Below are 115343 nucleotides of genomic sequence, written 5' to 3' on the forward strand. Positions count from 1 at the left end.
CCCGAACGGCGTGACCACGCCGCTCGGGACCTTTCTTGCGGATCACCGAGATTCAAGCTCTGCCCACCCACAGCATTCGAGGAGGGTCGCCCAACATGGCGAACTACACCGCCGCTGACGTCAAGCGGCTCCGCGAGCTCACCGGCTCCGGAATGATGGACTGCAAGAACGCACTCGCGGAGACCGACGGCGACTTCGACAAGGCCGTCGAGCAGCTTCGCATCAAGGGCGCGAAGGACGTCGGCAAGCGTGCCGAGCGTTCCACCGCCGAGGGCCTCGTCGTCGCCAAGGGCGGCGTTCTGGTCGAGATCAACTCGGAGACCGACTTCGTCGCGAAGAACGAAGAGTTCCAGGCGTTCGCCGACTCGGTCGCCGCTGTTGCCGAGGCCGGCAAGCCCGCCGACGTCGACGCTCTGAAGGCGCTCGATCTGAACGGCAAGACCGTCGACACCGCTCTGCAGGAGCTCTCGGCCAAGATCGGCGAGAAGCTCGAGATCCGTCGCGTCGTGTCCTTCGACGGACCGGTCGCCACGTACCTGCACAAGCGCAGCGCAGACCTGCCGCCCGCCGTCGGCGTGCTCGTCGAGTACACCGGAGAGGGCGAGGCGGCAGCCGAGGCCGCTCGCGGTGCTGCCATGCAGGTTGCCGCGCTCAAGGCCAAGTACGTCACGCGCGACGAGGTCCCCGAGGAGATCGTCGCGTCGGAGCGTCGCATCGCCGAGGAGACCGCTCGCGAAGAGGGCAAGCCCGAGCAGGCACTGCCGAAGATCATCGAAGGCCGCGTCAACGGCTTCTTCAAGGACGTCGTGCTGACCGAGCAGTCTTCGGTCCAGGACTCGAAGAAGACCGTGAAGGCGATCCTCGACGAGGCAGGCGTCACCCTGGTTCGTTTCGCTCGCTTCGAGGTCGGCTCCAACTGATCCCGGCTTCACACCAGTAACACGCGCGATGCCGCTCGCCCGGCCGAACAGCCGGGCGAGCGGCATCGCTGTGTGGGGACATTCCCCGCGGGCGCGTCACGTCACGCATGGCGGATGCGTCGGTCGTGTCCCGAATAAGGCAGGATAAGGGTGACGGCGTAGGTGAACGCGCCGTGTTCACCGTGCGCATTCGACAGGCGAGTACCGAGGAGAGCAATGACCGATCCCGCCACCGACCGCCCCGGATTCAAGCGTGTGATGCTCAAGCTGGGTGGTGAAATGTTCGGCGGAGGGCAAGTCGGCCTCGACCCGGACGTCGTCAACAACGTCGCAGAGCAGATCGCCGAGGTCGTCGGCACCGGCGTTCAGGTAGCCGTCGTCATCGGCGGTGGCAACTTCTTCCGCGGCGCCGAACTGCAGGTGCGAGGCATGGACCGGTCCAGGTCGGACTACATGGGCATGCTCGGAACGGTCATGAACTGCCTTGCGCTACAGGACTTCCTCGAAAAGCAGGGCGTCGCCACTCGCGTGCAGACCGCCATCACGATGGGCCAGGTCGCCGAACCGTACCTGCCGTTGCGTGCCCGCAGGCACCTCGAGAAGGGCCGAGTCGTCATCTTCGGTGCAGGCATGGGTATGCCGTACTTCTCGACCGACACCACCGCAGCGCAGCGCGCGCTCGAGATCGGCGCCGAGGTACTCCTGATGGCGAAGGCCGTCGACGGTGTGTACTCGGCCGATCCCCGTATCGATCCCGACGCGACGATGTACGACTCGATCACGCACCGTCAGGTCATCGAGAAAGGGCTGAAGGTCGCCGACGCGACTGCTTTCAGCCTCTGCATGGACAACCAGATGCCGATCATGGTGTTCAATCTGCTGACTCAGGGCAACATCGCTCGCGCGGTCGCGGGTGAGAAGATCGGAACACTGGTCCAGTCGTGACCGGGCTGACCACGGACACAGACTTGCCAGCAACACGAACGAAGACGATGGAGGACAGATCGTGATCGACGAAGCGCTCTTCGACGCCGAGGAACGAATGGAGAAGGCGGTCACCGTAGCCCGGGACGACCTGTCGACCATCCGTACCGGTCGTGCGAACCCCGGCATGTTCAACCGCATCGTCGTCGACTACTACGGCGCGCCGACACCCATCACGCAGCTCGCGAGCATCAACGTTCCCGAGGCTCGCCTCGTCGTCATCAAGCCGTACGAGCAGGCGCAGCTCGGACCGATCGAGACGGCCATCAGGAACTCCGATCTCGGCGTCAACCCGACCAACGACGGCAACCTGATCCGTATCGGTGTGCCGCAGCTGACGGAGGAGCGCCGCCGCGAGTTTGTGAAGCAGGCGAAGGGCAAGGGCGAGGACGCGAAGGTGTCCATCCGCAACGTTCGTCGCAAGACCATGGAAGAGCTCAAGCGCATCCAGAAGGACGGCGAAGCAGGCGAGGACGAGGTCGTGCGCGCCGAGAACGAGCTCGACAAGACCACGTCCAAGTACACCGCGTCGATCGACGAGCTGGTCAAGCGCAAGGAAGCCGAGTTGATGGAGGTCTGACGCCTCGTTCGACCAGGGACCGGAGAGTTTTTCGATGCAAGGAGATGGCGGCGTGGTGGGATCGGAACGACCGCGAGGGCCGGCCACGCCCGACCCGGACGGCGAACCCATGGCCGGCGAGAACGGGTCGGCCACCGGCGCGGTCGCGAGTCCAGCCGGGTCCGACCGGAAGTCGCCGGGACGCGCCGGACGTAACCTTCCCGCCGCGATCGCCGTCGGCGGCGGACTCGGTATCGGCCTCATCGCTGTCATGGTCTTCGCGCCGCTGGTGTGGATCGCAGTCGTCGCCGTCGCGCTCGCGGTCGCGACCTACGAGGTATCCAAGCGGCTTCGTGAAGCAGGAGTGCTGGTTCCGCGTGTTCCGCTGATTCTCGGTGGTCAAGCAATCATCTGGTTCGCCTGGCCGTGGGGCACGACCGGTGTACTGACCGCGACGGCAGGCACGGTGCTCGTGTGCATGGTCTGGTTGCTGTTGCAGCAGGGGTTGGGCTCTGCTCCCAAGAACTACCTTCGAGAACTCGCGGTCACCATCATGGTCGCGTGCTGGCTACCGCTGCTGGCCTCGTTCGCCGTTCTGATGGTGCTCGACGACGACGGTGCAGGCCGCGTACTCGTGTTCCTCATCGCGGTGGTGTGCTCGGACGTCGGTGGGTACATCGCGGGCGTCCTGTTCGGCAAGCACCCGATGGCTCCTGCGATCAGTCCGAAGAAGTCCTGGGAAGGGCTGATCGGCTCTCTGCTCTTCTGCGTCATCGGCTGTCTGCTCACCGTCACGCTCATTCTGGACGCCAACTCGATGATCGGCGTTCTGCTCGGCGTCGTGCTGGTGGTGACGGGCACGCTGGGTGACCTGATCGAATCACAGGTCAAGCGCGACCTTCGAATCAAGGACATGGGCACGTTGCTGCCCGGCCACGGCGGCATCATGGACCGTCTCGACTCGTTGCTCCCGTCGGCCTTCGTCGCGTGGTTGGTCTTCACGGTCCTTCTGTGAGTAGTCCACGCATCATTCCCAGCCCGAACATCTGGCACTGGCCCAGGGTGTACGAGGCCGAGAATCGGGCGCAGGACATCGACGGCCGCATTCCCGCAGCACTGAAACGCATCGCGCCATGGGAGGGCGCGACCGTCGTCGACGTCGGATGCGGCAGCGGGTTCCACCTTCCGGAGTTCGCGGCGACGGCTGCCCGGGTCGTCGGCGTCGAACCTCATGCTCCGCTGGTGAGGGCCGCTCGTGCACGTACCGCGTCGCTCGACAATGTCGAGATCGTCGACGGCAACGCGGAATCGCTTCCGCTCGACGACGCGTCGGCGGACGTCGTGCACGCGAGGACGGCCTACTTCTTCGGGGCCGGTTGCGGTCCCGGCATCACCGAGGCCATGCGTGTGCTGCGGCCCGGTGGGATCCTCGTCGTCGTCGATCTGGATGTGTCGGCGTCGCCGTACGGAGACTGGATGCGCGCGGATCTGCCGAAATACGACTGCGCTGCCGTGGAAGCGTTCTTCGACGCGGAAGGATTCTCCCTCGAACGCGTCGACACGCGGTGGCAGTTCGACAGCCGCCAGACGATGCGTGCGGTGCTGGGAATCGAGTTCACCGAACGCACCGCGGCCAGGGCTGCGCGGAGCATCCCTGGCCTCGGATTCGACGTTCGATATCGCATTCATTGGCGACGAAGGCCCGCGGGCCTCGTCACCTAGGGTCGATCAGTCCGCGGAGATTCCGAAGACCTCGGCGGCCTCGCGGATCTTCATCGCTTTCGCGAGTCGCGGCAGATCGCTGCCGTCGCGAACACCGGCACCGTCGACTCCGAGATCCTCGATGACCTCGTTGGACCAACTGACATCGCCGGGGGTCGGCGCGAGTTCGCGGTTGACGGTCGGCGCCTGCTCGGAGCGCATGCAGAGCTTGCCGCTCATGCCCATCGACAGTGTCAGCGCAGAATCCCGGCTGAGGATGGCCTCGTCGGCGGCGAGCGTCGGTCCGTCGATCGGGCCAGGCAGGCGTGCCGCACGTGACGCCACGACGAGGCGCGAGCGCGGGTACGCCATCGCCAGGGGCTCGTCGCTCATGCCGGTGTCACGCCGGAAGTCGCCGCTTCCGAATGCAAGTCGGAACGTGGCGTCGGCTCGTGCGATTTCGGGCGTCGCCTCGAGACCCATGGCAGACTCGATGAGCGCGAGCACACGGGTGCCCTCGGGGAGGCGAGCAGCAGTTGCCTCGACCTGGCTGCCGCTCTCGGTCTTGGCAAGCATGACGCCGGCGAGACCCTTCAGGCCGGATAGTGCGGCGAGATCATCGGCCCAGAACGACGTGGTCGCGTCGTTGATGCGAACCCAGGCAGAGTTGCCGGCTTCGAGCCACTCGACGACGGCTCGACGCGCTGCGGGCTTCGCGGCGGGTGCGACAGCGTCCTCGATGTCGAGGATGACGGCGTCGACCTCGGATTCGACTGCGGCAGAGAACGCCTCGGGCTTGGTAGCGGGAACCAAGAGCCACGAACGGGCGCGGTCGGGCGCGACGCCGGACGTCACGGGGGTCTCCATGAAAGTGGTCACGTAAGGCTCCTTGCGGTGAAATCGGGCACGACCAACCTTATCGATTCAGTCCGCAGGTGCCAGCTTGCGTGCATAGTGTTCAGCGAGCTGTGATCATTTTCGCTTCGCCGCCCGACGAATCTGCAGGATCCGGACGCCGCCGGCGAGAGCCATGACCAACGCGCCTGCGATCGCCGCGAGAAGCATGCTGACGCCGAGCGGAAGTTCGAACGTCCAGACGAAGATGTTCACCGGCACGGAGCCGAGATTCTGCAGGATGAAGATCAGCAGTATCACCAGAACGATCGCGCCGACCACCAGTCCGGTCCAGGTAGCCGCGGCCTTGGTGTGGGCGATACCTTCCGGCGACTTCCCGACGGGTCGGCGCGTGTCGCGAACCGCCTCGGGGTCCGGTGCGCTGTGGTCGTCGGAGTCCGGGTTCGTGATCGGGGCGGGCGTGCGGTCGTCGAACGTATCGGGGACCGGGGTGGTCTCGTGAATTCGGTCGTTGCGGTCACCTGATGCTGTGGACATGATCGGATCCTTTCGCACACCGGAACTGGATGCACTCTCTTCGCTGACGGTTCGCTTACCCGTCGGTCACCTCCCGAAACCGAGCAGAATATGCGGAAACGCGCACTAGTGGGACACTGGGAGCACTATGAGTGACTCCGCCACGACAACCGACGATTCCGCAACACCGAACCCCCGCACGCAGACGAGGCCGTCGCTGCCGTTGGTGTTCGCGGATCGACGTCGAGGGATGCCGCCGCGGCATCTCGCGGACCTCGACAAGGAGGGTCTGCAGGCTGCGGTCAAGGAGCTCGGGTTGCCCGCTTTCCGTGCCGACCAGCTCGCGCGGCACTACTACGGTCGCCTCGAAGCGGACACCTCGAAGATGACCGATCTTCCGGCTGCGGTCCGCGAGAAGGTCGGTGCCGATCTGTTTCCGCCGCTGCTCACGCCGCTGAAACACCTCGCATGTGACGACGGGGACACTCGGAAGACCCTGTGGAAGGCGAACGACGGCACACTGCTGGAAAGCGTGCTGATGCGGTACCCGGACCGAGCGACGCTGTGCATCTCGAGCCAGGCGGGCTGCGGTATGGCGTGCCCGTTCTGCGCGACGGGACAGGGTGGTCTCGATCGGAACCTCACGACGGCGGAGATCGTCGACCAGGTCCGAGCGGCAGCTGCCGACCTGCGGGACGGCGTCGTGCACGGGGGAGAGGGAAGACTCTCGAACGTCGTCTTCATGGGTATGGGCGAACCGCTGGCCAATTACAAGCGTGTCGTCGCTGCCGTGCGCAAGATCACCTCGCCTGCGCCGGAAGGGCTCGGTCTGTCGCAGCGATCGGTCACGGTCTCGACCGTCGGTCTCGCGCCCGCGATTCGGAAGCTGGCCGACGAAGGCCTGTCGGTCACGCTGGCCGTGTCGCTGCACACACCGGACGACGAACTGCGCGACACCCTGGTGCCGGTCAACAACCGGTGGTCGGTGGCCGAGGTGCTGGCGGCTGCGCGGTACTACGCGGACCAGACGGGCCGACGGGTGTCGATCGAGTACGCGATGATCAAGAACGTCAACGACCAGCCGTGGCGAGCGGACATGCTCGGCAAGAAGCTGCACAAGGCGCTCGGGTCACGCGTGCACGTCAACCTGATTCCGTTGAATCCGACGCCCGGCAGCGAATGGGATGCGAGTCCGAAGGACGTCGAGCGCGAATTCGTGCGTCGCGTCATCGCGCAGGGCGTGTCCTGCACCGTTCGTGACACGCGCGGTCAGGAGATCGCCGCGGCATGCGGGCAGCTCGCCGCCGAGAACTGAGCACACACGACGAAGCCCGGTACGAGATTCTCGTACCGGGCTTCGTGGCGTGACGGGTGTTACCGAGGCTTGCGCTTGACGATGACGTCGCGGACCACGAGACCGACCAGGGCGATCGCAAAGCCGATGAGCCACAGGTCCTCGACGAAGCCGTGGTGGTTGCCGTGCATCATGAACAGCAGCATCGCCGCGACGACCAGGGCTGCGACGCGCATCGCCTTGGGCGATTCACCGCTCCAACCCCACTTGGCCGACGGGACCTCGGCGATGTCCTCGTGCGTGTACTCGACCGGGTCGTACGAAGCGGGGTTCAGCTCGGTTTGTGCCACCGGTCGATCCTCTCGGGTCAAAGGCGCGCCGACATGCTCGGCGCGTGTGTGGTCACAATATTTGCATACGACCGTCCGTCGTAGCGAGGTGGGTGCGACGGTCGGCGTGCCCTTCGCCGGGCATGAGGTCGTCATTGCTGGGAGACTCCTGATTCGTGACCTCGGAACGACTCTCGCACCCACTCGTCCCGTACCCGCGAGACATGGTCGGTTACGGCGCACACCCGCCGGACCCGAAGTGGCCGGGTGGGGCGAACGTCGCCGTTCAGTTCGTTCTGAACTACGAGGAAGGCGCCGAAAGCAACGTTCTCGACGGCGACGCGACGTCCGAGACCTTTCTGTCCGAGATGATCGGCGCTCAGGCCTTTCCGAACCGCCACATGAGCATGGAGTCGTTGTACGAGTACGGATCTCGGGCCGGAGTGTGGCGGGTGCTACGCGTGTTCGAGCGCCGGGGTCTGCCGCTGACGATTTTCGCCGTCGCGCGCGCGATGCAACGCAATCCGGACGCGGCAGCGGCGTTCGTCGAACTCGGGCACGAGATCGCATGCCACGGTCTGCGGTGGCTGAGCTATCAGCAGGTCGACGAGCACGTCGAACGCGAGCACATGGCCGAGGCCGTCGAGATTCTGACCGAACTCACCGGCAGCGCACCTCTGGGGTGGTACACCGGACGCGACTCGCCCACCACGCGTTCGCTCGTCGTCGAGCACGGCGGCTTCGTCTACGACTCGGACTCGTACGCCGACGATCTGCCGTACTTCCTCCGCGTCGGTCGTGGTTCGAGGACCGTCGACCATCTCGTCGTGCCGTACACGCTCGATACCAACGACATGCGCTTCTCGTCGCCTGGCGGTTTCTCGACGGGGGAGGAGTTCTTCGCGCATCTACGCGACGCGTTCGACGTCCTGTATGCCGAGGGGGAAGCCGGAGCGCCGAAGATGCTGTCGATCGGGTTGCACTGCAGGTTGGTGGGCAGGCCCGCACGCACTGCCGCGCTCGAACGATTCCTGGACCACGTGCAGTCGCACGACAAGGTGTGGGTCACCCGTCGGATCGACATCGCCCGGCACTGGCTGGAGAACCATGCCCCTACGCCGCGGCCCGCATAGCTGCCACGTATCGGTCGGTGAACCAGCGCTGCACCGCACGGCCGATCGGCCCGCCGAGCTTCGTGTACCAGGTGCCCGGTCGCGAGAAGGCTCTGATGTGGGCGTACACCTCGCCGTCGTCGTCGATCTCGACGAGGAAGCATTCCTCACCCCGCTCGGGATGACCGGGAAGGGTTCCGTAGGCGAACCCGGCACGCTGCGGTTCGTCGACGACGTACACGACGCGGCACGGAATGCGCACGGGCCCGAGATGCAGCACGACGGTCGTCCCGTCGTCCGCTGTCGGCGACGACGCCTCGGCGCGTAACCCGGCTCGGCGGTGTACCTCCCAACTTCGGAGCGCAGCCGCGACGGAATCGAACGAGGCGCGGCCGTCGCCGATCCGTACGCGCCGTTCGACGTGGTGATAACCACTCGGCAGACGGCCCCGGGTTGCGCCGATCTCGGCGTAGGAGAGGTCCATGTCGGCCAGCGTGCCATGCGTAACCAAACCGCACAGCAGACTCTCAGGCGCGATCAGGAACAATGGACGGGTGCCAGAGCCCAGAGCGCCACGCGAACCGTCGTCGGACACCCCGAAACGGGTCCTTCTCCTCGGCAGCACCGGATCGATCGGTACCCAAGCGCTCGACGTCATCGCGGCGAATCCGTCTCTCTTCGAGGTGGTCGGTCTTGCCGCGGGCGGCGGCAACATCGACCTGCTCAACCGTCAGATCAGGGAGACCGGTGTCGAGTCGGTCGCCGTCGCGCGGTCGGCAGGGGAGCTGCACTGCCCGAACGTCCTGACCGGTGACCGCGCGGTCACCGAACTCGTCGAATCGACGTCGGCGGACATCGTGCTCAACGCACTTGTCGGGTCGCTCGGCCTCGAGCCGACACTCGCCGCGCTGAAGACCGGTGCGACACTCGCGCTCGCCAACAAGGAGTCGCTGGTCGCCGGCGGCGAGCTCGTCCAGGCCGCAGCAGCGCCCGGCCAGATCGTGCCGGTCGACTCGGAGCACTCGGCGCTGGCGCAGTGTCTGCGCGGCGGCCGTGCGGACGAAGTCGAGCGATTGGTCCTCACCGCGTCCGGCGGGCCGTTCCGCGGCTGGTCCGAGACCGAGTTGAAGTCGGTGACGCCCGAGCAGGCGGCCGCGCATCCCACCTGGTCGATGGGTCCGATGAACACGCTGAATTCGGCGACGTTGGTGAACAAGGGCCTCGAGCTCATCGAGACTCATCTGCTGTTCGGCGTCCCCTACGACCGGATCGACGTCACGGTGCATCGACAGTCGATCGTGCACTCGATGGTCACGTTCTTCGACGGCTCGACCATTGCGCAAGCGAGCCCGCCCGACATGCGTCTGCCCATCGCACTGGCCCTCGGATGGCCCGACCGCGTCCGTGACGCGGCCCGCCCCCTCGACTTCACGACGACGTTCACCTGGGACTTCGAGCCGCTCGACGACCGTGTGTTCCCCGCGGTCCAGCTCGCCCGCGAGGCCGGCATCCTCGGCGGATGCATGACGGCGGTCTACAACGCGTCGAACGAGGTTGCGGCCGAGGCGTTCCTGGCCGGGCGTATCGATTTTCCGCAGATCGTCCGGACCGTCGCCGAGGTCGTCCAGTCCGGTAGTTCGGAATGGACGTCGACTCCGACGAGTGTCGACGACGTACTGGCAGCCGATTCCTGGGCTCGTCGGCAGGCCCGCACACTCCTGGATCGGAAGGACTAGTCGCGATGGTGTTCGTGTTCGGCGTCATCCTCTTCGCGTTGGGGATCACGGTGTCGATCGCCCTGCACGAGGCGGGGCACATGTGGACGGCCCGGGCCACCGGCATGAAAGTGCGACGGTTCTTCGTCGGGTTCGGTCCCAAGGTCTTCTCGTTCCGACGGGGAGAGACCGAGTACGGGCTGAAAGCGATTCCGGCAGGCGGGTTCTGCGACATCGCGGGCATGACGGCCATCGACGAACTGGCGCCGGACGAAGTCGACCGCGCGATGTATCGGCAGAAGACCTGGAAGCGTCTCGTCGTCATGATGGGCGGAATCGGGATGAACTTCGTCCTGGGATTCCTGCTGATCTTCATCCTCGCCGTCGGATGGGGGCTGCCGAACCTGAACCCGCCGAGCGGTGCGATGGTCGGCAACATGCCGTGCGTCACCGCGACACAGAACGACGACCTGACCTACCCCGACTGCACCGGCACGAGCCCGGCGTACGACGCGGGCATCCGTCAGGGCGACGTCATTACGAAGGTCGGTGACACCGAGACGGCAACCTTCGCCGACGTCGTCGCCGCGACCCAACCGTTGTCCGGAACGGTCGACTTCGTCGTCGAGCGAGACGGCCGGGAACTGACCTTCCCGGTCCAGGTGCAGCAGGTTCAACGCTGGGTGTCCGACGGAACAGAGACCGGCAGGAAGTCCGCGACCGTCGGCGCCGTCGGCGTCCAGATGGAGACGTTCGGCCCCACGAAGTACAACCCGCTCGCGGCGATTCCGGCGTCGGTCGCGTTCACCGGGGACATGTTCGTCGAGACGGCGCATCGCCTGGTGCAAATGCCGAGCAAGGTCGCGGACCTGTGGACGTCCGTCACCGGCGGCGAACGCGATCCGGAGACACCGATCAGTGTCGTCGGGGCAAGCGTCATCGGTGGCCAGCTCGTCGAGCGTTCGCTGTGGCCGGTGTTCGTGCTGCTGCTCGCGAGCCTCAACTTCTTCCTGGGAATCTTCAACCTCCTGCCGTTGCTTCCGTTGGACGGCGGGCACATGGCAGTGACGATCTACGAGCGGATCCGCAACTTCTTCCGTCACCGTCGGGGTCTGCCCAACGGCGGACCCGTCGACTACATGAAGCTCATGCCCGTCACGTACGTCGTGATCGTCATCGGCGGGGCATACATGTTGCTCACGCTGACGGCGGACATAGTGAACCCCATCAAGCTGTTCTAGCTAAACTCACGGACAGAGCTAGGAAAGAAGGCATCGAAGTGACTGTTCCCGTCGGACTCGGCATGCCGGCACCGCCGGTACCCGTGCTCGCCCCTCGTCGCAAGACTCGTCAGCTGCAGGTCGGTTCGGTCGGGGTGGGCAGTGACCATCCCATCTCGGTTCAGTCGATGTGCACCACCAAGACTCACGACATCAACGCCACGTTGCAGCAGATCGCCGAGTTGACGGCGTCGGGCTGTGACATCGTTCGGGTGGCGTGCCCCACGCAGGACGACGCCGACGCGCTGGCGACCATCGCGAAGAAGAGCCAGATCCCGGTCATCGCAGATATTCACTTCCAGCCCAAGTACATCTTCGCCGCGATCGATGCCGGGTGCGCTGCGGTGCGCGTCAACCCGGGCAACATCAAGGAGTTCGACGGGCGGGTCAAGGAGGTCGCAAAGGCTGCGGGCGATGCGGGCATTCCGATCCGTATCGGTGTCAACGCCGGTTCGCTCGACAAGCGCATGATGCAGAAGTACGGCAAGGCGACGCCCGAGGCGCTCGTCGAGTCCGCGCTGTGGGAAGCGGGGCTGTTCGAGGAACACGGCTTCGGCGACATCAAGATCTCGGTCAAGCACAACGACCCCGTCGTCATGGTCGAGGCGTACGAACAGTTGGCGGCGCAGTGCGACTATCCGTTGCACCTCGGTGTCACCGAGGCCGGTCCCGCGTTCCAGGGCACCATCAAGTCGGCCGTCGCGTTCGGCGCGTTGCTGTCACGGGGCATCGGCGACACGATTCGTGTCTCTCTGTCGGCTCCGCCGGCCGAGGAGATCAAGGTCGGCAACCAGATTCTGCAGTCGCTCAACCTGCGTCCGCGCAAGCTGGAGATCGTGTCCTGCCCGTCGTGCGGCCGTGCGCAGGTCGACGTCTACACACTGGCCGACGAGGTGACCGCAGGTCTCGAAGGCATGGAAATTCCGCTGCGCGTCGCCGTCATGGGATGCGTCGTCAACGGTCCGGGTGAGGCGCGCGACGCCGACCTCGGTGTGGCGAGCGGTAACGGCAAGGGCCAGATCTTCGTCAAGGGCAAGGTCATCAAGACCGTCCCCGAAGCTCAGATCGTAGAGACCCTGATCGAGGAAGCTATGCGCATCGCCGACAAATTCGACGAAGACGGAAGCGCCGAGGCAGGCGCGCCGGTCGTGACAGTGAGCTGAATCGCCCACTTCTCGGCCTGCGTCTGGCACGCTGTCATCGACGGACGAGGCACGCGTTGATCTGGAGGTGACCATCGGTGCTCAAGCTCCTCGGCGCGAAGCCATTGGGCAGCAAGGACACTGCCCATGTGCTGCGTGTGCTGGACGCCGACCCGATCGCGTCCTGCATGATCGCCGCACGCGTCCAGGAGTCCGGTCTGGATCCTCGATCGTTCCACGGTGAGCTGTGGAGCCGGGGCGGCCCCGACGAGTCGTTGTGTTTCTACGGCGCGAATCTCGTGCCCCTTCTCGGGTCGACGGACGACCTTCGATCGTTCGCGGACCGCGCATGTCGCGGTCCGCGCATGTGTTCGTCGCTCGTCGGGCGGGCGGAGCTGACGCTGCCGCTATGGGAGATGCTCGAGGCGGATTGGGGTGCGGCTCGCGAACTTCGCAGCGATCAACCGCTGTTGGCGACGTCGCAGTACTCGTCGTATCCCGCGGATCCGCACGTGCGTCTCGTGCGCGCGGACGAACTCGACGTGTACCTCGCGGCCGCGGTTGCCATGTTCATCGAAGAGGTCGGCGTCGACCCTCGTGCCAACGACGGTGGCCGCGGTTACCGTCGTCGCATCGCCAGCTTGATCGCGGCAGGACGCGCCTGGGCGCGGTTCGAGGACGGTGCAGTCGTCTACAAGGCCGAGGTGGGGTCGCAGTCCGCGTCGGTCGGGCAGATTCAAGGCGTCTGGGTCGATCCGGTGCACCGAGGGAACGGCCTCGGATCCGCGGGCACCGCCGCAGTCGTCGACGCGGTCGTGCGGAGCGGACGCGTCGCGAGCCTGTACGTCAACAGTTACAACTACGCCGCACGACGCGCATACGAACGCATCGGTCTGACACAGGTGGCCACGTTCACGACAGTTCTCCTCGACTGACCGCGATTCGTTCGGCGACGGTGGGGCACCGGCGATCTACGATGAGCGCGATGAGATTCTCCGATGTTCGGCGCGTTCGCCGGTGTGCAACAACTGTGGTGGTGGGCGTCGTCCTCGTCGGTTCGATCTCCGCCTGCACACCGGGTCCCGACGGTCCGGAACCCGCGGCTCAGGCGTTTCTCGCGGCGTTCTCCGAACGCGACATCGACACCGCGTCGGCCGACACCGACCGTCCGGACGCGGCCGCTACGGCCCTGAACGACGCGTGGAACAACCTGCAGGCCCAATCACTGGACGCGCGAACCACTTCCGTGGAGGTGAACGGCGACACGGCGACCGTGGGATTCACCTACGACTGGCATCTGCCGAAGGACCGGGTCTGGACCTACGACGGCCAACTTCGGATGGGCCGCACCGACGGCCAGTGGGGTGTCCGGTGGTCGTCGACGAACATTCACCCCGGCCTCGGCGACACGCAGACGATGGCGCTGCGTTCGACGGCTCCTCCTCGGGCTCGTGTCAACGAACGATCCGGATCCGATGTTCTCGTTCCCGGAACTGTGCACCGCATCAAGATCGATGCGTCCGAGTCGAGCGACATCGTCTCGGCAGCCACGGGATTGGCGAGACTCCTGGCGCCGTTCGACAACACGATCTCGGCGCAGAGCATCGTCGAGTCGGCGACGTCGACCAAGGGTGACTATCCCGTCGCCTTGCTGCGTGACGAGGACTACAAGACCGTCGCCGCAGCGCTGACGGCGCTGCCGGGGGTCACCGCGTCGGACGAATCCGACCTGATCTCCACCGACCGGACGTTCGCGCCGGATCTGGTGTCGCAGGTGAAGAAGACGGTCATCGACGAGGTCGACGGCAAAGCCGGCTGGAGCGTGGTGACGGTGAATCGCAACGGCGTCGAGATCGACGTGCTCACCGATACGCCGCCCGAGCCTGCCCCGTCGTTCTCGATCAGTCTCGACCGCAACGTCCAGGTTGCCGCCCAGAACGCCGTGAATGCTCGCGTCGAGCAGGCGATGACGGTCGTCATCCAGCCGTCGACAGGCGCCGTGCTCGCCGTGGCTCAGAACAAGGAAGCCGATCGAGACGGGCCGGTGGCATCGGCAGGTCTGTATCCGCCCGGATCGACGTTCAAGATGGTCACCGCCGGTGCGGCGATCTCGAACGGTCTGGCCGGTCCTGACACCATCGTGCCGTGCCCGGGCCGAATCACGATCGGCGAGCGGAGCGTCCCCAACTACAACGAGTTCTCGCTCGGCAACGTGTCGATGGGCACGGCGTTCACTCGGTCGTGCAACACCTCGTTCGCGAAGCTCGCCAGCGAGATGCAGCCCGACGCGTTGACGGTGGCCGCGTCGCAGTTCGGCATCGGAACCGACTACGAGGTCGTGGGACTGCCGACCGACAGCGGATCCGTTCCTCCCGCAGAGGAATTGGTGCAGCGCACCGAGGACGGGTTCGGTCAGGGCAAGGTCGTCGTCTCCACGTTCGGTATGGCCCTCGCGGCGGCGACGGTCGCTCACGGTTCGACGCCGGTGCCGAACCTGATCGTGGGTCGAGAGACCAAGGTCGAGGGCGACCATCCGCCCATCACGCCCGAGATGGTCGACGGCCTTCGCGGCATGATGCGGTCGGTGGTCACGAGCGGCACGGCCGAACGCATCGCCGACCAGGGCGAGGTGTACGGCAAGACCGGTGAGGCCGAGGTCGAAGGCGGATCACATGCCTGGTTCGTCGGCTACCGAGGTGACCTGGCCTTCGCGACGCTCGTGGTGCGCGGCGGTAGTTCGGACAATGCCGTCGCGGTGACCCGAGAGATGTTCGAGCAGCTGCCCCCCGGCTATTACGCCTGAAGTCCTACGGCAGCAGGCCGTGACGTCGAGCCGCGACGACCGCTTCGTGACGCGACCGCGTGCCGAGCTTGCCCATCGCAGACCGCAGATAGGACTTCACCGTCTCGGGCCCGAGCGACAACCGTTCGGCCGCTTGCGCATTGGTGCACCCGAGCGCGATCTGCGCCAGCACGTCGATCTCCCGCGCGGACAGCGTCACCGTGCCGTCGGGTGCGTCCTGATGCAAGGCGCGAGCGATGCGCTCCGACAGCTGCGTCAGCGACGACCGCAGGGACGCGTCGTCGGCTTTCGGTGTCAGCGTACGAAGTTCGGCGTGTACATCTCGCAGGATCTCACCGGCAACCGTGGATTCGGTGTCGACGGTCCTCGCGGCGAGCATGCGTATCCGTCGATCCACCTCGTCGCGTACCTCGATCTCCCGGGAGAGCCGTCGCGACGCCTGCACCATCGACGTCGCGACGCGATCGCCGATCGGCCCACGTTCCCTCACGGCCGCGTACATGACAGCGCGCGAGGTGCCGGCGACGACGACGGGCACCGCCAGGATGGACCGAAGGCCCTCTCCGAGCACGGGCTGGTCGAAGTCGTGGGTGATGTATTCCGAGCTTCCGTAATCGCTGACCGCGGCCGGGCGAAGCTGATCCATGACCCGGCCACCGAGCCCGAACATGCTCGGAATAGTCAGCCCGTCCAGGCCGCGGGTGCGGGTGCCGTGGAACTCGGTCAGATGCAGCGTCGTCGCGGACACCTCACCGCCGAACACCACCGGCACGCCCGAGGCCTTCACGACGTGACGAAGTTCGGCGCGGAGCGCGTCCCCATCGCGGGGGCGGAGCAGATCGGTGGTCGGCACGGGTCCACTGTAAGCGTCTGCGGTACCCGTGCGTGCAGGTTTGCCTACGCTGTTACCACGCACGCACGGGTGCTGCAGGCGCACGGACTACCCTAATCCCCATGTCTGTGACCGCCGAGAGCAAGCCCCGTCAGCCACTCGTGCCGGGTGTCGTATCGCCCATCCGTTCCGTGCCGAAGGCGATCGAACGGCCGGAGTACGCATGGAAGCCGACGGCCGTCGAGGGCAACGAGCCGTGGGTGCAGACGCCCGAGGTCATCGAGAAGATGCGTGTTGCGTCGAAGATCGCGGCGCAGGCCCTGCAGGAGGCAGGTAGAGCCGTCGCACCGGGAGTGACGACGGACGAGCTCGATCGCATCGCGCACGAGTACATGATCGACCACGGTGCCTACCCTTCGACGTTGGGCTACAAGGATTTTCCGAAGTCCTGCTGCACGTCTCTGAACGAGGTCATCTGCCACGGCATTCCGGATTCGACGGTGATTCAGGACGGTGACATCGTCAACATCGACGTCACCGCGTACATCGACGGCGTGCATGGAGATACCAATGCGACGTTCCTCGCCGGCGATGTCTCCGAGGACGTGCGACTTCTCGTCGAGCGCACACACGAGGCCACGATGCGGGCTGTGAAGGCCGTCAAGCCAGGCCGTGCGCTCAACGTCGTCGGCCGTGTCATCGAGTCGTACGCCCACCGGTTCGGCTACGGCGTCGTCGAAGATTTCACGGGACACGGCATCGGCACGACGTTCCACAACGGTCTCGTCGTGCTGCACTACGACCAGCCGTCGGTCGAGACGATCATCGAGCCGGGCATGACCTTCACGATCGAGCCGATGATCAACCTCGGCGGCATCGAGGCCGAGATGTGGGACGACGGCTGGACCGTCGTGACTCGCGACCGGAAGTGGACGGCGCAATTCGAGCACACTCTCGTCGTCACCGAAACCGGTGCCGAAATCCTGACACTGCCGTGAGTGGAGCCTGCGGAATGAATCGAGAAGAACGGCCGTGAGTGGAGCCCTGCTGGTTGCGGGGACGACGTCGGATGCGGGAAAGAGTGTTCTCGTCGCCGGGATCTGCCGCCTGCTGACGCGTAAGGGTCTGTCGGTCGCCCCGTTCAAGGCGCAGAACATGTCGAACAATTCCGTGGTCACGCTCGACGGCGGTGAGATCGGTCGCGCGCAGGCGTTGCAGGCGCGCGCGTGCGGCCTCGAGCCCAGCGTCCGGTTCAATCCTGTTCTGCTGAAACCCGGAAGCGACCGTACGTCGCAATTGGTGGTTCGTGGCCGGGCGACGGCTCAGGTGTCGGCGTCGAACTACATCGAACATCGGCAGGCTCTGCGCGCGGTCGTCGCCGACGAACTCGCCTCGCTGCGTGAGGAATTCGACTATGTCATCTGCGAGGGTGCGGGCTCGCCCGCCGAGATCAATCTGCGTGCAACGGATCTCGCGAACATGGGATTGGCCACCGCGGCGTCGCTTCCGGTGATCATCGTCGGCGACATCGACCGCGGTGGAGTGCTGGCGCATCTGTACGGCACGGTCGCGGTGCTGTCGCCCGAGGATCAGGCGCACATCGAAGGCTTCGTCATCAACAAGTTCCGCGGCGATCAGGCGCTGCTGGCGCCGGGGCTCGACCAACTCGAACGCCTCACCGGCAAGCCGACTCTCGGCGTCATCCCGTACGCCGACGGTCTGTGGATGGACGCCGAGGATTCGTTGGGCACCGTCGCCGATGCGCCGGTGGGGAGGCCGCGACCTCCCGTCGGTGCCACGTGGTTACGCGTCGCTGCCGTCAGATTGCCCCGTATCTCGAACACCACGGACGTGGAGGCGCTGGCGTGCGAACCCGGTGTGTCGGTGCAGTGGGTGACCGAGCCGTCCCGCGTCGTCGACGCCGATCTCGTGGTCGTCCCCGGTAGCAAGTCGACGGTCTCCGACCTGGAATGGCTGCGCCGGACCGGAATGGCCGACGCCGTCCTCGCGCACGCCGGGGCAGGCAAACCCGTCCTGGGTGTGTGCGGCGGCTATCAGATGCTCGGGAAGACCATCGTCGACGGAGTCGAGTCGTCCACTGGCCGGGTCGACGGGCTCGGATTGCTCGACCTCGCAATCGAATTCCATGCCGACAAAGTGCTGGATCGCGTGTCGGGTCGATCTTCGTTCTTCGACGCCGACGGCGCATCCGGGTACGAGATCCATCATGGACGGGTCGTGCACTCCAACGATGCGAACCTGTTGGTCCACGACGACGGTCGCCCCGAGGGCAGTGTGCGCGGTTCGGTCCTCGGTACTCATTGGCATGGTGTGCTCGAGTCGGATGTCTTTCGACGGGCTTTCCTGCGCTGGGCCGCGCGTCGCGCTGGACGGACGGGCTTCGAGGTGGCGGACGACACCGTCGTCGCAGCGATGCGCGAGCAGCAGCTGGATCTGTTGGCCGATCTCGTCGCCGACGGACTCGACGTCGACGCCGTGCTCGAGGTCATCGAGCGCGGCGTCGTGCACCTCTGACGTCGTCCTGGTTCGGCGGTCAGTGTCGACGGCACCGAGCGCTGCGTTCGCGAACCGAATGCGAATCCACCCGCGTGCGGTGCAGTAGCGTCGTGACCCATGGATTACAAGCAAGTGACTGCCCTCGGCGGACGCTGTTCGGTGCGCGTGGCGGGCCCGGAGTCGAGGCACACCGTATTGCTGCTTCCCGCGGTGGGCGACGCCCCCGACGTGTACGACGAGGTGGCCGAGAAGCTGCACAACTCGGACCTGAAAACCGTTGCGGTGGAAGATGTAACGGGTCTCGACCACGAAACGGTTCTTGCCGTTCTCGACGAGCTGTCGCTCCCGTGGGTGCATCTCGTGGGCAGTGGGGAAGGGGCGGAACTGGCGTGGAGTCTCGCCGCGCGGACGTTCGGCCGTTTCGCGAGTCTCGTCGTGTGCGATCGGGGGCATCCCGCCGTCGCCGACGATCAGGGTGTCGTCCGCGCCGCGGACTGCCCGCCGGTCGAACTGCCGACGACGCTCGTCATCTCGAGTTCGCTGAGGCGCGGCAGTGCCGACGCCAGCGGCCGCGTCGTGTACTCGGATTTCCGTGTAGTGCAGCTGGATGGAGTCGATTCGATTCCGGCCGGCGCCACTGCGGAACTCGCGACGGAGATCACGCTACGCACCAGCCCCTGGTGACGCGCCGTGCGTGGATAGTCGGCCCATGGCCGACTATCCACGCACGAGCCGCGCAGCGGCACTACAGGCCCAGCAGAGCGTTCTCGACGACCTCCGGCAGACCCGGGTGAATCCAGTACTGACCTCGGGCCATCTCGGGCGCCGTGAGCCCGAAGCTCATCGCCTGGATCAGCGGCTGGATGACCGTCGGAGCTTGATCGCCGATGATGTGGGCACCGAGAATGCGTCCCGTCTTCTTCTCGGCGATGATCTTGACGAATCCCTCGCGGTCCTCCATCGCCCAGCCGTAGGCGACGTCGCCGTAATTCTGGATCTTCACCGTGATCTCGAGACCGGCTTTGTGGGCTTCGAGCTCGGTCATGCCGACCGCGGCGATCTGCGGGTGCGTGAACACCGCGGCGGGGACGAAGCGATGATCGAACGCCTGGAACTTCGCGGTGTCGTCCCACGTGCGCTGCAGTAGGTTGTGCTGCACGACGCGACCCTCGTGGTTGGCGACGTGCTTGAGCTGGAACGGCGACGAGACGTCGCCGATCGCGAAGACGCCCTCGGCGCTGGTGCGTCCGAACTCGTCGACGACGATGCGGCCGTCGTCGAGTTCGATGCCGCCTGCCTCGGCGCCGATGCGGTCGCCGTTGGACTCACGACCGATGGCGACGAGCAACGCGTCGCCGAGTACCTTGTCCCCGTCGCGAAGCTGGACGCCGACCTGGCCGTCTTCCGAGATCGCCGTGGACTCGCCGACATTGAGGTGGACGTCCCAGTACTTCTGTGCCAGCTCGGTGAACCGGTCGGAGATGTCCGGGTCGAGTCCGCGCAGCAGGTTGTCCTTGCGAGCGATGATCGACACCTCGGATCCCAGTGCACCGAAGACGTGCGCGAATTCTGCTGCGATGTAACCGGATCCGAGAATGACGAGATGTTTCGGCAGCGTCGGCAACCGCATGATGTCGTCGTTCGTGTGGTACGGCACGCCGCTGTCACGCACCTGCTGCGGGATGATCGGGCGCGAACCTGCTGCGACGACGATCTGGTCGGCGGTGATGATCTCGCCGGTTCCGGTGTCGATGGTGCGCGGTCCGACGAACGTCGCATGGCTGGAGTACAGCGTGACGTTCGGGCTGCCGTTCTCGCGATAGTGCTTGCCGCCCTCGGAGATCGGATCGATGCGACCGAAGACGCGATCGACGATGTCCTCCCATCGAACCTTGTCGATCGACGCGTCGATCCCGTAGCGCGCGGAGTCACGGATGGTCTGGGCGACCTCGGCGGCGTAGACGAACATCTTCGTCGGGATGCATCCGACGTTGAGGCACGTGCCGCCGAACGGCGAATGTTCTTCGAACAGGGCGATCTTCATGTCGGAGAAGCGTTCGTCGGCGATGGAATTGCCGGAACCGGATCCGATGACGACGAGGTCGAAGTGTTTCCGGTCGCTCACGAAATGGCTCCGATCTCGGTGTGGTTCTTGCCCGACGGGTGTTCGACGCGGCTGCGGTCGAGCCAGCCCAACCATTCGTCGACTTCGGCGAATGCTCGTGCGCGCGGCTCCTCCTGCGAGAGAAACACGTCGTGGCGCGCGCCTTCGATCGGAACGACGGTCGTTCGGTCGCCCAGGCAGCCTGCCCAGCGCGCGATCTGCTGCACGTCGAGGACGGCGTCGGCGACGTCGGTCCTCGAGCTGTACTTCCGTGAGAAATGCGTCACCTTCGAGCGCAGGATCAGCGACGGTACTCCGATGTCGAGTCCGTGGTGCAGTGCGGCGTGTCCGTGCCGGATCGCGCGGATCCACCCGAACCTGACGGGGAAGCCGGTCAGAGGCTTCCATTCGAGGTTGTAGGTCCACTCGCCCTCGTGTGAGCTGGCGAGTGAACGGCCGTAGGTGTCGAGCCCTTGGCCCGGCACCGGAGTCTTGGCCCTGAATCGTCCGATGACGTCGATGGCGGTCGTGCCGACGCTGCGGATCGCGGCAGGTCCCTGCAGGTCGAACCACGGGCTGTTGAGAACGACGCCCGCGATCCCCAGGCCCGCGCTTCCGCCTTCCCGACGGTTCAGCCGGTCGAGCCACAGCGGCAGGATCAATCCGCCGGTGGAATGCGCGACCAGCACGATGGACCGACCGCTCGGCTCCGCGGACACGATGCCGAGCGCGGCGTTCAGTTCGGCGTCGTAGAAGGACAGGTCGGTCACGAAGTGCGGGGTCTGCCCGTCGCGCAGCGAGCGGCCGCACTTACGCAGGTCCAGCGCGTAGAACGCGTAGCCCTGCGCGGCGAAGAACTCGGCCACGTGCTGCTGGAAGAAGTAGTCCGTGAATCCGTGAACGTAGACGACCGCCTTTTCGAACGGCGGGGAATCGGCCGGTTGATAGCGGACGAGGGTGGCCTCGACCTGGCCTTCGCCGTCCGGGTCGTCACCGAGGGGAATGGTCGTCTGCTCGTAGCCGTCGCCGAGGACATCGGGCATCCAGGTAGTCACAGATCACAACTGTAGTGGTCACGGCAGGGGCGTCACGAGGAGCACAATCGAGGTATTGCGCAAAGGGCGTCGGAACGGTGTCGTACGGACGGGTAACGTAACCGCCATTCGTACACCACTCGGTAGCCGAGAACTCACGGACAAAGGAAGTCGAAACTCCAGTGTCAAATGAACAGCGGTCGAATCAACAGCAGGTCACGAACGTGAAGACCGACGTGGTCCTGGTCGGCGCCGGAATCATGAGTGCCACTCTGGGTGCGCTGCTGCGGCAGCTGGAGCCGGAATGGTCGATCGACGTGTACGAGCGGCTCGACGCGGCGGCAGCCGAGAGCAGTGACGCATGGAACAACGCGGGCACCGGCCACTCGGCCCTGTGTGAGCTCAATTACACGCCGCAGAACAAGGACGGCTCGGTCGACATCGCCAAGGCGTTGAACGTCAACGAGCAGTTCCAGGTGTCGCGACAGTTCTGGGCCCACAGCATCGAATCCGGTGTCCTGTCCGATCCGAAGAACTTCATCAACCCGATTCCGCACGTCAGCTTCGTGCACGGCGAATCCAACGTGAAGTACCTGCGCGCTCGGTACGACGCTCTGGCGTCGAACCCGCTCTTCGAGGGCATGGAGTACATCGACAGCCCCGACGAGTTCACCCGTCGTCTGCCGTTGATGGGCAAGGGTCGTGACTTCTCCGATCCCGTCGCCCTGAACTGGAGCGACGAGGGTACCGACGTCGATTTCGGCGCTCTGACGCGTCAGCTGTTGAACTACGTGTCCGAGTCCGGCGGCACCGTCCACTTCGGCACCGACGTCAAGAACATCTCGAAGCAGTCCGACGGCACGTGGGACGTCAAGATCACGAACCTGCGTACCGGCGCGAAGAAGACCGTCAACGCGAAGTTCGTCTTCGTCGGCGCGGGCGGCGGGGCGCTGCACCTGCTGCAGAAGTCCGGCATCGCCGAGATCAAGGGCTTCGGCGGATTCCCCGTCAGCGGCGAGTGGCTGCGGTGCACCAACCCCGACCTCATCGCCCAGCACTCGGCGAAGGTGTACGGCAAGGCGTCGGTCGGTGCACCTCCGATGTCGGTTCCGCACCTCGACACTCGCGTCATCGGTGGCAAGCCGGGACTGCTGTTCGGACCGTACGCAGGCTGGTCGCCGAAGTTCCTCAAGCAGGGCAAGTTCACCGATCTTCCCGGCTCGGTCAAGCCCGGCAACTTGATGTCGATGCTCGGCGTCGGCGTCACCGAGCTCGGTCTGGTCAAGTACCTCGTGGGCGAGCTCGCGCAGTCGCAGGCCGACCGCGTGGAGACGCTGCGCGAGTTCGCGCCCCAGGTGATCGGCAAGGACTGGGAGCTCGTCACCGCCGGACAGCGCGTGCAGGTCATCCGCAAGAAGGGGCGCGGCGGCGTGCTCGAGTTCGGCACCGCCGTCATCAACGCTGCGGACGGATCCATCGCCGGTCTGCTCGGTGCGTCGCCCGGTGCGTCGACCGCCGTGCCCGCGATGCTCGACGTGCTCAAGCGCTGCTTCGGCGACCGTTACACGGCCTGGCAGCCCAAGCTCACGCAGATGGTTCCGTCGCTCGGGAAGAAGCTCGCCGAGGAGCCTGCGCTGTTCCGTGAGGTCTTCGACTGGACGTCCAAGACGTTGCAGCTCGACGAGACCACCCGGCTCGCACAGCCCACCGGTGTGTGATAGCAACAGCAGATGACTACGCAAGCGGCTGCCCTCAAGCGATCCTGGGCCTTGGATCTGTCCAACAAGACCCTGTACGACTTGCTCAAGCTGCGTGTCGAGGTGTTCGTCGTCGAGCAGGCGTGCGCGTACCCGGAGCTCGACGGCAGAGATCTGCTCGCCGAGACCCGTCACTTCTGGCTCGAGCGTGACGGCGACGTCGTCTGCACGCTGCGCCTGCTCGAGGAACACGACGACGGCGAGAAGTCCTTCCGGATCGGGCGTCTGTGCACGCAGCGCTCGGCCCGAGGGCAGGGGCATACGACGCGTATTCTGCGGGCCGCTCTCGCCGAGGTCGGCTCGGCTCCGTGCCGCATCAACGCGCAGAGCTACCTCGTCGACATGTACGCCAAGCACGGCTTCCTTCCCGATGGCGAGGAAGTGCTCGAAGACGGCATTCCGCACACCCCGATGCGTCGTGGTGGCGGTTCGCCGTGGAGCGAAGCCTGAAGTTTCTGGAGCGAAGCCTGAAGACTCTGGAGCGAAGCCTGGAGTCGTGCAGTAACCGATCGACACGCCGATGCGGGGAAGTCCTGTGTGATTCAGGCGCGGTCCCGCCACTGTGTACCGAAGGCCCGTGGGCACTCGGAAGTCAGATCACCGCGCGGCGCGTCATGGCCCACCGATCCCGGTGGGCCGTCCCAGTCCTCGGCGAGGAGTCCGAGGGATGAAGGAGAGTGTGTCGTGCAGCCCGGATATCCGTTCAGTGCGGTGGTCGGTCAGGATCAGCTCCGGCTGTCCTTGATTCTCTGCGCCGTGCACCCCGGCATCGGCGGTGTGCTGGTGCGCGGTGAGAAGGGCACCGCGAAGTCGACGGTGGTGCGCGCACTCGCGACGCTTCTGCCCGCCGTCGAGGACGAGGGCGGTAGCCGTCCGGCCCGTCTCGTCGAACTACCGGTGGGCGCCACCGAGGATCGCGTCGTCGGCTCGCTGGATCTCGAGAAGGTGCTGCGCGACGGCGAACGCGCGTTCCAACCCGGTCTGCTGGCCGCGGCTCACCGAGGCGTGCTCTACGTCGACGAAGTGAACCTGCTGCACGACCACCTCGTCGACGTGCTGCTCGACGCGGCCGCGATGGGGCGCGTCCACATCGAGCGCGACGGTGTATCCCATTCTCACGCAGCACAATTCGTGCTCGTCGGCACGATGAACCCCGAAGAGGGCGAGTTGCGACCGCAGTTGCTGGACCGTTTCGGTCTCGCGGTCGACGTGACGGCCTCGCGAGACGTCGACACCCGCATGGACGTCATCCGACGACGTCTGGACTACGAACGGAATCCGTCCGAGTTCGCAGGTCGATACGCCGACGAGGACGCCGATCTCGCCGCTCGTATCGTCGCTGCCCGGGCGGCCATCGACGACGTCGTGTTGAGCGACACCGAACTACGACGGATCGCAGCGCTGTGTGCGTCCTTCGACGTCGACGGCATGCGCGCGGATCTGGTCGTCGCACGCACGGCGACGGCCCACGCGGCGTGGCGAGGGTCGGCGGCCGTCGAAGAATCGGACGTCCGCGTTGCTGCGGAACTCGCGCTGCCGCACCGTCGCAGGCGAGATCCGTTCGACGAACCGGGAATCGACGAGAGCGCCCTCGACGACGCCATGCGTGACGCAGCCGAGCAGGCGGAGCAGCAGCCCGAACCCGAGCCCGATCCGGATCCCGACGGGGGAGGCGCGCCGCCGCCCCCTGCCGGCGAATCTCCCGAGTCGAACGGCTCGGACGCGCCTGAACGGCAACAGAGCGGCGACAACTCGCGTGACAAGCAGGCGGCGGCTCCCGGGTCGCAGTTCCGTGCGCGGTTGATGCAGGTCCCCGGCGTCGGGGAAGGCGCTCCGGGGCGTCGGTCGCGTTCTCGGTCCTCGCAGGGTCGTGTCGTGCGCGCAACGACGGAGCGCGACAAGGGAATTCACCTCCTGGGTACCCTGTTCGCTGCCGCCGAGCAGCAGGTCGCTCGCGGTCGGACTGCTGGACGGTTCCGGTTGGAGCCGGCCGATCTGCGGTGCGCGCTTCGCGAGGGGAGGGAAGGCAACCTCATCGTCTTCGTCGTCGACGCCTCCGGCTCGATGGCTGCGCGTGATCGGCTGTCGGCGGTGACGGGCGCGGTCCTGTCCCTGCTGCGCGACGCGTACCAGCGGCGAGACAAGGTTGCCGTCATCACGGTGCGTGGACGCGACGCCGAGGTCGTGCTGCCGCCGACGTCGAGCGTCGACGTCGCGGTCACCCGCCTGCGTCGCATGAAGACCGGCGGCAGATCGCCGCTGGCACAGGGGTTTCTGACAGCGCGCGAGGTGGTCCAGCGGGAGAAGGTACGTGACCCGCTGCGCCGCGCACTCGTGGTCGCGCTGACCGACGGTCGTGCGACCGGGGGAGTCGACCCCGTCGAGCGAGCGCGCATCGCCGCATCACGGATTGCGGCGGACGGCACCGCCTCGGTCGTCGTCGACTGCGAGACGGGCATGGTCCGGCTCGATCTCGCGCGCGAATTCGCCGAGCATCTTGCCGGGGGATACGTGCGACTCGCCGACCTGTCGGCGGAGCAGGTCGCGGCCGTCGTCCGCGCCGCGGCGTAGGGGGCGCGACATGCCACAGGGAGTACCACTGCCAGGAACCGTGCCTGCCGACGGCTTGACGACGCGGCAGCGCCGCAATCAGCCGGTCCTCGCGGTCCATACCGGGCCCGGGAAGGGCAAATCCACCGCTGCCTTCGGCATGGCTCTGCGCGCGTGGAACCAGGGATTCGATGTCGGTGTCTTCCAGTTCGTGAAGAGTGCGAAGTGGAAGGTCGGCGAGGAAGCTGCGTTCCGGACGCTCGGCGAACTGCACGAGCAGTCCGGTGTCGGCGGCGGCGTCGAATGGCACAAGATGGGCGAGGGCTGGTCGTGGACCCGCAAGAAGGGTTCGGACGTCGACCACGCGGCGGCAGCAGCCGATGGCTGGCGCGAAATCGCCCGCCGGTTGGGCGAGCAGACGCACCGCTTCTACGTCCTCGACGAATTCACGTATCCGCTGAAGTGGGGATGGGTCGACGTCGACGAGGTCGTCGAGGTGCTGACGCATCGGCCGGGCAACCAGCATGTCGTCATCACCGGCCGCGACGCCCCGCAGGCACTGATCGACGCAGCCGACCTCGTCACGGAGATGACCAAGGTCAAGCATCCGATGGACGCGGGCCGCAAAGGCCAGCGGGGGATCGAGTGGTGAGTGTCCCCGCGGTCGTGATCGCGGCCCCGGCGTCGGGAAGCGGAAAGACGACGGTCGCAACGGGATTGATGGGTGCACTGCGCGCCGCAGGCCATCGCGTCGCCCCGTTCAAGGTCGGACCCGACTACATCGACCCCGGATATCACTCGCTTGCGACGGGATTGCCCGGACGTAACCTCGACGCCGTCATGGTCGGCGCCGACCGCATCGGAGCGCTGTTCCGGCACGGAAGTGACGGGTGCGACATCGCCGTCGTCGAGGGCGTGATGGGACTGTTCGACGGCAAGATCGACCCCAGCGGCGCGGGTGACGCGTCGGCCGAGGGATCGACGGCATCCGTGGCCTCGATGCTGGGTGCACCCGTCGTGCTCGTCGTCGACGCGCGGGGACACAGCCAGAGTCTCGCCGCAGTGCTGCACGGTTTTTCGACGTTCGACTCCTCGGTGCGCATCGGCGGGGTGATCCTGAATCGCGTCGGAAGTCCGCGTCACGAGGAAGTGCTGCGACATGCGTGCGACCGCGTCGGCATTCCGGTACTCGGCGTGCTGCCGCGAATGTCCGAATTGGCCGTGCCCTCACGGCATCTCGGGTTGATCACCGCCGTCGAACACGGGCAGTCCGCAGGCGCGGCGGTCGATGCCATGGCGACGCTCGTAGCCGAACACGTCGATCTCGACGCACTCCGTGCGTTGGCTGCCTCGTCGGTCTCGACGGCCGCGTGGAACCCGGCCGACGAGGTGGGCACGCCCGTGTCGCAGGCTCCTGTCGTCGCCATAGCCGGTGGTCCGGCGTTCACGTTCGGTTACGCCGAGCATGTCGAACTACTGCGGGCAGCCGGCGCCGACGTGACGGTGTTCGACCCGTTGACCGACGGGCTCCCCGCCGGCACGGCCGGTGTCGTCGTTCCCGGTGGCTTTCCGGAGGAGCATGCCGAGCAGCTGGCGTCGAACGAGCTCCTGTTGGCGGACATTCGCCGTACCGCGGCCGCCGGAATGCCGATTCATGCGGAATGTGCTGGGCTGCTGTATCTTTCGCGCAGTCTGGACGGTCATGCGATGGCCGGGGTGATCGACGTCGATGCCCGCTTCTCGGCGTCGTTGACACTCGGCTACCGCGACGCCGCTGCACTGCACGACTCGGTGCTGTTCCCTGCGGGCGCACGGGTGACCGGACACGAATTCCACCGCACGATGCTCGTCGACGTCGCGGACGAGAATCCGACGGCTGCTTGGGGATGGCGCAACCCGAGCCGTGCCGCCAGGAAGAACGTCGTGCGGGAGGGCTTCGTGCACGGCAACGTGCACGCGTCGTATCTGCACACTCATCCGGCGGGTGTGCCCGAATCGGTTGCGCGTTTCGTCGCTGCCTGCGCGCGGTTCGCGTCCCGTGACTGACCGCGTCGTCGCGGGAGTCGGGGCGTCCAGCAACGCCCCGATCGACGGCATCGTCGACGCGATTCTCGCCGTCGTCGGAGCGGATCGGACCTTGGTGTCCGTCGCGACGATCGACACCAAGGCGGACGTCCTGGCGCCCGTCGCGGCTGCGCTGGGGGTCTCGTCGACGTCGTGGACCGCGGAGCAGCTGAACCGGGTCTCCGTGCCGAACCCGTCGGCCCGTGTGCGGCGCGAAACCGGGACCGCCAGCGTTGCCGAGGCTGCCGCGACTCTCGGAAGCGGCGGCGGACGCGTCGTCACCCCGAAGACGAACATCGGAGCGGTCAGTATCGCACTTGCTTGCGCAGTAGACTAGAACACGTTCTAATGCGAGCATGCGCTTCGGCCTCGTCCTGTTCACCTCCGACCGCGGGATCACCCCTGCCGCCGCTGCAGCGGCCGGGGAACACCTGGGGTTCGACTCGTTCTACGTACCCGAACACACGCACATCCCGGTGAGACGAGAGGCGCCTCATCCACTGACCGGTGACGCGTCGCTTCCCGACGATCGGTACGCGCGCACCCTCGACCCCTGGGTGTCGCTCGCGACGGCAGCTGCGGTGACCTCGCGGATACGGCTGGGCACAGCCGTCGCGATACCCGTCGAGCACGATCCGATCACTCTCGCGAAATCGATTGCGTCGCTGGATCATCTCAGTGGCGGACGGGTCGTGCTCGGTGTCGGATTCGGCTGGAACGTCGACGAGTTGACCGACCACGGCGTGCCGCCGAAGCGTCGACGGACGATGCTGCGCGAATATCTTGCCGCCATGCGCACGTTGTGGTCCGACGAGCAGGCCGAGTACTCGGGCGAGTTCGCCGAGTTCGGGCCGAGTTGGGCGTGGCCGAAACCGATTCGAGGCGACGCGATTCCGACCTACGTCGGAGCAGCAGGCACGGACAAGAACTTCGCGTGGATCGTGCAGTCGGCGGACGGGTGGATCACGACGCCGGGTGAGCAGGACATCGAGTCCCGTGTCGTGCGGCTGCAGCAGATGTGGCGGGACGGCGGACGCGTCGGCAACCCGGAGATCGTGGTGCTCGATGTCAAGCCCGACGTCGCCAAGCTCGCGCGATGGGGCGAGCTCGGCGTCACCGAGGTCGTCTACGGCATGCCCGACAAGTCCGAAGCCGAGGTGCTGGCCTACCTCGATCGGCTTGCGAACAAGCTTCCTGTCCTGCACTGACTGGCGCAATTCGCCGCGTCGGTGCACTGTGTGAAAGATGAAATCCTCGCCCCTCGTTCTCGGCCCGCTGGTTCGCTACGTCGGTGCCGACGACGCGACCTTCTGGTTCGAATTCGACACCCCTGGTGCCGTCGAGGTGCGGACGTCGGTGGGGCAACACGTGGAGGTGCCCACCTGGGGCGTGCACGGCCATCACTATGCACTCGTCGCGCTCACCGACCTGCCCGCGAACACCACGATCACCTACGAGGTGCTGTTCGACGGCACCCAGGTGTGGCCGGTCTCCGATACCGCCGCGATCCACACGTGCGACCCCGAGGGTCCGGTGACCTTCGCCCTCGGCTCGTGCCGACGCGGGGACAACTACGGCGACGAATCGCTGCAGCGTATCGGCGCCGACGCGCTCGCCGGTCTCGGCAACCGTATGCGCACCCAGGACCCGAGCGAGTGGCCGCAGGCGTTGCTGTTCCTGGGCGACCAGGTCTACGCGGACGATCCGTCACCGGAGATTCTCGAGCGCCTGCACGCCCGACGCGCCGCAGGCGACGGCCCGGCCGGAGCCCGCGGTACCGAAGCCGAGAACGAGATCTGCGATTTCGAGGAGTACTCGTGGCTTTACCACGAGTCGTGGGGTGTCGAACCTGTCCGAACGCTGCTCGCGAGCGTGCCGTCGTGCATGATCCTCGACGACCACGACCTCCGCGACGACTGGAACTCGTCGGCGTCGTGGCGGGCGGACATCGAGACGAGGCCGTGGTGGCACGACCGGGTCGTGGGCGCGTTCTCGTCGTACTGGGTCTATCAGCACCTCGGCAACCTGTCGCCCGACGAGTTGTCGCGCGACGAGCTCTACGAGAAGGTTCGTTCCGCGACCTCGGACGCCGAGCGGGAGAAGTTGCTCGCGGACTTCGCGCTGCGCGTCGACGAGCATCCGGAGACCGGCCGATGGAGCTTCTATCGCGACTTCGGCACGACGAGGTTGATCATGATCGACTCACGGTGTTCGCGGAGTCTCGACCCGGACGATCGGCGCATGGTCGACGCCGCCGAGTGGGCCTGGGTGCGTGAGCGGGCGCTGGAGAGCCCGTCGCGTCACGTGCTGTTCGGATCGTCGCTTCCGTTCTTGATGTTGCCCGCGTTGCATCACCTGGAACAGTGGAACGAGGCGGTGGCACAGGGCAGTTGGGGTCGCCGGATGTCCTGGGTCGGTGAGAAGCTTCGGATCGCGCTGGATCTGGAGCACTGGGCGGCGTTCGGAAAATCGTTCGTCGACATGTCAACGCTGACGCGGGAATTGAGTCGAACGGACGATCCACCCGCCTCCATCCTGTGGCTCTCGGGCGACGTGCACTGCTCGTACGTGGCGCGCGCCGATTTCGGGGTCGGCGGTGAGAACGTCCCGGTGACCTATCAGCTGACGATGTCGCCGTTCCGCAATCCGCTGGATCTGCCGATTCGCGCGGTGAACCGGCTGGCCATCCGAAAGCCTGTCGCGCGCTTGCTCGGCCGCCTCGCGCGATCCGCGAAAGTTCCACCCGTCGACGTGGCCTGGGAGGCCGAAGCCGGGCCATGGTTCGACAACGGCGTCATGTTGCTCACCACCGACGGCGAAACTGCCTCGGTGAGAGTCGAACACGCGCACGTCGACGTCGTCGGCAGGCAGACGCTCGAACAGACTGCGGAAAAGAAGTTGACCGTCTGACATAGATTGGCCGATGTGGCTCATCTCGAACTGACCGACATCGACTACTTCCTTCCCGACGGGCGGCAACTGCTCGGCGGCGTCGGATTCCGGGTCGGCGACGGTGCGAAAACCGCCCTGATCGGGCCGAACGGAACCGGCAAGACGACGTTGACGCGCATCGTCGCCGGCGACATCGAACCCGACGACGGATCGGTGACGCGGTCGGGTTCGCTCGGTGTGATGCGTCAATTTGTCGGCCAGGTCCGTGACGATTCGACGGTGCGGGACTTGCTGCTGTCGGTGGCGGCGCCTGCTGTTCGTCACGCTGCAAGGCACTCGATGCCGCCGAGAACGCGATGATCGAGGCCGACGACGAGAAGACGCAGCTGAAATATGCTTCGGCGCTGTCGGATTGGGGCGATGTCGGCGGCTACGACATCGAACCGTTCTGGGACGAGGTCACGATGGCAGCCCTCGGCATGCCGTTCGATCGGGCGAAATGGCGTACCGCAGCGACACTCAGCGGCGGCGAGCAGAAACGGCTGGTGCTCGAAGCGTTGTTCGGCGGACCCGACCAACTTCTACTCCTCGACGAGCCGGACAACTACCTCGACGTACCGGGAAAACGCTGGCTGGAGAAGACGATTCGCGAATCGCCCAAGTCGGTTCTGTTCATCAGTCACGACCGTGAGCTGATCGCGAACGCCGCGACGCGCATCGTCACACTCGAGCCGGGAGCGGCTGGGGCGTCGTCGTGGGTGCACGGCGGCGGGTTCGACACGTACTACCGGGCGCGCGAGGACCGGAACGCCCGACTCGACGAACTACGACGTCGATGGGACGAGGAGCGCGTCAAACTTCGTGCGCTCGTGTTGCGCCTGCGCGAGAAGGCCAAGTTCAACGACGGCGTCGCCGCGCGGTATCACGCGGCGCAGACGCGTCTCGCCCGATTCGAGGAGGCAGGCCCACCGGAGGCCGTGCCGCTGAAGCAGAAGGTGACCGTCCGTCTGCACGGCGGCCGCACCGCGAAGCGCGCGCTCGTGTGCACCGACCTCGAGATGACCGGACTGATGAAGCCGTTCGACACCGAGATCTGGTTCGGCGATCGCGTTGCGGTGCTCGGCTCGAACGGTTCGGGCAAGTCGCACTTCCTCCGATTGCTTGCCGGCGGTGGGACCGACCCGGAACGCGAACACCTGCCCGTCCAGGAACTCGAACTCACCCCGGTGCCGCACACGGGTACCGCTGTTCTCGGCGCGAGGGTTCGGCCGGGATTGTTCGCGCAAACGCACACACGACCCGACCTCGCAGGTAAGACGCTGCTCGACATCCTGCACATGGGTAACGAGCACCGCGACGGAATGGGACGCGAGGCAGCCAGTCGCGCACTCGATCGGTACGGACTGGCGTCGGCGTCCGAGCAGGTGTACGACAACCTGTCGGGCGGACAGCAGGCGCGGGTGCAGATTCTGCTCCTCGAACTGTCGGGCGCCAGCATGCTTCTGCTCGACGAGCCGACCGACAACCTCGATCTGCTGTCGGCGGACTCCCTGCAGGACGCCATCGCCGCGTTCGAGGGAACCGTGATCACCGTCACGCACGACCGCTGGTTCGCGAAGAGTTTCGACCGATTCCTGGTCTTCGGATCCGACGGACAGGTCTACGAATCCGACGAGCCGGTATGGGACGAGAAGCGTGTTACACGCGCACGGTAGCGCGTAACACGAGGGCGGTAAGTTGCCTTCCGTGATCGAAAACGAAGGTGATGCGACCGACTCTCCCTATCTCGTCGGCTTGAATCTGTCGGGTCGACGCGTCGTCGTCGTCGGTGGTGGCACCGTGGCGCAGCGACGGCTGCCGCTGTTGATCAGCTCGGGTGCTCGGGTCCACGTGATCACGCGCGCGGCGACGCCCGCGGTGGAGGCGATGGCGTCGTTCGGGCAGATGACGATGGAACTGCGCGAGTACGCCGACGGGGATCTGGACGGCGCCTGGTACGCGATCGCATGCACCGACGAGGCCGGCACCAACGCGGCGATCGTCGCAGAGGCAGAGCGGTCGAGAATCTTCTGCGTCCGCGCCGACATCGCGCGGGACGGCACGGCCGTCACCCCGGCATCGGCCGAGTACGACGGGCTCACCCTCGGTCTTCTGGCCGGCGGTGACCATCGCCGATCCGCGGCGGTGCGCAACGCCGTCGTCGAAGCCATGCACTCCGGGCTGATCGCCGACTCGACGGACACGCCGCATACCGGCGTCGCACTCGTCGGCGGTGGTCCGGGCGATCCGGATCTCATCACGGTTCGCGGACGCAAACTCCTCGCGTACGCGGATGTCGTCGTCACCGACCGTCTCGCGCCGCCGGAGCTGATCGCCGAGCTCGGACCGCACGTCGAGGTCATCGATGCGTCCAAGATTCCGTACGGTCGCGCGATGGCGCAGGAGGCCATCAACCAGGCCTTGATCGACCATGCGAAGGCAGGCAAGTTCGTCGTCCGGCTCAAGGGCGGCGACCCGTACGTGTTCGGGCGCGGCTACGAAGAGTTGGAGGCGCTGGCGGCCGAAGGCGTACCGGTCACGGTCGTACCGGGAATCACGAGCGCGATCTCCGTTCCGTCGGCTGCCGGGGTTCCCGTGACCCACCGCGGTGTGACGCACGAGTTCGTCGTCGTCAGCGGTCACGTCGCGCCCGATCACCCGGACTCGCTCGTCGACTGGAACGCCCTGGCGAAACTGAAGGGCACGATCGTCCTGCTGATGGCCGTCGAACGCATCGAGAAGTTCGCGACGGTTCTGATCGACGGCGGCAGGCCCGCGTCGACGCCGGTGCTCGTGGTTCAGGAGGGAACGATGCGAACGCAGCGCGAAGTGCGCGCCGATCTGGCGACCGTCGCCGAGAAGGTCAAGGCCGAGGGCATCAGGCCTCCGGCGATCGTCGTCGTCGGGACCGTTGCTGGTTTTTCGGCGGACTCTCGGTAACGTGAACTCTCGTGCCCGACCACTCGCAGCCCGCAGCGGCCTCCACGCAGATCGTCTATCCGGTGACCACCAGGGCCTTCGGCCTGGCGATCATCGTGCTGAGTGGTCTCCAGCTGATGGTGGTTCTCGACGGGACCGTCGCGAACCTGGCCCTGGCCCCGTTGCAGGCCGACCTCGGGCTGAGTGACGCCGGCCGAAACTGGGTTCTGACGTCCTACGCACTCGCGTTCGGCGGGCTGATGCTGCTCGGTGGGCGGCTCGGTGATGCGTACGGTCGAAAGAAGATGTTCCTCGGCGGCGTCGTGCTGTTCACGGTGGCATCGTTGCTGTGCGGGCTCGCGGTCAACGAGGCGACACTGGTTGCCGCTCGCGCACTGCAGGGCGTCGGTGCGGCGGTCGCGTCGCCGACGGCGTTCGCCCTCGTTGCGACCACGTTCGCGCCGGGCCCGGTCCGCAATCAGGCCGTGGCGATCTACGCGGCGATGACGGGTGTCGGATCGATCGCCGGGCTCATCATCGGTGGTGCGCTGACTCAGGTGTCGTGGCGATGGATCTTCCTGATCAACGTCCCGATCGGCATCGTCATCGTCATCCTCGCGGTGGTGTCGCTTCGCGAAACCAGCGGAATGCGGCTGGCCTTGGATTTCCCGGGAGCGATACTCGGCACGCTCGGATGTACCGGAGTGGTGTTGGCGCTGAGCGAGGGCACCGAACTCGGCTGGACCAGTCCGCTGGTGATCGGCTCGTTCGTCGCGGGTGTCGTGCTGCTCGGGCTGTTCCTCGTCGTCGAGCGCCGTGCCGACAATCCGCTGCTACCGTTCTCGCTCTTCTCCAGCAAAGACCGCGTCGCGACGTTCGTTGCCATCTTCTTCGCGGGTGGCGTCATGTTCTCGCTTGCGGCGTTCGTCGCGTTGTTCGTGCAGGACGTGCTGGGCTACAGCCCGCTGGCGGCCGGTCTTGCGTTCGTTCCGTTCGCGTTCGGACTCGGTGCCGCTGCGTTCATCACCTCGCAGCTCGCCGTCCGAATCCAGCCCCGCTTTCTCGTCATGGCCGGTGCAGCGATCATGGTCGGCTGGCTGCTGTTCTCGGTGCTGACGATGGACGGCGATTCGTCGTACTTCCCCGGCATCTTCTTCCCGGTCATCGGCATCGGGTTCGGCGTCGGTATGGCGTCCATTCCGCTTCCGCTGTGTGCCATCGCCGGTGTCCAGCCGACCGAGATCGGACCGCTGACGGCGATCGCACTCGTCGCGCAGACGTTGGGCGGCCCTGTCGCCCTGGCCGTCATCGGCGCACTGGTGACGTCGCGGACCTTGTCTCTCGGCGGCACGACCGGACCTGCGAACCTGATGAACGCAGCGCAGCTCGACGCGCTCAGTTCCGGCTACATGTTCGCGTTGTTCTGCTGCGCGATCGCGGCCGTCGTCGCGGGCATCGCGGCGTACTTCATCCGATTCAGCCCACAGCAGGTCGCGCAGGCGCAGGCCGCGCAGGAGGATGCGCAGAAGGGCTGACGGTCACACTCCGAGCACGAGCTTCGCGATCGCGAAATACACGATCAGCCCCGAAGCATCGCAGAACGTCGAGATGAACGGCGTCGAGAACACGGCGGGATCGACGCCGATCTTCTTCGCGATCAGCGGCATCGCCCCGCCGACCGTCGCGGCGAGCGTGCAGATGGCCAGGAGTGTCGAGCCGATGACGAGGCCGAGATGGAAGTCGTAGACGAGCCCGGCGATCACGAATCCCAGCGAGCCCAGCATCGCGCCCATCGTCGCGCCCACGCGCACTTCGCGGAACAACACCGCCGCGATGTCACGGGGTCGGACGTCGCCGACCGCAAGTGCACGCGTCACCGTCGTCGCGGCCTGTGACCCGGTGTTGCCGCCCGTGCCGGTCAGCAACGGAATGAACAGAGCCAGGGTGACGACGGCAGCGAGCGCATGCTCGAAGATCTCGAGAACCTGAACCGTCAGTATCGCGGACAATGCCAGCACGAGCAGCCACACGACTCGGGAGCGCACGATCGACAGGACGGGCGTCGACAGATAGGGCCGTCGGAGAGGCTCGGTACCGCCTGCCCTCGCTGCATCCTCGTCCTCCGCTTCTTCGAGGATCCGCGACGCCTGTTCGATCGTCACGATTCCGATCAGGCGGTGCTCGGAATCGACGACGACCACCGCCGGGCTGCGATTGCCGAGACACATGCGTGCGGCGTCCTCGGCGGAGATCTCGGCGGTGACGACGGGTCCCGCACTCGCGAGATCGCCGATCGTCGTGTCCGGTGCCGCGGTGGCGACGTCGGCCAGAGTGGCGACACCGACGAGGCGTCGACGGTCGTCGGTGACGGGCAGCATGTAGACCGACTCGGCATCGGCGCCGGTGGTTCGAACCTGGTGCAGCGCCTGGGCTGCCGTGGTCGACGGGTGCACGCGGATGTACTCCGGGCTCATCCGTCGGCCGACCGAACCCTTCGCGTAGCCGAGCATCGGTGCCGTCAGGTCACGTTCGGTCGCCGACAATCCCTGCATCAACCGGTGTGCGACGTTCGACGGCAGTTCGTCGACGAGTTCGACGCGATCGTCCGGGTCGAGTTCCTCGAAGAGCGTGATGACGTCGTCGTCGCGCAGAGCGCCGAGCAGTTCGCCGCGCAGTGAGGCGTCGAACTGCTCGAACACGTCGAGGGCTTGGTCCTTCGGCAGAAGTCGGTACAGCACAGCTCTTTCCGCCGAATCCGCGCGTTCGAGGACCCGAGCCGCATCGGCCGGAGACAAGTCGGCGACGAGCTCCGACATCGCAGCCAGATCCTTGCGCTGCAGCAGCTCGGTCGCCCGGGCGATCGTGTCATCGAAAGTGTTCTGCACTGAACCCATTGTGCCCGGCGGGGTCGACGCGTGTTCGCGCACGTGTTCACCAGCTGCGCACGAGACCCCGTCGGCAGATGAAGATTCGGTCGGCACATTCGTGGCGCGCCACCATCCACAGGATGGCTTCATCCACAGACGAACCTTGTAGGCGGATTTGTCACACCGTCGCCGTGCTGTACTTCCGTGATGCGCCCCGACTCTTACGGTTTGATCACCCGCGCTTCGGCATTGGAGGCCGGATACACCGACACCGAACTGCAACGCCTGTGTGCGCGCGGCGAACTGATACGAATGGTCCCTGGGATCTACGTGCGACCGGAGCTGTTCGATTCGTTGAATCCGCGACAGAAACACCGGCTCCGAACCATCGCGACGCTGCGGGTGAACACGGCCGACGCCGTCGCGAGTCACCTGTCGGCGGCAGTTCTGCACGGTCTCGACATGTGGGACACCGATCTGACGCGGGTACATCTGACGATTCCCGGCGGTAGTGGCCGCACCACGTCGGGCCTTCATGTACACACGGGAGCCTTGTCGAACGAATCGGTGACGGTGTCGGACGGAATCCGGCTGACCACTCTCGATCGGACGGTGAGTGATTGTGCTCGGATAGTCGATTTGGATCACGCTGCGGTGATCGGAGATTCGGCTCTGAGATCGAAGAAAGTGTCCATGGACCAGTTGCGTCGGGCCATCGAGGCATCGGCGCGGTCGAACGGAATCGGTGCCGCTCGGCGGGCCTTCGCCGCTATGGACATCGGCAGCGAGAGCCCAGGTGAAACCCTCAGCCGACTCAGAATGATGGAGCTCGGCATGCCGAAACCCGTTCTTCAACAGGTGCTCAGGGTCAAGGGGCGGTTTCTCGTCCGGGTCGACTTCTATTGGAAGCGATGGCGGGTCGTCGGTGAAATCGACGGCGAAAGTAAGTACGACGATCACGAGGATGTCGTGAAGGAGAAGTGGAGGGAGGACGACTTGCGCGATCACGGGTTGGAAGTCATCCGGTGGGGATGGCGCGATCTGTGGTCTTTCGCTCGTGTTCGCGACAAGTTCGAGCGTGCGTGTCGACGGGCCGAGCGGCGGCGATGAGTATGCCGACCGATTGTTCATCTACGCACGAGACCCCGTCGGTAGATGAATATTTCGTCGGCAAACCCGATCCCAGCTACCGCAACTCCGCCTTGTCCGCCGCTGCCTGACCCGATTCCCAGCCCTCCGCGTCGAGCCTCGGTCCGCGCATCGCCTTCACCCTCGGGAAGAGTCGGTCGAATGCCTCTTCGACGGCGACGGTCTTGGCGGCGAGCACGGGAAGGAGGTCGCGGGATTCTCCAGATGCTTCGTCGAGGGCGTGCGCGTCGGCGTCGGCGAGGCGTTCACCGATCCGCACCGCGTACGCGAACAGGAACGCCTTGCCGAACGCGGCCGACGCGGAACCCTTGCGCCGCTTGGCTTTCGGAGAGTGCGACAATGCGCGTGTCGCCTGGATGAGGAGCGAGGTGAACAACACGACGGTCTGCTCGACGTCGATCGGTGACCCGACGAGTGTCGCTACGGCGAACTCGGGATCCCAGATCGACTTCACCCGGTTGACCTCGCCGACCACGTGCAGCAGTTGAGCTTTCGCCGGCGCGTGCGGATTGTCGACGTGGACGCGGCGGCTGTCGACGTCGACGTTTCCTTCGCTCAGAAGAAGCGAGTCGATCGAGTACCGGGTCATCAATTCCTGCGCCTTGGCCGTCAGGATCTCGGCTTCCTCGTCGAAGTCGGTGGCGTCGGCCTTGGCGAGCAGGCCACGAATACGGCCCAGTACCTTCGCGTTCGGAGAATCCGCACCGGCCGTTGCCGTGACGCGTGGGGTTGCCCGCTTCCTCGGCCACTGCGATGGCAGCGGGCCGATCTGCGGCCACCGCGGCAGGGTCTGCCACTGGCCGAGCAGCGCGAGCACCGCGATCCACTGATCACTTGCCGCGATGTAGTCGGACTTGCCGCTCGAACGAAGCAGCGCTGCAAGAAAACTGGGCGACGCCTCCACCCGCGACGCAGCCTTCGGATACAGCGCGCAGATCTCCGACAACTGGTCGACCCAGAACTCGGGCGCGCGGTCGTTCGCGTTCGTCAGATCCGACTGATGGAGAATCACCGCAGCCGCGAGCGACGACACGGCGACGGTCTGTTGGCGTCGCACGATGTGCAGCAGATCGAACGGCTGCCACCCGGCCTCGTACATCGTCTGGATCATGTTGGTCAACGCGAGCGACCCCAGCGCCATCGCATCGAAGTCTTCCAGCCCGATCAGACGGTCCGTGATGTCGTCGACGACGCGTAAGTCCTTGTCGCGCCCGAACGACGCGTCGGCGCCCGCCCTGAGCAGCTTCGGCACGGGATTCATTCGGTAACCACGATCAGTTCGGTCGACGACGCGACCTCGACGCGCAGCCCTGCCTTCGACGCGACTCTGGCGAGTCCCTTCACGTCCTTGGGTTCGGCTGTCGTCAGCGTCAACGCGCGAGCCAGCAGTCCCTTGTGATGCTTGTTGAAATGGCTGACGACCGACCGGGATCCGTCGGGCTTCTCGGTCAGCACGGTCGCTGTGATCGCACCGGGTATCGGTCCGAGCTGTTGATACGTACCGGATCGCAGATCGACGACGACGCCGTCGGCCGCGGAGACCACAGCGTCGGTCAGCTCCGGCTTCCAATGCGAACGCAGTGTTCCGAACCCGGGGATCTTCGAACCACCGGACAGACGGTACGTCGGGATCGGGTCGTACGCGCGGACGACACCGAACAGCGCCGAGCCGATCCACAACCGGGCGGCCGCACGGGCGCGACCGGCCTTCGTGAACGATTTCGCGTCGAGCGCGTCGTAGAGAACACCGGTGTAGCGGCTCAGCGCCGGGGCTGTCGGTGACGTGAACAACGACGCATTGCGTTCGATCTCGTCGTCCTGCGTCGGCCCGAGACCGAGTGCCGCGCGCGAGCCGGGGACATCGTCGGCGAGTTCGACGAGCGCGTCGGCCAGCTTCTGCCGAAGTGGGTTGAGCTCGGGCAGCGACAGGCGGGTCAAGTCCAGCGGGGAGTCCTCGCCACCGTCGGACTTCGTTTCGGACGGGGGCAGCAGAACGATCACGGGCATCAACGTTACCCACCGCCGGCAAGAGGTGGGCGGCTGCCGGTCAGCGCCGGGCCACCGACTATTCTCGTACCCCGTGATCACCCGCCTCTCTCAGCTGTTTCTCCGCACTCTCCGCGACGACCCCGCGGACGCCGAAGTCGACAGCCACAAGCTGTTGGTTCGCGCCGGATACGTCCGGCGCATCGCGCCCGGCGTCTACTCCTGGTTGCCGTTGGGGCTCAAGGTGTTGCGGCAGATCGAGAAGGTCGTTCGGGAAGAGATGAATGCGATCGGCGCGCAGGAGATCTCGCTGCCCGCACTGCTACCGCGTGAGCCCTACGAAGCGACGAACCGCTGGACCGAATACGGCGACGCACTGTTCCGACTGCAGGACCGCAAGGGCAACGACATGCTGCTCGGTCCGACGCACGAGGAGCTGTTCGCGCTGACGGTCAAGGGTGAGTACAACTCGTACAAGGACTTGCCGGTCACGCTGTACCAGATTCAGACCAAGTACCGCGACGAAGAGCGTCCGCGTGCAGGCATCCTGCGCGGCCGCGAGTTCGTGATGAAGGACTCGTACTCGTTCGATCTCGACGAGGACGGTCTGAAGGCGTCGTACAACGCACATCGCGAGGCGTATCAGCGCATCTTCGAACGTCTCGGTGTCAAGTACGTCATCGTGGCGGCGACGTCGGGAGCCATGGGCGGAAGCGCGTCGGAAGAGTTCCTGGCCGAGAGCGAGATCGGCGAGGACACCTACGTGCGTTGCGTCGAATCGGGCTATGCGGCCAACGTCGAAGCCGTCACGACGCCTGCGCCGGACCCGCTGCCCATCGAGGGTCAGCCCGCCGCGGTGGACCACGAGACGGGCGACACACCGACCATCGCGACGCTCGTCGACTGGGCCAACTCGGCCGACCTCGGCCGCACGATCACCGGCGCAGACACCCTCAAGAACATTCTGCTGAAGGTACGGAACGCGGAAGGGGAGTGGGAACTTCTCGCGATCGGCCTGCCCGGCGACCGCGAGGTCGACGAGAAGCGGCTCGAGGCAGCGCTCGAACCCGCGGAGTTCGAACTGCTCACCGACGCGGACTTCGCGGCCAATCCGTTCCTGGTCAAGGGCTACATCGGTCCGCGTGCACTGCAGGCGAACGGTGTTCGCTACCTCGTCGATCCCCGGGTCGTCGACGGCACGTCGTGGATCACCGGCGCCGACATCGGGGGCAAGCACGTCGTGAACCTCGTCGCCGGCCGTGATTTCACACCCGACGGCACCATCGAGGCAGCCGAGGTGCGAGACGGCGACCCGTCGCCCGACGGCCAGGGCACGCTGGTCTCGGCGCGCGGAATCGAGATCGGCCACATCTTCCAACTCGGCTACAAGTACACCGACGCGTTCTCCGTCGACGTTCTCGGCGAGACCGGCAAGCCGGTCCGACTCGTCCAGGGTTCGTACGGTGTCGGCGTGTCCCGGCTGGTCGCGGTCGTCGCCGAGCAGATGCACGACGACAAGGGCCTGCGCTGGCCTGCCGAGATCTCGCCGTACGACGTGCACCTCGTCATCGCCAACAAGGACGACGCCGCCCGCGAAGGCGCAGAGTCCATCGCGTCGGCGCTCGACGTGCAGGGCCTGGAGGTCCTGTTCGACGACCGCAAGGCATCGCCTGGCGTGAAGTTCAAGGATTCCGAGCTGCTCGGCATGCCGCTCGTGGTCGTGGTCGGTCGCGGATGGGCCGATGGCAAGGTCGAGATCCGCGATCGGTTCTCCGGTGAGAGCCGAGAGGTCGACAGGGATGCCGCCGTCGCCGAGATCGTGAAGGCAGTTCGCCCTACCGCCTGATTTCCACTCGGGCTCGGTTACCCCTTGATAGCTTCGGGGGTAACCGAGTGTGAGAGGTGATTCGCCGTGGCCGGTTTCTCGCTGTTCGATCCGACGACATTCGACGGTGCACAGTTCGACGACGAGACGGCGCGGCAACTCCGTGCCGTGATCGACTGGTTCGAGAACCGAGGCAAAGCCAGGTTGCTCGACGACGACCTCAATGCGGTCTGGACGGCCGACTTCCTCGATTTCGTCGCCGAGGAGAAAATCTTCGCGACGTTCTGCACCCCGCAGGCGTATGCGAACGGGGACCCGAACAAACGCTGGGATGCGTTTCGCAACGCTCAGTTGAGCGAGATCCTCGGGTTCTACGGGCTGTCCTACTGGTACGCCTGGCAGGTCACCGTTCTCGGCCTCGGGCCGATCTGGATGAGCGACAACGACGCGGCCAAGCGTCGTGCCGCCGAGCAGTTGGACGCAGGTGGCGTCATGGCGTTCGGCCTGTCCGAGCGCGCGCACGGCGCCGACGTCTACTCCACCGACATGCTCCTCACGCCCACGGACGACGGTTTCATGGCGTCGGGGGAGAAGTACTACATCGGTAACGGCAACGTCGCAGGCATGGTCTCGGTCTTCGGTCGGCGCACCGACACCGTGTCTTCTGGTCAGTCCGCAGGCTCCGCTCCTGCCCAATCCGGTCACTCCGCGGGCTCCGCTCCTGCCGAATCCGGTCACTCCGCAGGCTCCGCTCCTGCCGACTCCGGTCACTCCGCAGGCTCCGCTCCTGCCGGCCCAGATGCCTATGTCTTCTTCGTCGCAGACTCGTCCCACCCGAATTTCGTGTTGCGCGGCAACGTGGTTCACGGTCAGATGTACGTCAGCACGTTCGCGCTCGAGAACTACCCGGTGCGTGAGGAGGACATCCTCCACACTGGGGCCGACGCGTTCTCCGCGGCGCTGAACACTGTCAACGTCGGCAAGTTCAATCTGTGCACCGGATCGATCGGCATCACCGAGCATGCCTTCTACGAAGCGATCACACATGCGCACAATCGAATTCTCTACGGCAACCGCGTCACCGAGTTTGCGCACGTGCGAGCGAGTTTCGTCGACTCTTACGCGCGGCTGGCGGCGATGAAACTGTTCAGTGCACGCGCGGTCGACTACTTCCGGTCTGCGACGCTGGACGACCGTCGCTATCTGCTGTTCAATCCGATGACGAAAGCCAAGGTCACGTCCGAAGGCGAGACGGTCGTGCGGTTGCTGCACGACGTCGTCGCCGCCAAGGGCTACGAGAAGGATACGTACTTCCGGGAGGCGGCGCAGTTGATCGGCACGCTTCCGAAACTCGAGGGGACAGTGCACGTCAACGTCGCGCTGATGCTCAAGTTCATGCCGTCCTACATGTTCGCGCCCACCGAGTACCCGGAAGTCGGTGTGCGCGACGACGCCTCCGACGACACCTTCTTCTTCGCGCAAGGTCCGGCCCGTGGCGCGAGCAAGGTGCGATTTCACGACTGGAAACCCGTGTACGAGAAGCACTCTCATGTGCCGAATGTCGCCCGCTTCCACGAACAAGCCCTGGCGTTCGAGCAGTTCCTGGCCGAGGCGGCACCCGACGAGAACCAGCAGACGGATCTCGACTTCCTGCTGAATGTCGGTCACTTGTTCTCGCTGATCGTGTACGGGCATCTCGTTCTCGAACTGGCGGAACGTATTTCGACGCCCTTGCTGGATCAGATCTTCGACTTCCAGGTTCGCGACTTCTCCGGCTATGCCGTCGCGCTGCACGGAAAGCCGTCGTCGACGGAGGCTCAGCAACGTTGGGCGCTCGGTGCGATCCGCAAACCCTTCGCCGACAAAGCACGTTTCGACGCGGTGTGGAACGAAGTCGTTGCCTACGACGGTGCCTACGAGATGAAAGCCTGAGGTTATCGACGACTCTCGACCCGGGAAAACGTACAAACTGCGGCTACCTTGATCCTAGAACGGTGCTGGGTCATCGGCGTCTACCCTTTCTTTGCCGGTGATGTCGACGTTCCAGGGGTCGGTGGGTTGCTCGTGGGTGGTTGTCTCGCTGGTCTTCTCGGCCTGGCTGGTCTTCTCGGCCTGGCTGGTCTTGTCGGGCTCGACGGGCGGTGGGGCTGTCGATTCCGGTTCGTGTGATGTCTTTTCGCATGCGGGTCTGCGTTTGCGGGGTATGTGTGGTGTGAGTGTGTGGCCGGTGAGATCGGTTGCGCCGACGCTGCTTCCGGGGAGGGTGACGGCGGTGCTGTCGGAGTTCGATGTCCAGTGTTCAATGGCTCCGGCGAGCATGGTGGTGTGCCAGGCGCCCATGGTTTTGAGGGAGTGGTGGTAGCGGCACAGGCAGTGCAGGTTGGTCAGGATTGTCCAGCCGCCGCGGGCGGGGTCGTGGTGGAGGTAGGGGATGATGTGGTCGAGTTCGCAGCTGGCTGCGGGTACGTCGCAGCCGGGGAATCGGCAGGTGCGGTCGCGGTGGCGGACCAGGTCGGCGAGCTGTGCGCGGGGCTTGTACTGCAGCGCCCCGGCGGGTGGTTCGATGAATCCGCCGTGGCCGTCGGGGTAGAGCGCTTGGGCGACTGCGGGGTTGGCGGCGATCGCTTTCTCGAGGGCAGCGATGAGCGTGTAGGAGCCGCGGTAGGGGCCGGTGTCGGCGGGGACGGTCTGTGCGCGAGCGGCGCCTGCTGCGGGTTTCGGGAGGTTCAGGCCGCGTCGGCGTCGCCCGCGTCCGAGTGGGTGGAACGTCAGATGATCGACAGATGCCGGGAGTCCGGTAGCCGCTGAGCCATTTCCGGATTCAGCCGCGGCGTCCCCGGGATCACCCTGCTCGGCGCTTTGTTCGCCGACCGTTCCTTCAGAGCTTTCGTGACCGGCCGTTCCTTCGGCCGCGCCGTCGTTCTCTTCGCCTTCGCGTTCGTTTTGGTCGGCGGCAGTGGTCTTGCTGTTCGCGTCCTGCTCGTCGGTGTCGGCGGCAGTGTTCTCACTCTCCGCCGTCTCGGGGGCCTCGGTGGTCTCGGTCTCCGCCCTCTCGCCGTCGGCCTCATTTTCGCCGCCTCCGCCGCTGCAGGTCTCGTCGCTAGCCCGACTCTCGTCGTCAGCCTCGCTCGCGTCGCTTACTTCGTCGTTGTCGGCCGTGTCGTCGGCTGTGGTGGTGATCTGGAGTTCGTCGGCGATGTTGCGGGCTTCGGTGATGACGATCTGCCAGTCACTGTTGGCGGCGAGTTCGCGGGCGTAGGCGGCGTCGATGAGGCCGTGTCCGGCGAGGTAGGCGGGTAGATCGTTCAATGCGGCGAGGGTGGCGAGGTCGATGGTGATCGAGGTCAGTGGTACTCGCCGGTCGGGCAGGGTTCGGTTGGCGGTGCAGGGGTGGTCTTCGTCGACTTCGCAGGTGCAGGCGAGATGGGTTTCGCGCCGCATGCATGCGGTGTAGGCGGCGGCGAGGCGTTGGCTGCGGGTACGGGGGTCTCGCGGGCATACGGTGGCGGCCATTTCGGTGATCGCTTGCCAGCAGGCGGCGGCGTCGGCGGCGTCGAGGGTTGCTTCGATGGTGGCGATCAGGTCTTTGTCGCGGTAGCGCACTCCGGTGAGCTTTTTCAGGTCTTCCCGTGTTTCGGCGACTTCGTCGGGTGCGGTGCGCTGGATGATGGCGGCGATTTCGGTGGCCAATGGTCCGGGCGAGAGCCTTCTGGCGGCGTGTAGTACTTCGGCTTCGATCCGGGTGGCAGCATCCAAAGACAGCGGGGAGGTGACGCGGTAGATCGCGCGGACGCGGGCGAGGTCGAGTTCGCCTAATTCGAATGCGGCTTTGATCGCGGGCAGTCGTAGGCGTAAATCCATGCCGATTTCGGCGAAGGTGTCTGCGACGGTTTTCGAGCAGCCCAAAATTTTCGCGGTTTCGGATGCGGCGTAGTTACCGGCATCGGTGATCAGGTCCCCGACTTGGATGGTTTGGTGGATGCACGAATCCCATATGTGGGCTGCGAGAGCGACTTTGCGCGCGCAGGCCTGATTTTCCAGGACCGCGACCTGCGACAGTTCACCCAACAGGTCGGTGTCGATGACCGGTTTCTTCTGTGGTCCGACGTATTTCGCGAACGCGCTGCGCTCCGTGAACGGCATGGATTCAAGCCCCCCGACTCGATTCGAACTTGTGTTCGACTATATCACCGGAGTTTGGGATGTCAAGGAAACTGGTTGTCTCGCAGTGCATTACGATCGAACAGCAATATCACATGCCACCGACAAGAACCGCGAATCGGCGAGCAGCGTCCATCGTGCTCGTCCTGTGAGTGGGGCGCGCTCGGTAAGCGAGCGCTGCCTCGGGGGATAGCGGACAACTGTGTCTCACGACTTCGTGAACTAGATTGTAGTGAACCGCTGATATACCGCGGCTCAATGAGCGTCAGTGCGCAGCCTGCGGCCCCGAATTATCCACTCGCACAACGCTCCGAAGCTGTTCCAGGGTCGGCCCGAAGGAGCATGACGCGAGTTCGCTCAGTGCCTGGTCGTCGGTGTGTTCGGGTGCTTGCATTGCGAGCAGACAGTTGAGCAACATGCCGTGGGCGATGAAGTCCCGTGCCTCGTCGGGTGTGCATCCGGTGCCCTCGCGAATCTGGGTGAAGATTGCGCCCATCCCGGCGCGGCCCTGAGCTCCGATGTCCGGGATGCTGCCGGCGGTGAAGCCGTGCATCATCACGAGCAGCAGATCGCGGTCTGCGACGAGTTGGGTGTAGGCGGCCCCGAGTGCTGCCCACACGTCGTCGTCGGGGTACGGCTCGTCGCCGCCCAGGACTTTCTCGAACGCGGCCATGATGCCGTCGATTGCGCGTTGAAACACCAGGCGGAACAATTCGCCCTTGGTGCCGAACATGCGTACCACGTAGGGCTGCGACACACCTGCTTTCTTGGCGACGGCATCGGTGCTGGTGCCGGCGAACCCGCCTCTCGCGAACGCGCGCATCGCGGCGTCGAGCACGAGCTCACGTCGGTCCGATGCATCCATGCGTGTGGTCTTCGTCGACGTTGCCATGTTGACAGATTATCAGTCGATTACTAGCGTCCCTGCACAAGTAATCATTCGATGCTTACAACTCCGGTGACAGCGAAGGTGACTCCGATGACCACGACATCCCCGCCGATTCCACCGAGTGAGCGCACCATTCCGATCTGGGTCGGAATCGTGGCCGCGTCGCTCCCGATGTTCATGGCAACACTCGACAATCTGGTGATGACCAGTGCACTTCCGGTGATTCAGGCCGACCTCTCCGCATCCGTCGCGGAACTGCAGTGGTTCATGAACGCGTACACCCTGAGCTTCGCGACGTTGATGCTCGTCGCGGCGACATTAGGAGACAGGTGGGGTCGACGACGCGTCTTCCTCGGCGGAATCGCCGTCTTCACGCTCGCGTCGATCGCGTCGGCCCTCGCCACGACGCCGGCGATGCTGATCGCGGCTCGTGCGGTCCAGGGTGCGGGCGCGGCAGCGATCATGCCGTTGTCGCTCACGCTGCTCGCGTCGGTCGTGCCCGCGGCCAAGCGTCCGCTCGCCATCGGAATCTGGGGTGGCGTCTCCGGGCTCGGTGTCGCGCTCGGTCCCGTCGTCGGTGGTGCCGTTGTCGACGGCGTCGCATGGGAGGGCATTTTCTGGATCAACGTCCCCGTCGCCTTGATCGCGGTTCCGCTCGCTCTCGTCGCGTTGAAGGAATCGTTCGGGCGCAGACAGCCGCTCGACTACACCGGAGTTCTGTCGGCTGGGGCGAGCGTGTTCCTGCTCGTATGGGCTGTCGTGCACGGAAACGACGACGGATGGGCCTCGACCTCGGTGCTTCTGACGTTCGCCGGATCCGCCGTCGCGATGATCGTCTTCGTGGCGAGGCAACGACGCGCATCGTCCCCTGTGGTGCCGTTGCGTCTGTTCCGCTCGCGCAGCTTCGCGCTCGCGAACGTGATCGGAGTGACGTTCACTCTCGGCATGTTCGGTGCGGTGTTCCTGCTGTCGCAGTATCTGCAGATCGTCATGGGCTACAGCCCGTTCCAGGCTGGTCTGCGGACGCTGCCGTGGACAGCGGCACCGATGGTCGTCGCGCCGCTGGCCGGGCTTCTCGCGCCGAGGCTCGGTCTGCGAGCGTTGCTCGTCGCGGGCCTGACGCTCCAAGCCGGATCTCTGGTGTGGATGGCCGCGATTCTCGAGCCGGGAACGTCCTACGCGAGCATGGTGCCCGCGCTGGCGATGGCAGGCATCGGTATGGGGTTGACCTTCGCGCCCTCGGCCACCGCCGTCCTGGCCGACATGGCCGAGGTCGACCATGCCACTGCGAGCAGCACCAACTCGACGATTCGCGAGATCGGCGTCGCACTCGGCATCGCGGTACTGACCGCTGTGTTCCTCGGGGCAGGCGGTGCCCTGACGCCCACCGGCTACACCGACGCGCTCGCTCCCGCGCTTCTCGTCGGCGCCGGAGCGGTCGCGCTCGGAATCGTCGCCGCGCTGTTCATGCCGGGAAGAACCGGTGCCGAGTCGGTCAGGGCTGACCGGGGAACGGAACCGACGACGGAGACACTCCCAGGATCTCGCGCCAATTCGCCAGTCGCAGTGCCGCTTCCGTGAGTGCAGCGATTCCGGTCTCCCGTGTGGGACCGGAATTGCTGCGTTCGATCACCGACCGCCACGCGATCGACGTGTCGACCTCGGCTTGGGCTGCGAGTTGTGCTGCTGAGACAGGGTCGGTCACGGCGAACGGAATCGAGTAGGCCGGACTGGGAAGCGGCGCAGTCACGCTCGCAGCTTTCAATGCATCGATCGTCGCGTCGCGTCGGGCTCGATGCGCCGCGGCGTTCGTCGCGACGAGGTCCGCACGCGTCGGATTCGAGAAGGCGCCGACGACGCCGTAGGCGAATACTGCCGCGTACTCTGCGTTCAGCGCGTCGACGAGAGCCTGCTGTTCTTCTCCGAGCTCGTTCATGCGAGCACCACCGACACCTCGACGGCGCATGCCGCGCTGACGGATCCGAGAAGGCCTGCGCGGTAGCCGGACTCTTCGCGCGCGGAACCGGCTGCGGCACGCTGGGATTCGCTCAGCAGGCTCTTCAACTCGTCCAGTGTCGGTGGGGGAGTTGCTGCCTGGGTGGTCGTCGGACTCGCGGTCGTGGTCTCGTTCGGGTCGGTCCCCGCGACGCGGTCGATCTCCGCGGAAATCGCCGACGCATGGGCTTCCCGTTCGGACTGCACGACCCCGAGCGGGCCTGCGAGATCGGGCAGCGTCGCGATTGCGGCACCCGCGGCCGCCGAGTCGCGGCGCGCGAGATTCAGATGCTGAGTCAGTGTGTCGACGGTGGCTGCGGTCTCGGCGCCGGACGAACATCCTGCGGTCGCCGCCAGCCCGACGGTGGAGAGAACGACACCGCCGGTCAACCGCAACGCGGTTCGACGACTGAGTGTGGGAGGAATAGCGGACGTCGGCACGTTCGACATCGTGCCAGGTGTCCTTCGGATCCGGCGAACCCGCACCTGGTCACGAACACCTCGAAATGGCGCTAGGCTGTACGTTCGATCCCCGAGACGTTCGACCCCTGCGTCGAACGCGACCACAACTGAACGAGGAGTTCGCGAGAGATGCCTGTTCCGTCGAAGGAGAGGGTCGTCGCGCTCCTGTCCGATCTGGTCCACGACCGAGGTTTCGACCTCGAGGACGTGACGGTCGTCTCGGCGGGTAAGCACAGCGCCGTGCGCATCATGGTGGACCGTGAAGAAGGTACGGGCCTCGACGCGCTTCCTGCTCTCAGTCACGAGATCTCGGAATTGTTCGACGGCGTCTCCGATTTCGGTGAAGCGCCGTACACGCTCGAGGTGACGACGCCGGGGATCGATCGCCCGCTCACCGAGGAGCGTCACTGGCGACGCGCCCGCGGCCGCAAGGTCCGCGTCGAGGTGGCGGACGAGAAGTTCGACGGCCGAGTCGGTGCTCTGGACGGCGGATCGGTCACGTTGGTGACGCGGACCAAAGGCGTATTGGCGACTCGGGTCGTCGCATTGTCGGATATCTCGAAAGCCGTTGTGCAGGTCGAATTTTCGCCGCCCAAGGAAGACGAGATGGAATTGGCGGGCGGGGTGTTCGGCAGTCGTCCCAGGCCGGCCGACGCCGACGAGATCGTGAACGTGGACACACCGGAAGAAGGGTTCGACAAGTGAATATCGACATTGCAGCGCTCCGCGCCATCGAGGCGGACAAGGGAATCTCGATCGACATGGTCATCTCGACCATCCAGACCGCCTTGCTGACTGCATACCGCCACACCGAGGGGCATCAGCCGCACGCGTGGATCGACGTCGACCGCAAGTCCGGCTCGGTGCGTGTGATGGCGAAGGAAATCGACGCCGACGGCAACACGATCTCCGAATGGGACGACACTCCCGAGGGCTTCGGCCGGATCGCGGCGACCACCGCGCGTCAGGTCATTCTCCAGCGGCTCCGCGACGCCGAACACGAGAAGTCGTTCGGCGAGTACGCGACGCACGAGGGCGAGATCGTCGGTGGCGTCATCCAGCGTGACACGCGAGCAAACGCCAAGGGCACTGTGATCGTGCGGATCGGCAGCGACGCCAACGGCGCGGACGGCCTGTTGCCGCCCGCGGAGCAGGTCCCGGGCGAGACGTACGAGCACGGCGAACGCATCAAGTGCTATGTCGTCGGCGTCACACGCGGACAGCGCGGACCGCAGATCACGCTGTCGCGTACGCACCCGAACCTGGTACGCAAGCTCTTCGCGCTCGAAGTTCCCGAGATCGCCGACGGCTCGGTGGAAATCGTCGCGGTGGCACGTGAGTCCGGTCACCGATCCAAGATCGCCGTTCACTCGACCGTGTCGGGCCTCAACGCCAAGGGTGCGTGCATCGGCCCGATGGGTCAGCGTGTGCGCAACGTGATGAGCGAGCTCGCCGGCGAGAAGATCGACATCATCGACTTCGACGACGATCCCGCCACCTTCGTCGGTAACGCGCTGTCGCCGTCCAAGGTGGTGTCGGTCACCGTCGTCGACGCGGCTGCCCGCGCCGCTCGCGTCGTCGTGCCGGAATACCAGCTGTCGCTCGCGATCGGCAAGGAGGGTCAGAACGCCCGACTCGCTGCTCGTCTGACCGGTTGGCGTATCGACATCCGCAGCGACGCGGCCGCGGCACCCGAGTCGACCAGCGCATAAGGGTGGAATGCGGAGATCGGGGCAAGACAGCGCTAGACTGGTCGATGGTTCGGAACGATCTCACTGCCCGAGGTCACGAGAGCACCGGTTCGATGCATGACAGTCGGCCGGTGCGCACTTGTGTCGGATGCAGGGAGCGAGCTCCGGCCTCCGATCTGCTGAGGGTCGTGGTTCGAGATCGGCATTCTTCGGAATCCGTCGTAGTACCCGACCTTCGTCACCGGCTTCCCGGACGTGGTGCATGGCTGCATCCCGTAGCGGTTTGTCTGGAGAACGCAGAACGGCGCCGAGCTTTCGGTAGAGCGTTACGCGTGTCGGGAACAGTCGACACGTCGGAGGTTGTTGCTTTCATCGAAAGCAGAAACCTGTGAGGTCTCGGCCTCGCACACGCATCGAGGCGGCAGTCTTTACCAGCGACAGAGCTTCACCCGTCGAGAAGAACAGGCAACAGCACTGATGAGCACACCGTGAAGCACCAACGATGAACGTCCATCGGAGATAACCCGAGGTCGTGCGGGCTTAATGCCTCGCTCGGCCTCTCAGTGAGGAGAGCAGTGGCAGGCAAGGCCCGCGTGCACGAGTTGGCCAAAGAACTCGGTGTCACAAGCAAGGAACTACTCGCACGGCTCAAAGAGCAAGGCGAGTTCGTCAAATCTGCATCGTCCACGGTCGAGGCGCCGGTAGCGCGTCGTATCCGTGAGTCGTTCCCGTCCGCGAAGTCGGACGCCCCTTCGGGCAACGGTCGTAGCTCGGATGCACCCAAGCCCAGCACCGGCGCAAAGCCCGGTGGACCGCGTCCCGGCCCCAAGCCGGCACCCCGTCCGGCTCCGTCCGCGCCCGCAGCACCTGCGGCGCAGACTCCCGCAGCACCTGCAGCGCAGACACCGGCTGCCCCCGCGGCACCGGCTGCATCCACCCCGGCGCCGACGTCGGCGCCCCGCCCGACCCCGGCTCGTCCGGCTGCACCGTCGCCGTCCGCACCTGCGGCACCCGCTCCTCAGGCGCCTGCAGCGTCGGCTGGATCGCGTGAAGCAGCACGTCCGGCAGCTCCGAAGCCCGGCGCTCCCGGCCCGAAGCCGGGCCCGAAGGCGCCTCGCGTCGGTAACAACCCGTACTCGTCCGCTCCGGCGGAACGGCCCGCGCCTCGTCCGGCACCGGGTGGACCTCGTCCGGGCGGCAACCGTCCGGCTCCCGGCCAGGGTGGACCTCGTCCGGCTCCCGGCCAGGGCGGTCCCCGTCCGGCTCCCGGCCAGGGCGGACCTCGTCCGGCTCCCGGCCAGGGCGGTCCCCGTCCGGCTCCCGGCCAGGGCGGACCTCGCCCGTCTCCCGGCTCGATGCCTCCTCGCCCGAACCCGGGCGCGATGCCGTCTCGTTCGGCGCGCCCCGCACCGGGTGGTCGTCCGGGTCGTCCCGGCGGAGCACCGGGCGGTCGTCCCGGTGGCGGCGGCGGTGGATACCGCGGCGGCGGCGGAGCTCCCGGTGCACCCGGCGGCGCTCCCGCAGGCGGAGCAGCAGGTGGTTTCCGTGGTCGCCCCGGCGGCGGCGGTCGTCCCGGACAGCGTGGCGCTGCAGCAGGTGCTTTCGGTCGTCCCGGAGGCGCACCTCGTCGTGGACGTAAGTCGAAGAGGGCGAAACGCGCCGAGTACGAGAGCATGCAGGCTCCCGCAGTCGGCGGCGTGCGGTTGCCCCGTGGCAACGGCGAGACCATTCGCCTCGCCCGCGGTGCATCGCTGTCCGACTTCGCGGACAAGATCGACGCGAACCCGGCTGCACTCGTGCAGGCGCTGTTCAACCTCGGCGAGATGGTCACGGCAACGCAGTCGGTCAACGACGAGACGCTGGAGCTTCTCGGCAGCGAGATGAACTACGTGGTCCAGGTCGTCAGCCCCGAGGACGAGGATCGCGAGCTGCTCGACAGCTTCGACCTGACCTACGGCGAGGACGAGGGCGGCGAGGAAGACCTCGAACAGCGTCCTCCTGTGGTCACCGTCATGGGCCACGTCGACCACGGTAAGACCCGACTGCTCGACTCGATCCGCAAGGCCAACGTCCGTGAGGGCGAGGCAGGCGGCATCACGCAGCACATCGGTGCCTACCAGGTTCTGACCGAGCTCGAAGGCAGCGAACGACTCGTCACCTTCATCGACACCCCGGGTCACGAGGCGTTCACCGCCATGCGTGCTCGTGGTGCCAAGGCGACGGACCTCGCGATCCTGGTCGTCGCAGCCGACGACGGCGTCATGCCGCAGACGGTCGAGGCGATCAACCACGCGCAGGCAGCAGATGTGCCGATCGTGGTCGCGGTCAACAAGATCGACAAGGAAGGCGCGAACCCGGACAAGATCCGGCAGCAGCTCACCGAATACGGTCTCGTGGCCGAGGAGTACGGCGGCGACACGATGTTCGTCGACATCTCGGCGAAGCAGGGCACCAACATCGACGCACTGCTCGAAGCAGTGCTGCTGACGGCGGACGCTGCTCTCGACCTGCGAGCGAACCCGGACATGGACGCTCAGGGTGTCGCCATCGAGGCGCACCTCGATCGTGGACGCGGACCGGTGGCGACCGTGCTCATCCAGCGCGGAACGCTCCGCGTCGGAGATTCGATCGTGGCCGGAGACGCCTATGGACGTGTCCGTCGCATGGTCGACGAGCACGGCGAGGACGTCACCGAGGCGCTGCCGTCGCGGCCCGTCCAGGTCGTCGGCTTCACGTCGGTACCGGGTGCAGGTGACAACCTGCTCGTGGTCGACGAGGACCGCATCGCACGTCAGATCGCCGATCGACGCAACGCCCGCAAGCGCAACGCGTTGGCAGCGAAGAGTCGTAAGCGCATCAGCCTCGACGATCTCGATGCAGCGTTGAAGGAGACTTCGCAGCTGAACTTGATCCTCAAGGGTGACAACTCGGGAACCGTCGAGGCTCTCGAGGAGGCGTTGCTCGGGATCCAGATCGACGACGAGGTCGAGCTGCGCGTCATCGACCGCGGTGTCGGTGGCGTCACGGAGACCAACGTCAACCTGGCGTCGGCATCCAACGCGATCATCATCGGCTTCAACGTTCGAGCGGAAGGCAAAGCCACCGAGCTCGCCAACCGCGAGGGCGTCGACATCCGGTACTACTCGGTCATCTACCAGGCGATCGACGAGATCGAGAAGGCCCTCAAGGGCATGCTCAAGCCGGTGTACGAAGAGGTCGCTCTCGGCCAGGCCGAGATTCGCGCGCTGTTCCGTTCCTCGAAGGTCGGAAACATCGCCGGTTGCCTCGTCACCTCCGGTACTGTGCGTCGCAATGCGAAGGCACGACTGCTGCGTGACAACGCGGTGGTCGCCGAGACGGTCACGATCTCCTCGCTTCGCCGCGAGAAGGACGACGTCGTCGAGGTTCGCGAGGGGTACGAATGTGGTCTGACGGTCACGTACTCGGACATCAAGGTGGGCGATGTCATCGAGGCGTACGAGCTTCGCGAGAAGCCACGCGACTAGTTCGCGCGGTGCGAGTGGTAGTGGAGCAAGGGGAGTAACACTGCACTCGATCGGACAACCGGCGGCGGTACTTTCGGGTACCGCCGCCGGATCGTTCGGTCGAACACGATCGAAGGATGGCCGCGTGTATCTGGGTGCTCTCGAGCTGGACGTGCTGCTGGGAGACGTGCGTTCGCTCGACGAAAAGCGTTCGATGGTCGAGCCCGTTCTGGCTGCGCTCAAGCAGTTCGGAGTGTCCGCGACCGAGGCAGGGGAAAGATCGCGCATGCGCCGGTCCCTGTTCGGCGTCGCCGTGGCGGGATCGGATGTCGACGGTTTGCACGACATGCTGGACGAGTGCGAGCGTCACGTCGCCGAACGCCAGGATCTGGAATTGTTGGCGGTCAGAAGAAGAGTGTTCGGCCCCGAGGACTGAACCGGGGATAGTTGTTCGAGGAGCGTGAAAGTTCATGGTGGATCAAGCGAGAGCTCGTAGGCTCGCCAAGCGGATTTCGTCCATCGTCGCGACAGCGATAGATCACGAGATCAAGGATCCACGCCTGGCGTACGTGACGATCACCGACTGCAAGGTGACCGCAGATCTGCACGACGCGACGGTGTTCTACACGGTGCGAGGCGAGAGCCTCGACGCCGAGCCCGATCTCGCCGGTGCAGCCGCCGGACTGGAAAAAGCGAAGGGCGTGCTTCGCTCGAAGGTCGGTGCGGGCACGGGCGTCCGGTTCACTCCGACGTTGACGTTCGCGACGGATACCGTCCCGGATACTGCACGTCACATGGAAGAACTGCTCGAGCGTGCCCGTCAGGCCGACAGCGAGGTGGCTCGCGTCGCCGCGTCGGCGAAGCCCGCGGGTGAGGCCGATCCGTACAAGGCCCCGCGCGAGACGACCGAGAGTTCCGAGTCCACCGACCTGGACTGAACGAGGTGACGATGACTCCAGGCACGTCGTCGGACACGACGGTCGACGACAAGTTCGCCCAGGCGATTTCGTTGCTCGAAGCAGCGAGCACGGTCACCGTGCTGTGTCACGTGCAGCCGGACGCGGACACCATCGGCAGCGGTCTCGCGCTGGCCATCGTGCTGAAGCGTCGCGGCGTGGACGTCGAGGTGTCCTTCGCCACGCCGAGCGAACTGCCGGAGTCCATGAGCGAGCTTCCCGGCCGCGAGATGTTGGTCTCGGCCGGGGAAGTTCGTCGCGGTGTCGACCTGGTGGTGTCGGTCGACGCGGGTAGCCGAGGGCGGCTCGGCGATCTCGGCGACTGCCTCGACGCGGCGGACGCGTCTCTCGTCATCGACCACCATCGGTCGAACACGCGGTTCGGCACGTTGAACGTCGTCGATCCAGCTGCCGAATCGACGACGGCCGTCATCACGCGCCTGCTCGACGCCTGGAGCGTCGACATCGACGCCGACATAGCGCACTGTCTATTCGCCGGTCTCGTCACCGACACCGGCTCGTTCCGATGGGTCCGTCCCGGATCCCATCTGCTCGCCGAGCGTCTGCTCGCGACGGGTATCGACGGCGCCGCCATCGCCCGCCAGTTGTTGGACAGTCACCCGTTCGGGTGGTTGCCCATGCTCGGTTCCGTGCTCGGCTCGGCGACGCTCGTGCCGGAGGCCGTCGCGGGGCTCGGACTGGTGTACGCGGCCATCCTCTGCTCCGATTCCGCCGGTCTGCGATCCGAAGAAATCGAAAGCGTCATCGACATCGTGCGCACGACGTCCGAAGCCGAGGTCGCGGCGGTGTTCAAACAGCAGACCGCCGACGAGTGGACGGTGTCACTGCGGTCGAAGTCGTCCGTCGACGTCTCGGTCGTCGCGGCGACGCTCGGAGGCGGCGGGCACCGCAACGCCGCCGGCTTCACCGCGTTCGGGACCAAGGAAACCGTCGTCGCGGCGCTGATCGAGGCGCTCGGCTGATCGATGGCTTCGACAGACGCGTTCGTCGGCCGTGACGCGAGTGCTCGCAGGATTCTGGGTCTTGCGCTGCCCGCCCTCGGTGTACTGGCGGCCGAACCCCTCTATCTGTTGTTCGACGCCGCAGTCGTCGGTCGACTCGGTGCGCTGCCCTTGGCGGGTCTGGCCGTGGGCGGCCTCGTCCTCGCTCAGGTCAGTACCCAACTGACCTTCCTGTCGTACGGCACGACGGCCCGTGCGGCACGCATGCACGGCGCCGGACGCGAACGCGACGCCATCGGGGAGGGTGCCCAGGCCACGTGGCTCGCCCTGATGCTCGGTATCGCGATCATCGGTGTGATGCAGGTGCTGTGCGGACCGATTCTGTCGGTCATCGGTGGCGGCGGTGACATCTCGGCGGAGGCGACGCTCTGGTTCCGCGTCGCAGTGCTCGGCGTCCCGTTCATTCTGGTGTCGTTGGCCGGAAACGGCTGGATGCGCGGGGTGCAGAACACGAGGCGACCGCTGATGTTCGTGGTGTCCGGACTCGGTCTGTCCGCGATTCTGTGTCCGCTGCTCGTGCACGGGCTGTTCGGTTTTCCGCGGCTCGAACTCGTGGGATCGGCGGTTGCGAACGTCGTCGGCCAGGCGGTGGCCGGCGCGTTCTTCATCGCCGCGGTGCTCCGAGCAGGCGTGCCGCTGCGGCCCGACTGGTCGATCATGCGCGCTCAGCTGGTGCTGGGGCGCGACCTCGTTCTGCGGAGCTTGGCGTTCCAGGCGTGTTTCCTGTCGGCGGCAGCAGTCGCGTCGCGCTTCGGTGCGGCGGCCGTCGCGGCGAACCAGGTCGTCCTGCACCTGTGGAATCTCGTCTCTTTGACACTCGACTCGTTGGCCATTGCCGCCCAGACGCTCGTCGGTGCTGCACTGGGCCGAGGAGACAGCAGGGGCGCGACCCGACTCGGCTGGCGGCTGACGGTGTGGTCCACCGTGTTCGCGCTCGTCCTCGCGGCGGTGTTCGCGCTCGGACTGCCGGTCATCCCGAACCTGTTCACCAGCGACAGCGCAGTGATCGACGAGATGGCGTCGATCTGGTGGATCTTCGTCGTCATCGTTCCGATCGCAGGCGTCGTGTTCGCGCTCGACGGGGTGCTGCTCGGCGCAGGAGATGCCGCGTTCCTCCGTACTGCCACGCTGGCGTGCGCGCTCGTGGGTTTCCTGCCGGCGATCTGGCTGGCGTTGGCGTTCGACTGGGGCTTGCGCGGAATCTGGTGTGGCCTCGGCATCTTCGTGACCTTGCGGATGGTCGCGGTGGTCGCGCGGACGTTGTCGGGCAAATGGACCCTCGTGGGAGCCGACATCCAGCGCAGGTCGGCCTGACGGTCATCGGGACGCCGGGTGCAGCGCCACCTCGTGACTCTTGACGACGAAGTACACCTGCTTGCCGGGTTCGAGATCGAGCTCCCGCGCGGCCGTGGGCGTCACATCCGCGGCGACGCCGGGGGAGCCGTCGGGGTTGTCGGACCCGCGAAGCCGAACCGTCGCGCCGTGCACGTCGATCTCGGCGAGGGTCACCGGCAGCACGTTGCGAGGGCTGCCGTGGGGTGGCTCGGAATACACGGCGACGGAGGCAGGCGAGAAGACCGCGACCGCCGAGCCGTCGGCGACATCTCCGTGACCGAACACCTCGAGGCCCCACGGCGTTCGAATAGACCCCGAACCGTCGACGTGGCCCGGCAGCAGATTGACCCCCGCGATGCGGGCGGCGAACGAACTGCGGGGTGCGGTGAGGACCTCCGTCGTCGTACCGCGTTCGACGATTCGGCCCGACTCGACGACAACGACGGTATCCGCGAGCGCGAGAGCGTCGAGCAGGTCGTGGGTGACGATGACGGCCGTTCGATGCTGGTCACGTAGGACCGTGCGGAGCAGCCGTCGCACGGCAGGCGCGGTCCCGACGTCGAGTGCCGACATCGGCTCGTCCAACAGCAGAACACGGGGGTCGGCGGCGAGGGCGCGTGCGATCGCGATGCGCTGAGCCTGACCTCCCGACAGCTGCGACGGTCTGCGTCCGGCGAGGTCGGCAGCGTCGACGGCCGTCAACCAGTCGTGCGCGATACGGCGTGATTCTCGACGTCCGACGCCCCGGCTTCGGGGTGCGAAGGCGACGTTGGCCTCGGCGGTCAGATGAGGAAACAGCAGCGCTTTCTGCGTCAGTGTTGCGACGCCACGCGCATGGGCGGGGACGAACGTGCCGTCCGTCGTGTCGGTGACGACGTCGGATCCGAGAACGACGCGTCCGCGGTCGGGGCGCAGGAGACCCGCGACAAGAGACAGCAGTGTCGACTTGCCTGCGCCGTTGGGCCCGAGGACGGCCACCACCTCGCCGTCGTCGATCTCCATGTGGAAGTCGACGTCGCGGCCGGTGATCTCGGCGCAGAGGGAAACGGATGTCACAGTGCACCTGCCAGTCGGCGGCCTCGTGCCGCGAGCACGATGACTGCGGCGACGGCGATCAGCAGCAGCGACAGTGCCACCGCGGCGTCGGCGTCGGTCTCACGCTGGAGGTAGATCTCCAGCGGCAGCGTTCTGGTGACGCCCTGCAGCGAGCCGGCGAAGGTCAGGGTTGCGCCGAATTCACCGAGTGCGCGCGCGAACGCCAGCACGGCGCCCGACACGAGACCCGGAAGAACCAGAGGAACGGTGACCCGTCGCAACACCGTCGTCGGGCGGGCTCCGAGTGTGGCGGCGACCGTCTCGTAGTCGCGTCCCGAACTGCGCAGTGCGCCTTCGAGGCTCACGACGAGAAACGGCAACGACACGAACGTCTGCGCGAGAACCACTGCTGTCGTGGAGAAGGCGATGCCGATGCCCCACGCGTCGAGATATTCGCCGAGCAGCCCGAGCCGGCCGAAGGTGTAGAGCAGTGCGATACCGCCGACGACGGGAGGCAGGACGAGGGGGAGCAGCACGAGTGCCCGCAGCACGGACAAGCCGGGAAAGTCCGTGCGGGCGAGCACGAGAGCCATCGGCACGCCGAAGACGACGCACAGGCATGTGCTCGTCGCGGCGGTCTTCAGGCTCAGCAGAAGTGCGCTCTTCGACGCATCCGACGTGATCAGCGGCACGAAATTCGGCCAGTCGATCTTCAGGATGATCGCCACGAGAGGTGCGACGACGAAGAGCGCACCGATCGCGGCCGGAACGAAGACCCACGCCGGAATCCCGACGCGTACGTCGTTCCCGCGCCGAGCAGAGGTCACGGCGCGCCGAATCCTGCCTCTGTCAACACGCGTCGGCCGGTATCGGACGTCACGAGAGCAACGAATGCTGCTGCGGTGCCGGCATTGTCGCTGCTGTTCAGTGTTGCGATCGGGTAGGTGTTGACGGCTTCCGCGGATTCCGGGAAGTCGACCGTCGCCACCTGGTCGCCGACGCCTGCTGCGTCGGTCACGTAGACCAGTCCGGCATCGGCCTGGCCGGAGGTGACCTTGCCGAGCACGTCCGTCACCGCGGATTCCTCGCTGACGGCAGGGATCTCGGTGCCGGTGGCGTCCTCGACCTTTTTCGTCGCGCTACCGCAGGGGACTTGAGGTGCGCAGATGACGGTCAGCACGTCGGGGTCGGCCAAGTCGGCGAACGAGGTGACGTTCTTCGGGTTTCCGGGCGCGGTGACGATGGTCAGCGTGTTGGTGGCGAAGTTCGCCGGCTCGCCCGCGACCAGGTCGCCGTCGACGGCCTTGGTCATGTTGCTGGTGTCCGCCGACGCGAACACGTCGGCGGGCGCACCCTGAATCAGCTGGGTGACGAGGTCGGACGAGCCCGCGAAGTTGAATTCGACGTTCGTACCGGGGTTTTCGGCCTCGAACGTCTCGCCGAGTTCGGTGAACGTCGTCTTCAGCGACGCGGCGGCGAACACCGTGATGTCACCGGTGACGGCGCCGCTCGATGCTGTGGCCGATGCGTCGGAGTCGCTGTTCGTATCCGGGTTCGAACAGCCGGCAACGAGAGCTGCGGATGCTCCGACAGCGGCGAGCGTGGCGAGGGTGCGATTCACGGAGGGTTCCTTCGTCTTCGGGGCAGGGTTCAGGGTGCTTCGACGATGACGGTCGTCGCCTTCACCACGGCGACGGCGACCTTGCCGGGTTCGAGGTCCAGATTCCGCACGGATTCGGTGCTCATGAGCGAGACGACGGTGAACGGTCCGCACTGCATTTCCACCTCACTCATGACGGTGTCCGAGGTGACCTTCGTGACGAGGCCGACGAGGCGATTGCGTGCCGAACTTCCGGTTCCGGTCGGGTCCGGAGGAGGCGACGCGTTCTCCCGGGCGAACCTCGCGAGGTCTCGACCGTCGACGACCTTCCGGCCTGCCTCGTCCTTGGTCGACGCGAGTGTGCCGCCGTCGATCCACCTACGTACGGTGTCGTCGCTCACTCCGAGGAGAGCAGCAGCGTCCTTGACGCGAATCCTCGAATGCGGCATGAATCGAACTGTAGACCAGCGCCTGCGGAACCGGTCGGGTGGGTCAGCGGCGTCTGCGTGCGTTCACGAAGCGTGCGAGAACCATCGCGGCCATCAGCGCGATGCCGCATACGACTGCGGTCAGAAGGAAACCGGTGACGAAGTCATCCGATGCGATGCCTGCCAGGAGTGCTGCCATCACCGTGATGACGATCGCGGCACGCATGCCGCCTTTCTCGGAGGCGGAGAGATTTCCCATGGCTCGATTGTGTCACCGGGGTGTCTACCCGCCCGCACGCCTGCGGGAATCGTCGAGCAAGATAGGGCGTTGGTAGTTCTTCGAATCGAGTAACGCTCCATCGGAAGGACCGCGTAGTTGACAGCCAAGCTCTGGGCAGTGAGTGACATCCATATCGGCCACCGAGGCAATCGTCCGGTGACCGAGGCGATCGCACCCGAGTCGCCAGAGGACTGGCTGATCGTCGCCGGCGACGTCTCGGAGAAGACCGACGACATCAAGTGGGCGCTGGAGCATCTGCGCAGCAAGTTCGCGAAGGTGATCTGGGTCCCCGGAAACCACGAACTGTGGACCACCGCCAAGGATCCCGTGCAGATCCACGGCGTCGCCCGGTACGAGTACCTGGTCAACCTGTGCCGCGAGATCGACGTCGTCACCCCCGAGGATCCTTACCTCCTGTGGGAGGGCGAAGGCGGCCCTGCGACGCTCGTGCCGATGTTCCTGCTCTACGACTACTCGTTCCTCCCGCGCGGCGCGATCGACAAGGAGCACGGTCTGACGATCGCGCGGGACAAGAACGTCGTCGCGACGGACGAGTTTCTGCTGTCGCCGCAGCCGTACGTGACCCGAGACGCGTGGTGCCATGCACGAATCGACTCGACACGGGCACGGCTCGACGCGCTCGACCTGTCCATCCCGACGGTGCTCATCAACCACTTTCCGCTCGTGCGCCAACCGACGGATGTGCTGATCTATCCCGAATTCGCGCTGTGGTGCGGTTCGACGCTCACCGCCGACTGGCACACGCGCTACAACGCTGTGTGCTCGGTCTACGGCCACCTGCACATTCCGCGCACCACGTTCTACGACGGCGTTCGGTTCGAGGAGGTATCGGTCGGCTACCCGCGGGAATGGCAGCGACGCGGGTTGCCCGAGCAGGTCCTGCGTCAGATACTTCCCGTGCCCGAGTATCCGGCGGGGTCGTTGAACAAGTGGGGTGGCCATTTCAAGGTGACACCCGAAATGGAAGCCGAAGTCGAGAAGATGAGGTCGCAGCGTTGATCGAGTCCATTCTGCCGAGTGGCGTCGTCGCCGCGGAACTCTACGAGGACCCGCCCGGTCTCGCGCCGCATCCACTCGAGGCGCCGCTGGTGGCGAAGGCCGTCGACAAGCGCAAGCGGGAGTTCACGTCGGCGCGACACTGCGCGCGGGTCGCGATGGAGAAGTTGGGCGTCGAGCCCGCACCGGTCATGCGGGGCGCGTCGGGTGCGCCGCAGTGGCCGAAGGGCGTGGTCGGCAGTCTCACGCACTGCGACGGATACCGTGCGGCAGTTCTCGCGTACTCGATGCAGGTGCGTTCGGTCGGTATCGACGCCGAACCGCACGGACCGCTGCCCGACGGCGTTCTCGACGCGGTCAGCATCGCCGCGGAACGGGACTGGCTCGCATCGCAGAACGACGACGGCACCCACTGGGATCGACTGCTGTTCTGCGCGAAGGAGGCCACGTACAAGGCGTGGGAGCCGCTGACCGGCCGCTGGCTCGGTTTCGAGGACGCGCACATCACGTTCGAACGCACCGGGGTCGGCGAGGACGTCTCCGGGACGTTTCATTCACGACTGCTGGTGCCCGGCGACACGCAGGCCGGACCGGCGCTGACGTCGTTCGACGGGCGTTGGCTCGTCCAGGGCGGTCTGATCGTGACGGCGATCGCGGTCGTCTAGCGCGCGTCGGCCGGTCGACGGCGTCTGGATGGTTCGCCGCCTGGCAGAATGGTCACTCGTGTCTGCACGTGGAAAGTTGTCGTCCGGTCTCGTCGGAGCCGGCTTGTTGGTCGTCGACAAAGGTCAGGGAGTGACGAGTCACGACGTGGTGGCGTCGTGCCGCAAGCTGTTGAACACGCGCAAGGTCGGGCACGCGGGCACGCTCGATCCGATGGCGACCGGTGTCCTGGTTCTCGGTGTCGAGCGGGCGACGAAAATGCTGGGCCTGCTCGCGCTCACGACGAAGGCGTACACGGCCACCATCCGCCTCGGTCGGACAACGACCACCGACGACGCCGAGGGAGACACACTGGCCGACGTCGACGCGTCCGCGGTCACGGACGACGCCATCGCCGCCGAGATCGCGCGGTTGACCGGTGACATCGAGCAGGTGCCGTCGAGCGTGAGCGCGATCAAGGTCGACGGCCAGCGTGCCCACAAGCTCGTTCGAGCGGGCGAGGAGTTCACGATCCCTGCTCGACGCGTCAGCGTGACTCGCTTCGACGTCGTCGCCCGACGGGACGTCGAGGACGGCGGTTTCGTGGATCTCGACGTCGAGGTGGACTGCTCGTCGGGAACCTACGTGCGCGCTTTGGCACGGGATCTCGGTGCGGCGCTCGGAGTCGGTGGCCATCTGACGGTGTTGCGTCGGACGAGGGTCGGCCCGTTCACACTGGCGCATGCTCGCACCCTCGAACAGTTGGCGGACGAGCCGGGAGTGAGTCTCGACATCGACGAGGCCGCGCGAACGGCGTTCCCGCACAGGCAGATCGATGCCGCGGAGGCCGAGTCGATCAGTCAGGGACGGTGGCTCGACCCGATCGGTATGTCGGGCGTCTACGCCGCGATCGACCCGAGCGGACACACGATCGCGCTGCTGCAGGAGAAGGGCAAGCGGGCCAGCTCGGTCATGGTCGTTCGCCCGGCAACCCTGCGCGGGCTGTAGTCAGGACGGGACCATCCAGATCGCCTCGGCCGCACGCTGTCCGAGGTCGATCGCGTTCTTGCTCGGCTGGCCGAGTTCGATGGCGACGGTACCTGCATAGTCCCGTCGCTCGAGCACGGTGATCGACAGATCGAGCTTGATTCCGACGGAGTCGAAGTAGCGCAGCATCGCGGGATCCGAATCCGAGATGCGGGCGACTCGCCCGCGCTGACCGTCGGTGTACTCGCTCAGACGCGTCGCCTCGGGGGAGGAGATCGCACCGTCGACCGACGGAATCGGATCCCCGTGCGGATCTCGTTGCGGGAAGCCCAGTTTCGCGTCGATGCGCGCCATCATCAGATCGGACACGGCATGTTCGAGGATCTCGGCTTCGTCGTGCACCTCGTCCCATCCGTAGCCGAGTTCTCGGACGAGGAAGGTCTCGATGAGGCGATGCCGACGAACCATCGCGACCGCTGCGGTGCGTCCACGATCGGTCAACGAAATCGCGCCGTAGCGCGCATGATCGACCATTCCCTGATCGGCGAGCTTGCGGATCGCTTCCGAGACGGTCGACGCCGACACCCCGATACGTTCGGACAACATCTTCGTGCTGACCGCTTCCTCGCTCCACTCGCTGGCGGTCCAGATGACCTTCAGATAGTCCTGCGCGACGGCGGACAACTGCACGTCGTCGGCCGTGCCGGGCTCATCGGTTCGTTCCACCACGGCACCGAGCTTAGGCAATCGCATCCGAAATGACACGTCGTCGCCTGAGCCGACGCGTCACCATTCCCTGCGTCGGGCTGAACAGGTACGCCAGCGTGAATGCGATTCCCTGTGCGAGCACGACGGTGCCGCCGGACGAGACGTCGAGATAGAAACTGACGTAGATACCGACGACGGCGCATGCGACGCCGATGCTCGGGGCGAGAACCAGCATGCGGCCGAACCGGTGCGTGAGCAGATAGGCCGTCGCGCCCGGAGTGATGAGCATGGCAACGACGAGGATGACGCCGACGGCCTGAAGCGCGACGACGGTCGTCAGCGCGAGCAGCGTCAGCATCAGACCCGACACGACGGTCGGCGAGATGCCCACCGCGCGGGCCTGCGTCCGGTCGAACGCGAACAACGTGAAGTCCCGACGCTTGGCGACCATCACGACGAGCGCGATTCCGCCCAGCACGAGGACCTGCCACATGTCTCCTTGCGACACGCCGAGCAGGTTGCCGAACAGGATGTGGTTCAGGTCGATCTGGCTCGGAAACTTCGACACCAGAACGACGCCGAGCGCGAACAGCGTCGTGAACACGACGCCGATGGCCGCGTCCTCCTTGACCAGTGTCGTGTTGCGGACGAGACCGATCGTGCCGACCGCGACGAGGGCGAACAGCAGCGCACCGATCGCGAACGGAGCACCGAGCAGATACGACAGCGCGACGCCCGGCAGCACCGCATGCGAGACGGCGTCGCCCATCAGCGACCAGCCGATCAGTACGAGCCAGCAGCTGAGCACGGCGCACACGACGGACGCCACGACGGTCACGAGGAGTGCGCGTCGAATGAACGTGTACTGCAACGGTTCTACGAAGAAATCGATCAGGTACATGTCAACTCTTCTCGGTGACGGACGTGCGCAGCGGGTCCATTCCGAACGCCAACGCCAGGTTCTCCGGACGCAGCACGTCCTGCGGCGTTCCGTGCATCAGCACTCGTTGCTGCAGCAGCACTGCTTCGTCGCACAGATCGGGGAGGCCGTGCAGGTCGTGCGTCGACACGAGCACCGACGCGCCCGCCGACGTCAATTCGCGAAGCAGCCGCGTGATGGTCGACTCCGTCCGCTTGTCGACGCCCGCGAACGGTTCGTCGAGCAACAACAGCGCGGCTTCCTGCGCGATGGCCCGCGCGACGAACGCGCGTTTGCGCTGTCCGCCCGACAGCTGGCCGATCTGGCGGTCGGCCAGCTCGGTCAGTTCGACGCGATCGAGAGCCTCGGCGACCGCGCGACGGTCCTGTGCGCGCGGCGATCGCATCCAGTTCTGCTTGCCGTAGCGGCCCATCATGACGACTTCTCGCACGCTGATCGGGAACGTCCAGTCGACGGATTCGCTCTGCGGGACGTAGCTGACGGTTCCGGACTTGCGTGCATCGACGGGCGGGCCGCCGAAGATGCGGATGGATCCGGAGTCCGGGCGTACGACGCCCATGATCGCCTTGAATAGCGTCGACTTGCCGGATCCGTTCATCCCGACCAGGCCGCAGATGCGGCCCGGCTGGAGTGTCAGGGACGCGTCGACCAGGGCGGTGACGTCGCGGTAGCGGACGCCGACTCCGGCGACGTCCAACGCGGGTGATGACGTGTTCATCGGTCCTTCCCCAGTAGTGCGTCGGTAATGACTCGTGCGTCGTAGGTGAGCAGATCGAGGTAGGTCGGTACCGGTCCGCCGTCCTCGCTCAGCGAGTCGACGAAGAGTTTGCCGCCGAACTCTGCGCCCGTGTCCTCGGCCACCTGGAGCTGTGCCTTGTCGGACACCGTCGACTCGCAGAAGACGGCAGGAACGTCGTTCTGTTTCACGAAGTCGATCGCGGTGACCACCTGTTTGGGCGTACCTTCCTGTTCCGCGTTGACGGGCCACAGGTAGGCCTCGCGTAGGTCGAAGTCACGGGCCAGGTAGCCGAACGCGCCCTCGCACGACACGAGCGCGCGTTGGTTCGGCGGCAGTTCGTCGAGGTCGGCCCGCAGTTCCTCGCCGACCGCCCGTAGTCGTGCCGTGTAGTCCTCGGCGTTGCGGCGATAGTCGTCGCCGTGCACCGGATCCAGCCGGACGAAGGCGTCGGCGATGTTCTTCACGTACGTCTCGGCAGCCACCGGCGACATCCACGCGTGCGGATTCACCTTGCCGGCATAGGCGTCGGAACGGATGTAGACCGGCTCGACGCCGTCGCTGACGACGGCGTGTGGAGCGGGAACACGCTCGACGAACTTCTCGAACCACGCTTCGAGACCGAGACCGTTGTCCAGAATCAGCGCCGCCCGCTCGGCGGTGCGCAGGTCTCCCGGCGTGGGTTCGTAACCGTGGATCTCCGCGCCCGCCTTCGTGATCGACTGCACGTCGAGATGCTCGCCTGCGACGTTGCGTGCCATGTCCGCCAGAACCGTGAACGTCGTCAGGACGAGCGGTCTGGCGTCGCCCGTGAACTCCGCATCGGTCTCGCCGACCGACCGTGCGCACCCGCCGAGCACGCCGACGCACAGCACCATCGCTGCGAGCATGCGAAGAAATAAGTTCGGCACACCGAAATCTTTGCACCGGCGGCGAACGTTTGTCCACCTGTGTCGCGTGAGACGTCCGATCCGGAAGTGACCCGACGGCACTCGGCCCGTAGGCTCTGACTCGTGCAGAGATGGCGAGGTCTCGACGATGTACCTGCCGACTGGGGTCGTTGTGTTCTCACGATCGGCGTATTCGATGGCGTGCACCGCGGTCACGCCCAACTGATCACCCGGGCGGTGAAGTCGGCGAAGGAACGTGGAATACCCAGCGTTCTCATGACTTTCGACCCACACCCGATGGAAGTGGTTCGGCCCGGATCGCATCCGGCGCAACTGACCACACTCACCAGGCGAGCCGAGCTCGCCGAAGAACTGGGCATCGACGTCTTCTGTGTCATGCCGTTCACCCCCGAGCTCATGAAGCTGACGCCCGAGCGCTACGTCCACGAAATCCTCGTGGAGAGACTGCATGTCGCCGAGGTCGTCGTGGGCGAGAACTTCACGTACGGCAAGAAGGCGCTCGGCAACGTCGCACTGCTCCGCAAAATCGGTGAACGGGCCGGCTTCGCGGTCGACGGCGTCAACCTGTTGGCCGAACATGCGGTGACGTTCTCGTCCACCTACATCCGATCGTGCGTCGACGCAGGCGATGTCGCTGCGGCCGCCGCGGCGCTCGGTCGGCCGCATCGAGTGGAAGGCGTCGTCGTCCACGGCGACGGGCGCGGCAGGCAGCTGGGGTACCCGACGGCCAACGTCGCCCCGCCCATGTATTCGGCCATCCCGGCCGACGGCGTCTACGCGGCCTGGTTCACGGTGCTCGGCCCCGGCCCGATCATGGGAACCGTCACACCGGGGGAGCGTCATCGCGCCGCGGTGTCCGTCGGTACCAATCCCACGTTCTCGGGTCGCACGAGGACCGTCGAGGCGTTCGTTCTCGACAGCGACGGAGACCTGTACGGGCAGCACGTCGCCGTGGACTTCGTCGAGCGACTGCGAGGGATGGAGAAGTTCGACTCGATCGACGACCTGATCGAGGAGATGGGTCGTGACTCGGACCGTGCACGCGCGGCGCTGACCGAACAGACGTCCTGGTAGGATACTTCCTCGGCGCATGCTGCGGTCCGCGGTGGCTGCGTCCGGTTCGATCCTGGTGATCGAACTTCCTTGCACGCGGACGTCAGTGAGATGGAGTAGTACCAGTGGCATTGACCACCGAAGAGAAGAAGGCCGTGCTCAGCGAGTACGGCTTGCACCCGACCGACACCGGTTCGCCCGAGGCTCAGGTCGCGATGCTCACCAAGCGCATCACCGACCTCACCGAGCACCTGAAGAAGCACAAGCACGACCACCACTCCCGCCGCGGCTTGCTGCTGCTGGTCGGTCGTCGTCGCCGCCTTCTGAAGTACGTCGCGAAGGTGGACGTCACCCGCTACCGTTCGCTCATCGAGCGTCTGGGACTGCGTCGCTAGTTTCGGCGCCGACGCGCCCGTACGATGGGCGGTCATCGAAATATCGCAGTAGCCAACGAGGCAGTGCATAGACTGTTCCTCGTTGGCTATCTGTGTTGGCAGAGCCGGCAAGACCCGCGGGCACATGGGTGCTCGCACATCGCCGTGCACGCCGTTGGACGACGTGGTGTCGGTCTTCGGTAGTGGCCTGTCGGAGGGTTCGCCCATCCGACGGGCTTCGATCGACGGCCGCCTCCGCTCGCAGACGATTCGGCCACGCGAAGAGGACATGGGTTCCTTCGCGGACCGGACGAGGCTGGGCACGGCAAAGACGAGAGGACGAGAAGAAAAGACATGACCGAAACCACCACCGTCGACGTCGAAGAGGGCGTCTACGAAGCAACCGCCGTCATCGACAACGGCACCTACGGCAAGCGCAGCATCCGTTTCGAGACCGGCCGCCTCGCGCAGCAGGCTTCCGGAGCAGTCGCCGCCTACCTCGACGAAGACACCATGCTTCTGTCCGCCACGTCGGCGGGCAAGAGCCCTCGCGAAGGATTCGACTTCTTCCCGCTGACGGTCGACGTCGAAGAGCGCATGTACGCGGCAGGACGCATTCCCGGATCGTTCTTCCGCCGCGAAGGTCGTCCGTCGACCGACGCGATCCTGACCTGCCGCCTCATCGACCGGCCGCTGCGTCCGACGTTCGTCGACGGACTCCGCAACGAGATCCAGGTCGTCATCACGGTCCTGAGCCTGAACCCCGCCGACTTGTACGACGTCGTCGCGATCAACGCGGCCTCGGCGTCGACGCAGATCGCCGGCCTGCCGTTCTCCGGCCCCATCGGTGGCGTGCGAGTTGCGCTCATCGACGGCCAGTGGGTTGCGTTCCCGACCGTCGAGCAGCTCGAGAAGGCCGTGTTCAACATGGTCGTCGCGGGCCGCATCGTGTCCGGTTCGGGTGCAGACGCCGACGTCGCCATCATGATGGTCGAAGCCGAGGCCACCGAGAACGTCATCGATCTGATCGAGGCCGGTGCGGTCGCGCCGAACGAGACCATCGTCGCCGAGGGACTAGAGGCATCGAAGCCGTTCATCGCTGCGCTGTGCACCGCGCAGCAGGAACTCGCTGCCAAGGCGTCGAAGCCCACCGGTGACTTCCCGCTGTTCCCGGCGTACCAGTCGGACGTGTTCGACGCCGTCGCCGCAGCTGCGCAGATCCCGCTGTCGCAGGCTCTGACCATCGCGGGCAAGGCCGAGCGCGAGAGCAAGCTCGACGAGGTCAAGGCTCAGGTCCTCGAGCAGGTCTCCGACCAGTTCGAAGGTCGCGAGAAGGAGATCGGCGCGGCGTTCCGTGCACTCACCAAGAAGTCGGTCCGACAGCGCATCCTGACCGACCACTTCCGCATCGACGGCCGCGGTGTCACCGACATCCGTTCGCTGTCGGCCGAGGTCGCGATCATTCCGCGCACCCACGGAAGCGCACTGTTCGAGCGCGGCGAGACGCAGATCCTCGGCGTCACCACGCTCGACATGGTCAAGATGGCACAGCAGGTCGACTCGCTCGGGCCGGAGACGTCCAAGCGGTACATGCACCACTACAACTTCCCGCCGTACTCCACCGGTGAGACGGGACGCGTCGGATCGCCGAAGCGTCGTGAGATCGGTCACGGTGCGCTCGCCGAGCGTGCGCTCCTGCCGGTGCTCCCGAGCCAGGCCGACTTCCCGTACGCGATCCGCCAGGTGTCCGAGGCGCTGAGCTCCAACGGCTCCACGTCGATGGGTTCGGTCTGCGCATCGACGCTGTCGCTGCTGAACGCCGGTGTGCCGCTGCGTGCTCCGGTCGCCGGTATCGCCATGGGTCTGGTGTCCGACGAGGTCGACGGCGAAACCCGTTACGTCGCACTGACCGACATCCTCGGCGCCGAGGATGCGTTCGGCGACATGGACTTCAAGGTCGCGGGCACCAAGGACTTCGTCACGGCTCTTCAGCTCGACACGAAGCTCGACGGAATTCCGTCGCAGGTTCTCGCCGGCGCACTGTCGCAGGCCAAGGACGCGCGCACGACCATCCTCGAGGTCATGGCCGAGGCCATCGACACGCCCGACGAGATGAGCCCGTACGCACCTCGCGTCACCGCGATCAAGGTCCCGGTCGACAAGATCGGTGAGGTCATCGGACCCAAGGGCAAGATGATCAACTCCATCACCGAGGAGACCGGCGCCAACATCTCGATCGAAGATGACGGCACCGTCTACGTCGGTGCAGCGGACGGCCCGTCCGCGCAGGCCGCGATCGACAAGATCAACGCCATCGCCAACCCACAGCTGCCGAAGGTCGGCGAGCGTTTCCTCGGAACCGTCGTCAAGACGACGGCTTTCGGTGCATTCGTCTCGCTCCTGCCCGGACGCGACGGCTTGGTGCACATCTCCAAGCTCGGCGGCGGCAAGCGCATCAACAAGGTCGAGGACGTCGTCAGCGTCGGCTCGAAGCTGCGCGTGGAGATCGCCGACATCGACAACCGCGGCAAGATCAGCCTCGTCCCCGTCGAGGACGAAAACGCTGCTCCTGCAGCGGACGCGCCCGCCGAAGCATCTGCCGAGGCCAGCGCTGAGTAAGAAGCACCAGAGCCGAACGGTACGTTCCCTCGGGACGTACCGTTCGGCCGTTTCGGATCACATCGAGCAGGGCGTGCAGCGCACCACCCTGCCCGGTGGACTACGCGTCGTCACCGAATTCGTGCCAGGCGTGCGCTCCGCATCCGTCGGAGTGTGGGTCGGCGTCGGCTCGCGTGACGAACAACCGAGCGTCGCCGGGGCTGCGCACTTCTTGGAGCATCTGCTCTTCAAGTCGACCCCGACACGTACCGCCCTCGACATCGCACAGGTCATGGACGGCGTCGGCGGTGAACTCAATGCGTTCACCTCCAAGGAAAGTACGTGCTTCTACGCGCACGTGCTCGACGACGACCTTCCTCTCGCGATCGACCTGGTCAGCGACGTGGTCCTGCGAGGGCGTTGTCGCACAGCGGATGTCGACATCGAGCGTCAAGTCGTACTCGAGGAGATCTCGATGCGCGACGACGATCCCGAAGATCTGCTGGGTGATCTGTTCCTCGAAGCCATGTTCGGCGACCACCCGATCGGACGGCCGGTCATCGGTACCGTCGAGTCGATCGAGGACATGACGCGCGCGCAGATTCGTTCCTTCCACGTGCGGCGCTACACGCCCGACCGGATGGTCGTGGCGGTCGCGGGCAACGTGGACCACAAGCATGTGGTGTCGTTGGTCAGGCGGGCATTCGCAGGCATGCTGGCCAGGGGAGTCAAGCCGGCGCCGCGCCGCGAGGGTTCGATTCGATTGCGCAGCAAGCCGGATTTGCGGTTCGAGAAGCGCGACAGCGAGCAGGCGCACCTGTCGCTCGGTGTTCGTGCCTTCGGCCGTCACGAAGGTCACCGCTGGGCGTTGTCGGTGCTGAACGCCGCTGTGGGAGGTGGTCTTTCGTCCCGGCTCTTCCAGGAGATCCGTGAAGAACGCGGACTGGCCTACTCGGTCTATTCGTCGGTGGACACGTTCTCCGACTCGGGCGCCTTCTCGGTGTACGCCGGGTGCCAGCCCGAAAATCTCTCGGAAGTCACCACGGTGATCCGCGAGGTGCTCGCCGACGTGGCGGCCGAGGGGATCACCGAGGACGAATGCGCCCGCGCGAAGGGCTCGCTACGCGGCGGACTCGTTCTGGGACTGGAGGATTCGGGCTCCCGGATGAACCGCATCGGCCGCAGCGAGCTCAACTACGGCAACCATCGCGACGTGTCGCACACATTGGCTCGTATCGACGCGGTCACCGTGGACGAGGTCCGTGACGTCGCCCAGGTACTACTCACGCGACCGTTCGGTGCGGCCGTCGTAGGACCGTTCAAGAGTGCTCGTCAGTTGCCTGCGTCCGTCAAGTCGCTCGTGGGCTGAGTCGACCCGACGATCGACGCGACCGTCGCCTCCACGAGGGCGGTCGCGTCGATCGAGGCCGCTTGAACCGTGGTCAGCTCTTCCGGCCGAACAGTAGCTTCCACGGCACCAGCGCCGATTCGAGCTGGACGTACAGGCTCATCTTCGACTCACCGTCGTTGCGCTCCTCGAACCGGATCGGCGTTTCGGCGATCTTCAGTCCGTGACGGACGGTGCGGTAGTTCATCTCCACCTGGAAGGCGTATCCGTTGCTCTCGACGGATGCGACGTCGATGGTGCGGAGCGTCTTCGCGTGCCAGGCCTTGAAGCCTGCGGTCGCGTCCTTGACCTTCAACCGCAGAATGGCGTTGACGTAGAAGTTCGCCCACGCGGACAGAGCCTTGCGATGCCACGGCCAATCGCTCGCCAGAGCGCCACCGGGGACGTAGCGGGACCCGAGGACGACGGCAGCGTCGGTGGTCGTCAACGTGTGGACCATCGTCGGGATGACCTCGGTCGGGTGGGACAGGTCGGCATCCATCTGGACGACGATGTCCGCGCCGTCGTCGAGCGCCCGCGTCATGCCTGCGACGTAGGCACGGCCCAGACCGTTCTTCTCGGTGCGATGCAGAACTGTCACCGGAATGGGCCCGGTCTCGGCGAGCTCGTCGGCGATCTTTCCGGTGCCGTCGGGCGAGTTGTCGTCCACGACCAGAACGTGCAGGTTCTCGAGGTCGAGATCCGCGAGCAACCCGACGAGCTTGGGTAGGTTCTCGCGTTCGTTGTACGTGGGTACGACGACGGTCGTCTTCGGGGCGCCGTTCGGAAAAGTCACGCTCGTATGATCCGTGATCGGGTAGCGAGAACCAAATAAGGCAGGGAGCTACGTAGCTGCCACCGAAGTTTCACCAGCTCGCGAGGGCCGCCCGGTGCCAGCTGTGTTGCACGCGTCACATCCCTGCATTGTGCTCATCGGGGTTACGGCGCGTGCTGTGACGTCGTGGTCTCGTACGGCGATGGTCCCTCCGGCGGTCCGAGGACCTGACGCACGACGAGCGTCGCCACGGCGGCGAGTATCGCGACCGCGACGACCACAGCGACCACGATGAGAAGCCCTCTCGGCCCTCCGAAGAGGTTGTTCGAACTCATGGCACCATCATGAGCCATCGCCGGGTCGTCCGAGGCATCGGGCCGACTGGCCGTCCACCCCGTCGACGACGACGGAATCGCCCCCGAGACGCTTGGCTTCGTACATCGCGGAATCGGCCTGATGGAGCAGCTCGGTCAGGTGTGTCGCGGTATCGCGCGCCTGAATCGGACGGTAGTGGACGCCGATGCTCGTCGTGGTCACGCCGGCAGGGTTGCAGTCCGGCACCGCGCGACGCAATCGGTCGGCGGCATCGAGCGCTTTCGCCAGAGGGTCGACGACGATCGCGACGAACTCCTCTCCGCCGGTCCGTGCGGTGACCGAGGGCGGCGGGAAGGCGGTGACGATGGTCTGTGCGGTCCGTCGCAGAACGTCGTCGCCGTAGCGGTGGCCGTGGCGATCGTTGACGGCCTTGAAGTCGTCGAGGTCGACGACGATTGCTGCGACGCCGACGGTGGCGTCCGTGAAATGGGCGACCGCCGTCTCCAGCCCTCGACGGTTGCGAAGGCCCGTCAGCGGATCGAAGTGCGCGGCGGCGGCGTCCCGGCGCAGAAACACCAGCAGCGACTGCGTCAGGATGGGCGACGAGACCAGAACCAGAATCAGCACGATCAGGTAGCTGGTGTACTGCACGAAGTACGCGTCCGGTTCCGACACCGCACGTACGTACAGGACTGCACAGACGACCACCGTCCAAGCCTGGTGGCCGACGAATACTTTCGCACTGTGGAACGCGGCGATGTAGTTACCGGCGACGCCGAGCAGCGCGGCACACGGCAGAACCACAGTCGGACTGCCGAGCAGGAGCAGAACGACGGCCACACCGACGTCTGCATACACAACGAACGCGAGCGACCATGTGTAGGACGGAAAAGGCTTCCTCACCCACGCGTACCCGACGAACAGTGTCGAAGCCGCGACGGCCATCAGAGCCCACCGAGCGCCGGCGATGTCAGGCGCATCGGGGGCCAGCAGCGCGAGCGCGCAGGCCAGGCCGTACATCCAGCAGTACACCCCGATGAGGGGACCCGTGACCCGAATGATCGGGTGCGACAGCGTGTACCGGACGGTCCATGCGTAGTCCGACGGTTCGGACCACCACCGACGCAGCGAACCCATCGAAAACGAACCTCTGTACTCCCCGACCCGCCTGTGTCGACACCATTCAATCAGAACCGCGTACCACTCGGTCTCCGATACCGGCGCGCTGCTGTGACCACACGGCGCCGGAGCGCTGTTGTCGTGTGTTCGCGTCGCCCGAGTCGCCGGAACGGCGTTTCGTGGCACCTGCCGAGGGGAGAAATTCAATGCGGACGACCGGTCTGTTTCGGCAGGTGGGATCGATTCAGTGTGCAGTTCCGCGGTGGACCCCACTTGTGATCCAGTTCTCAGCGGACTATTAATATGTCTAGACATACGTACAAGGGAACCCCGCAGGCGAACTGGTGACGTCGGCAAGCGACTCCGGTGAAACACTGGAGCAAGCAGACCCGGTCGAACGAACGCATGCGAATCAGATTGGATCTTTGATGACCCGTAGTGACGGATCGGCCGGGGCAGTTCTGCCCCCGGATACAGCAGGAACGCACAGTCATCGGCTCGGCATAATCGCCGTCATCGCCACCTTCGGCGGATTGCTCTTCGGCTACGACACCGGCGTGATCAACGGAGCGCTCGAGCCCCTCAAGGAGGACTTGTCGCTCACCTCGTTCACCGAGGGCTTCGTCGTCAGCATCCTGATCTTCGGTGCTGCGATCGGCGCTCTGGTCGGCGGTCGGTTGTCCGATAAGTACGGACGCAGGCACAACATCATTCTGTTGGCGCTCGTGTTCATGATCGGCACGCTCGGCTGTGTTCTTGCCCCGAACTGGGAAGTTCTGGCTGTCTTCCGTTTCATACTGGGACTCGCCGTCGGCGGTGCCTCGGCGACGGTGCCGGTCTATCTGTCCGAGATCTCGCCCGTCGAACGGCGTGGAAGCCTCGTGACACGCAACGAGGTGATGATCGTCTGCGGACAGTTCGCGGCCTTCGTCATCAACGCGCTCATCTTCAGCATCTGGGGCGAGCACGAGTCGGTGTGGCGCTACATGCTGCTCGTTGCCGTCGCACCCGCGATCGTGCTGTTCGTCGGCATGCTGCGCATGCCCGAGAGCCCGCGCTGGTTGGTTCTGCAGGGTCGTGATGCAGAGGCACTGCAGGTGCTCGAGCAGGTCCGCTCCAAGGAACGCGCGGAAGCGGAGATGGCCGAGGTGCACCGCCTCGCCGAGGAGGAGAAGCTGTCGAAGACGGGCGGCGCTACCGATCTGTCGGTCCGTTGGATCCGTCGCCTCATCTACATCGGCGTCGGACTCGGTGTCTTCCAACAGTTCACCGGCATCAACTCGGTCATGTACTACGGCACGCAGCTGCTCGGCGACGCAGGCTTCTCGTCCAGTGCCGCGATCATCGCGAACACCTTGAACGGTCTGTTCAGCGTGCTCGGTGTCTCCGTCGGTATCTATCTCATGAACAAGATCGACCGTCGCAAGATGCTCATCGCCGGTTTCGCGCTGACGACCACATTCCACCTCCTGGTCGGCCTGTCGGCGCTCCTCCTGCCGGACGGTACCGTCAAGGCGTACTTCATCCTCGTCTTCGTCGTTCTGTTCGTGTTCTCGATGCAGGGAACGATCGGGCCCCTGGTGTGGCTGATGCTGGCCGAGATCTTCCCGCTCAAGATCCGCAGCTTCGCGATCGGCGTCTGCATCTTCGCTCTGTGGATCGCCAATGCGGCTGTCGCACTGCTGTTCCCGCCTGTGGTGGGTGCGCTCGGTATTGCTCCCACGTTCTTCATCTTCGTCGTACTCGGCATCTTGGCATTGATCTTCATCGTGACGCAGGTGCCCGAGACACGCGGCCATTCACTGGAGGAGCTCGAAGAGCGGTTCCGCAAGGAATACTCGTAAGAGTTCGACGACCGAGAAAGGTAGTGACATGTCAGTTCTGGTTGCAGTGACCGACAGCCCCGAGGGCATTTACTCTTTGTCCGCCGCTGCCGACGAGGCGGCTCTGCTGAGCACCGATCTGATCGCGGTGAACCTGACGCTCGGAAAGCTCGACCTGACGGGGTTGCCCGCAGACTGCAAGGTCACCGTCGTCGAGCGTGTGGGACGTGAAGATCGCGATCCCGTCACAGCCGTCCTGGACGAACTCGACGAGTTTCCCGACGTCAGTCGCATCGTCATCGGGATCCGCAAGAGGAGTCGCGTCGGAAAAGCGTTGCTGGGCAGCGTGAGTCAGCGACTGCTGCTGACCTCGCCCGTACCGGTGCTCGCCGTCAAGGCGCCCTAGCTCATCGCACGAAGACCGCCGCGTTGTCGACGAGGGTCAACAACGGCTGCGGGAAGATGCCGATCGCGACGGTCGTCGCGACGCCGAGACCGATCGCGGTAGTCGTCGCGAAACCGGGGGTGACGACGGTGGGAATGCCACCGTCGTCACCCTCTTTCGGTTCCGCGAAGAACATCAGCACGATCACTCGAACGTAGAAGACCGCAGCCACGGCACTGCTCAGCACGCCGACGACGACCAGCAGTGCGGCGCCCGATCCCGCTGCCGCCTGAAAGACCGCGAATTTCGCGACGAAACCGCTCGTGAGTGGAATTCCGGCGAACGACAACAAAATCAGAGCGAACGCTGCGGCAAGCAGAGGGGACCGTCGACCGATGCCTGCCCATCGCGAGATGTCGCCGACTTCGCCCGATTCGTCGCGCACCGTCGTGACCACCGCGAACGCAGCGACCGTACCGAAGCCGTACACGAACAGGTAGAACAGCGTCGCCGACGAACCCTGTTCGTCCAGCGCCACGATTCCGGTCAGGATGAAACCGGTGTGTGTGATCGACGAGTAGGCAATCATCCGTTTGATGTCCTTCTGCGTCACCGCGAACAGCGCGCCCACGACCATCGTCGCGATCGCGACCGCCCACAGTGCCGGGCGCCAGTCGTCCTCCAGACTCGGCACCGCGACGTAGAAGACGCGCAGCAAGGCCCCGAACGCCGCGATCTTGGTTGCCGCAGCCATGAAAGCCGTGATCGGTGTCGGGGCGCCCTGATAGACGTCGGGAATCCACGAATGAAACGGCACGGCACCGACTTTGAACAACAGGCCGACGCCGACGAGTGCGGTGCCCAGAACTGCGAAGACGTTGCTTCCCGCGTTCAGTGCGAGCGCGTCACCGATGCCGCCGAGGTCGACCGTGCCCGCGTACCCGTACAGGAAGGCGGCACCGAACAGGAAGAACGCCGACGAGAACGCACCCAGTAGGAAGTACTTCATGGCCGCCTCCTGGGAGAGCAGGCGGCGCCGACGCGCCAGGCTGCACAACAGGTACAGCGGTAGCGAGAAAACCTCCAGTGCAACGAACATCGTCAACAGATCGTTCGACGCCGGGAACAGCAACATGCCGCCCAACGCGAACATGGTCAAGGGGAACACCTCGGTCTGCGCGGCGCCTGCCTGTGCGGCCTGTCGTTCGGCGAGACTGCCGGGGACCGCGGACGCCTGAGGAGCGAACGCGTCGGCCGGTTTTCGTTCGACCGAGCGTTCGGCGACGAGCAGTACCGACGGCACGGCCACGAGGAGCAACGTCCCCTGCAGGAACAGCGCGGGCTTGTCGACGGCAACGGAGCCCATCACCGCGATCGTTCCGGCCGCGCCGAAGTCGTGCGTGACGGCGATCGTCACGACAGCGACCAGAGCGGCGACCGTGCCGCCGAGAGCCAGCGATGCCTGGGTGCGGTAGCGGACCGCGCGAGGTAGGAACGCCTCGACGAGCACTCCGAGAACCGCCACCCCGAACACGATCAGCATCGGAGCCAGCAGGCTGTATTCGACGCTCGGGGCAGTCAGCAGCTCGTCGTTCATCACCGGCCTCCAGCCTGGCTCGTGTCGCCGTCGACCTCGACGACGGTGGCCTGAACCGCCGGAGAGACGATGTCCAACAACGGTTTCGGATACACGCCGAGCACGATCAAGAGCGCGATCAGCGGGGTCACGACGAGCAGTTCACGCGGAACGAGGTCTTTCATCCCGTCGTTCGCCGACGACCGCGGGCCGGTCATGATGCGCTGATACAGCCACAGAATGTAGATCGCCGACAGGACGAGCGCAGCCGTCGCGACGACGCCTGCCACGTGGTAGCGCGCGAACGTCCCGATGAGAACGAGGAATTCGCTGACGAACGGCGCCAGACCGGGAAGCGACAGTGTCGCCAGCCCCGCGATCAGGAACGTGCCCGCGAGGACCGGTGCAACCTTCTGGACTCCGCCGTAGTGCGCGATGACACGAGTGCCGCGCCGAGACACGAGAAAGCCCGCAACGAGAAAGAGTGCAGCCGTGGAGATTCCGTGGTTGACCATGTACAGGGTCGACCCGGCCTGACCTTGTGCGGTCATTGCGAAGATCCCGAGGATGATGAACCCGAAATGGGAGATCGACGTGTACGCGATGAGTCGCATGACGTCGGTCTGCGCGATGGCGAGCACGGCGCCGTACACGATTCCGATGACGGCGAGCGTCACGATCAGGGGTGCGAAGTACCGCGACGCGTCCGGGAACAGTTGTAAGCAGTATCGGAGCATGCCGAACGTGCCCACCTTGTCGACCACGGCCATCATCAGGACGGCACTCGCCGGAGTCGACTCGACGGCCGCGTCGGGCAACCACGTGTGGAACGGCCACAGCGGAGCTTTGACGGCGAACGCGAACATGAACCCGAGGAAGAGTGCGTTGAGCACGGTCGAGCTGACACCCAGTTCGCCTGCCGACGCGGCGGCTGCGATCTCGCGGAAGCCGAACGTGCCCGCCTCGAACGCGTCGGACCGTGCTGTGACGACGTACAGCCCGACGACCGCGGCCAGCATGACGAGTCCGCCTGCGAGGTTGTAGAGCAAGAACTTCACCGCCGCCGCTGCGCGTCCCGGCCCACCGAAGCCGCCGATGAGGAAGTACATCGGAATCAGCATCGCTTCGAAAAAGACGTAGAAGAGCAGTACGTCGAGCGCGCAGAACGACATCAACACCATGGACTCGACGAGCAACATCGACGCGACGTACGTGTGCGCCGACCGACCGCCCCGGGGATCGTGCCAGCCGGCAAGCAGCAGCAGCGGCAACAGGACCGTCGTGAGCAGCACGAGAACGAGCGCGATCCCGTCGACACCCAGTTCGTATCGCGCACCGAAAGACTCGATCCACCAGTGTGATTCGACGAACTGGAAGTCGTCACCGCCGGGTTGGAACTGCACCACCAGCGCGACGGCGACGGCAAGCGTCAGCACGGACGCCACGAGCGCGACGATCTTGGCCGCGTCGGGGCGAGTGCGCGGCACGACGACCACCGCGATCGCGCCGAGAAGCGGCAGAGCCCACAGCGTCGTCAGCCACGGAAACGAGGTCACCACACCATCACCGCCACCATCATCGCGAGAACGACCGCCGTGCCCGCCAACATCGTCAGCGCATACGACCGGACGTAGCCGGACTGAACCTGCCTGATCCGCGTCGACAGACTCGACACGCCCCCGGACACCCCGCGTGTGACTCCCGCTATCGCAGCCTCGTCGAATCGTGCTGCGGCGCGGGTCAATTCCTGGCCGGGACGCATCAGGAGCGCTTCGTTGACGGCGTCACCGTAGAGGTCGCGTCGCGCCGCCGTCGTCAACGCCGAGACGGGCTCGGGAGCGACCGACGGAACCGCCGACCGCGCATAACGCATGTACGCCACGGCGATTCCCACCGCCACGACGCCCAGCGCGAGGACCGTCACGACCCACGCGGGCAGCATGTGTGCTTCCTCGGCCTCGCCGACGACGGGAACGAGCCAGTTCGACAGCGAACCTCCGACGGTCAGTAGCGCTCCCGCAGCGACGGATCCGACAGCGAGGACGATCATCGGTGCCGTCATCACCGACGGCGACTCGTGTGGGTGTGAGCCTTCCCTGACTTGGTCGTTCCTGCCGGCTCCACTCCCGTCCTCAACTGGGTCGTTCCTGCCGGCTCCACTCCCGCCGTCCCACCGAGCGTCGCCGAAGAACGTCATGAGCATCACCCGCGTCATGTAGAACGCGGTGAGGCCCGCGCCGACCAAGGTGGCGACACCGAGGACGACGCCCTGCACGCCGCCGGCGCCGAAGGCGGTCTCGATGATCTTGTCCTTGGCGAAGAAGCCGGAGAACGGCGGGACGCCGATGATGGCGAGATATCCGAGGCCGAACGTGACGAACGTGATGGGCATCGCCGTGCGCAGAGCACCGTATTTGCGCATGTCCACCTCGTCGTTCATGCCGTGCATGACCGAACCCGCGCCGAGGAAAAGACCTGCCTTGAAGAAGCCGTGCGTCAGCAACAGCATGATCGCGAACGTGTAGCCGGCGGGACCGAGCCCCGCCGCGAGCACCATGTACCCGATCTGGCTCATCGTCGACGCCGCGAGAGCCTTCTTGATGTCGTCCTTCGCGCAACCGATGACGGCGCCGAACAGCAGCGTCACGGCTCCGACCGCCACGACGGCGGCCTGAGCGGCCGGCGCGGACTCGAAGACGGGTCCGGCTCGGACGATCAGGTAGACCCCGGCCGTCACCATCGTGGCGGCATGGATCAAGGCCGACACCGGCGTCGGTCCTTCCATGGCGTCGCCGAGCCACGACTGCAACGGCACCTGCGCGGACTTGCCGCATGCGGCCAGAAGCAGGACGAGTCCGAGCGCGGTCAGCGTCCCGGAACTCGTGTCGTCGACACCAGCGAAGACGTCGTCGAACGAGACGCTGCCGTACGTCGCGAACATGATCATCAGCGCGACCATCAGTCCGATGTCGCCGACCCGGTTGACGACGAACGCCTTCTTGGCCGCCGTCGCCGCCGACGGCTTGTACTGCCAGAAGCCGATCAACAGGTACGACGCAAGTCCGACGCCTTCCCAGCCCACGTACAGGCCGAGGAAGTTGTCAGCGGTGACGAGCAGCAGCATCGCCGCCAGAAACAGGTTGAGATAGGCGAAGAACCGTCGGCGATCGGGATCGTCGGCCATGTAGCCGATCGCGTAGACGTGGATGAGCGAACCCACTCCGGTGATGAGCAGCACGAAGCACATCGACAGCTGATCGAGTCGGAATCCGAAGTCCACCTGCAGGTCCGCGACAGGAATCCAGCTGAACAACGTCTCGGACACTGCCCGCTCGTCGGCGGGCTTGCCGAGCATGTCGGCGAACAGTACGAGCGCATACACGAATGCCGCCGACGACATCACCGTGCCGACCAGATGACCGAAACGATCCGTCCGCCGGCCGAGCAGCAACAGAACGACCGCTCCCAGCAACGGCAACGCGGGGAGAATCCAGATGGCGGTCATGTCAGTTCTTCAGCAGTCGGGCGTCGTCGACCGAGGCCGTCCGTCGGGTGCGGAAGATCGTCATGATGATGGCGAGGCCGACGACCACCTCGGCTGCGGCGACGACCATCGTGAAGAACGCGAACACCTGGCCCTCCAAGTTCCCGTGCATGCGAGCGAACGTGACGAACGCGAGATTCGCTGCGTTGAGCATCAACTCGACGCACATGAACACGACGATCGCGTTGCGGCGCAGCAGCACTCCTGCAGCGCCGATCGTGAACAGCAACACCGACAGATACAGGTAGTTCTCGGGATTCACGATGCGCCCCCGTCCGGATTGCCTCGGTGCCCTCGATGCATCGGATTGACCGACAGTTCCGACGGGGACCCGTCGGGCAGCCGCGCGGGCCAGTCGACGGCGTTGTGCCGGGCGTAGACGCCGGGGCTCGGCATCGGAGTCACATGCGAGCCGTCCTTGAAGCGTTGCTCGGACAGTGCGCGCTGACCCTTGCGTTCCTCGAAGTGCTCGCGATGCGCCAACACCATCGCACCGATCGTCGCGATGATCAGCAACGCGCCCGTCAGTTCGAACGCCCACAGGTAGCGGATGAAGATCAATTCCGCGAGGCCCTCGACGTTACCGCCTGCGTTGGCGGCTTCCATGCCGACGAAGTCCGGACGTCCGGACTCCACCGACGCATTGCCGATGGCCCCGATCACGACGAGTCCGAAGCCGATTCCCGCGGCGACGGCGGCAGGACGCTGCCCCTTCATCGTCTCGGTCAGCGAATCGGCCGAATCGACGCCGACGAGCATCAGCACGAACAGGAACAGCATCATCACCGCGCCGGTGTAGACGACGACCTGCACGACACCGAGGAAGATCGCGCCCTGTGCGATGTAGAACACCGCCAGGATGATCATCGTGACGGCGAGGAAAAGCGCGGAGTAGACCGCTTTCGTCGCGCAGACCATCGCCACCGCGCCCAGAACCGCGAGACCGCCGAGGAGCCAGAATTGCACGGCCTCGGCGGTGGACGTGGTCACCGGACTTCTCCCCGGTAGTAGTCGGCCTCGGTGGCGCCGTCGGCCATCGGGTGTGGTGCCGGTTCCACGCCTGGCTCGACGGGCGCCAGCAGACGATCCTTCTCGTAGATCAGGTCGGCGCGATTGTCGTCGACGAGTTCGTAGTCGTTCGTCATCGTCAGCGCCCGGGTGGGACAGGCCTCGATGCACAGCCCGCATCCGATGCAGCGTAGATAGTTGATCTGGTAGACCACGCCGTACCGTTCACCGGGCGAATAGCGCTCCTCGTCGGTGTTGTCCGCACCCTCGACGTAGATCGCGTCGGCCGGGCACGCCCATGCGCACAGTTCGCAGCCGATGCATTTCTCCAGGCCGTCGGCGTACCGGTTCAGCCGGTGGCGTCCGTGGTAGCGCGCCGCGGTCGGCGCCTTCTGTTCGGGATAGAACTCGGTGACGGGTTTGGTGAACATCGTCCGGAACGTCACGCCGAATCCTGCGACGGGGCCAAGGAAATCAGGCATCGCTGCGCTCCTTCTCTGGGGTCGGCACCGTCTGCCCCGGCAGGGGTGGGACGGGGAAGCCGCCGGCCATCGGGTCGAACGGGGGGAGTTCACCGGTCGGAGGCGCCGGTTCCGGCTCACGACCGCGCCTGCGCCAGAAGGCGTAGGCCACGGCTACCGCGACGATCGCACTGGCGACGACGAGGGCGACAGCGGACGAACCGTAGCCCTCGACGCGGAAGGCGCGGACGGTCGCAACGAGAACGATCCACACGAGGGACACCGGAATCAGCACTTTCCAGCCCAGATTCATGAACTGGTCGTAGCGCAGGCGAGGGAGCGTCGCCCGCAGCCAGACGAACACGAACAGGAACGCCCAGACCTTCAGCGTGAACCACAGCACCGGCCACCACCCGGAATCGGCGCCGTCCCACAGGTCGATCGGGAACGGTGCGTGCCACCCACCGAGGAACAGCGTCGTGGCGAGCGCCGAGACGGTCACCATGTTGACGTACTCGGCGAGCATGAACAGCGCGAAATTGAGCGACGAGTATTCGGTGTGGAAGCCGCCGACGAGTTCGCCTTCGGCCTCGGGGAGGTCGAACGGCGCGCGATTGGTCTCACCGACCATCGAGGTCAGATAGATGACGAACGACGGGAAGAGCAAGAAGATGTACCAGGTGTTCGTTTGCGCCGCAACGATTCCCGACGTCGACATCGTCCCGGCGTGGAGGAACACCGCGACGAAGGACAATCCCATCGCGATTTCGTACGAGATCACCTGCGCCGTCGATCGCAGTCCGCCGAGCAGGGGATAGGTCGAACCGGATGCCCATCCCGCCAACACGATTCCGTACACGCCGACGGACGTGACGGCCAGGATGTACAGAACACCGACCGAGAAGTCGGTCAGTTGCAACGGAGTTCGGTGACCGAAGACGGACACCACGGGTCCGAACGGAATGACCGCGAACGCCATGAACGCCGGAACGATCGCGATGACGGGGGCCAGCAGGTAGACCGGTCTGTCGATTCCTTTCGGAACGATGCCTTCCTTCAGTGCCAATTTCACGCCGTCGGCGAGGCTCTGCAACATGCCGCCAGGTCCGACGCGGTTCGGTCCGACCCGACTCTGCATGCGAGCCATCACTTTTCGCTCGGCGAGGATTGCGATCAGCGGGGTCAGGATCAAGAACACGAAGATTGCGACAGCCTTGGCGACGACGAGCCACCAGGGGTCGACGCCGAATCCTTCGATCACTTAGGTCACCTCACTTGCGGCGTGGATCCGCACCACTGCACCGTTACCGACGGCCAACGCCGCATTGACTTCGCTGCCCGGCGATCGACGCGGCAGCCACACCACGCGATGGGGGAGGTCGCTGATCGCGAGCGGCAGTGTGATCGCTCCGCGCTCGGACGTCACCGTCACCCACTCGCCGTTCGATGCTCCGATCTCGCGAGCGGTGCCTGCGGACAGGCGAACGACCGGTGTCCTGGCCGTGCCGGCGAGATGCGGCTCGCCGTCCTGCATCCGGCCCGAGTCGAGCAGCATGCGCCACGTCGACAGCACTGCCTCGCCGGGACCGGGTGTCGGCGCTCGGTGCGGTGGGTAGGTCGGCGACGCGTGGCGCGTGCCCGACCATGCAGGAAGGGCCGCGATCTCGGCGCGAGAGGATGCGCCGTCGGGCAGGCCGATCGGAGTACCCATCTCGGAGGCCAACGCGTGCAGCACGCGGCCGTCCGGGACGGCACGCGTGCCGGCGACCGCGACGTCGAACGGACGGGGACGCCCTTCCCAATCGAGGAAGATACCCGCCTTCTCGCTCACGGGCGCCACCGGGAAGACGACGTCGGCGCGTTCGGTGACGCGGCTGCGCCGAATCTCGAGACTCACGACGAACGGCGACGCATCGATAGCCGCTGCCGCCGACGACGGATCCGGAAGGTCGGCCAGTTCGACGCCACCCACCACGAGCGCTCCCAGCGATCCCGACGCGGCCGCGTCGAGCATCCCGGTCGTGTCGAGACCGGCCGAGGTGGGTAGGTGCGGGACCGACCAGGCCGCGGCGAGACCAGCGGACCCTCGTTCGTCGGTGACGGGTATGCCGCCGGGAAGTACGAGGGGAAGCGCCCCGGCGTCGAGTGCGCCCCGATCACCCGCACGCCGCGGCACCCAGGCGATCGTGGCACCTGTCGCGCGAGCGAATCGGACCACGGCCGAGAGCGCACCGGGGGATTCGGCGAGTCGTTCGCCGACCATGACGACGGTTCCCGGGGCCGCGGTCATCTCCGATTCCTGCGATGTCGCCAGACCGTCGAGCACCTCCGCCTCACCGGACGGCACGCATCGGATCAGCCGCGCTCCCAGTTTGACGACGCCTGCAGAGGCGAACGGCGCGATGGCACACACGTTCAGGCCCGACGCGCGGACGGCCTTGCGCAGTCGGAGGAACACCATCGGCGACTCCTCCTCCGGTTCGAATCCGACGAGGAGGACTTCCGGTGCTTGCTCGAGGCGCCTGTACGTGACGTCCGTCGACCGGGCCGCGACGTGGGACGCGAGGAACTCCGTCTCCTCACGGCTGTGCGGGCGCGCACGGAAGTCGATGTTGTTGGTACCGAGAGCGACACGAGCGAATTTCGAATACGCGTAGGCGTCCTCGACGGTGGATCTGCCTCCGACGAGCACTCCGACGTCGCTGCCTGCGGACGCGAGACCACCGGCGGCGGCTGCGAGGGCCTCGGACCACGACGCCGGGACGAGTTCTCCGCCGCGACGGATCAACGGGGTGGTCAGTCGATCGGGCTCGGTGGCATAGGTGAACGCCCACCGACCCTTGTCGCAGTTCCACTCCTCGTTGACCTCGGGATCGTCACCGGCCAAGCGTCGCAACACTTTTCCGCGGCGATGGTCGGTGCGCTGCGCGCATCCGCCGGCGCAGTGCTCGCATGTGCTGGGGGAGGACACGAGGTCGTACGGGCGGGCGCGGAAGCGGTAGGCAGCACCGGTCAACGCGCCCACCGGGCAGATCTGCACCGTGTTGCCGGAGAAGTACGACTCGAACTCCTCGCCCTCGTTGATGCCGACCTGTTGCAGCGCACCACGTTCGAGAAGGTCGATGAACGGGTCTCCGGCGATCTGCTCCGAGAAGCGGGTGCATCGTGCACACAGCACGCACCGTTCGCGATCGAGCAGAACCTCGGACGACAGCGGAATCGGTTTGGGGTACGTGCGTTTGACGTCGACGAATCGCGACTCGGAGCGCCCCGACGACATCGCCTGATTCTGCAGCGGGCATTCGCCACCCTTGTCGCAGATGGGGCAATCGAGCGGATGATTGATCAGCAGCAGCTCCATGACGCCCTTCTGCGCCTTCTCGGCGACGGGCGAGCTCAACTGGGTGTGGACCACCATTCCGTCCGTCACGGTCGTGGTACACGACGCAAGTGGCTTGCGTTGTCCCTCCACCTCGACGAGACACTGGCGGCACGCGCCGACCGGGTCGAGAAGTGGATGATCGCAGAACCTCGGGATCTGAATGCCGGTCATCTCGGCGGCACGGATGACGAGAGTGCCTGCGGGCACGTGCAGTTCGATGCCGTCGATGGTGACGGTCACGGTTTCGGTCACGGCGGTCACGATGTCAACGCTCCTGCCATGACGGTGCTACGGTGCGGGTCGAACGGACACGGTGCGCCGATGTGTTCGACGTACTCGTCTCGAAAGTGCTTCAGTGAGGACGTGATCGGACTGACCGCGCCGTCGCCGAGCGCGCAGAACGATCGGCCGAGGATGTTGTCGGAGATGTCGAGCAACGTGTCCAGATCCTCGGCCGTTCCGAGGCCCGTCTCGAGCCGTGCATAGATCTGTACGAGCCAATACGTGCCCTCGCGACACGGTGTGCATTTTCCGCACGATTCGTGGGCGTAGAACTCGGTCCAGCGACGTACTGCCCGCACCACGCACGTGGTGTCGTCGAAAATCTGTAATGCCTTGGTGCCCAGCATCGATCCCGCCGCGCCGACGCCCTCGTAGTCCAACGGGACGTCGAGGTGTTCCTCGGTGAGGATGGGCGTCGACGACCCTCCTGGCGTCCAGAACTTCAGACTGTGACCTGCCCGCACGCCTCCGGCGTATCCGAGCAGTTCTCGAAGTGTCACCCCGAGCGGTGCTTCGTACTGTCCTGGCCTTGTCACATGACCCGACAACGAATACAACGTGAACCCGGGCGACTTCTCCGAGCCCATCGATCGGAACCAGTCGACGCCGCTGCGCAGAATGGACGGGACGCTCGCGATCGACTCGACGTTGTTGACGACCGTCGGGCACGCGTACAGCCCGGCGACCGCGGGAAACGGCGGACGCAGGCGAGGCTGGCCGCGTCGACCCTCCAGCGACTCGATCTGCGCGGTCTCCTCGCCGCAGATGTAGGCGCCCGCACCTGCGTGAACGATCACGTCGAGGTCGAAGCCGGTTCCGAGAATGTTCTTGCCGAGATAGCCCGCGTCGTACGCCTCGGCGACGGCGGCGTGCAGGCGCCGGATCACCGGGACCACTTCGCCGCGAACGTAGATGTACGCCCGATGAGCACGAATGGCGTACGCGGCGATGACAATTCCCTCGAGCAACACCTGCGGTGTCGCGAGCAGCAGGGGCATGTCCTTGCACGTACCCGGTTCGGATTCGTCGGCGTTGACCACCAGGTAGTGCGGCTTGTCGTCGCCCTGAGGGATGAAGCTCCACTTCATCCCCGTCGGGAAACCAGCGCCACCTCGACCGCGCAGACCGGCGTCCTTCACCAGAGCGATGACGTCGTCCTCGGGCATCGCGAGTGCATTACGCAGGCCTCGGTAACCGTCGTGACGCTCGTACGTGTCGAGCGTCCACGATTCGGGATCGTCCCAGTAGCGGCTGAGCACCGGAGTCAATGGCACGTCAACGTCCTTTCTCCGGCGGTACCGATGCCGACGGCGCAGGTGCGGGCTTGTCCTTCGTCGTCTCGGCGGCGGCGGCGTCCTCGGAGCCGAGCGGTGCGGATCCGCTGTCGGTCGCCTCGGGCGCATCGGGTGCGGTCATGCCCTCGTCGCGCGCGACGCGTAGGCCGGCCAGTGTGGGCGCCCCCGGTTGTCCGCCTGCCTGCACCGCGCCGAGCCGGTCGTCGGGGAAACCCGCGAGAATTCGTTCGGTCTCACGGAACGGAATCAGCGACGCGCCCCGCGTCGGTACCACCTCGCGGCCGGATCGGAGGTCGTCGACGACGGCACGCGCGGATTCGGGCGTCTGGTTGTCGAAGAATTCCCAGTTCACCATGACCACCGGCGCGTAGTCGCACGCGGCGTTGCACTCGATGTGCGTCACCGTGACCAGGGGATCGTCGTCGGGTACATGCTCGCGCAGCGCGTCGTGGATGGCGTCGCCGCCCATCACGGCGCACAGCGTGTTGGTGCAGACCCCCACGAGATAGTCACCCGTGGGCTCGCGCCGGTACATGGAGTAGAAGGTCGACACCGCAGCGACCTCGGCGCCGGTGAGGCCGAGTCGGTGCGCGCAGAAGTCGATCCCGGTCGGGCTGACGTAGCCCTCTTCCGCCTGCACGAGGTGCAGAAGCGGCAGCAGTGCAGACCGCGCCATTCTCGAATCGGGTTGTTCGGGAGGCGAATACCGCGCGATGATGCGGTCGGCGTCCCGGTCTAGGCGTGCGCGGACGTCGTCGGGATACGGCGCGGGTGGGGTCGCGAGACGGACGAAGACGGGATCGCTCATCGGTCCACCCCGCCCATGACCGGGTCGATGCTGGCGACCGCGGCGATGACGTCGGCGACCATGCCGCCCTCGCACGTCGCCGCGACGGCCTGCAGGTTGGTGAACGACGGGTCCCGGTAGTGCACTCGGAACGGGCGTGTACCGCCGTCGCTGACCATGTGAACGCCGAGCTCGCCGCGCGGAGATTCGACGGCGACGTACACCTGCCCTTCGGGCACCCGAAATCCCTCGGTCACCAGCTTGAAATGGTGGATCAGCGATTCCATCGACGTGTCCATGATGTCGCGTACGTGCCCCGGCGAGCTGCCCATCCCGTCCTTGCCGACGGACAGGTCGGCGGGCCACGCGATCTTTTTGTCCTCCACCATGATCGGGCCGGGACGTAGGCGATCCAGGCACTGCTCGACGATCCGCAGCGACTGCGTCATCTCGTCGATCCGAACGAGGTATCGGCCGTACGCGTCGCAGCCGGTGTCGGTGGGGACGTCGAACTCGTACGTGTCGTAGCCGCAATACGGCTGGGACTTACGCAGATCGTGGGGGAGACCGGTCGAGCGCAGCATCGGACCCGTGATGCCCAACGCCATGCAGCCCGTCAGGTCGAGATAGCCGATTCCTTTCGTACGGGCCTTCCAGATCTTGTTCTCGCTCAGCAGATCCGACATGTCGCGCAACCGGATCGGTAGAGCCTTCGTCAGCTCACGTACCTTCTCGACGGCTCCTTCCGGAAGGTCCTGCGCCAGCCCTCCCGGCCGGATGTACGCATGATTCATGCGAAGACCGGTGATCATCTCGAAGACGTCGAGAATCAGCTCTCGTTCCCTGAACCCGAACAGCATCGCCGTGACGGCTCCGAGTTCCATGCCGCCGGTGGCCAGCGCCACGAGGTGCGAGGAGATGCGATTGAGCTCCATCAGCATCACTCGAACGACGGTGGCCCGCTCGGGAATGTCGTCGGTGATGTCGAGGAGTTGCTCGACGCCCAGGCAGTACGCCGTCTCGTTGAAGAACGGCGAGAGATAGTCCATGCGGGTGACGAACGTGACGCCCTGTGTCCAGGTACGGAATTCGAGGTTCTTCTCGATACCGGTGTGCAGGTAGCCGATTCCGCATCGGGCTTCGGTGACGGTTTCCGCCTCGATCTCGAGGATCAACCGGAGAACACCGTGCGTCGACGGATGCTGCGGTCCCATGTTGACGACGATGCGTTCCTCCGAGGCGGAGCCTGCGGATTCGGCCGCTGCCGCGACGATGTCGTCCCAGTCCTGCCCGGACACGGTGAAGGACTTGTCGTGTCGTGCGATGTCGGTCATCAGTTGTACCCCCGTCGCGTGTCGGGTGGCGGGATGCTGGCACCCTTGTACTCCACCGGAATTCCCCCGAGCGGATAGTCCTTGCGCTGCGGGTGGCCGACCCAGTCGTCGGGCATCTCGATGCGCGTCAACGACGGATGACCGTCGAACTGGATGCCGAAGAAGTCGTACGTTTCGCGCTCGTGCCAATCGTTGGTCGGGTAGACGCCCACGAGCGTCGGGATGTGCGGATCCGACTCCGGCACCGACACTTCGAGCCTGATGCGGCGGTTGTGCGTGATCGACAGCAACGGGTAGATCGCGTGCAACTCGCGGCCCGAGTTCTGCGGATAGTGGACACCACTCACTCCGAGGCACATCTCGAAGCGAAGTGCCGGCTCGTTGCGCACCATCGTCGCCACCGCCACGAGGTGCTCGCGTCGGACGTGCAGCGTCAACTGTCCGCGGAAGACCACGACTTTCTCGATGGCGTCGTCGAACGACAGCCCACGCTCGGGCAGGCGCTGCTCCAATTCGTCTGCAACGGAATCGAAGTAGCTGCCGTACGGTCGGGCGGAGCTGCCCACCACGTGCGTCGGCCGTACCAGTCTTCCGTATCCAGATGTGTCACCGGTACCGCGAACACCGAACATTCCTCGTCGATCGGCCGTCACCGCAGCAGCCCCTTCGACTCGATCGTGGGCTTCGACGCCAGCGCGGCGGCCTCGGCTGCGCGCGCGACGGTGTCGCGGTCGGCGCCCAACGGCATGTCCTGGATCTTCTCGTGCAGCATCAGGATCGCGTTCAACAGCATCTCGGGCCGCGGCGGGCATCCCGGCAGGTAGATGTCGACGGGAACCACGTGATCGACGCCCTGGACGATGGCGTAGTTGTTGAACATTCCGCCCGACGACGCGCAGACACCCATGGCGAGAACCCATTTGGGCTCGGCCATCTGGTCGTAGATCTGGCGCAGCACCGGGGCCATCTTCTGACTGACGCGGCCCGCGACGATCATCAGATCCGCCTGCCGCGGTGAGGCGCGGAACGCCTCCATGCCGAATCTCGCGATGTCGAAGCGACCGGAACTGGTCGCCATCATCTCGATCGCGCAACAGGCGAGACCGAACGTCGCGGGCCACAGCGATCCCTTTCGCACGTAGCCGGCGAGAGACTCGACAGTGCTCAGCAGGAAGCCGCTCGGCAGCTTCTCCTCGAGACCCATATCAGATCCTCCTGCTCGGTGCGTGGTGATCGGAAGGCGTTCAGTCCCAGCTCAGGCCGCCCCGTCGCCACTCGTAGGCGTACGCCACCGCGGCGCTGACGATGAACATCCCCATGGCCAGGAGCCCGAACAGGCCCAGCGCGTCGAAATGAACCGCCCATGGGTACAGAAAGACGATCTCGATGTCGAAGATGATGAACAGCATGGCCGTCAGGTAGAACTTGACGGGGTAGCGACCGGCGCCCATCGGCTGCGCAGTCGGTTCGATGCCGCATTCGTAGGCGTCGAGCTTGGCCCGGTTGTATCGCTTCGGTCCGACGACTGCAGCGACGACCACGGACACGGCCGCGAACACGACAGCGACTGCACCCAGGGCGAGAACGGGGATGTACTCGTTCATCTGCGTGTCACCTCTGTCGTCGTGCCTTGTGGGCAGTGCTGACGCTGTCGGCGAGAGTTACTCGACCGTTAGAAAATGTGAACTGAAACACAGCCTACCGGTGTCGCACCCCGAGTTGTCTCGATTTTCGGTGTGCGAGACAGGTGTGTCGGGCGAGAAAGTCGATCTTGTATCCAGTGAGGTGCGCTCGAACCGGGAAACGTTTGCCGATAAAGGCTTTCGGTCAGTGGCTCAGTAGGCCGACGACCGTCTCGGTGAGCACGAAGGGATCGATCGGATGCGGAACCGCCGCTTCGGCTCCGGACCACTCCGCGAGCCATGCGTCGTCGGGACGACCCGTCAGAACGACGAGTGGGGGACAGTCGGTGAGCTCGTCCCTCAACTCCTTCGCGACGCCCATCCCGCCTGCGGGTGCCGCTTCGCCGTCGAGAATCGCGAGGTCTATGCCCCCGCGGTCGAGGTAGTGCACCACCATCGGCCGACTGGCGACCTCGATGTACTCCAACGCGGGCAGCGACGGGTTCGGGTGGGTTCCGATTGCCGTCGTCACGTCCGCGCGCGTGTTCGTGTTGCTGCTGTAGACGAGGATGCGCAACGGGGCGGTCACGAGTGGGATGCTACGTCCTCTTTTCCCGGTCGCGTCGCCGAATGACCACAGCGGTCGGTCGGTGAAACTCGGTGTGACGCGAGGGTGGACACGACGAGAACTGCACGCCGAAACCGGGATGCATCCGTTTCGTGTCATTTTCGTGATCGTTCCACTTGGCGGGCATCTGTAACGTCGGGTGCGGAGGGGTCGATGAACTTCTCGACTCCGGAGTGCGGCATCGGCAACCCCCGACTCGATACCGCCCCGGGGTCACCTGACCGACGAGGCGTCGAAGGAATGCGAATGCTCGATCTCGAGACCGGACAGTTCCCGCACGTCGACGGACCGGACGACGACGTGCTCACCGAATTCGGCATCAGCCGGGAGGGCTTCGTCACTCGGCTCCGCGAGATCCTGCTGCAGGATTCGCCGCCCGAGGGACTCCACGACGCCGACGTCGCGACGCTGCTCGCAGCCTGTTCCTGACTCCGTCGTCCACTACCGGACCGCCGGTGGCCTACCGTGAGTGCGATCGACTCCCGGCGGAAGGCGCAACGTGGCACACGAGTTCGAGCATCTTCGACCCTCGCTGTTCATCGGTGGAACGTGGTCGGGTGCGTCGGACGGCCGCACACGTGATGTCGTCGATCCCGCAACCGGTCGCGTTGTGGTCGCAGTGGACGAAGCCTCGCCGGACGACGCGCGTCGCGCCGTAGCGGCGGCACGCCGAACGTTCGACGACGGCGTCTGGGCCACCGGATCCGCGTCGGAGAGAGCACTGCTGTTGTCCAGGGTGGCCGATCTGCTGCAGCGGGACAGGGAACAGCTCGCCCGGATCGAGACGATCGACACCGGCAAGACCTTGGCCGAGAGCCGTATCGACATCGACGACGTCACGGCGGTCTTCCGCTACTACGCCGACCTCGCGCGCGTCGACCCCGACCGGTCGGTCGAGGTCGGGCGCACCGACGTCGTCTCGCGAGTGGTCCACGAGCCGATCGGCGTATGCGTGATGATCGCGCCGTGGAACTACCCGCTCCTGCAGATCTCCTGGAAGGTTGCGCCCGCGCTCGCGGCGGGATGCACGATGGTGCTCAAACCCAGCGAGGTGACACCGCTCAGCACCATCGCGTTCGTCCGTCTCCTGCAGGAAGCGGGCGTGCCGGACGGTGTGGTCGCTCTGGTGCAGGGGAGCGGCGCCGACATCGGCGACGCACTGACGTCGAATCCCGACGTCGACTTCATCTCGTTCACCGGCGGGCTCGCCACCGGTCGCGCGATCGCCGTCGCGGCTGCCGAGAACGTCACCAAAGTCGCTCTCGAGTTGGGCGGGAAGAACCCCCACATCGTGTTCGCCGATGCGGCGTCGGATCCCGAATCCTTCTCGACTTCGGTCGATCACGTGCTCACCGGTGCGTTCCTGCATTCCGGGCAAGTGTGTTCTGCGGGGACACGGCTGATAGTCGAGGACAGCATCGCCGACCGCGTCGTCGCATCGCTCGTCGAACGGGCACGCCGGATCAAGGTCGGTCCTGGGCTGGATCCGACCAGTGAAACCGGCCCGCTCGTGTCCGAAGCGCATCGCACGAAGGTCGAGAACTACGTCGCCCTCGGAGTGCAGGAGGGGGCCGAACTCGTCGTCGGTGGATCGCGGCCGGACGAGAAGGCGCTTGCCGACGGCAGTTACTTCCTGCCGACGATCTTCGACAGGTGCGATCGCACGATGCGCATCGTGCAGGAAGAGACGTTCGGACCGATTCTGACCGTCGAACGTTTCTCCACCGAGGACGAGGCGCTCCGACTCGGGAACGACACGAAGTACGGTCTCGCAGCGGGTGTTCGTACGGCGGATCCTGCCCGCGGCGAACGCCTCGTGCGAGGGCTGAGGCATGGAACGGTGTGGCTCAACGACTTCGGGGTCTACACTCCCGCGGCCGAGTGGGGTGGGTTCAAACGCTCGGGCACCGGTCGCGAACTGGGTCCGACCGGTCTGGCGGAGTACCGCGAAGCGAAACACGTGTGGCACAACGTCTCACCAGCGGCGGCAAGGTGGTTCGGGGCCTGAGCGATCGGGTCGGCGTGCGATCGAGACGTCGAGATAGCACACTGGACGCGTGACAGACGCCGCTGACTCTCCTGCCGCACCGCCCTCCGTCGAGCATGCACGTCTCGCAGAATCGCCCGGAGTGAGCGGGCCGTGGCGCCAGTGGGGACCGTACCTCGCCGGACGTCAATGGGGCACTGTCCGAGAGGACTATTCGGCGGATGGCGACGCGTGGCAGTCGTTTCCGTTCGATCAATCGCACCTTCGGGCGTACCGATGGGGCGAGGACGGGCTCGGCGGGATCAGCGATCGCTTCGGATTCCTCAACTTCGCGTTCGCGCTGTGGAATCGCAAGGACCCCATTCTGAAGGAGCGCCTGTTCGGTCTGACCAACGGCGAGGGCAACCACGGGGAGGATGCCAAGGAGTACTGGTGGGTCGTCGACGGCACCCCGACGCACAGTTGGATGCAGTGGCTCTACCGCTACCCGCAGGCCGAGTACCCGTACCAGCAGTTGCGTGAGGAGAACGCGAGCCGCGGACGGGACGATCGCGAATACGAGCTGTCCGACACCGGAATTCTCGACGAGAACCGATTCTTCGACGTCCAGGTGACGTACGCGAAGGCGTCACCCGACGACATCTGCATCGTCATCTCGGTGACCAACCACGGACCGGACGCGGCGTCGGTCGACTTACTGCCGCACCTCTGGTTCCGAAACACGTGGGCGTGGGGACGCGACGAGCGCCGCGGCACGCTCGACGAGGTCGATCCGTCGCATCTGCAGTCCGGGGCCGTACGAGCAGTGGAGGCGCAGCACGGATTTCTCGGCCGCTACTACCTCGCCGCCGAGGGTCGACCTCGGGTTCTGTTCTGCGACAACGACACCAACGCGGCCGCGTTGTGGGGGCAGGAGAATCGAAGCGCCTACAGCAAGGACGGAATCGGCCGACGCGTCGTCGACGGGGACGAGGGCGCGGTCGATCCCGAGCAGACCGGGACGAAATCGGCGTTCTGGTACAGCCTCGACGACGTCGCACCCGGAGAGACCCGTGAGGTCAAGTTGCGCTTGTCGACCGCCGCCCCGGACGAGCAGACGTTCGGCCGCGGGTTCGACGCCGTCGTCGCCGACCGGCGCGCCGAGGCGGACGAGTTCTATCGCGCCGTCATCGGGCCCGACCTCTCCGACGACGACCGCCACGTGGCGCGTCGCGCGTACGCCGGTCTGCTCTGGACGAAGCAGTTGTATCGGTACGACGTCGAGCAATGGATCGAGGGAGACAAGGTCGGCGAGCCGTCTCCCGAGGCGCGCCGCGGCACCGGCGCGCGTAACTCGCGCTGGCAGCATCTGGCCCTGGCGGACGTGATCTCGATGCCCGACGAGTGGGAGTACCCGTGGTTCGCCGCGTGGGACTTGGCTTTTCACACCATTCCGCTCGCGCACGTCGATCCGGACTTCGCAAAGGAACAGCTCGTACTCATGTGCCGCGAATGGTCGATGCATCCCAACGGCCAACTGCCGGCGTACGAGTGGGAATTCGGCGACGTCAACCCGCCCGTACACGCGTGGGCGGCATGGCATGTCTACCGTATCGACGGCTACCGCGATCGCGAGTTTCTCGTACGGGTCTTCACGAAGTTGCTGCTCAACTTCGCGTGGTGGGTCAATCGCAAGGACTCGGAGGGGTCGAACATCTTCGAGGGCGGGTTCCTCGGAATGGACAACATCGGTCTGTTCAACCGGTCCGCGCCGTTGCCTCCCGGGTTCCGGCTCGAGCAGTCCGACGCGACGAGTTGGATGGCGTTCTACTGCCAGCAGATGTTCAAGATCGCGCTCGAACTGGCACGGCACGACCGCGCGTGGGACGACGCTGCCACCAAGTTCTTCGCGCACTTCCTGTCGATTGCCCGTGCGGTCAAATCGTTCGGTTCACAACATATTTCGCTGTGGCACGACGAGGACGGTTTCTTCTACGACGTTCTCGTACCGCCCGAGGGTGATGCGACGCCGATGCGTGTGCGATCGATGGTCGGTTTGCTTCCGATCCTCGGCGCCACGGAGATTCCGTCGTGGGTCGAGAAGGAATGTCCTGATCTGACCGCTCGATTGCGGTGGGTTCAGCAGCGCAGGCCGGAGATGGTGAGCCCCTTGCTCGCCCGCAAGGACGGGGACGAGGTGCGTGTGCTGTTGTCGCTCGTCGAACCCGAACGTCTGAAGCGTGTGCTGTCCCGCATGTTCGATTCCGAAGAATTCCTGTCGCAGTACGGGATTCGATCGTTGTCGGCGTCCTATCGTGACGCCGTCACCTACGAGATCGACGGACGGCACGTGTCGATCGAATACGAGCCCGGCGAGTCCAGAACCGGAATGTTCGGCGGCAACTCGAACTGGCGAGGGCCCATCTGGTTCCCGGTCAACGTGCTGCTCGCGGACAAGCTGCGCGCCTACGGCCGGCACTACGGCGACTCGTTCACGATCGAAATTCCCACCGGCTCCGGCAATCACCGCACCCTGACCGAGGCTGCCGACCTGATCGACGACGGCCTCGCGTCGTTGTTCCGCCCCGTCGACGGCAAACGACCGGCCGACGGTGACCGAATCGAATCGACCGACGATCCGCTGTGGAGCGTGCACCCGACGTTCAACGAGTACTTCGACGGCGACACCGGTGAGGGGCTCGGGGCGTCGCACCAGACCGGGTGGACGGGACTCGTCGCGCATCTGTTGAGGCCGCGTCTGCCGCTGTAGGCGACGTCGTCGCACGTGAGCGCGAATGTATAGAGGGCTATACATTCGCACTCACCTGGAGACATTTCTGCTCACCTAGAGTGGGGTCATGAAGATCCGCGGCGCTGTACTCGAAGAAATCGGACGCTCACGGCCGTTCGCCGACTCGCATCCCATCTCCATCTCGGAGCTGGAACTCGCACCTCCCGGTGAGGGCGAACTGCTCGTGCGGATCGAGGCCGCGGGCCTGTGTCACTCGGACCTGTCGGTGGTCGACGGTAACCGCGTGCGACCGGTGCCGATGCTCCTCGGACACGAAGCCGCGGGCCGCGTCGAAGCCGTCGGCGCGGGAGTGGACGACGTTCCGGTCGGCACCCGCGTCGTCATGACGTTCCTGCCGCGGTGCGGGGAGTGCGACGGCTGTCGTACCGACGGCCAGATGCCGTGCATCCCGGGCAGCGCCGCCAACAACGCCGGAACGCTTCTCGACGGTGGCCGGCGCTTGAACCGCGACGGCGTCGAGGTCAAGCACCACCTCGGGGTGTCCGGATTCGCGACCCATGCCGTCGTCAGCCGCAAGTCCGTCGTGCCCGTCGACGACGACATTCCGGCCGACGTCGCTGCGGTACTGGGCTGTGCCGTGCTGACGGGCGGCGGTGCGGTACTCAACGCGGGCCGTCCCACGCCGGGGCAGTCGGTCATGGTGATCGGTCTCGGTGGGGTCGGGATGGCGTCGATTCTGACGGCCGTGTCCGTCGGAGCGGGACAGGTCATCGGCGTCGACGCGGTGCCGGACAAGCTCGCCACCGCACGTGAACTCGGTGCGACACAGACCTATTCGCCGGCCGAGCGTGAAGAGCAGAACATCAAGGCCGACGTCGTCATCGAGGCGGCGGGTAATGCGCGCGCGTTCGAGGCAGCGGTGGCCGCGACGGCCCCGGGCGGCACGACGGTCACCGTCGGACTGCCGGCACCGGATGCGCGGTCGTCGATCTCGCCGCTCGGACTCGTCGCCGAAGCCCGCACGATCGTCGGAAGCTACCTCGGTTCGGCGGTGCCGTCGCGAGACATTCCGAAGTATGCGCAGATGTGGCGCGAAGGCCGGCTTCCCGTCGAGAAGCTGATCAGTTCGCGAATCACGCTCGACGAGATCAACCGCGGCATGGACGAATTGGCCGACGGCAACGCCATCCGTCAGGTCATCACGTTCTAGCGACTTCGGGCGGTGGCTACCCACCGCCCGTTACGTCGTGCGATCTCGATGGGGTGATCGAAGCATTCGCTGATGTTCTCGGTGGTGAGGACGTCGTCGACGTGGCCGATGGCCATGATGTGGCCGTCGCGCAGCAGCACTGCATGCGACGTCGACGACGGAATCTCCTCGAGATGATGTGTGACGAGAATGCTCGAGAGCGTGGGATGCTCGGCCCGGATGCCGTCCAACGCCGTCAGAAGTTGTTCTCGCGCAGCAAGATCGAGACCGGTTGCGGGCTCGTCCAACAGCAGCAGCGCGGGGTCCGGCAGAAGTGCGCGAGCGATGAGTGCCCGTCCGCGTTCGCCCTGCGACAGCGTGTACCACGGCGAATCGATGCGATGCGTGACGCCGAGTGCGTCGATCAACGACGTCGCCCGTGCCACTTCGTCGTCGGTGGGGGACCAGCGCGGAACCAGATCGGGAGTGTTCGTCATCCCGGTCAGCACCGTCTGGAGCAGCGTCAACGACGGCTCGACACGCAGGCGTGGGTCGACGTGGCCTATGTGAGTGCGCAGCTCGCGCATGTCGACGCGTCCGAGCCGGTGACCGAGGACGTCCACACTTCCGTGCGTGGGGTGGACGAATGCGCCCAGCAGGCTCAGCAGCGTGCTCTTGCCGGCTCCGTTCGCGCCGAGGAGTACCCAGTGTTCGCCCTGTTCGAGGCGCACCGAAGCGTCGCGCAGAAGGTATCGCCCGTTTCGCACGAGGTCGACGTTCTCTGCTTGCAGGACCGGTATCGAGTCGTTGGTCACCGAACGACGGTAGCGCCGACGGGGTGACCCCACTGCACCGGATCAGGTGGTGTGATGTTTGACTCACTAAAGAACCGGACACAGTATCGAGAAACCACGAACTAGGGGTACGCATGACTCTGCCCATCCTCGAACGCGCGCGAGTCGTCGCGACTCCGGAATGGAATCGTTGGCTGATTCCGCCCGCGGCGCTGTCGATTCACCTGGCGATCGGATCGGCGTACGCCTGGAGCGTGTTCAAGAGCGCGATCTCCGCGCCGACCGCCTCTGACCTCAGCGGGACCGTGACCGCCATCCCGTTTCAACTCGCAATCGTCATGCTCGGACTGTCCGCGGCGATCTTCGGCACCCGCGTCGAGAAGAACGGGCCCCGCTGGGCCATGACCGTCTCGCTGATCTTCTTCGTCAGCGGATTGTTGTTGTCCGCGTTGGGAATGAGCCTCGGTCAGTTCTGGCTCGTGATCTTCGGTTACGGGTTCGTCGGTGGAATCGGGCTCGGTATCGGCTACATCTCACCGGTCTCCACACTCATGAAGTGGTTCCCCGACCGACCTGGCATGGCCACCGGTATCGCAATCATGGGTTTCGGTGGCGGCGCATTGATCGCCTCGCCGCTCACGACCCAATTGCTCTCGGGCTTCGGCGGATTCACCGACGCGTCCATCGCCAAGACGTTCCTCGTGTTGGCCGTCGGCTACGCGATCTTCATGGCGCTCGGCGTCGTCCTGATCCGCGTTCCGGCCGACGACTGGAAGCCGAAGGGGTGGAATCCCGACACGTCGTCGCCGCTGGTGTCCACGCACAACGTCTCGGCTGCGAATGCCGTCAAGACCCCGCAGTTCTGGTTGCTGTGGATCGTGCTGTGCTTCAACGTGACTGCCGGCATCGGAATTCTGGAGCGCGCGTCGGGTATCTACCAGGACTTCTTTCCCGACGCCCTCTCCGCCGAGTCGTTGGCTGCTGCCGCAGCCGGCTTCGTCGCCTTCCTGTCCTTGACGAACATGATCGGCAGGTTCGTGTGGTCGTCGGTCTCGGACCTGGTGGGACGGAAGAACATCTACCGTCTGTACCTCGGTGTCGGTGCCTTGCTGTATCTGTACATCGCGGTGTTCACCAACTCGAACAAGGTGTTGTTCCTGATCTCGGCGTTGTTGATCCTGTCGTTCTACGGCGCAGGTTTCGCGACCATGCCCGCGTACCTCAAGGACATGTTCGGCACGTATCAGGTCGGCGCCATCCACGGTCGACTGCTGACCGCGTGGTCGGTCGCAGGCGTGCTGGGCCCGCTGATCGTCAACGCCATCGCCGACGCGGGTGACACCGGTTCGACGAGCCGCTATCTCCCGGCGTTCTACGTGATGATCGCTCTCCTCGTCATCGGGTTCGTCGCCAACGAATTGATCAAACCGGTGGACGAGAAGTTCTACGAGAAGGAGGCGTCGGCATGAATGAGACACGTCAACGAACGGTGATGGTCGTGGCCTGGATCTGGGTCGCCGTTCCCTTCGCCTACGGGCTGTACGAACTGACCCTCAAGGCGAAGAACCTCTTCGGAGGGTGACGCGCGACCAGCGTACGAACGACGGCTCCACAGTCAGTAGGCTTCCACCTGCATGGATTTTCCGGTCGGAGCACAGAGTGGAGCAGTCGTGAGTTCAGAAGCACCTATCCGGGTCGGCGTTCTCGGAGCCCGTGGCAAGGTGGGGCAGGCCATCTGTGCTGCCGTCGACGCCGCATCCGACCTGGAACTAGTTGCGACCGTCGATCAGGGCGACTCGATGTCGACGTTCGTCGACGCCTCCACGCAGGTCGTCGTCGACTTCACCCATCCCGACGTCGTCATGGACAATCTGCGGTTCCTCGTCGAGAACGGAATCCACGCCGTCGTCGGCACCACCGGATTCGACGACGAGCGACTCGCGACCGTGCGGTCCTGGCTCGGAGGCTCCCCCGAGACGGGAGTTCTGATCGCACCGAACTTCGCCATCGGAGCTGTGCTCACCATGCGTTTCGCCGAGCAGGCCGCGCGGTTCTTCGATTCGGTCGAGGTCATCGAACTGCATCACCCGAACAAGGCCGATGCGCCGTCGGGTACCGCGTACCGCACCGCCGAGGTCATCGCCGACGCACGTGCGAAGGCAGGTGTCGCGAAAAGTCCCGACGCCACGACGGCCGAATTCGATCACGCTCGCGGCGCGGAGGTCGACGGAGTGCGCGTTCACTCGATCAGGCTCGCAGGTCTCGTGGCGCATCAGGAAGTGTTGTTCGGAACCCTCGGCGAGACGCTGACCATCCGTCACGATTCGCTCGACCGCACGTCCTTTGCGCCGGGCGTGCTGCTCGGTGTGCGGGAGATCGCCGGTCGTCCCGGCCTGACCGTCGGACTCGATCCGTTCCTGGATCTGTAGAACCCATGAACAAGGCGACGAAGATCCTGCTCACCATCGCTGTGATGGTGGCGATTCTGGCGTTCTACTTCTACTTGTTGGGTCGACGCGGTGTCTCGTTGATCCAGACCGGTGGTGCGGTGAACGTCGGGCTGGGTGTCGGAGTGATTCTGCTTCCCGTCATCGGACTGTGGATCGTGTGGGCGACACTGAAGGCAGGTTTCGAGCACCAGCACCTGGCGTCGCGAGTTCGCGACGAGGATCTCGAGCTCGACGTGTCCGATCTTCCGCGGATGCCGTCGGGACGCATCTCCCGAGACGCCGCCGACGAGCTGTTCCAGCAGGTCAAGGGGGAGTGGGAGAAGGACCCCGACAACTGGCGCAATTCCTACCGGCTGGCTCGGGCGTACGACTACGCGGGCGACCGGGGTCGGGCTCGCGAGACGATGAAGCGCGCGGTCGCACTGGAGCGTGCGGAGTCGGCGTCGAAGTGACCACACTACTCGTTATCCATCACACGCCGTCCCCGTCGACGCGGGAACTGCTGGAAGCGGTTCTGGCGGGAGCAAGTGATCCGGAAATCGAGGGTGTGACGGTTCGGAGTGTCCCTGCACTGGGCGCGACGGTGCCGGACGTGCTGGAGGCCGACGGCTATCTGTTCGGCACGTCAGCGAACTTCGGCTACATGAGCGGGGCACTCAAGCATTTCTTCGACACCACGTACTACCCGTGCCTCGACGCGGTCGCCGGGCGTCCGTACGGACTATGGGTGCACGGCAACAACGACACGGCCGGCGCGGTGGCGGCGATCCGCAAGATCACCACCGGGTGGGCGCTCGAACAAGCATCCGAGGCATTGGAAGTCACTGCCGTGGACAAGTCGGCCCGCGATTCCTGCTACGAACTCGGAGGAACCCTCGCGGCGACGCTGATGGGTTAATGTCACCTGGCATGACGGCCGACCGTTATGCCAGGTTTCTGCCCTCCGAGTTTCGTGTCGACCATGCCCCGACGTCGACGATGTGGCCGTGGCGCGGGGAAAGTATCCACGTCGCGCGAGCTCGGAACGACGACGCGCCCTTCCGTGTGTTGGCGATTCACGGTGCCGGAGGACATTCGGGAGCGCTGTGGCCGTACGCCGCGTTGGCCGCGTCGAGGGGTGCGGACGTGTTGTTCCCCGACATGCCGCTGTACGGCAAGACGGTTGTCTCCACGCCCGGCGAGGTTCGGTATCAACACTGGGTCGACATGCTGTGCGATCTTGTCGTTGCTGAGCGGCAACGGGATTCGCGTCCGATCGTGATGTTCGGTGCGAGCATGGGCGGAATGCTCGCGTACGAGGTCGCCAGTCGGACAGGCGAGGTGGCCGACGTCCTCGCGACGTGCCTGCTCGATCCCTCCGATCCCGACGCTCGTTCGGCCGCAGCACGATTCGGCGTTCTCGGTCGACCAGCGCCGATGCTCTTGGAAGCATGCGCGTCCGTGTTCGGACGTGTGCGCGTGCCGGTGCGGTGGCTCATGGACGTCGGCAACATGAGCGGGAACTCCGAACTGTCCCGGCAATGCGCGACGGACCCGCTCGGCGGAGGTGTGTCGGTGCCGATCGGCTTCCTGTCGAGCTTCATGTCGTACGAGCACGTCCGACCCGAGGCGTACGACGGTCCGGCCGTCACTCTTGTGCACCCGGCCGAGGATCGATGGACTCCACCCGAGGTGAGCATTCGTTTTCTGGAGCGTGTCGCGGGTCCGACGTCGCTCGTGATGCTCGAGGGGTGTGGGCACTTTCCGATCGAGCAGCCGGGTTTGTCGCAGCTGGTGGACGTCGTGGAGAGCATGGCGCGAAAGTATGGCTGGGCGCCGTAGACGATCCGTGTCGGTGCGTCGTGGCAAGGTGGCGTGTATGCGCGAGATGAGTGCAGCGATGGCGCGGCGGACAGCTCTTGCTGCCCAGGGTTTGGCGTCGCCGCATCCAATGACCGATCGTGGGGCGTCGGCGCGTGCGGTGCAGAAGGTGATCGACCGAAATCGCCTATTGCAGATCGACTCGGTGTCCGTGCTGGTGCGCGCGCACTACGCACCCTTGTTCAGCCGCGTCGGGAAGTACGACCGCACTCTCGTGGACAGGGCCGCGTGGACGGACACCAAGCGCAGTCCACGCACGCTCGTCGAATACTGGGCGCACGAGGCTGCGCTGATTCCCGTCGAGGACTGGCCGCTGATGCGTTGGCGCACCGAACTCTACGAACACGGTCGGTGGGGTGGCGCCAAGACGGTTCTCGAGCGAAACCCCACACTGGCCGACGACATTCTGGCCGTCATCACCGACTCGGGTCCGTGCAGTGCCGGCGAAATCGAGCGCGCCTTGAACGTGGAGCGGCCCGGCCGCAAGGGTCCGTGGTGGGACCGCAGTGACGTCAAAGTCGTGTGCGAGCAGCTGTTCGCAGCCGGTGTCGTGTCCGTCGGTACTCGCGCTGGATTCGTCCGGCACTACGACCTCACGGAAAGGGTTATCCCGGCGGACATCCTCGCTCGGAACGTCGACGAAGCCGACGCCGTGCGCCAGCTCGTCACGAATTCCGCTGTGGCTCTGGGAATCGCGACCGAGCCGGACCTGCGTGACTACTACCGACTCTCGCAGAAGCAGACCAAGGCGGCGATCGTCGACCTCGTCGAGGCGGGGACGCTCGAACCCGTCGAGGTCGACGGGTGGGGCGCGCCTGCCTACTTGCACGTGGACGCACGAATCCCCCGCTCCGCCAAGGGCGCTACTCTGCTGTGCCCCTTCGACCCGATGATCTTCTTTCGGCCGCGAGTGGAGCGAATATTCGACTTCCACTACCGCATCGAGATCTACACCCCACAGCACAAGCGCATTCACGGCTACTATGTTTTCCCGTTTCTCATGGACGGGGAACTCGTTGCGCGCGTCGACCTCAAGGGCGACCGCGCCCGATCCGAACTGCAGGTTCTCGGGGCATTCGTCGACGGTGACCGCGACGCGGCCGTCATCGCGGACAGGCTCCTGCCTGTACTACGAGAAATGGCCGACTGGCTCGAACTGGGGACCATCGTCATCGGTGAGCGCGGGGATCTGGTTGCAGCACTCGCGGCGTCGGCGTGATGATGACACCATTCACTTCATGACCGCGCCCATCGAAGAACTGCCACCTCAGGTAGTCGTGCTGTTCGGAGCGACCGGCGACTTGGCACGCCGAAAGCTGTTGTCCAGCTTCATGCATCTCGTTCTGTCCGATCTGGCGCCGCGCATCCGCGTCGTCGGAACGTCGCTGGAGGAGATGACGAGCGACGAGTTCCGGCAGATGGCTCTCGAAGCGATCGACGAGTTCTCGTCTCGTAAGGTGTCCGAGGAGCAGTGGCGGGAGTTCGCAGGCAAGCTCAGTTACGTCTCGCAGAAGGACGGGCCTGCCGCGCTCGCGGAAGCGGTCGCACACGCCGAAACGGAACTCGGGCCCGACGTCCGACGCCTGCACTATCTGAGCGTCCCGCCGAAGGCCGCTCTGGCAGTCGTGGACATGCTCGGCGAGGCCGATCTGGTGAAGCGGTCACGCATCATCATGGAGAAGCCGTTCGGCACCGACCTGGACAGCGCGATCGCGCTCAACGCCAGACTGCACGAGACGTTCGACGAGGAGCAGATCTTCCGCATCGACCACTTCTTGGGCAAGGAACCCGCACAGAACATTCTGGCGTTCCGGTTCGCGAACGGTCTGTTCGAACCGATCTGGAACCGCAATTTCATCGACCACGTGCAGATCGACGTTCCCGAGTCGCTGTCGTTGGACGGCCGCGCCAACTTCTACGAGTCGACCGGAGCATTCAAGGACATGGTGGTCACCCACCTGTTCCAGATCCTCGCGTTCATGGCGATGGAGCCGCCGACTGCCCTGGAACCGGGCGCGATCGGCGAAGAGAAGAACAAGGTCTTCCGATCCATGGTTCCCCTCGATCCGCGCAAGGTCGTACGCGGGCAGTACAACGGCTACCGCTCGGAACCGGGCGTGGCACCCGATTCCGAGACCGACACGTTCGTCGCGTTGCAGTGCGAGATCGACAATTGGCGCTGGGCAGGCGTGCCGTTCTACCTACGCACCGGAAAGAAGATGGCCGAGGGACAACGCATCATCTCCATCGCGTTCCGCGAGCCACCGAAGAGTATGTTCCCGGCGGGCTCCGGCGTCGGCGCACAAGGTCCCGACCATCTGACGTTCGACCTCGCCGACGCGTCGAAGGTGTCGCTGTCGTTCTACGGCAAACGTCCCGGCCCCGGCATGAGGTTGGACAAACTGAGCATGCAGTTCGCGATCGGCGACACCGAAAGGGCCGCAGACGTTCTCGAAGCCTACGAACGACTGATTCTCGACGCGATGCACGACGACCACACCCTGTTCACGACGGCCGAGGGCATCGAACGGCTGTGGGAGGTGTCGGCACCGCTACTCGCGGACCCGCCGCCCGTGCGTCAGTACGCGCCGGGATCGTGGGGTCCGAATGCCATTCATCAGCTGATCGCTCCGAACGCCTGGCGGCTGCCGTTCGAGCGTGTCTGGCGTGAGAACGCCGAATCGACGAAGAGCGACTGAATCAGTACGGGCGTTCCTTGCGCATCTGGTCGCGCAGCGCGCCCTGAACCGCTTGCGACAGCCACGAATTGAGGGACACCCCGTTCATCGACGCGGCCTCCTCGGCCCGTTCCTTCACGTGCTCGACCATGCGCAGCGTGACGCGTCGCATTTCGCCGGTGACGTCCTCCATCGTCGGATAGTCCTCGGGCTCGGGTGTCGTCGCCTCGGTCTCGGCCGGATCGACGTCACGGGTGACATCGGCTACGGCCTCGTTCCCGGTCAGACGCAGGTGCACCGAGTGGCCGTCGATCTGCGACGAGATCTCCTCGGCGAAATCGGACAGGGCCTGCAGCAACATCAACCTGGCCGACGCCTGAGCTGCAGACCCGAGGGCGTCGGCGGTCTGTCGTGTCCGTTCGTCGCCGAGGGCAGCCGCGGCAAGGAGGTCGGCACGCAACGACGCGGTGTACGAATCGAGTTCCATGACGCCAGTGTGACGTCAAAAGTGACGTCATGCAAGGCGTCACACTGGCGTACGACTACAGTCGCACTGATATTTCAGCAGCAGGGGCGGAAGGGACGCGGTGTCGAAGACGGTTTCGCTGAAGGTTCAATTGGTGGCGAAGACCGATTTCGTCCAGCCCGAGGACATCCCGTGGGAGACCGACGCCGACGGCGGACAAGCGCTGATCGAATTCGCCGGGCGCGCCTGCTATCAGAGCTGGTCCAAGCCGAACCCGCGGACGGCGACGAACGCGTCGTATCTCCAGCACCTTCTGGACGTCGGGCATCTGTCGGTGCTCGAGCACGCGTCCGTGAGCTTCTACATCACCGGCATCTCGCGCTCGTGCACCCACGAGCTCATCCGTCACCGCCACTTCTCGTACTCGCAGCTGTCGCAGCGGTTCGTCAACGAGCGCGACGCGAACGTCATCGTGCCCCCCGCGATCGAAGGCGATCCCGAGCTCGAAGCGCTGTTCACGTCCGCGACCGACGCCTCCCGCGAGGCCTATGCCGAACTGCTCGCAGCGCTGGAGCACAAGCTCGAGGGCGTCACCGGTGCGGCGATGCGCAACAAGCAGGCGCGTCAGGCGGCTCGGTCCGTGTTGCCCAACGCCACCGAGACCCGGGTGGTCGTCACCGGTAACTACCGGGCGTGGCGTCATTTCGTGTCGATGCGCGCGTCCGAGCATGCCGACGTCGAGATTCGACGCGTCGCCGTCGCGTGTCTGCGCCAGCTGGCGACGGTAGCGCCGGACGTCTTCGGCGACTTCGAGATCTCGGTCCTCGCCGACGGCTCGGAGGTGGCGCACAGTCCGTTCGTCACCGAGGTCTGATCGAAGCGGTCGAGACCACCGGGTAACCTTTCCGACCATGACATACGGTGATGCCGCTCCGCCCATCCAGTCTCCGTTCGGCACGGTGCTCACCGCTATGGTGACCCCGTTCTCGGCCGACGGAAAGCTGGACATCGACGCGGGCGTGCGTCTTGCGCATCACCTCGTCGAGCAGGGCCACGACGGTCTCGTGCTGGCAGGTACGACCGGCGAGTCTCCCACCACCACCGAGAACGAGAAGCTCGATCTCATGCGTGCTGTCATCGCCGCCGTCGGCCACCGCGCTCGGATCATCGCAGGTGCCGGCAGCAACGACACCGCGCACAGCGTCGAACTGGCTCGTGACGCAGCCCGCGCAGGCGCGCACGGCCTCCTCGTGGTCACCCCGTACTACTCGCGTCCGCCTCAGTCGGGCATCTACGCGCACTTCACCGCCGTCGCCGACGCGACCGACCTACCGGTGATGCTGTACGACATCCCTCCGCGCTCGGTCGTCCCGATCGAAACGGAGACTCTGCGTCGTCTCGCCGACCATCCCCGCATTCTCGCGGTGAAGGACGCCAAGGGCGACCTCAACGCGGGCGCCGAGCTGATCGCGTCGACCGGCCTGCAGTTCTTCTCCGGAGACGACCCGTTGAACCTTCCGTGGCTGTCGGTCGGTGCCACCGGCTTCGTCAGCGTCATCGGACACCTCGTTCCCGCTCGCCTACGCGAATTGCACACCGCGTTCATGATGGGCGACATCGCCCGCGCACAGGCGATCAACGTCAGCCTCATCCCGGTCATCAAGTCCGTCGCACGCCTCGGTGGCGTCAGCGCGGCCAAGGCCGGACTGCGTCTCATCGGCCTCGACGTCGGTGAACCACGACTTCCCCAGGTGCCGCCGAGCATCGAACACATCGAATTGCTCGCAGCAGATCTGCGGGCAGCAGGAGTACTTGTATGAGCAGACCAGCACGATCACGCGGCCGCGCAACTCGAAGCGCAGGACCGCCCACTTCACGTCCCGCCCAGCAGTCACGACCCGTCGTGCAGAACTCGGCACGGACTCAGCGACCGGACAACCGTCGCGAGATAGACCCCACCGAGCGTCTCGGGACGCCGCCGAAGGCACCGTTCAAGGGCCTGCGTGTCGTCGCGCTCGGCGGCATCGGCGAGATCGGCCGCAACATGACGGTGTTCGAGCACCAGGGCAAGTTGCTGATCGTCGACTGCGGCGTCCTGTTCCCGGAGGACCAGCAGCCCGGCGTCGACCTGATTCTCCCGGACTTCCGGCACATCGAGAACCGCATGGCCGACGTCGAAGCCGTCGTGCTCACCCACGGCCACGAGGACCACATCGGCGCGGTGCCGTTCCTGCTGCGTCTGCGTCCCGATGTTCCCGTCGTCGGCTCGAAGTTCACGCTCGCGCTCGTCGCCGCGAAATGCCGTGAGCATCGGCTGCGCCCCAACCTCGTCGAGGTCACCGAGGGGGAGAAGACTACCCACGGGCCGTTCGAGTGCGAATATTTCGCCGTCAACCACTCGATTCCCGACGCGTTGGCAATCGCGATCCGTACCGACGCGGGCCTCGCATTGCACACCGGTGACATCAAGCTCGACCAGCTGCCCCTCGACGGCCGACTGACCGACCTGGCAGGCTTCTCGCGGCTCGGTGACGAGGGCGTCGACCTGTTCCTCGTGGACTCGACCAACGCGGAGGTTCCCGGATTCGTCACTCCCGAGCGTGAGATCGGCGGTGTCCTCGACACCGTCATCGGCAAGGCCAAGCAACGCGTCATCGTCGCGTCGTTCGCCAGCCACGTGCACCGCATTCAGCAGGTCATCGACGTCGCCGAGCGCTACAACCGCCGCGTCGCGTTCGTCGGCCGGTCGATGGTTCGCAACATGCAGATCGCTCAGGACCTCGGCTACCTCCGGGTTCCGGACGGTCTCGAGGTGAACGTCGACGTCGCCGCGACGCTGCCGGACGACCGACTCGTGTTGATCTCCACCGGATCTCAGGGCGAGCCGCTGTCGGCGCTGTCGCGCATGGCTCGCGGTGAGCACCGCCAGATCAACGTCAAGGCCAACGATCTCGTCGTGCTGGCGTCGTCGCTGATTCCGGGCAACGAGAATTCCGTCTTCGCCGTCGTCAACGGTCTCGCGAAGCGGGGCGCCACCGTCGTGACGCAGCAGAACGCCAAGGTGCACGTCTCCGGACACGCATCCGCCGGTGAGCTGCTGTACCTGTACAACGCGGTGCGTCCGACCAACGCCATGCCGGTGCACGGCGAGTGGCGCCACCTGCGCGCCAACGCCGCGCTCGCGAAGGCCACCGGTGTGGCCGAGGACCGCGTCGTGCTCGCCGAGGACGGCGTCGTCGTCGACATGGTCGACGGTCTCGCGCGCATCGTCGGCCAGGTACCGGTCGGCCACGTCTACGTCGACGGTCTGTCGGTCGGCGACGTCGGCGACTCCACGCTGTCGGACCGCCTGATTCTCGGCGAGGGCGGCTTCATCGCGATCACCGTCGCCGTCGATTCGACGACCGGACGTGCAGTCGCAGCTCCCGAGGTGTCGGGCCGCGGATTCTCCGACGACCCGGCTGCGCTCAAGGAAGCCGGCCAGCTCGTCGAAGCCGAGCTGCAGCGCCTCGCATCCGACGGCGTCACCGACACGCACCGCATCGCGCAAGCCGTGCGACGCGTCGTCGGTCGGTGGGTGGCGGAGAAGTATCGCCGCAAGCCGATGATCGTCCCGACGGTCATGGAAGTGGGATAACGCTCCTGCGGCAATCAATGCGTGCGTAGTCGGTCTCCGGACCGACTACGCACGCATCGGTCGTTCAGGCCAACAACCGCCACAGGCCGACGATGCCGAGCGCGACGATGGTCGCGCGGAGTGCGGTGGGAGACAAGCGCCGCCCGTAGCGAGCGCCGATCGACCCACCGACCAGAGAGCCGACGGCGATCAATCCCGCTGCGGCCCAACTGATCCGGTCGAACGCGACGATCGTGTACGCGACCGCCGCGACGATGTTGACGATCAGCGACAGCAGATTCTTCGCCGCGTTCATGCGCTGGATCGACTCCGGCAGCAGCGCTCCCATCACGCCGATCAACAGAATCCCCTGCGCCGCAGTGAAATAACCGCCGTAGATGCCGACGAGGAAAGTTCCGATCGTCAGCATCACGAGATGCCCTCGGCCGACGTGGTCGGCTGCCTTGCCGGCGGCCTCCGACCGTGATCGCGCCCAGGCTTGAATCCGAGGCTGCGCCACGACCAGGATCAGTGCCCCGATGAGCAGCACGGGAACGACTGCGGCGAACACGGTTTCCGGAAGGTGCAGCAGCAACCACGAACCGAGCAGAGCACCGAGGAACGACGCAGGAATCTGCCACCGCAGTCGGTTCCACTGGCCGCGCAGTTCGCGGCGATATCCCCACGTGCCGGACACGCCTCCCGCCACGAGTCCGACGGCGTTGGACATCGTCGCCACGACGGGCGGATAGCCGAACGCGACGAGCGTGGGGAACGTGATCAGCGTTCCCGAGCCGACGACGGCGTTGATGGCTCCGGCACCGAGTCCTGCAACGAGGATGATCACAATTTCGGAGATCGGCACCGGCCCGAGATTACGGCTCGCCCTGCGGCGCATCGCCGACGGGGCACGTACGGTGTATCGGTGTGAGCCTCGCACAACACGAACGCGCTGAACTCGTCTCGACTCTGACCGCGGTGGGGGAGTCCGCGCCGACGCTGTGCGGAGAGTGGACCGCACGCGATCTCGCCGCGCACCTCGTCGTTCGAGAACGGCGTCTCGACGCGGCGCCGGGAATTCTGGTGCCCTTCCTCGCCGGCTACACCGAACGGGTCCAGAAGGGCGTGGCGCGACAGCCGTTTCCGGAACTGGTGGCCGCGGTCGCGTCGGGACCCCCGGTCTGGTCGCCCTTCAAGGTGCTCGATCCGGTGATCAACGTCGGCGAGATGTTCGTGCACCACGAGGACCTGCGGCGCGCTCGGCCGGGATGGGAGCCGCGCGTGCTCTCGGAGGCGGTGGAGAACAAGCTGTGGTCGATCGCGTCGAAGATCGGACGTCTCGCGTACCGCGGGGCAGGCGTCGGCGTGATCCTTCGCACTCCTGACGGCCGGACTGCGACGGTGAGCAAGGGCGATCGATCCGTCGTCCTGATCGGGTTGCCGTCGGAGCTGCTGTTGGATGCGTTCGGCCGCTCCGAAGTCGTGATCGAGGCCGACGGCGACGCCGCCGACGTCGACGCTGTCCGGAAGCTCGACCGCAGCTTCTAGCCTGTTGCTCGTGTTGCGGATGGTTTCGAAGGTGCTCTTGCGACTAGCCTGAGGGCATGGCAGGAAAGACCAGCACTCGAAGTTCGCGAGCCGGCGGTGCCGGGGATTCGACGACGTCGCGTGCTTCGGGGGGATCGCGGAAGTCCTCCGGAGGACGAACGACGCGGACGGTGTCGACACCACGCAAAGCGACGGCACCGCGTAAGTCCAGCCCGGCGAAAGCCACTACGCGCACGCCGGCCGCGCGCAGGCCCGCCAAGAAGAAGTCCGGCGGGGGTGCGCTGAACGCGGTAGGCCGCGGCATCTCGTCGACCTGGTCGATGGCAGCCAAGGGCGTCGGCGCGACGACACGGACGGTCAGCAAGGCCAAGGACATCGAGCACGGTCACCGCCGCGACGGCATCGCCCTCGGGTTGATCGCCGTCAGCGTCGTCGTCGCAGCAGCCGTCTGGGTCAGCGCAGGCGGCCCCGTCGGTGAGTGGATCGAAATCGCGGTACGCGCCCTCGTCGGCGACGCCGGGTACATCGTGCCGGTACTCGGCGTGGCGCTCGCCGTCGTACTGATGCGGTCCGAGCCGAACCCCGAGATTCGCCCCCGGCTGGTTCTCGGTTCGATTCTGGTAGCTCTGCCGGTTCTCGGAATGTGGCACCTGGCCGCAGGATCGCCCGCGGATTCTGCGGGCCGCGCGACGGGCGGCGGCTTCTTCGGCTACGTCGCAGGTGGCCCGCTGGCCGACGGTGTCACGGTCTGGCTCGCCGTTCCGCTGCTGCTCCTCGCCGGGCTGTTCGGCGTACTCCTGCTGACCGGAACGACGGTCCGTGACGTCCCGGGTCGGCTGCGGTCGCTCTTCGGCACCGACAGCCGGGGCGACGAGTACGGCGACTACGACCCCGCCGATTTCGGTTCCGAGTTCGACGACGGCTACGGCGGTTACGACGACAGCGCTCTCGACGGCTACCCCGTCGACGGTGCCGATCCGTACAGTTCCACAGGCTCCACTCCTGCCGAAAACTATCCGACCGAGGAATACGTCCCGGTCAAGCGCCCGCGGTCGCGTCGAACGCCGCCGCCCGAGGCGCCGACCGAGGTCATCCCGCCGGGACCCGAACCCACGCCGGAACCCGTCGCGGCACCTGCTGCTGAGGCGCCTTCCCGTCCGAAGCCGAAGCCCGTCGTCAAGGCGACCGAACCGAAGCCGACGTCCGACGAGGACAAGATCGTCGTCGATCGCGTCGTGGACGGCGACTACACACTGCCGTCGCTGTCGCTGCTGATCGACGGGGATCCGCCCAAGACGCGCAGCCAGGCCAACGACGCGATGATCGAGGCCATCTCCGAGGTGCTCGAGCAGTTCAAGATCGACGCCGCGGTCACCGGCTTCACCCGAGGCCCGACGGTCACCCGGTACGAGGTCGAGCTCGGTCCCGGTGTCAAGGTCGAGAAGATCACCGCGCTGCATCGCAACATCGCGTACGCAGTGGCCACCGACAACGTGCGTCTCCTCGCGCCGATCCCGGGCAAGTCCGCCGTCGGCATCGAGGTGCCCAACTCCGACCGTGAGATGGTGCGTCTCGCCGACGTGCTGACCGCGCCGTCGACGCGCAAGGATCACCATCCGCTGGTGATCGGGCTCGGCAAGGACATCGAGGGTGACTTCGTCAGCGCGAACCTCGCGAAGATGCCGCACCTCCTCGTCGCCGGTTCCACGGGTTCGGGTAAGTCGAGCTTCGTGAACTCGATGCTCGTCTCGCTGCTCGCACGTGCGACGCCCGAGGAAGTGCGGATGATCCTGATCGACCCGAAGATGGTCGAGCTGACGCCGTACGAAGGAATCCCGCACCTCATCACCCCGATCATCACGCAGCCGAAGAAGGCAGCGGCGGCGCTCGCCTGGTTGGTCGAGGAGATGGAGCAGCGCTATCAGGACATGCAGGTCAACAAGGTCCGGCACATCGACGACTTCAACAAGAAGGTCAAGTCGGGCGAGATCACGGCGCCGCTCGGTAGCGAGCGCGTGTACCGGCCGTACCCGTACATCCTGGCGATCGTCGACGAGCTCGCCGACCTGATGATGACCGCGCCCCGCGACGTCGAGGACGCGATCGTCCGCATCACGCAGAAGGCGCGTGCGGCCGGTATCCACCTCGTGCTGGCCACGCAGCGACCGTCCGTCGACGTCGTCACCGGTCTGATCAAGACGAATGTGCCGTCACGACTCGCGTTCGCGACGTCGTCGCTCACCGACTCGCGCGTCATTCTCGATCAGCCGGGCGCCGAGAAGCTCATCGGAATGGGCGACGCCCTGTTCCTGCCGATGGGTGCGGGAAAGCCGACGCGTCTGCAGGGTGCATTCATCACCGACGAGGAAATCGGCGCTGTCGTCGACTTCGCGAAGAACCAGGCGGAGCCGGAATACAACGAGACCGTCACCGCGGCCAAGGCGTCGGACAAGAAGGACGTCGATCCGGACATCGGCGACGACCTCGACGTGCTGCTGCAGGCGGTGGAGCTCGTCGTGACGAGTCAGTTCGGTTCGACGTCGATGCTGCAGCGCAAGCTCCGCGTCGGATTCGCGAAAGCGGGCAGGCTGATGGATCTCATGGAGAACCGGGGAGTGGTCGGGCCGAGCGAAGGCTCCAAGGCCCGCGAAGTGCTCGTCAAGCCGGAGGAGCTCGACGGTCTGCTCTGGTCGATCAAGGGCGGCGACCCGGACGAGGCGCCTGCCGAGGAGTGATGCGCCTGCGGTGCCCGTGCGCGGTTGGTACGACCCTGGGCCAACCAATTACGCACGGGCCGCGCAGCGGCACTAAGCGAACGCGCCCATGACGGGGGTCCATTCGGTGACGACGGACGCCTCGACGAGGTTCTCGACCTGGAACGGGTCCTGAGCGAACAGCTCGACCACGGACTCGCGGTCGGTGCCTTCGACGATGATGAGTGCGCCGCTGCCGTCGGCGAACGGGCCGCTGGACACGAGGGTCTTCTTCTCCAGCAGGTCCCTCAGCCATTCGCGGTGCGTCGCACGGTGCGTGTCACGCCCGTCGGTGGTGCTGGGCGAGTACGTGTAGACAACGGAGAACAACGCCATGGAACTGATTCCTTCGTTCGAGCAGTGAGAAAGGGACAGCACGAATCCTGTCAGAGCGACAGCAGCATGCGGGTATTGCCGAGTGTGTTGGGCTTCACGTAGCTCAGATCCAGGAATTCGGCGACGCCGGTGTCGTAGGACCGGCACATCTCGGCGTACACC

107 protein-coding genes, 2 pseudogenes and 1 riboswitch (1 of these 110 only partly in view) are annotated in these 115343 nt (G+C 65.7%); of the genes and pseudogenes, 63 read left to right on the forward strand and 46 right to left on the reverse strand.

Annotated features, from left to right (window positions below; all coding sequences use genetic code 11):
- Positions 1 to 95 precede the first annotated feature (95 nt).
- The 5 genes from tsf (at position 96) to HQ354_RS08070 (ending at position 4185) form a co-directional block, all read left to right on the forward strand.
- Positions 96 to 920 carry a translation elongation factor Ts gene (gene tsf, locus HQ354_RS08050; protein ID WP_068428604.1) on the forward strand — a complete coding sequence of 275 codons (825 nt, stop codon included), beginning with the start codon at positions 96 to 98 and terminating at the stop codon, positions 918 to 920.
- A gap of 216 nt (positions 921 to 1136) precedes the next feature.
- Complete coding sequence (gene pyrH / locus HQ354_RS08055; RefSeq protein WP_068428607.1) at positions 1137 to 1865, forward strand: UMP kinase; 729 nt, start codon at positions 1137 to 1139, stop codon at positions 1863 to 1865.
- 61 nt (positions 1866 to 1926) lie between these two features.
- On the forward strand, positions 1927 to 2484 hold the full coding sequence (gene frr / locus HQ354_RS08060; RefSeq protein ID WP_068428610.1) for a ribosome recycling factor: 558 nt from the start codon (positions 1927 to 1929) through the stop codon (positions 2482 to 2484).
- A gap of 109 nt (positions 2485 to 2593) precedes the next feature.
- Positions 2594 to 3478 carry a phosphatidate cytidylyltransferase gene (locus HQ354_RS08065; protein ID WP_222634620.1) on the forward strand — a complete coding sequence of 295 codons (885 nt, stop codon included), beginning with the start codon at positions 2594 to 2596 and terminating at the stop codon, positions 3476 to 3478.
- Positions 3475 to 4185: a class I SAM-dependent methyltransferase gene (locus tag HQ354_RS08070; protein ID WP_167677240.1), complete on the forward strand. Its 711-nt coding sequence runs from the start codon at positions 3475 to 3477 to the stop codon at positions 4183 to 4185. The genes HQ354_RS08065 and HQ354_RS08070 overlap by 4 nt, the downstream gene beginning before the upstream one ends.
- A gap of 6 nt (positions 4186 to 4191) precedes the next feature.
- Here the strand turns inward: HQ354_RS08070 and HQ354_RS08075 are convergent, their stop codons facing one another.
- Together HQ354_RS08075 and HQ354_RS08080 are read right to left on the reverse strand one after the other, a co-directional pair.
- Complete coding sequence (locus HQ354_RS08075) at positions 4192 to 5031, reverse strand: CoA ester lyase (RefSeq protein WP_167677404.1); 840 nt, start codon at positions 5029 to 5031, stop codon at positions 4192 to 4194.
- Positions 5032 to 5136: 105 nt separating this feature from the next.
- Positions 5137 to 5556, reverse strand: a complete 420-nt coding sequence (locus tag HQ354_RS08080; protein WP_068429161.1) for a lipopolysaccharide assembly LapA domain-containing protein — start codon at positions 5554 to 5556, stop codon at positions 5137 to 5139.
- Positions 5557 to 5785: 229 nt separating this feature from the next.
- Here HQ354_RS08080 and rlmN point away from each other — a divergent pair, with 229 nt between their 5' ends.
- Positions 5786 to 6850 (forward strand): 23S rRNA (adenine(2503)-C(2))-methyltransferase RlmN, encoded by a 1065-nt coding sequence (gene rlmN, locus HQ354_RS08085; RefSeq protein ID WP_068428621.1) that lies wholly within the window; start codon positions 5786 to 5788, stop codon positions 6848 to 6850.
- Between the two features lie 59 nt (positions 6851 to 6909).
- Here the strand turns inward: rlmN and HQ354_RS08090 are convergent, their stop codons facing one another.
- Positions 6910 to 7179 (reverse strand): DUF2631 domain-containing protein, encoded by a 270-nt coding sequence (locus HQ354_RS08090; RefSeq protein WP_167677238.1) that lies wholly within the window; start codon positions 7177 to 7179, stop codon positions 6910 to 6912.
- Between the two features lie 203 nt (positions 7180 to 7382).
- Between HQ354_RS08090 and puuE the strand changes: the two genes are divergently transcribed.
- Positions 7383 to 8291, forward strand: coding sequence for an allantoinase PuuE (gene puuE / locus HQ354_RS08095; RefSeq protein ID WP_167677402.1), 909 nt, complete (start codon positions 7383 to 7385; stop codon positions 8289 to 8291).
- On the opposite strand, the gene HQ354_RS08100 is transcribed toward puuE, so the two are convergent.
- Positions 8272 to 8754, reverse strand: coding sequence for a DUF1990 family protein (locus tag HQ354_RS08100; protein ID WP_068428630.1), 483 nt, complete (start codon positions 8752 to 8754; stop codon positions 8272 to 8274). The two genes, puuE and HQ354_RS08100, sit on opposite strands and share 20 nt — an antisense overlap.
- On the opposite strand from HQ354_RS08100, the gene dxr reads away from it, so the two are divergent.
- The 5 genes from dxr (at position 8753) to HQ354_RS08125 (ending at position 15210) form a co-directional block, all read left to right on the forward strand.
- Positions 8753 to 10006, forward strand: coding sequence for a 1-deoxy-D-xylulose-5-phosphate reductoisomerase (gene dxr / locus HQ354_RS08105; RefSeq protein WP_167677236.1), 1254 nt, complete (start codon positions 8753 to 8755; stop codon positions 10004 to 10006). The genes HQ354_RS08100 and dxr overlap by 2 nt on opposite strands.
- Before the next feature lie 5 nt (positions 10007 to 10011).
- Complete coding sequence (locus HQ354_RS08110) at positions 10012 to 11226, forward strand: RIP metalloprotease (protein ID WP_068428636.1); 1215 nt, start codon at positions 10012 to 10014, stop codon at positions 11224 to 11226.
- Between the two features lie 38 nt (positions 11227 to 11264).
- Entirely contained in the window at positions 11265 to 12428 is a 1164-nt protein-coding gene (ispG, locus tag HQ354_RS08115) for a flavodoxin-dependent (E)-4-hydroxy-3-methylbut-2-enyl-diphosphate synthase (protein WP_167677233.1), read from the forward strand.
- A 77-nt stretch (positions 12429 to 12505) separates the two neighbouring features.
- The gene (locus tag HQ354_RS08120) at positions 12506 to 13342 is read left to right on the forward strand and encodes a GNAT family N-acetyltransferase (protein ID WP_068428638.1); all 837 of its coding nucleotides are present in this window, start codon (positions 12506 to 12508) and stop codon (positions 13340 to 13342) included.
- A gap of 50 nt (positions 13343 to 13392) precedes the next feature.
- Positions 13393 to 15210, forward strand: a complete 1818-nt coding sequence (locus HQ354_RS08125) for a penicillin-binding transpeptidase domain-containing protein (protein ID WP_167677231.1) — start codon at positions 13393 to 13395, stop codon at positions 15208 to 15210.
- 4 nt (positions 15211 to 15214) lie between these two features.
- On the opposite strand, the gene HQ354_RS08130 is transcribed toward HQ354_RS08125, so the two are convergent.
- On the reverse strand, positions 15215 to 16063 hold the full coding sequence (locus HQ354_RS08130; RefSeq protein WP_167677229.1) for a LuxR C-terminal-related transcriptional regulator: 849 nt from the start codon (positions 16061 to 16063) through the stop codon (positions 15215 to 15217).
- Positions 16064 to 16164: 101 nt separating this feature from the next.
- On the opposite strand from HQ354_RS08130, the gene map reads away from it, so the two are divergent.
- From map to HQ354_RS08145, 3 genes are all read left to right on the forward strand, one after another.
- A complete protein-coding gene (gene map / locus HQ354_RS08135) occupies positions 16165 to 17040 on the forward strand; it encodes a type I methionyl aminopeptidase (protein WP_222634595.1) in 876 nt (291 codons plus the stop codon).
- 34 nt (positions 17041 to 17074) lie between these two features.
- Positions 17075 to 18577 carry a cobyric acid synthase gene (locus HQ354_RS08140; RefSeq protein WP_167677225.1) on the forward strand — a complete coding sequence of 501 codons (1503 nt, stop codon included), beginning with the start codon at positions 17075 to 17077 and terminating at the stop codon, positions 18575 to 18577.
- A 99-nt stretch (positions 18578 to 18676) separates the two neighbouring features.
- Positions 18677 to 19243, forward strand: a complete 567-nt coding sequence (locus tag HQ354_RS08145) for an alpha/beta fold hydrolase (RefSeq protein WP_222634594.1) — start codon at positions 18677 to 18679, stop codon at positions 19241 to 19243.
- Between the two features lie 61 nt (positions 19244 to 19304).
- On the opposite strand, the gene mtr is transcribed toward HQ354_RS08145, so the two are convergent.
- Positions 19305 to 20684 carry a mycothione reductase gene (gene mtr, locus HQ354_RS08150; RefSeq protein WP_308115147.1) on the reverse strand — a complete coding sequence of 460 codons (1380 nt, stop codon included), beginning with the start codon at positions 20682 to 20684 and terminating at the stop codon, positions 19305 to 19307.
- Entirely contained in the window at positions 20681 to 21718 is a 1038-nt protein-coding gene (locus HQ354_RS08155; RefSeq protein WP_222634593.1) for an alpha/beta hydrolase, read from the reverse strand. Before HQ354_RS08155 ends, mtr begins: the two co-directional genes overlap by 4 nt.
- 203 nt (positions 21719 to 21921) lie before the next feature.
- Between HQ354_RS08155 and mqo the strand changes: the two genes are divergently transcribed.
- The 11 genes and pseudogenes from mqo (at position 21922) to HQ354_RS08205 (ending at position 35453) form a co-directional block, all read left to right on the forward strand.
- Entirely contained in the window at positions 21922 to 23415 is a 1494-nt protein-coding gene (gene mqo, locus HQ354_RS08160; protein WP_308115148.1) for a malate dehydrogenase (quinone), read from the forward strand.
- A 12-nt stretch (positions 23416 to 23427) separates the two neighbouring features.
- Complete coding sequence (locus HQ354_RS08165; protein ID WP_068428661.1) at positions 23428 to 23904, forward strand: GNAT family N-acetyltransferase; 477 nt, start codon at positions 23428 to 23430, stop codon at positions 23902 to 23904.
- Between the two features lie 28 nt (positions 23905 to 23932).
- Positions 23933 to 24078: riboswitch (cobalamin riboswitch) on the forward strand.
- A gap of 60 nt (positions 24079 to 24138) precedes the next feature.
- Entirely contained in the window at positions 24139 to 26025 is a 1887-nt protein-coding gene (locus HQ354_RS08170) for a VWA domain-containing protein (RefSeq protein ID WP_222634592.1), read from the forward strand.
- A gap of 10 nt (positions 26026 to 26035) precedes the next feature.
- Complete coding sequence (cobO, locus tag HQ354_RS25515) at positions 26036 to 26656, forward strand: cob(I)yrinic acid a,c-diamide adenosyltransferase (RefSeq protein ID WP_068428667.1); 621 nt, start codon at positions 26036 to 26038, stop codon at positions 26654 to 26656.
- On the forward strand, positions 26653 to 28050 hold the full coding sequence (locus tag HQ354_RS08175; protein ID WP_374107323.1) for a cobyrinate a,c-diamide synthase: 1398 nt from the start codon (positions 26653 to 26655) through the stop codon (positions 28048 to 28050). Before cobO ends, HQ354_RS08175 begins: the two co-directional genes overlap by 4 nt.
- Positions 28043 to 28405: a cobalamin biosynthesis protein gene (locus HQ354_RS08180; RefSeq protein ID WP_068428673.1), complete on the forward strand. Its 363-nt coding sequence runs from the start codon at positions 28043 to 28045 to the stop codon at positions 28403 to 28405. The genes HQ354_RS08175 and HQ354_RS08180 overlap by 8 nt, the downstream gene beginning before the upstream one ends.
- A gap of 19 nt (positions 28406 to 28424) precedes the next feature.
- Positions 28425 to 29276: an LLM class F420-dependent oxidoreductase gene (locus HQ354_RS08185; protein ID WP_068428676.1), complete on the forward strand. Its 852-nt coding sequence runs from the start codon at positions 28425 to 28427 to the stop codon at positions 29274 to 29276.
- A gap of 37 nt (positions 29277 to 29313) precedes the next feature.
- On the forward strand, positions 29314 to 30978 hold the full coding sequence (locus HQ354_RS08190; RefSeq protein ID WP_068428679.1) for an alkaline phosphatase D family protein: 1665 nt from the start codon (positions 29314 to 29316) through the stop codon (positions 30976 to 30978).
- A gap of 15 nt (positions 30979 to 30993) precedes the next feature.
- Positions 30994 to 32675: pseudogene (locus HQ354_RS08195) on the forward strand (ABC-F family ATP-binding cassette domain-containing protein).
- 31 nt (positions 32676 to 32706) lie between these two features.
- Positions 32707 to 33939: a uroporphyrinogen-III C-methyltransferase gene (cobA, locus tag HQ354_RS08200; protein WP_222634590.1), complete on the forward strand. Its 1233-nt coding sequence runs from the start codon at positions 32707 to 32709 to the stop codon at positions 33937 to 33939.
- 11 nt (positions 33940 to 33950) lie between these two features.
- Positions 33951 to 35453: an MFS transporter gene (locus HQ354_RS08205; protein WP_068428688.1), complete on the forward strand. Its 1503-nt coding sequence runs from the start codon at positions 33951 to 33953 to the stop codon at positions 35451 to 35453.
- A gap of 3 nt (positions 35454 to 35456) precedes the next feature.
- Here the strand turns inward: HQ354_RS08205 and mgtE are convergent, their stop codons facing one another.
- A complete protein-coding gene (mgtE, locus tag HQ354_RS08210; RefSeq protein WP_068429174.1) occupies positions 35457 to 36803 on the reverse strand; it encodes a magnesium transporter in 1347 nt (448 codons plus the stop codon).
- Positions 36804 to 36992: 189 nt separating this feature from the next.
- On the opposite strand from mgtE, the gene HQ354_RS08215 reads away from it, so the two are divergent.
- Positions 36993 to 37895 (forward strand): type IV toxin-antitoxin system AbiEi family antitoxin domain-containing protein, encoded by a 903-nt coding sequence (locus HQ354_RS08215; protein ID WP_222634589.1) that lies wholly within the window; start codon positions 36993 to 36995, stop codon positions 37893 to 37895.
- A gap of 76 nt (positions 37896 to 37971) precedes the next feature.
- Here the strand turns inward: HQ354_RS08215 and HQ354_RS08220 are convergent, their stop codons facing one another.
- Together HQ354_RS08220 and yaaA are read right to left on the reverse strand one after the other, a co-directional pair.
- The gene (locus HQ354_RS08220) at positions 37972 to 39195 is read right to left on the reverse strand and encodes a DUF2786 domain-containing protein (RefSeq protein ID WP_222634588.1); all 1224 of its coding nucleotides are present in this window, start codon (positions 39193 to 39195) and stop codon (positions 37972 to 37974) included.
- On the reverse strand, positions 39192 to 39935 hold the full coding sequence (yaaA, locus tag HQ354_RS08225; RefSeq protein WP_068429175.1) for a peroxide stress protein YaaA: 744 nt from the start codon (positions 39933 to 39935) through the stop codon (positions 39192 to 39194). Before yaaA ends, HQ354_RS08220 begins: the two co-directional genes overlap by 4 nt.
- Before the next feature lie 79 nt (positions 39936 to 40014).
- Here yaaA and HQ354_RS08230 point away from each other — a divergent pair, with 79 nt between their 5' ends.
- Both HQ354_RS08230 and HQ354_RS25520 read left to right on the forward strand, forming a co-directional pair.
- Complete coding sequence (locus HQ354_RS08230; RefSeq protein ID WP_068428697.1) at positions 40015 to 41766, forward strand: proline--tRNA ligase; 1752 nt, start codon at positions 40015 to 40017, stop codon at positions 41764 to 41766.
- Between the two features lie 66 nt (positions 41767 to 41832).
- Positions 41833 to 43677: an acyl-CoA dehydrogenase family protein gene (locus tag HQ354_RS25520; RefSeq protein WP_254303569.1), complete on the forward strand. Its 1845-nt coding sequence runs from the start codon at positions 41833 to 41835 to the stop codon at positions 43675 to 43677.
- Between the two features lie 54 nt (positions 43678 to 43731).
- On the opposite strand, the gene HQ354_RS25525 is transcribed toward HQ354_RS25520, so the two are convergent.
- Entirely contained in the window at positions 43732 to 45888 is a 2157-nt protein-coding gene (locus tag HQ354_RS25525) for a DUF222 domain-containing protein (RefSeq protein ID WP_261768565.1), read from the reverse strand.
- Positions 45889 to 46171: 283 nt separating this feature from the next.
- Positions 46172 to 46798: a TetR/AcrR family transcriptional regulator gene (locus tag HQ354_RS08250; protein WP_222634587.1), complete on the reverse strand. Its 627-nt coding sequence runs from the start codon at positions 46796 to 46798 to the stop codon at positions 46172 to 46174.
- An 87-nt stretch (positions 46799 to 46885) separates the two neighbouring features.
- On the opposite strand from HQ354_RS08250, the gene HQ354_RS08255 reads away from it, so the two are divergent.
- A complete protein-coding gene (locus tag HQ354_RS08255) occupies positions 46886 to 48376 on the forward strand; it encodes a DHA2 family efflux MFS transporter permease subunit (RefSeq protein ID WP_222634586.1) in 1491 nt (496 codons plus the stop codon).
- Here HQ354_RS08255 and HQ354_RS08260 read toward each other — a convergent pair.
- Positions 48291 to 48731, reverse strand: coding sequence for a ferritin-like domain-containing protein (locus tag HQ354_RS08260; RefSeq protein ID WP_068428712.1), 441 nt, complete (start codon positions 48729 to 48731; stop codon positions 48291 to 48293). The two genes, HQ354_RS08255 and HQ354_RS08260, sit on opposite strands and share 86 nt — an antisense overlap.
- Positions 48728 to 49231, reverse strand: a complete 504-nt coding sequence (locus HQ354_RS08265; RefSeq protein ID WP_222634585.1) for a hypothetical protein — start codon at positions 49229 to 49231, stop codon at positions 48728 to 48730. The genes HQ354_RS08260 and HQ354_RS08265 overlap by 4 nt, the downstream gene beginning before the upstream one ends.
- A 150-nt stretch (positions 49232 to 49381) precedes the next feature.
- On the opposite strand from HQ354_RS08265, the gene rimP reads away from it, so the two are divergent.
- From rimP to HQ354_RS08305, 8 genes are all read left to right on the forward strand, one after another.
- The gene (gene rimP / locus HQ354_RS08270) at positions 49382 to 49957 is read left to right on the forward strand and encodes a ribosome maturation factor RimP (protein ID WP_114331210.1); all 576 of its coding nucleotides are present in this window, start codon (positions 49382 to 49384) and stop codon (positions 49955 to 49957) included.
- Positions 49954 to 50964 carry a transcription termination factor NusA gene (gene nusA / locus HQ354_RS08275; RefSeq protein ID WP_068428719.1) on the forward strand — a complete coding sequence of 337 codons (1011 nt, stop codon included), beginning with the start codon at positions 49954 to 49956 and terminating at the stop codon, positions 50962 to 50964. The genes rimP and nusA overlap by 4 nt, the downstream gene beginning before the upstream one ends.
- 92 nt (positions 50965 to 51056) lie before the next feature.
- On the forward strand, positions 51057 to 51335 hold the full coding sequence (locus HQ354_RS08280; RefSeq protein ID WP_240930997.1) for a YlxR family protein: 279 nt from the start codon (positions 51057 to 51059) through the stop codon (positions 51333 to 51335).
- A 183-nt stretch (positions 51336 to 51518) separates the two neighbouring features.
- Complete coding sequence (infB, locus tag HQ354_RS08285; protein ID WP_114331209.1) at positions 51519 to 54449, forward strand: translation initiation factor IF-2; 2931 nt, start codon at positions 51519 to 51521, stop codon at positions 54447 to 54449.
- Positions 54450 to 54573: 124 nt separating this feature from the next.
- Positions 54574 to 54864, forward strand: a complete 291-nt coding sequence (locus tag HQ354_RS08290; protein ID WP_068428733.1) for a DUF503 domain-containing protein — start codon at positions 54574 to 54576, stop codon at positions 54862 to 54864.
- 34 nt (positions 54865 to 54898) lie between these two features.
- Entirely contained in the window at positions 54899 to 55366 is a 468-nt protein-coding gene (rbfA, locus tag HQ354_RS08295) for a 30S ribosome-binding factor RbfA (protein WP_068428737.1), read from the forward strand.
- 5 nt (positions 55367 to 55371) lie between these two features.
- Positions 55372 to 56367 (forward strand): bifunctional oligoribonuclease/PAP phosphatase NrnA, encoded by a 996-nt coding sequence (locus tag HQ354_RS08300; protein ID WP_068428739.1) that lies wholly within the window; start codon positions 55372 to 55374, stop codon positions 56365 to 56367.
- A 3-nt stretch (positions 56368 to 56370) separates the two neighbouring features.
- Positions 56371 to 57720: an MATE family efflux transporter gene (locus HQ354_RS08305; RefSeq protein WP_068428742.1), complete on the forward strand. Its 1350-nt coding sequence runs from the start codon at positions 56371 to 56373 to the stop codon at positions 57718 to 57720.
- 3 nt (positions 57721 to 57723) lie between these two features.
- On the opposite strand, the gene HQ354_RS08310 is transcribed toward HQ354_RS08305, so the two are convergent.
- The 5 genes and pseudogenes from HQ354_RS08310 to HQ354_RS08330 form a co-directional block, all read right to left on the reverse strand.
- Positions 57724 to 58797, reverse strand: a complete 1074-nt coding sequence (locus HQ354_RS08310; RefSeq protein WP_217266270.1) for a sulfate/molybdate ABC transporter ATP-binding protein — start codon at positions 58795 to 58797, stop codon at positions 57724 to 57726.
- Positions 58794 to 59603, reverse strand: coding sequence for an ABC transporter permease (locus HQ354_RS08315; protein ID WP_068428745.1), 810 nt, complete (start codon positions 59601 to 59603; stop codon positions 58794 to 58796). The genes HQ354_RS08310 and HQ354_RS08315 overlap by 4 nt, the downstream gene beginning before the upstream one ends.
- Positions 59600 to 60397, reverse strand: coding sequence for a molybdate ABC transporter substrate-binding protein (modA, locus tag HQ354_RS08320; protein WP_068428748.1), 798 nt, complete (start codon positions 60395 to 60397; stop codon positions 59600 to 59602). The genes HQ354_RS08315 and modA overlap by 4 nt, the downstream gene beginning before the upstream one ends.
- 29 nt (positions 60398 to 60426) lie before the next feature.
- Positions 60427 to 60846 (reverse strand): annotated as a pseudogene (locus HQ354_RS08325) (molybdopterin-binding protein); the annotation flags it as partial.
- Between the two features lie 22 nt (positions 60847 to 60868).
- Positions 60869 to 61063 (reverse strand): hypothetical protein, encoded by a 195-nt coding sequence (locus HQ354_RS08330; RefSeq protein WP_068428750.1) that lies wholly within the window; start codon positions 61061 to 61063, stop codon positions 60869 to 60871.
- A 117-nt stretch (positions 61064 to 61180) separates the two neighbouring features.
- Between HQ354_RS08330 and HQ354_RS25530 the strand changes: the two genes are divergently transcribed.
- Genes HQ354_RS25530 through truB form a run of 3 tightly spaced genes read left to right on the forward strand, consistent with a single transcriptional unit; the run spans position 61181 to position 63751 of the window.
- On the forward strand, positions 61181 to 62104 hold the full coding sequence (locus tag HQ354_RS25530; RefSeq protein WP_261768564.1) for a metallophosphoesterase: 924 nt from the start codon (positions 61181 to 61183) through the stop codon (positions 62102 to 62104).
- Positions 62101 to 62766 (forward strand): 4'-phosphopantetheinyl transferase Npt, encoded by a 666-nt coding sequence (gene npt / locus HQ354_RS08335; protein WP_114331202.1) that lies wholly within the window; start codon positions 62101 to 62103, stop codon positions 62764 to 62766. Before HQ354_RS25530 ends, npt begins: the two co-directional genes overlap by 4 nt.
- A 58-nt stretch (positions 62767 to 62824) precedes the next feature.
- Positions 62825 to 63751: a tRNA pseudouridine(55) synthase TruB gene (truB, locus tag HQ354_RS08340; RefSeq protein ID WP_222634583.1), complete on the forward strand. Its 927-nt coding sequence runs from the start codon at positions 62825 to 62827 to the stop codon at positions 63749 to 63751.
- On the opposite strand, the gene HQ354_RS08345 is transcribed toward truB, so the two are convergent.
- The 4 genes from HQ354_RS08345 to HQ354_RS08360 are packed head-to-tail and all read right to left on the reverse strand — an operon-like array spanning position 63752 to position 67004.
- Positions 63752 to 64483 carry a metal-dependent transcriptional regulator gene (locus HQ354_RS08345; RefSeq protein WP_165839586.1) on the reverse strand — a complete coding sequence of 244 codons (732 nt, stop codon included), beginning with the start codon at positions 64481 to 64483 and terminating at the stop codon, positions 63752 to 63754.
- Positions 64470 to 65339, reverse strand: a complete 870-nt coding sequence (locus HQ354_RS08350) for a metal ABC transporter permease (protein WP_222634582.1) — start codon at positions 65337 to 65339, stop codon at positions 64470 to 64472. The genes HQ354_RS08345 and HQ354_RS08350 overlap by 14 nt, the downstream gene beginning before the upstream one ends.
- Position 65340: 1 nt before the next feature.
- The gene (locus tag HQ354_RS08355) at positions 65341 to 66096 is read right to left on the reverse strand and encodes a metal ABC transporter ATP-binding protein (RefSeq protein WP_222634581.1); all 756 of its coding nucleotides are present in this window, start codon (positions 66094 to 66096) and stop codon (positions 65341 to 65343) included.
- On the reverse strand, positions 66093 to 67004 hold the full coding sequence (locus HQ354_RS08360) for a metal ABC transporter substrate-binding protein (RefSeq protein ID WP_222634619.1): 912 nt from the start codon (positions 67002 to 67004) through the stop codon (positions 66093 to 66095). Before HQ354_RS08360 ends, HQ354_RS08355 begins: the two co-directional genes overlap by 4 nt.
- Before the next feature lie 123 nt (positions 67005 to 67127).
- On the opposite strand from HQ354_RS08360, the gene HQ354_RS08365 reads away from it, so the two are divergent.
- The 4 genes from HQ354_RS08365 to HQ354_RS08380 all read left to right on the forward strand — a co-directional run bounded on the left by HQ354_RS08365 (position 67128) and on the right by HQ354_RS08380 (position 72419).
- The gene (locus HQ354_RS08365) at positions 67128 to 68099 is read left to right on the forward strand and encodes a bifunctional riboflavin kinase/FAD synthetase (protein ID WP_068428773.1); all 972 of its coding nucleotides are present in this window, start codon (positions 67128 to 67130) and stop codon (positions 68097 to 68099) included.
- A 104-nt stretch (positions 68100 to 68203) separates the two neighbouring features.
- On the forward strand, positions 68204 to 68473 hold the full coding sequence (rpsO, locus tag HQ354_RS08370) for a 30S ribosomal protein S15 (RefSeq protein WP_068428774.1): 270 nt from the start codon (positions 68204 to 68206) through the stop codon (positions 68471 to 68473).
- Between the two features lie 333 nt (positions 68474 to 68806).
- Positions 68807 to 71071 carry a polyribonucleotide nucleotidyltransferase gene (locus HQ354_RS08375; RefSeq protein ID WP_068428775.1) on the forward strand — a complete coding sequence of 755 codons (2265 nt, stop codon included), beginning with the start codon at positions 68807 to 68809 and terminating at the stop codon, positions 71069 to 71071.
- 61 nt (positions 71072 to 71132) lie between these two features.
- Positions 71133 to 72419: a pitrilysin family protein gene (locus HQ354_RS08380; RefSeq protein ID WP_308115152.1), complete on the forward strand. Its 1287-nt coding sequence runs from the start codon at positions 71133 to 71135 to the stop codon at positions 72417 to 72419.
- 73 nt (positions 72420 to 72492) lie between these two features.
- On the opposite strand, the gene HQ354_RS08385 is transcribed toward HQ354_RS08380, so the two are convergent.
- From HQ354_RS08385 to HQ354_RS08395, 3 genes are all read right to left on the reverse strand, one after another.
- On the reverse strand, positions 72493 to 73233 hold the full coding sequence (locus tag HQ354_RS08385; RefSeq protein WP_222634580.1) for a polyprenol monophosphomannose synthase: 741 nt from the start codon (positions 73231 to 73233) through the stop codon (positions 72493 to 72495).
- Positions 73234 to 73376: 143 nt separating this feature from the next.
- Positions 73377 to 73547: a hypothetical protein gene (locus HQ354_RS08390; protein WP_167674322.1), complete on the reverse strand. Its 171-nt coding sequence runs from the start codon at positions 73545 to 73547 to the stop codon at positions 73377 to 73379.
- 7 nt (positions 73548 to 73554) lie between these two features.
- Positions 73555 to 74664 carry a GGDEF domain-containing protein gene (locus HQ354_RS08395; protein WP_222634579.1) on the reverse strand — a complete coding sequence of 370 codons (1110 nt, stop codon included), beginning with the start codon at positions 74662 to 74664 and terminating at the stop codon, positions 73555 to 73557.
- A gap of 356 nt (positions 74665 to 75020) precedes the next feature.
- On the opposite strand from HQ354_RS08395, the gene HQ354_RS08400 reads away from it, so the two are divergent.
- Entirely contained in the window at positions 75021 to 76490 is a 1470-nt protein-coding gene (locus HQ354_RS08400) for a sugar porter family MFS transporter (protein ID WP_261768582.1), read from the forward strand.
- A 28-nt stretch (positions 76491 to 76518) separates the two neighbouring features.
- Complete coding sequence (locus HQ354_RS08405) at positions 76519 to 76875, forward strand: universal stress protein (RefSeq protein ID WP_222634577.1); 357 nt, start codon at positions 76519 to 76521, stop codon at positions 76873 to 76875.
- Position 76876: 1 nt separating this feature from the next.
- Here the strand turns inward: HQ354_RS08405 and nuoN are convergent, their stop codons facing one another.
- From nuoN to HQ354_RS08480, 15 genes are all read right to left on the reverse strand, one after another.
- Positions 76877 to 78451, reverse strand: a complete 1575-nt coding sequence (gene nuoN / locus HQ354_RS08410) for an NADH-quinone oxidoreductase subunit NuoN (protein WP_068428784.1) — start codon at positions 78449 to 78451, stop codon at positions 76877 to 76879.
- Positions 78451 to 79986: an NADH-quinone oxidoreductase subunit M gene (locus HQ354_RS08415; RefSeq protein WP_374107382.1), complete on the reverse strand. Its 1536-nt coding sequence runs from the start codon at positions 79984 to 79986 to the stop codon at positions 78451 to 78453. Before HQ354_RS08415 ends, nuoN begins: the two co-directional genes overlap by 1 nt.
- Positions 79983 to 81935 carry an NADH-quinone oxidoreductase subunit L gene (nuoL, locus tag HQ354_RS08420; RefSeq protein WP_222634575.1) on the reverse strand — a complete coding sequence of 651 codons (1953 nt, stop codon included), beginning with the start codon at positions 81933 to 81935 and terminating at the stop codon, positions 79983 to 79985. The genes HQ354_RS08415 and nuoL overlap by 4 nt, the downstream gene beginning before the upstream one ends.
- Position 81936: 1 nt before the next feature.
- Positions 81937 to 82236, reverse strand: a complete 300-nt coding sequence (gene nuoK / locus HQ354_RS08425; RefSeq protein ID WP_068428793.1) for an NADH-quinone oxidoreductase subunit NuoK — start codon at positions 82234 to 82236, stop codon at positions 81937 to 81939.
- Positions 82233 to 82964 (reverse strand): NADH-quinone oxidoreductase subunit J, encoded by a 732-nt coding sequence (locus HQ354_RS08430; RefSeq protein ID WP_068428796.1) that lies wholly within the window; start codon positions 82962 to 82964, stop codon positions 82233 to 82235. Before HQ354_RS08430 ends, nuoK begins: the two co-directional genes overlap by 4 nt.
- A complete protein-coding gene (nuoI, locus tag HQ354_RS08435) occupies positions 82961 to 83464 on the reverse strand; it encodes an NADH-quinone oxidoreductase subunit NuoI (protein WP_068428799.1) in 504 nt (167 codons plus the stop codon). The genes HQ354_RS08430 and nuoI overlap by 4 nt, the downstream gene beginning before the upstream one ends.
- A complete protein-coding gene (gene nuoH / locus HQ354_RS08440) occupies positions 83457 to 84704 on the reverse strand; it encodes an NADH-quinone oxidoreductase subunit NuoH (protein WP_308115150.1) in 1248 nt (415 codons plus the stop codon). Before nuoH ends, nuoI begins: the two co-directional genes overlap by 8 nt.
- Positions 84705 to 87086: an NADH-quinone oxidoreductase subunit G gene (locus HQ354_RS08445; RefSeq protein ID WP_068428802.1), complete on the reverse strand. Its 2382-nt coding sequence runs from the start codon at positions 87084 to 87086 to the stop codon at positions 84705 to 84707.
- Entirely contained in the window at positions 87083 to 88381 is a 1299-nt protein-coding gene (gene nuoF, locus HQ354_RS08450) for an NADH-quinone oxidoreductase subunit NuoF (protein ID WP_167676052.1), read from the reverse strand. The genes HQ354_RS08445 and nuoF overlap by 4 nt, the downstream gene beginning before the upstream one ends.
- A gap of 1 nt (position 88382) precedes the next feature.
- Positions 88383 to 89210: an NADH-quinone oxidoreductase subunit NuoE gene (nuoE, locus tag HQ354_RS08455; protein ID WP_167676115.1), complete on the reverse strand. Its 828-nt coding sequence runs from the start codon at positions 89208 to 89210 to the stop codon at positions 88383 to 88385.
- Positions 89207 to 90523, reverse strand: a complete 1317-nt coding sequence (nuoD, locus tag HQ354_RS08460; protein WP_167676113.1) for an NADH dehydrogenase (quinone) subunit D — start codon at positions 90521 to 90523, stop codon at positions 89207 to 89209. Before nuoD ends, nuoE begins: the two co-directional genes overlap by 4 nt.
- The gene (locus HQ354_RS08465; RefSeq protein WP_167676111.1) at positions 90523 to 91176 is read right to left on the reverse strand and encodes an NADH-quinone oxidoreductase subunit C; all 654 of its coding nucleotides are present in this window, start codon (positions 91174 to 91176) and stop codon (positions 90523 to 90525) included. The genes nuoD and HQ354_RS08465 overlap by 1 nt, the downstream gene beginning before the upstream one ends.
- The gene (locus HQ354_RS08470) at positions 91173 to 91727 is read right to left on the reverse strand and encodes an NADH-quinone oxidoreductase subunit B family protein (RefSeq protein ID WP_068428817.1); all 555 of its coding nucleotides are present in this window, start codon (positions 91725 to 91727) and stop codon (positions 91173 to 91175) included. The genes HQ354_RS08465 and HQ354_RS08470 overlap by 4 nt, the downstream gene beginning before the upstream one ends.
- A gap of 40 nt (positions 91728 to 91767) precedes the next feature.
- A complete protein-coding gene (locus HQ354_RS08475; RefSeq protein ID WP_068428819.1) occupies positions 91768 to 92127 on the reverse strand; it encodes an NADH-quinone oxidoreductase subunit A in 360 nt (119 codons plus the stop codon).
- Between the two features lie 223 nt (positions 92128 to 92350).
- Complete coding sequence (locus tag HQ354_RS08480; RefSeq protein WP_068429191.1) at positions 92351 to 92734, reverse strand: hypothetical protein; 384 nt, start codon at positions 92732 to 92734, stop codon at positions 92351 to 92353.
- A 192-nt stretch (positions 92735 to 92926) separates the two neighbouring features.
- Between HQ354_RS08480 and HQ354_RS08485 the strand changes: the two genes are divergently transcribed.
- From HQ354_RS08485 to HQ354_RS08500, 4 genes are all read left to right on the forward strand, one after another.
- On the forward strand, positions 92927 to 93202 hold the full coding sequence (locus HQ354_RS08485) for a hypothetical protein (RefSeq protein ID WP_243636843.1): 276 nt from the start codon (positions 92927 to 92929) through the stop codon (positions 93200 to 93202).
- Between the two features lie 70 nt (positions 93203 to 93272).
- Positions 93273 to 94781, forward strand: coding sequence for an aldehyde dehydrogenase family protein (locus HQ354_RS08490; RefSeq protein ID WP_167676109.1), 1509 nt, complete (start codon positions 93273 to 93275; stop codon positions 94779 to 94781).
- A gap of 49 nt (positions 94782 to 94830) precedes the next feature.
- The gene (locus tag HQ354_RS08495; protein WP_222634574.1) at positions 94831 to 97509 is read left to right on the forward strand and encodes a glucosidase; all 2679 of its coding nucleotides are present in this window, start codon (positions 94831 to 94833) and stop codon (positions 97507 to 97509) included.
- Positions 97510 to 97597: 88 nt separating this feature from the next.
- Positions 97598 to 98701 (forward strand): alcohol dehydrogenase catalytic domain-containing protein, encoded by a 1104-nt coding sequence (locus tag HQ354_RS08500; protein WP_222634573.1) that lies wholly within the window; start codon positions 97598 to 97600, stop codon positions 98699 to 98701.
- Here HQ354_RS08500 and HQ354_RS08505 read toward each other — a convergent pair.
- A complete protein-coding gene (locus tag HQ354_RS08505; protein WP_222634572.1) occupies positions 98698 to 99495 on the reverse strand; it encodes an ABC transporter ATP-binding protein in 798 nt (265 codons plus the stop codon). The genes HQ354_RS08500 and HQ354_RS08505 overlap by 4 nt on opposite strands.
- Positions 99496 to 99608: 113 nt before the next feature.
- On the opposite strand from HQ354_RS08505, the gene HQ354_RS08510 reads away from it, so the two are divergent.
- From HQ354_RS08510 to zwf, 7 genes are all read left to right on the forward strand, one after another.
- Positions 99609 to 100943, forward strand: a complete 1335-nt coding sequence (locus HQ354_RS08510; protein ID WP_167676101.1) for an OFA family MFS transporter — start codon at positions 99609 to 99611, stop codon at positions 100941 to 100943.
- Between the two features lie 165 nt (positions 100944 to 101108).
- Complete coding sequence (gene dapB / locus HQ354_RS08515; RefSeq protein ID WP_222634571.1) at positions 101109 to 101903, forward strand: 4-hydroxy-tetrahydrodipicolinate reductase; 795 nt, start codon at positions 101109 to 101111, stop codon at positions 101901 to 101903.
- 5 nt (positions 101904 to 101908) lie between these two features.
- Positions 101909 to 102376: a hypothetical protein gene (locus HQ354_RS08520; protein WP_068428837.1), complete on the forward strand. Its 468-nt coding sequence runs from the start codon at positions 101909 to 101911 to the stop codon at positions 102374 to 102376.
- A complete protein-coding gene (locus HQ354_RS08525) occupies positions 102373 to 102822 on the forward strand; it encodes a flavodoxin family protein (protein WP_167676096.1) in 450 nt (149 codons plus the stop codon). Before HQ354_RS08520 ends, HQ354_RS08525 begins: the two co-directional genes overlap by 4 nt.
- Before the next feature lie 11 nt (positions 102823 to 102833).
- Positions 102834 to 103745, forward strand: coding sequence for an alpha/beta hydrolase (locus HQ354_RS08530; protein ID WP_167676094.1), 912 nt, complete (start codon positions 102834 to 102836; stop codon positions 103743 to 103745).
- A 37-nt stretch (positions 103746 to 103782) separates the two neighbouring features.
- Positions 103783 to 105003: a winged helix-turn-helix domain-containing protein gene (locus HQ354_RS08535; protein WP_167676092.1), complete on the forward strand. Its 1221-nt coding sequence runs from the start codon at positions 103783 to 103785 to the stop codon at positions 105001 to 105003.
- Between the two features lie 19 nt (positions 105004 to 105022).
- Positions 105023 to 106483 (forward strand): glucose-6-phosphate dehydrogenase, encoded by a 1461-nt coding sequence (zwf, locus tag HQ354_RS08540; RefSeq protein WP_167676090.1) that lies wholly within the window; start codon positions 105023 to 105025, stop codon positions 106481 to 106483.
- Position 106484: 1 nt separating this feature from the next.
- On the opposite strand, the gene HQ354_RS08545 is transcribed toward zwf, so the two are convergent.
- Positions 106485 to 106949 (reverse strand): toxin-antitoxin system HicB family antitoxin, encoded by a 465-nt coding sequence (locus tag HQ354_RS08545; RefSeq protein ID WP_167676088.1) that lies wholly within the window; start codon positions 106947 to 106949, stop codon positions 106485 to 106487.
- Positions 106950 to 107049: 100 nt separating this feature from the next.
- Between HQ354_RS08545 and thyX the strand changes: the two genes are divergently transcribed.
- The 3 genes from thyX to HQ354_RS08560 are packed head-to-tail and all read left to right on the forward strand — an operon-like array spanning position 107050 to position 110565.
- Entirely contained in the window at positions 107050 to 107802 is a 753-nt protein-coding gene (thyX, locus tag HQ354_RS08550; protein WP_068428845.1) for an FAD-dependent thymidylate synthase, read from the forward strand.
- Between the two features lie 37 nt (positions 107803 to 107839).
- Positions 107840 to 108748: a 4-hydroxy-tetrahydrodipicolinate synthase gene (gene dapA / locus HQ354_RS08555; protein ID WP_068428848.1), complete on the forward strand. Its 909-nt coding sequence runs from the start codon at positions 107840 to 107842 to the stop codon at positions 108746 to 108748.
- On the forward strand, positions 108745 to 110565 hold the full coding sequence (locus HQ354_RS08560; protein WP_240930984.1) for a ribonuclease J: 1821 nt from the start codon (positions 108745 to 108747) through the stop codon (positions 110563 to 110565). The genes dapA and HQ354_RS08560 overlap by 4 nt, the downstream gene beginning before the upstream one ends.
- Positions 110566 to 110629: 64 nt before the next feature.
- On the opposite strand, the gene HQ354_RS08565 is transcribed toward HQ354_RS08560, so the two are convergent.
- The gene (locus HQ354_RS08565; RefSeq protein WP_068428859.1) at positions 110630 to 111409 is read right to left on the reverse strand and encodes a sulfite exporter TauE/SafE family protein; all 780 of its coding nucleotides are present in this window, start codon (positions 111407 to 111409) and stop codon (positions 110630 to 110632) included.
- Positions 111410 to 111471: 62 nt separating this feature from the next.
- Here HQ354_RS08565 and HQ354_RS08570 point away from each other — a divergent pair, with 62 nt between their 5' ends.
- Both HQ354_RS08570 and HQ354_RS08575 read left to right on the forward strand, forming a co-directional pair.
- Entirely contained in the window at positions 111472 to 112092 is a 621-nt protein-coding gene (locus HQ354_RS08570; protein WP_222634570.1) for a TIGR03085 family metal-binding protein, read from the forward strand.
- Between the two features lie 56 nt (positions 112093 to 112148).
- Positions 112149 to 114827: a DNA translocase FtsK gene (locus HQ354_RS08575; protein ID WP_254303570.1), complete on the forward strand. Its 2679-nt coding sequence runs from the start codon at positions 112149 to 112151 to the stop codon at positions 114825 to 114827.
- Between the two features lie 72 nt (positions 114828 to 114899).
- Here the strand turns inward: HQ354_RS08575 and HQ354_RS08580 are convergent, their stop codons facing one another.
- Both HQ354_RS08580 and HQ354_RS08585 read right to left on the reverse strand, forming a co-directional pair.
- Positions 114900 to 115181: a YciI family protein gene (locus HQ354_RS08580; RefSeq protein WP_068428865.1), complete on the reverse strand. Its 282-nt coding sequence runs from the start codon at positions 115179 to 115181 to the stop codon at positions 114900 to 114902.
- Positions 115182 to 115231: 50 nt separating this feature from the next.
- Positions 115232 to 115343 carry the final stretch of an amino-acid N-acetyltransferase gene (locus HQ354_RS08585; RefSeq protein WP_371828812.1) on the reverse strand. 473 nt of this gene lie beyond the right edge of the window, so the window shows 112 of its 585 coding nt (coding positions 474-585); its start codon lies beyond the right edge, outside the window; the stop codon is at positions 115232 to 115234.

The sequence above is a fragment of the Rhodococcus sp. BP-261 genome (assembly GCF_019835205.1).
Taxonomy (GTDB): domain Bacteria; phylum Actinomycetota; class Actinomycetes; order Mycobacteriales; family Mycobacteriaceae; genus Rhodococcoides; species Rhodococcoides kyotonensis_B.

Coding starts and splice junctions, on each gene's coding strand:
- HQ354_RS08345 (WP_165839586.1), bottom strand. CDS start 64,483: ATGCGATTGCCTAAGCTCGGTGCCGTGGTGGAACGAACCGATGAGCCC.
- HQ354_RS08360 (WP_222634619.1), bottom strand. CDS start 67,004: ATGCTCGCAGCGATGGTGCTGTGCGTCGGCGTGCTCGGCGGGTGCGCA.
- dapB (WP_222634571.1), top strand. CDS start 101,109: ATGGATTTTCCGGTCGGAGCACAGAGTGGAGCAGTCGTGAGTTCAGAA.
- HQ354_RS08500 (WP_222634573.1), top strand. CDS start 97,598: ATGAAGATCCGCGGCGCTGTACTCGAAGAAATCGGACGCTCACGGCCG.
- HQ354_RS08395 (WP_222634579.1), bottom strand. CDS start 74,664: ATGGGTTCGCTGCGTCGGTGGTGGTCCGAACCGTCGGACTACGCATGG.
- HQ354_RS08405 (WP_222634577.1), top strand. CDS start 76,519: ATGTCAGTTCTGGTTGCAGTGACCGACAGCCCCGAGGGCATTTACTCT.
- HQ354_RS08280 (WP_240930997.1), top strand. CDS start 51,057: ATGCATGACAGTCGGCCGGTGCGCACTTGTGTCGGATGCAGGGAGCGA.
- HQ354_RS08250 (WP_222634587.1), bottom strand. CDS start 46,798: ATGGCAACGTCGACGAAGACCACACGCATGGATGCATCGGACCGACGT.
- HQ354_RS08305 (WP_068428742.1), top strand. CDS start 56,371: ATGGCTTCGACAGACGCGTTCGTCGGCCGTGACGCGAGTGCTCGCAGG.
- rimP (WP_114331210.1), top strand. CDS start 49,382: ATGCCTGTTCCGTCGAAGGAGAGGGTCGTCGCGCTCCTGTCCGATCTG.
- HQ354_RS08185 (WP_068428676.1), top strand. CDS start 28,425: ATGCGCTTCGGCCTCGTCCTGTTCACCTCCGACCGCGGGATCACCCCT.
- HQ354_RS08190 (WP_068428679.1), top strand. CDS start 29,314: ATGAAATCCTCGCCCCTCGTTCTCGGCCCGCTGGTTCGCTACGTCGGT.
- puuE (WP_167677402.1), top strand. CDS start 7,383: ATGGTCGGTTACGGCGCACACCCGCCGGACCCGAAGTGGCCGGGTGGG.
- HQ354_RS08510 (WP_167676101.1), top strand. CDS start 99,609: ATGACTCTGCCCATCCTCGAACGCGCGCGAGTCGTCGCGACTCCGGAA.
- dxr (WP_167677236.1), top strand. CDS start 8,753: ATGTCGGCCAGCGTGCCATGCGTAACCAAACCGCACAGCAGACTCTCA.
- HQ354_RS08470 (WP_068428817.1), bottom strand. CDS start 91,727: ATGGGTCTCGAGGAGAAGCTGCCGAGCGGCTTCCTGCTGAGCACTGTC.
- HQ354_RS08215 (WP_222634589.1), top strand. CDS start 36,993: ATGCGCCCCGACTCTTACGGTTTGATCACCCGCGCTTCGGCATTGGAG.
- HQ354_RS08260 (WP_068428712.1), bottom strand. CDS start 48,731: ATGAACGAGCTCGGAGAAGAACAGCAGGCTCTCGTCGACGCGCTGAAC.
- nuoD (WP_167676113.1), bottom strand. CDS start 90,523: ATGACCGACATCGCACGACACGACAAGTCCTTCACCGTGTCCGGGCAG.
- nuoE (WP_167676115.1), bottom strand. CDS start 89,210: ATGAGCGATCCCGTCTTCGTCCGTCTCGCGACCCCACCCGCGCCGTAT.
- HQ354_RS08520 (WP_068428837.1), top strand. CDS start 101,909: ATGAACAAGGCGACGAAGATCCTGCTCACCATCGCTGTGATGGTGGCG.
- HQ354_RS08390 (WP_167674322.1), bottom strand. CDS start 73,547: ATGAGTTCGAACAACCTCTTCGGAGGGCCGAGAGGGCTTCTCATCGTG.
- pyrH (WP_068428607.1), top strand. CDS start 1,137: ATGACCGATCCCGCCACCGACCGCCCCGGATTCAAGCGTGTGATGCTC.
- zwf (WP_167676090.1), top strand. CDS start 105,023: ATGACCGCGCCCATCGAAGAACTGCCACCTCAGGTAGTCGTGCTGTTC.
- HQ354_RS08485 (WP_243636843.1), top strand. CDS start 92,927: ATGAACTTCTCGACTCCGGAGTGCGGCATCGGCAACCCCCGACTCGAT.
- HQ354_RS08375 (WP_068428775.1), top strand. CDS start 68,807: ATGACCGAAACCACCACCGTCGACGTCGAAGAGGGCGTCTACGAAGCA.
- cobO (WP_068428667.1), top strand. CDS start 26,036: ATGCCACAGGGAGTACCACTGCCAGGAACCGTGCCTGCCGACGGCTTG.
- HQ354_RS08065 (WP_222634620.1), top strand. CDS start 2,594: ATGGCCGGCGAGAACGGGTCGGCCACCGGCGCGGTCGCGAGTCCAGCC.
- HQ354_RS08560 (WP_240930984.1), top strand. CDS start 108,745: ATGAGCAGACCAGCACGATCACGCGGCCGCGCAACTCGAAGCGCAGGA.
- HQ354_RS08110 (WP_068428636.1), top strand. CDS start 10,012: ATGGTGTTCGTGTTCGGCGTCATCCTCTTCGCGTTGGGGATCACGGTG.
- HQ354_RS08545 (WP_167676088.1), bottom strand. CDS start 106,949: ATGGAACTCGATTCGTACACCGCGTCGTTGCGTGCCGACCTCCTTGCC.
- HQ354_RS08475 (WP_068428819.1), bottom strand. CDS start 92,127: ATGAACGAGTACATCCCCGTTCTCGCCCTGGGTGCAGTCGCTGTCGTG.
- nuoI (WP_068428799.1), bottom strand. CDS start 83,464: ATGCCTGATTTCCTTGGCCCCGTCGCAGGATTCGGCGTGACGTTCCGG.
- HQ354_RS08575 (WP_254303570.1), top strand. CDS start 112,149: ATGGCAGGAAAGACCAGCACTCGAAGTTCGCGAGCCGGCGGTGCCGGG.
- HQ354_RS08580 (WP_068428865.1), bottom strand. CDS start 115,181: ATGGCGTTGTTCTCCGTTGTCTACACGTACTCGCCCAGCACCACCGAC.
- HQ354_RS08075 (WP_167677404.1), bottom strand. CDS start 5,031: ATGGAGACCCCCGTGACGTCCGGCGTCGCGCCCGACCGCGCCCGTTCG.
- HQ354_RS08145 (WP_222634594.1), top strand. CDS start 18,677: ATGGATTACAAGCAAGTGACTGCCCTCGGCGGACGCTGTTCGGTGCGC.
- HQ354_RS08125 (WP_167677231.1), top strand. CDS start 13,393: ATGAGATTCTCCGATGTTCGGCGCGTTCGCCGGTGTGCAACAACTGTG.
- rlmN (WP_068428621.1), top strand. CDS start 5,786: ATGCCGCCGCGGCATCTCGCGGACCTCGACAAGGAGGGTCTGCAGGCT.
- HQ354_RS08535 (WP_167676092.1), top strand. CDS start 103,783: ATGCGCGAGATGAGTGCAGCGATGGCGCGGCGGACAGCTCTTGCTGCC.
- tsf (WP_068428604.1), top strand. CDS start 96: ATGGCGAACTACACCGCCGCTGACGTCAAGCGGCTCCGCGAGCTCACC.
- HQ354_RS25525 (WP_261768565.1), bottom strand. CDS start 45,888: ATGCCGTTCACGGAGCGCAGCGCGTTCGCGAAATACGTCGGACCACAG.
- HQ354_RS08255 (WP_222634586.1), top strand. CDS start 46,886: ATGACCACGACATCCCCGCCGATTCCACCGAGTGAGCGCACCATTCCG.
- rbfA (WP_068428737.1), top strand. CDS start 54,899: ATGGTGGATCAAGCGAGAGCTCGTAGGCTCGCCAAGCGGATTTCGTCC.
- map (WP_222634595.1), top strand. CDS start 16,165: ATGTCTGTGACCGCCGAGAGCAAGCCCCGTCAGCCACTCGTGCCGGGT.
- nuoL (WP_222634575.1), bottom strand. CDS start 81,935: ATGACCGCCATCTGGATTCTCCCCGCGTTGCCGTTGCTGGGAGCGGTC.
- HQ354_RS08080 (WP_068429161.1), bottom strand. CDS start 5,556: ATGTCCACAGCATCAGGTGACCGCAACGACCGAATTCACGAGACCACC.
- HQ354_RS08355 (WP_222634581.1), bottom strand. CDS start 66,096: ATGAACACGTCATCACCCGCGTTGGACGTCGCCGGAGTCGGCGTCCGC.
- nuoN (WP_068428784.1), bottom strand. CDS start 78,451: ATGAACGACGAGCTGCTGACTGCCCCGAGCGTCGAATACAGCCTGCTG.
- dapA (WP_068428848.1), top strand. CDS start 107,840: ATGACATACGGTGATGCCGCTCCGCCCATCCAGTCTCCGTTCGGCACG.
- HQ354_RS08165 (WP_068428661.1), top strand. CDS start 23,428: ATGACTACGCAAGCGGCTGCCCTCAAGCGATCCTGGGCCTTGGATCTG.
- HQ354_RS08100 (WP_068428630.1), bottom strand. CDS start 8,754: ATGGACCTCTCCTACGCCGAGATCGGCGCAACCCGGGGCCGTCTGCCG.
- HQ354_RS08530 (WP_167676094.1), top strand. CDS start 102,834: ATGACGGCCGACCGTTATGCCAGGTTTCTGCCCTCCGAGTTTCGTGTC.
- HQ354_RS08350 (WP_222634582.1), bottom strand. CDS start 65,339: ATGTACCTGATCGATTTCTTCGTAGAACCGTTGCAGTACACGTTCATT.
- HQ354_RS08220 (WP_222634588.1), bottom strand. CDS start 39,195: ATGAATCCCGTGCCGAAGCTGCTCAGGGCGGGCGCCGACGCGTCGTTC.
- HQ354_RS08330 (WP_068428750.1), bottom strand. CDS start 61,063: ATGGGAAATCTCTCCGCCTCCGAGAAAGGCGGCATGCGTGCCGCGATC.